Genomic DNA, 114846 nt, shown 5'->3' on the forward strand with positions numbered 1-114846 from the left:
GCCCGCTACGCGGCCCGGCTGACCGTGTCACCGAGATGATCTCCGCCTACGAAAATCTTGCCAGAGCCACGTTCACTTGTACGCCGACATTGGCTGCGAGTGTGGGCCAGCTCGCGTTGCTGTCGTGGGTGGTCAGCCGGTGATGTCGACGGCTGCCGCTGAATCGCGCTGGTCGGCGATGCCGGCGAGGCGTGCGGTGAGGGCTTGGTAGGTGTACTGGTAGGCGTCGCTGCCGAGCACGACACGGAGCGGAGCCGGTTCGGTCTCGGCGGCGGCGATGATGGCAGCTGCGACCTTGACGGGGTCGCCGGGTGAGGGGCGGGTGCCGGCGGACAGTCCGCGCACCATGGCGGCGGGGGTGTCGTCGTAGGCGGTCATTGGGGTGGCGAGGACGGCGTTGCGGCGGAAGCCGGTGGCGGTGCCGCCCGGCTCGATGATGGTGACGCCGATGCCAAACGGGGCGACTTCAGCGGCGAGGGCTTCCATGAATCCTTCGATGCCGAACTTGCCGGCGCTGTAGAGAGAGCCGCCGGGGCCGGCGGCTTGGCCGCCATAGGTGGAGATCTGCACGATGCGTCCGCCTCGGTCGGCCCGCAGGTGGGGCAGCGCGGCCCTGGCCACGGTGATGGAGCCGGTGAGGTTGGTCGCCAGGTGGTGGGCGATCTGGGCGTCGGTGAATTCCTCTGCCGCGCCGAACATGCCGTAGCCGGCGTTGTTGACCACGACGTCGAGGTGGCCCAGCTTGGCTGCGGCGCGGTCGAAGGTCGTGCGGACCGCGTCGGTGTCGGTCACGTCGAGCTCCGCCGGCCAGAAGGCGTCGCCGTAAGTGGCGGCGATCTCGTGCAGGGCGCCGGTGTTGCGGCCGGTTCCTGCGACGCGGTCGCCCCGCTGGAGGAGCTGTGCTGTCATCTCGCGGCCGAGGCCGCTGGTGACGCCGGTGATGAACCAGGCGCGGGTGCTCACGAGGTCACCTTCTTCGAGGGGGCGGTGAGTGCGTCGGTCAGTGCGGTCACCGCGGTGACGACCGCGGTGCGGTGCGCGGCGGCGCGCTGGGCTTCGGGTTCACCGAGGGGGTTGCGGATGCGAGCGGCGGTGGTGTTCCAGGCCATCACCGCGCCGAGGGCGATCATCATCAGATCGGTGGCCAGGTTGAGGTGGACGCCGTAGCTGGCGGCGATCTCGGTGGCCTTGGCGATGTGGGACTCGATCTCGGCTTCCGAGGCTTCGGGAAACTCCAGCGAACGCCACTGGCTCAGGCGCTGCAGGCCGGGGTCGGCGACCAGCGCGTCGAACAGGGCGCCTGCGTAGCCGGGCAGGTCGTCGGCAGTGATCGGTGCGACGTCGGCGAGGACGCGCAGGCGGTCGGCCATGACCGCGTCGAACAGTGCTTCCTTGGACCCGAAGTAGGCATAGATCCCCTGTTTGTTCGCCGAGGCGGCCTTGGCGATGCGGTCGACTCGGGCACCGGCGAGGCCGACCCGGACGAACTCGTCGTAGGCCGCGTCCAGGAGCCGGGCCTTGGTTGCAGCGGAGTCGTAAGCCATGAACCCAGATTAAACCAACCGTTTGACTTGTGGGAAGGGTGGTCGTAGCGTGGGATCAAGCAAATAAACCAAATGGTTGGATGAGGGAGTGGTCATGGCTTCGAAGACCTGGTTCGTCACGGGTGCGTCGGCCGGAATCGGGCGTGTCGTCACCAAGCAGCTGCTGGAGCGGGGCGACCGTGTCGCGGCGACCGCCCGCCGCCCGGAGGTCCTGTCTGACCTCGCGGACCGCTTCGGTGACCGGCTGTGGACGGCCGCGCTGGACGTCACCGACACCAAGGCGCTCAACGACACCGTCGAGCGCGCCTTCGCCGACCTCGGCCGGATCGACGTCGTCTACTCCAACGCGGGTCGCGGCTCCGTCGGAGCCGCGGAGGAGATGACCGTCGCCTCGATCGACGAGCAGATCGCGCTGAACATGACGGCGCCCATCCACCTGCTGCGCGCCGTGCTCCCGCACTTCCGCGCGCAGGGTGGCGGGCGCTTCATCCAGATGTCGACCATGGGCGCGCACATCACCACCCCCGGCGCGAGCATGTACCACGCCTCGAAGTGGGGAGTGGAGGGCTTCTTCGAGTCCGTGATCCCCGAGGTGGAGCCCTTCGGTGTCGGAATCACGATGGTGGAACCCGGGATCATCCGCACCACCTTCGGCGCCAACCTCGACGTCGCACCGGGCATGCCCGAGTACGCCGACGGCCCGGCCGGGCAGATCCGCGCCTACCTCGCGAGCGTCGACAACGTCACCGCCGAGGCGCCCGGCGATCCGGCCAAGGTCGCCGCCGCGATCATCGCCTCGGCCGACGCCGCCCCCGCGCCCCGACGCCTGGCGCTGGGCAGCGACGCCTACAACGCCATGCGCGCCGCCCTCAGCGGCCGTATCGCCGAGCTGGACGCCGGCAAGCAGACCGCCGCCTCCATCGACTTCTGAGCCCACAACCAGTCCGGCACGAGCGCCGCCAGCACGGCGCCGCCGACACCATCACACCGCCTCCAGGCGATCACGCCTGTCCTCAACCGCTTGAGGAAGATCATCATGTCCAAGGTTCTCGCCATCTTCGGTGCCGGCTCCGGCCTGGGCACCGCCCTGGCCCGCCGCTTCGGCAAAGAAGGCTTCACCATCGCGCTGGTGGCCCGCAGCGCCGACCGGCTGCAGGCCATGGCGACCGAGCTGGCCGCCGACGGCATCGACGCCACCGCCTTCCCGGCCGACCTGTCCGACCCGGCAGGCGCCACCGAGGCCGTGCAGCAGATCAAGGACCGCTACGGCCGCATCGACGTCGTCTCCTACCAGCCGCTGCCCGGCGGGACCGCGTTCGTGCCCGCCGCCGAACTCGACGCCGAACGCCTCGCCCACTGGGTGAACCTGTTCCTGCTCAGCCCCGTCGCCATCGCGCACGCCGTGCTGCCGGAGATGACCGCGCGCGGCACCGGCGGGTTCATCGTGACCGGCGGCTTCACCGCCGCCGACCCGCAGCCCTTCATCAGCGGCATCGGCCCGGCCATGGCCGGCATCCGCAACTTCGTCTACTCCCTGCACGGCGAAGTCGCCGACAGGGGCGTCTACGCCGGGGTCGTGACCCTGTCCGCGCTCATCAAGGACAGCGAGTCCTACAACGCCATGTCCCCCGAGCAGCTCGCCGAGATCACCGGCGGCACCACCGGCATGCACGTCATCGACCCCGCCGACCTCGCCGAGACCTACTGGCGGCTGTTCACCGACCGCACCCAGACCGAGTACCGCTTCCCCGCTCCGCCGGCACAGTAATCAGCTCAGCTCCCACGCCTGGCGGCCGGCCGCGGAGCCAACCGGTCGGCCGCCCATCACTTTTCTTACCGCCGACCGCTACACAACGTGCCGATCACCTACTTCCGACAGGAGAAAGACCATGACTGACCTCACCGGCAAGACCGCCGTGATCACCGGTTCCGCCCGGGGCATCGGCAAGGCCATCGCGCTGCGCTACGCGCAGCTCGGCGCGAACATCGTGATCAACTACTCGTCCAACGCCGCCAACGGCGAGCAGGCGCTCAAGGAAGTCCGCGAGCACGGCGTCCAGGCCATCGCCGTCCAGGCCGACATCTCTAAAGCCGCAGACGTCGACCGTCTCTTCGCCCAGGCCACGCAGCGCTTCGGGTCGATCGACACCGTCGTGGCCAACGCCGGCCTGGAACTCCTCGGGACCCCGATCGCCGACCTCAGCGACGAGCAGATCGACAACATGGTCAACGTCAACGCGCGCGGCGCCCTGCTGACCCTGCAACGAGCCGCGAAGAACACCGCCGACAACGGACGGATCATCTATATCGCCTCCACGGCCATCGCCCACCCGGTCTCCGGCGCGGGCCTGTACACCGCGACCAAGGCCCCCGGCCGCTATTTCGCCGAAGTCCTGGCCCGCGAGGTGGCCGAACGCGGCATCACCGTCAACACCATCGAGCCGGGACCGATCGACGAGGCCGGAGTCTTCATCGACTCCATCCCCACCGACTCGCCGTTCCGCGGTCTCCAGGCCGCGGGCCGCATCGCCGACCGCATCGGCACCCCCAAGGATGTCGCCGACGCCGCCGAATACCTCGCAGGCGACCTCGCCGCCTGGGTCAGCGGCACCACCCTCCTCATCACCGGCGGGCTGCCCCAGTAACCCGGCGCTTCACCCGGCGCTCGCGCCCGCACCACCCGGCAGCCCCACCACCCGATCAGGCCGACGGCGGCGCAGCCGCACCCCGCAGCCGCGCCGCCGCCGACCGGCAAGGAGCATCCCGATGACCGCGACGGAAGAATTCCAGGAGACCACTGCCTACTTGGAGCACGTGGAGACCGCGATGATCGCCACAACGCTCCCGCGCGGAGGCGAGATCATCACTCCGATCTGGGCCGTGACCGTGGACGGCGTGCCGTACATCCGCAGCGGCCACGGCACGCAGGCCAAGTGGTACCGCCGAGCCCTCCAGGCCGGCCGTGCGGACTTCGTCGACGGCACCCGAAGATTCCCCGTTCGTCTCGCGGCGACCGCGGACGCGGCACGGGACACCGCGGTCGACCAGGCGTACATCGACAAGTACCAGACCCTGTGGCCCGGCCCCACCCGCTCCATGACCACCGAACCCGCCCGCACCACCACCCTGCGCCTGCTCTCACCCGACCCCGGCCCAGCCAGATAACCTGCATTGCCCGGGGCGCCGGCCGCGGTACTCGCCCCGCCTGAGCCCGGCCGTCCGTGGGAAGCTCGGCGCTTCACCGTCTCATGGGAATCAAGGAGCTTGATCACCTTTCAGCCCGTGCGGCCGAGTCGTCCCAGGAAGCCGCCTTGACGGCGCTCGGCTCGCTACTGAACTTGATCGGGTGGTGTCGGGCTGTTTGCCGGACAGTGTTCGGGGAGCTTCGGTAGTCCTGGTGGGGTGAGATATCCGCAGGGTGGTGGCTTGACCGAAGCCGAGAGGGCCGGGCGAGAGCAGGTCCGGCTCCAGGCCGTGACCGGCTTCGAGGCTGGCGAGAAGAACCGGGAGATCGCTGCCGCGTTGCGGGTCTCGGAGCGGTCGGTGGAGCGCTGGCGGCGCCAGTGGCGCGAGGAGGGCCTGGCCGGGGTGGCGTCGAAGGGATCGCCTGGCCGGCCCCGGCTGTCAGACATCCAGATAGCGCGGCTGGAGCGGGAGTTGGAGTGCGGTCCGCTGGCCCACGGGTGGGCCGATCAGCGGTGGACGCTGGCCCGGGTGAAGACGATGATCGGCCGCCTGTTCCACATCTCGTACACGGTGGAGGGCACGTGGCGGCTGCTTCGGCGGCACGGATGGTCGTGGCAGCAGCCCGCCCGGCGGGCGATCGAGCGCGACGACGACGCGGTGGAGCTGTGGAGGCGGGAGGTCTGGCCGCGGGTAAGAGCACCGCGGCGGTGAACAACGCCTGGGTGGTCTTCGAGGACGAGGCCGGCCAGTCGATGACGCCGCCGCGTGCCAGGACCTGGGGCCGCCTGGGCGTCACCCCGGTCGTCCGCGTGCGCGGACGCGGTTCGGGTCGGGTCTCGATGGCGGGAATGACCTGCTACAAGCCCGGTGAGCGGTCTCGTCTGATCTACGCGGTCCGCGAGTACCGGGGCCGTAAGGACGAACCGAAGGGTTTCGGCTGGAAGGACTACCGCGGCTTGATCGTCCGTGCCCACATCCAGCTCGGCGGCCCGATCGTCCTGGTGTGGGACAACCTGCGCATGCACCTGGTCGCGCCGCTACGGGAGTTCTTCGCGGCCAACACCGCCTGGCTCACCGTCTTCCAGCTACCGGCCTACGCCCCGGACCTGAACCCGCAGGAGTGCGTCTGGTCGCTGGTCAAACGCGACATCGGCAACCTCGCCGCCGTGGACCTCAGCCAGATCACCCGAGTCGTGAAGCGTCGCCTCAAAAGGATCCAGTGCCGACCGGAGCTGGTCGACGGCTGCCTGACGGCCACGGGTCTGATGCTGGAGGGCTGACGTGCTTCAGTCCTCCCAGTTCGCGTAGTTACCCATCGCGACGTCGTCACACAAGGTCTCCCATAGCCCGTTGTGTGCGAGCGCGGTGTCATCGAGGGTGGCCAGAAGCTCGCGGAGGTCGCCCGCCGCCTCGTCGAATCTGTCCTCCTCGGCTTCTTCGTAGAACGGGAAGCGGGCGATGGTGGCCGCGACGCACCGGTGGAAAGCTTCGAGGTCCCTGTTCACGTGATTGGTGGTCGAAGACTCGGCCATAGGGATGTGCACGATGCGGCGCGAAGCCACTTCGATGGCGATGTGTCCAAACAGGCCGCTGGTCCCGAAGACGACCAACCCGCTCTTGTCCATCCCGCCGAGGACTGCCGCCTCGGCCAACGGTTGGTACTCATAGCCGATCAGCCCCGCCGGTACACCGTTCTGTCGCAGATCGGCGGCGATCTCAGCGGGCACCATCGGTGAGCAGCCGATACGGAGCACAGAGTACTGGGGCAACGGCAACGGCGGCAGGTCTCGAATCACGCGGACATCATCCTCATACTTCCGCGTCATGGGGAAGCCGCGAGCCGGTCCCACCACCGCGCACCAGACCCCGACATCACGGATTCAAGTTCAGTAGCGGGCCCGAGGACGGCGTGCCGTTCCAGGATGAGAACGAGGCGAACAACTACGGCCTCGACCGCGAATCCGACGTCCGTAACAGGCGGAACCGGCGCCGGCCTGATGCCCCGCTCGGAATGATCGACTACATCGACAAGTGGTTCGGTGAGGGAAACCTACGGATCAACTCGAACCGCACGAACAAGTCCCGGCTCAAATCGGTAATCAAGCCCTAGTGGGCGCAATGGACCGTGGAAGACATCACGCCTGTCGACTACGACGCCTTCCGTGATTATGTGAAAGGAAAGTACTCGGAGAACTACTCCAAGAACATCCTCGGCCTGTTCAAGATGCTGATGGACGACGCCGTGGTGAAGTACAAGCTCCGCGACGAAAGCCCAATCGTCGAGCAGCGCCGACGCGGTCTCTACAAGAAGAGGCAGACCCGGCGGGTCAGGAAGCGGCTCCCTATCCAAGCCGTACATCAGATCGCCACGAACGCGCACACCGTATGGGGCTACACCGGCTGGACGTACATCTGGACGATCGCCTTCTCCGGCGCGCGCCCACCCGGGGAAATGTACGGCCTCCAGAGGGGCTACTGCTCCCCGTACTGGCCCGCTTCCGAGCCTGACTCCGTTGTCCGTGAAGAAGCGGAGAAGCGGTACGAGGCACTGCACGCGATGCGGATTCGGTACCAGACTTACGTGGCGGACAGGAAGCCAGTGCTCGCGGCACCCAAGTACGACTCATGGAGAACACTGGTGATCCCGCCCATCCTCCGTGAGACTGGGGCCGCAGCTGGCCTCTCACGCGAAGCCCCGGGCGTTCCTCTCGGTGATGCGCAGGCCCCTACTGGGAACCAATTTCGACCGCGACTACTGGAACCCCCTCCGGGACGGCGCGAAGGAGTGCAACTCCGGCCCGCGGTACGCCCGGTGGGCAAGGCCCGAGATGCCGGCGGTTCCCGAGATGGCAGGGGAGGACATCTACCGGCTGCGGCACTGGGCGAAGGCCAAGCTGGACGAGGCGGGAGACATCCCGCGAGTTGCCATAGAGGTGAGGATGGGGCATGAACTGCCCGGGGTGGAGGGAACATATAGCGAAGTGACGGTCGTAATGGAAGAGCGGATCGTGGAGTACCTCCTGTCTGGGAGAAGGAGGTAGTGGGTGCCGGTCTGTGGACGCCCTCGTCTCCCATGGCGCTTCCAGATGATCTTGTGAATGCCGCTGCGCCGCTGGTCAGCGGCCTTCCTGCGCTGGAGTATGAATGATCGTCTGGATCAACGGTGCGTTCGGAGCGGGCAAGACCAGTACGGCGCGCGAGCTGATCGACATGATCCCTAACAGCACCCTGTACGACCCCGGACTGATCGGTTCCGGGCTGCGGGAGCTGCTGCCGCAGAAGAGACTCGCCGAAGTGAGCGACTTTCAGGACCTGCCCATCTGGCGGCGCCTGGTCGTGGACACCGCCGCCGCGCTGCTCGCCGACGTCGGGGGAGTGCTCGTCGTCCCGATGACCCTGCTGCGGCAGGAGTACCGGGACGAGATATTCGGCGGGCTGGCGGCCCGCCGCATTCCCGTCCGGCATGTGCTCCTGACCTTGGACGAAACGATTTTGCGCGGTCGGATAGCGGACCGTACCCGGGAGGGGGCGGCCGAGAAGGACCCGGCCGGCACCGAGCGCGCCCGGCAGTGGGCGTACGAACACATCGAGCCCTACGACGCCGCGCTCGGCTGGCTCACGGCAGATGCCCTGGTCATCGACACCGGGGGGCTCACGCCGGCGCAGAGCGCGGCGATCGTCGCCGAGTCCGTGCACGCGGGCTCGGCGGGGCTCTGCGAGATCGTGCAGACACCCGAGCCGACGGCGGAGACCGTCGCGGCCGGGGTGCTCCTCTTCGACGAACGGGACCGGGTGCTGCTCGTCGACCCCACCTACAAGCCGGGCTGGGAGTTCCCCGGCGGTGTGGTCGAGCGCGGCGAGGCGCCCGCGCGTGCCGGGATGCGCGAGGTCACCGAGGAGATCGGGATAGAACTCGACCATGTGCCCAGACTGCTGGTGGTCGACTGGGAACCGCCCAGACCGCCCGGCTTCGGCGGTCTGCGGCTGATCTTCGACGGCGGCCGGCTGCCGGACCAGGACGCCGGGCGGCTGCTGCTGCCCGGCTCCGAGCTGCGAGGCTGGCGTTTCGTCACCGAGGACGAGGCGGCCTCGATGCTGCCGCCCGCCCGCTACGAACGGCTGCGGTGGGCCCTAAGGGCCCGGGAGCGGCGGACCGTGCTCAATCTGGAGGCCGGTGTCCCGGTCGGCTGACACGTGCAGCACGGCGGCGGCGTCCGTGGTGCCGTCCGTGACGAGCGGATCGCCATGGCCGAAACAGACCGTCGACGGCGCGAGCGCCGCGAGCCGGATCATGGACCGCTTGGCGCTCTCGCGGTTGACGTTGAACACGCCGAGCATCACCCGGCGTTCGGCGGCGGCCACGGCATCACCCGTGAACAGCACGCCGTGGTACGGCAGATGGACGGCGATGGACCCGTATGTGTGCCCCGGGACATGCACCACCTGGGCGCCGTCGCCGAAGGGCAGCTCGTCGCCGTCCTCCAGCTCACGGTCGACCCGGGTGGGCGGCGCGGGCGGCACCGTCAGCCCGTGCTCGTACAGCGGGATCTCCCAGTCGAGGAGCAGCGGGTCGGGCACCGGCCACTCGCCCCGGATGATCGGCGCGTCGAGCCGGTGCGCCATTATCTCGGCGCCGTACCGCCCGGCCAGCTCCTGCGCCGAGCCCACATGGTCGCGATGGCAGTGGGTGAGGACGATACGGCGCAGATTCGCGGGGGTGAGACCGAGCTCGCGAATGCCGTACTCGATCTCCGGTGCCGCGTAGGCATGACCGGAGTCGATGAGAGTCAGCTCGTTCTCGTCCTGCCACAAGTACGCCTGACCGATGGGGAAACGGAGCATATGCAGCCGTGGACTGATCGCAACGAGATCCATGTGTCGAATGTATGCAGTGCGGAACGGCCGCGCGCGCCACTTCGCAGACGGCGATTTCCGCTTTCCGCAGAATGCCCGGGTGAACCTTCTGCCGGACTCTCCCGTCGGGCCGGTTCGCCTCCGCGGCCCGACGGGTGACGGCTCGGTACGGGCTCAGCCCCGCTTGGAGCGCGCGTAGTTGACCAGGAAGTGCGCCTCGGCCACGGAGAGCCGCTCCAACTCCTGCGGGGACACACTCTCGTTGACCGCGTGGATCTGCGCCTCCGGCTCGCTCAGCCCGATCAACAGGATCTCCGCCGCCGGGTACAGCGAGGCCAGCGTGTTGCAGAGCGGAATGGAGCCGCCCATGCCCGCGGTCTGCATCTCCTCGCCCGGATAGGCGACGCGCATCGCCTCGGCCATCGAGGCGTACGCGGGGCTGGCGGTGTCCGCGCGGAACGGCTGGCCCTGCCCGACCTGCTCGACCGAGACCCGGGCACCCCACGGGGTGTGCGCGTGCAGATGCGCGGTGAGCAGCTTCGTCGCGTGGGCGGCGTCCTGGCCCGGCGGCACCCGCAGGCTGATCTGGGCGCGGGCGGTGGCCTGCAGCGACGGGGTCGCGCCGACCACCGGCGGGCAGTCGATGCCGATCACGGTGACGGCGGGCCGGGCCCAGACCCGGTCGGCGACGGTGCCCCGGCCGATCAGCCCGACACCTTCGAGCACCTTGGCGTCCTTGACGAAGTCGGCCTCGGGATAGTCCAGTCCGTCCCAGTCGGCGTCGGCGGACAGACCGTCCACGGTGGTCGAGCCGTCGTCCGCCCGCAGCGAGGCCAGCACATGGATGAGCGCGGCGAGCGCGTCCGGCGCCGCGCCGCCGAACTGGCCCGAGTGCAGGTTGCCTTCGAGGGTGTCGATCTGGACGCGCAGCATGGTCATCCCGCGCAGCGTCGCCGTGACCGTCGGCAGCCCGACCCGGAAGTTGCCGGTGTCACCGATGACGATCGTGTCCGCGGCCAACAGCTCCGGGTGCTCCTCGGCGTACCGCTCCAGACCTCCGGTGCCCTGCTCCTCCGAGCCCTCCACCACGACCTTGACGCTCACGGGCACGCCGCCGGCCGCCTTGAGCGCGCGCAGCGCGAGCAGATGCATCACGAAGCCGCCCTTGCAGTCGGCGGCCCCGCGTCCGTACCAGCGGCCGTCCCGGTCGGTCAGCTCGAACGGCGGAGTGGCCCAGGCGTTTTCGTCGAGCGGCGGCTGCACGTCGTAGTGGGCGTACAGCAGCACGGTCGGGGCCCCCTCGGGGCCGGGCAGCAAGCCGTAGACGGACTGGGAACCGTCCGGGGTGTCCAGCGCCGCGACGTCCTGGAAACCCTCGGCCCGCAGGGCGTCCGCGACCCACGCGGCGGCGGCCTCGCACTCGCTCCGTGGGAACTGCGCGGGATCCGCCACCGACCGGAAGGCCACCAGCTCCGCCAGTTCCGCCCGTGCGCGCGGCATCAGCGAGGCGACTGTTTCGGCGATCGGAGTGACGGACATGGGCACGCTCCCGGCGGGTACGACGTTGTGTGTTTGTGTGGGTGTCGAAGACAGGGCCGATCCTGCCACAACGGACCGGGCCCGCAGGCGCCGTAGGATGCCGTGCGACAGCAAGGGCCACCGGTCGGATCAGGAGCAGAAGCACATCGTGAGCAGCGAGAACGCAGACGCCGGAAGTGAATCTGGAAGCGCGCCCGGGACCGGTCCCGAGGCGGGTCCGGCGGGTGAGCACGACCGGACGGTGTGGGACGTCGTCGTGGTCGGCGCGGGCCCGGCGGGAGCGTCCGCGGCCTACGCGGCGGCTGTCGCGGGCCGTCAGGTGCTGCTCCTGGAGAAGGCGGAGTTGCCCCGCTACAAGACCTGCGGAGGCGGCATCATCGGCCCCTCGCGCGATTCGCTGCCACCCGGCTTCGAACTGCCGCTGCGCGACCGGGTGCACGCGGTCACGTTCTCGATGAACGGCAGGCTGGCCCGCACCCGGCGCTCCCGCCGCATGCTGTTCGGGCTGATCAACAGGCCCGAGTTCGACGCGAGTCTGGTCGAGCACGCGCAGAAGGCGGGCGCCGTGCTCCGTACCGGCGCCTCGGTCTCCCGCGTCCAGCAGCACGGCCCGGCCGTGCCCGACCGCCGTACGGTCGCCGTGGTCCTGTCCGACGGCGAGACGGTCCTGGCGCGGGCGGTGGTCGGCGCCGACGGCAGCGCGGGCCGGATAGGCGCTCATGTCGGGGTCAAGCTGGACCAGGTGGACCTCGGTCTGGAGCTGGAGATCCCGGTGCCGCCGACGGTCGCCGAGGACTGGGCGGGGCGGGTCCTCATCGACTGGGGCCCGCTGCCGGGAAGTTACGGCTGGGTCTTCCCCAAGGGCGACACGCTCACCGTGGGTGTCATCTCGGCGCGTGGCGACGGCGCGGCGACGAAGCGCTATCTGGAGGACTTCGTCGCCAAGCAGGGGCTCGCCGGCTTCGAGCCCGCGATCTCGTCGGGCCATCTGACGCGCTGCCGCAGCGACGACTCGCCGCTCTCCCGCGGCCGGGTGCTGGTCTGCGGTGACGCGGCGGGTCTGCTGGAGCCGTGGACCAGGGAAGGAATCTCCTTCGCGCTGCGCTCGGGGCGGCTCGCGGGGGAGTGGGCGGTACGGATCTCCGAGGCGCACGACGCGGTGGACGCCCGTCGTCAGGCGCTGAACTACGCCTTCGCGATCAAGGCGGGTCTCGGTGTCGAGATGAGCGTTGGCCGCCGGATGCTGTCCGTCTTCGAACGCAGGCCGGGGGTGCTGCACGCGGCGATCACGGGATTCCGGCCCGCGTGGAAGGCGTTCGCCGACATCACGCGCGGGGCGACCTCGCTGGGTGGTCTCGTACGGACCCATCCGCTGGCCCGGCGCGCGCTGGACCTGCTGGACCGGCCGAAGGCGGGTACGGCACAGGGCCCGGAGAAGAGCGGCGAGCAGGAGCGGACGCGGGAAGACGAGGACCGCGACAAGGACCCGAAGGACGACGCGGTCACGCCGTAGCCCTGGGGGCCCGGGCCCGGGCCCGGGCAGTTGCGGGTGGGCGCGGGGCCCCCGGCCGGGCGGCGGAGGCGGCCCACGTCGCCGCGCCGTACTCCACGGGGAGTACGCGAGATCGCCACGCCCGGCGGACGCCCCGGGCCCGGTGGCCTGTTTAGCGTGACGGGTATGGAAGAGCAGATCAGGCGCATCGGATTCGGTCCCCCCTGGGCCAGGGGCCGATACGTGCCGGGCGCCGACGGGGCGGGAGACGGCCCGGCCGGCGGGCGGAAGCTGGGGCGGCTGCCCTGGTTCAGCAGCGTCCTGATCGCCGTCTTCGTCTCGGTCGGCTCGGGTTTCGCTTCGCAGGTCCAGGCGGACCGGGAGCCCCTCGACGCGTTCGCCCGCGCCCTGCTGCTCGTCGGGCCCGCCCTGCTCCTGGTGCGCTACCGGTATCCGGTCCTCTGCGTCTTCGGCGTCGCCGTCTCGGCGATGCTCTATCTCGGCGCCGGCTACGCCTACGGCCCGATCTTCGTCACCGTCGCGGTCGCCTGCTTCGCGGCGATCGTCTCCGGGCACCGACGGGCGGCCTGGTGGGCGATCGGTCTCCTCTGGGCGAGCCATCTGCTCGCCGGCCACCTGCTCTATCCGTACCTGCCACCGAGCGGCGACGCCGGCGCGCCCTGGGGACCCGAAGTGGGTGTCGCCGCCTGGGTCACGGCCGTGCTCGTCGGCTCCGAACTCGTCAGGGTGCGCCGCGAGCAGTGGATCCACGACCGGCAGGAGCGCGCCGCCGCCGAGGCGCGCCGCGCCGACGAGGAGCGGCTGCGGATCGCGCGCGAACTCCACGACGTGCTCGCCCACTCCATCTCGGTCATCAACGTCCAGGCGGGCGTGGGACTCGCCCTCCTCGACTCCGACCCCGAGCAGGCCCGCACCGCCCTCACCACGATCAAGGCCGCGAGCAAGGAAGCGCTGGGCGAGGTACGGCAGGTCCTCGACACGCTCCGGACCTCCGGCGACGCCCCCCGTACGCCCGCGCCCGGACTCGACCGGCTCCCCGAACTGGTCGAGCAGGCGGCCGGCGCCGGGCTGAGTGTCGGACTCGAAACCGAGGGTGACCCTGTCGCGCTCTCGCCGGGCGCCGATCTGGCGGCCTTCCGCATCATCCAGGAAGCCCTCACCAACGTGGTGCGCCACTCGGGCTCCCGTACCGCGCATGTCCGGGTCGGCTACGGCGGCGGTCTGCTCACCCTCCGTATCGACGACACGGGCCCCGCCACCGGTGACGAGGCCGGCGGCAGCGGCAACGGGCTGGTCGGAATGCGGGAGCGTGCGACCGCCCTCGGTGGCACCATCGAGGCGGGCCCCCGCCCCGACGGCGGGTTCCGTGTGCGGGCCTCCCTTCCACTGAAGCCGAAGGAGACACCGTGATCCGTGTCCTGCTCGCCGACGACCAGTCACTGGTACGGGCAGGCTTCCGCGCGCTGCTCGACGCCCAGCCGGACATCGAGGTCGCGGGCGAGGCGGCCGACGGCGAGGAGGCGCTGCGCAAAGTACGCGAACTCGCCCCGGACGTCGTCCTGATGGACATCCGGATGCCGGTGATGGACGGGCTCGACGCCACTCGCCGGATCACCGGGGACGGCGGACTCGACGAGGTGAAGGTGGTCATGCTCACCACCTTCGAACTCGACGAGTACGTCTTCGAGGCGCTCCGCTCCGGCGCCTCGGGCTTTCTCGTCAAGGACACCGAACCGGAGGAACTGCTGCGCGCCGTAAGGGCGGTGGTGGACGGCGACGCGCTGCTGTCGCCCGGTGTGACCCGGCGCCTGATCGCGGAGTTCGCCTCACGCTCCAAGGTGCCGACGTCCATGGACGGTCTCGGTGAACTCACCGAGCGGGAGCGGGAGGTGATGGCTCTCGTCGGGATCGGGCTCTCGAACGAGGAGATCGCCCGCAGACTGGTCGTCAGCCCGCTCACCGCCAAGACGCATGTGAGCCGGACGATGGTGAAGCTCGGCGCCCGAGACCGGGCCCAACTGGTCGTCAGGGCCTACGAGTCGGGGCTGGTACGGCCCGGCTGGCTCGGCTGACGGCCGCTGGCGGCTGCCCCGTTCAGGCTTCGCGGGGAGTGCGCGCGTGGCCGGTCTTGTCGCTCAGCGCGCGGACGAACGCCCCGATGGCAGCCGCCTGGATGACTATGGAGGCGATGAGCGCCACGTAGCCGAAAGCGGACGACGAGGCGAACGAGTCGCCGATCAGCGATCCGCCGGCGAAGAAGAGGAAAACGGTCGGCGCGGCGAGGAAGAACAGCCACACCCCCGCGAACGACGCGTCGTCGTGGTGCACGAACAGCGTGTCGACGGCGACGAAGACCGCTGTCGCGGCGACCACGGCGAGATAGATCTGCGAGGCCCGGTTGCCGTAGATCAGCCGGGCGGGGCCCTGGGCGAGCCGGGCCAGTGCGTTCAGGCGTCCTGACTTCATGGTGCGTTCTCCTGTGTCGGTTGGATGCCTCCATCGTGGGACGGACCGAACCGATGTGCCTGAGTACGGCTACTCATCCCTCCTGGTGCGCCGAGCGGTCCGGTACGTCCGTGGAGACGCGTGCCCGGACCTGACCGGCGCAGACATCCGCGGGGACATCGTTGTGGACATCCGTGTGGACATCCGTCGGCTGGGCGGCTTCCTTCGGCTCGTGCGCCGAGACGTCGCGCGCCGAGTACGCGATGAGTGCCGCGGCGGCGGCCAGCAGGGCGACGGTGGTGAGGGCGACGGGCAGGGAGAACCAATCGGCGAGGAAGCCGATCGCGGGCGGTCCCAGCAGCATGCCGCCGTACCCCAGTGTGGACGCGGCGGCGACGCCGCTCGGGCCCGCGAGCGCACCGGCCCTGGCGACGGCCACCGGGAAGATGTTGGCGAGGCCGAGTCCGGTGACCGCGAAACCGAGCAGGGCGAGCCAGGTCGTCGGGGCGAGGGCGCCGAGGAGCATGCCGAGCGCGGCGAGCACACCGCCGGTGACCAGAGTGCGGGTCTGGCCGAGGCGTTCGAGCAGGGCCGTACCGGACAGCCGTCCCACCGTCATGGCGAGGGCGAAGAGCGAGTACCCGGCGGCCGCGAGCCCGGCGCCGGCGCCCAGGTCCTGGGCGAGGTGCAGGGCACCCCAGTCGGCGAGAGCGCCTTCTCCGTACGCGGTGCACAGCGCGATCACCCCGAAGAGGACGACCAGTCCGCGCGTGCGCCGGTCGAGCTGCCGGGGGGCCGCCTTTTCCTTCGGCCGGTCCTTCGGGTCGGCGGCCGCGGCGGCACCTGGTGCCGTGGGCGCCGCGTGGCGCAGCAGCGAGGGACCGGCGAGCACGGTGACGAGCAGGCCGACGCCCGTGAGGGCGAGGAGGTGCGCCGACGCCGAGAGACCGCCGGCCACCAGACCCCCGAGCCCCGCGCCCGCCATACCGCCCAGACTGAACGCCGCGTGGAAGCTGGACATCACTGGACGGCGCATCGCGGCCACGAGATCGACCGCCGCGCTGTTCATCGAGACGTTGAGCGAGCCGTACGCGGCACCGAAAACGAGCAGGACCAGGCCCAGCGTCAGCGCCGAGTGCGTCCGCGCGGGCAGCGCGATGCTCATCGCCAGCAGCAGCGAGCTGACCACCGTCACCGGGTGGCTGCCGAACCGTCGGCACATCCGCCCCGTGAACATCATCGTGACCACGGCACCGGCGGAGACCCCGAGGAGGGCCAGACCGAGGTCGCTCGCCGACGCGCCGGTCTGCTCCTTGATGGCCGGGATACGGACGACCCAGCCGGCGAAGAGGAAACCGTCCAGGGCGAAGAACACGGTCAGAGTGGTACGCAGACGCGTGAGGCCGGCGAGCGGGGCGTCGGTGGCGGGGTCTCCGCCGCGACCACCCGCCAGGGCCGTCCGGAGTTTGTTTAGTATCGGCACAAAAGAAGGATAGGGGCCCGGGGCCGATCCTTACAAGGCGGCGGTTCACGGACGGGATCATGGGAGACTCACCCATATGAACGGCAAGGCAACGACGACCAGAACACGACTGGAGAGAGGCCGCAGCGCCCTGGGCCCCGCACTGGAACTGGTCCACACAGGCCGCGCGCCCACCCGGGCCGTGCTCACATCGGAGCTGGGTGTCACCCGCGCGACGGCCGGCGCCGTCGCCGCCGAACTCGAAGCGCTCGGTCTGATCCGGGTCGACTCCCGCCCCGGCGCCGCCGCCGGCTCGCAGGGCCGCCCCTCGCACCGTCTCGCCGTGGACGACACGGGCCCCGTGGTCCTCGCCGCCCAGGTCCACGCCGACGGCTTCCGCGCCGCCCTCGTCGCCCTCGGGGGCCGTACGGTCGCCACCGCGCCCGGCTGCGTCACCGTCTCCTCCGACCCCGCCCAGGTGCTCGGCGAGGTCGTCGCCGAGGGCGCCGCCCTGCTGCGCGAGAGCGGCCGGCGCTGTGTGGGAGCCGGTCTCGCCGTCCCCTCGGCGGTCGCCGAACCGGAAGGCACCGCGCTCAATCCGCTGCACCTCGCCTGGCCGGCGGGCGCCCCCGTACGCGACCTCTTCGTCGAGCAGGTACGCGCCGCCGGTATCGAGGGTCCCGCCTTCACCGGCAACGACGTCAACCTGGCCGCCCTCGCCGAACACCGGCACGGCGCGGGCCGGGGCTCCACCCAACTCCTCTGCGTCGCGACGGGGCATCGAGGCGTCGGCGGCGCGCTCGTCGTGGACGGCCGGCTGCACACGGGAAGTTCGGGACTGGCGCTGGAAGTCGGCCATCTGACCGTCAACCCCGAGGGCAGGCCCTGCCATTGCGGCAGCCGGGGCTGTCTGGACGTCGAGACCGACCCGCTGGCGTTCCTCGACGCGGCCGGCCGGGACCCCGGGCCCGAGGGGTCGCTGCTCGAACAGTCGCGGGACCTGCTCCGTACGGAGTACGCCGACCGGTCCGTACGTGCGGCGGCCGAGGAACTGATCGACCGGCTGGGCCTGGGGCTCGCCGGACTGGTGAACATCCTCAACCCGGACCGCGTCATCCTCGGCGGTCTGCACCGCGAACTGCTCGACGCCGACCCGGCCAGGCTGCGCGCCGTCGTCGCCGACCGCAGCCTGTGGGGCCGCAGCGGAAGCGTGCCGATCCTCGCCTGCACGCTCGACCACAACAGCCTGGTCGGCGCGGCCGAACTGGCCTGGCAGCCGGTCCTGGACGACCCTCTGGCCGCACTGACCTGACCGGGCCCCGCCGGTTCGGACGGGTTCGGACCTGGTTCCGACCGGAGCCGGGCGGTGCCCGACCGGTCCCGCCCTCGCGCGGGTCCGGGCCCCCGTGCCGCCCACCACCCGTCCGGCCGCACCCCGGACGGTTCACCACCCCATCGCGGGTAGGTCACCACCCATGACCGAGAAGCCGTCCGGTGCGGAACCCCCTCCGCCACCCCCGCCGCGCTGGTTCCAGCGCCTCGACCGGTGGCTGCGCGCCTCACCGCTCGGGCTCGGCTGGACCCGCGGGCGCGATATGGAGCTGATGCACCGGTCCATGGGTTTCGCGGCGCTCGGATTCCTCACCCTCGTCCCGGTGCTGGTCCTCGTCGCGGCGGCCGAACCCGACAGCGGCCAGGGCTTCGCGCGCTGGCTCGGTCAGGCCATCGGCGTCACCCGCGAGTCCCAGACGCAGGTGGAGAAACTGTTCGGGGTACCCGACACCGCGCTCCAGCGCACCACCGCCTTCGGTCTCGCCGCGCTCGCCGTCTTCGGACTGACCTTCGGCTCCGCCCTCCAGACCGGCTACGAGAAGGTCTGGGACCTGCCCACCGCGCGCTGGCACACCATGTGGCGCCATGTCGTCTTCCTCGCCCTGCTGGTCCTCGCGGTGCTCGGCTTCACCAACACCCCCAGTCCCGACGGCCCCGTCGTCGGACCCCTGGTGGTCGTCGTGCTGGACGTCATCGGCACGTTCCTCTTCTTCTGGATCGCCCAGCGCCTGCTGCTCGGCGGGCGCGTCCGCTGGAGCGCCCTGTTGCCCGGCGCCGCGGCCACCACCATCGGCCTGCTCGGCCTGCGCGGTTTCTCGCAGCTCGTCTTCTCGCCGCTGATCGCCTCCAGCGCCGTCACCTACGGCCCGTTCGGGACCGTCCTGGTCGTCCAGTCCTGGCTCGTCGGCGTCGGAGTCGTCGTCTACGGAGGTGCGCTGGTCGGCCGCCTCGCCCACGACGGCCGGGTGTTCCGCCGTCTGAAGGACTCCGACGAGAGCTGAACCCGCCCCGGGGAGCAGCCCTGCCGGGCCCGCGTACTCCCCGGGGGGTACCCGTACTGCCGCTGGCCGTACGACGACTCGGACCCCCTCCCGGCGCGAACCTCGGAAGCGACAGAGAAAGTCGCGAGTCGCGAACCGAGGAGATGGTCAGGATGAACACCCTTGCGCACAGTGGCGGACCCGGCCCCTGGATCCTGTTGTTCCCGCTCGTCTGGGCAGCCGTGATCGCCGGTGGCATCACCCTCCTGCGCCGCACCGTCTGGCGCGGACGCCGGGGCGGACCCCCGTGGCGGTCCGGCAGTTTCGGCCGTGACGTACGGGACGCCCGGGACCTGCGGGACACGACCGACGCGCAGTCGCCGATCGCGATGCTGGGGCGGCGGTTCGCCTCCGGTGAGATCGACGAGGACGAGTACTGGCGCCGGCTCTCCGTCCTGGACGAGCAGTTCGGCCGTACGGGCAAGGGCGGTGCGGCGTGAGCGCAACCACCGCGGCCACCGCCACCGGCGTACGCCGCCCGGGTCGTGGACGCGGTGAAGGTCTACGGCAGGGGCGATACGGAGGTGCGGGCCCTGGACGGGGTGAGCGTCGGCTTCCCGGCCGGCCGCTTCACCGCGATCATGGGGCCCTCGGGCTCCGGCAAGTCCACGCTCATGCACTGCGCGGCCGGACTCGACACCCTCACCTCCGGCTCCGCGCTCATCGGCGACACCGAACTGAGCACGCTGGACGACCGCCGACTGACGCTGCTGCGGCGCGAGCGCGTCGGCTTCGTCTTCCAGGCCTTCAATCTCATTCCGACCCTGACCGTCGCCGAGAACATCACCCTCCCGACGGACCTGGCCGGAGGCGCGCGGGACGACGAGTGGTACGACGCCCTCATCGACGTCGTCGGTCTCCGCGACCGTCTGCACCACCGTCCGAGCGAACTCTCCGGCGGCCAGCAGCAGCGCGTCGCGGTGGCCCGCGCCTTCGCGGGCAGCCCCGACGTCGTCTTCGCGGACGAGCCCACCGGCAATCTCGACTCGCGCTCCGGCGAGGAGGTCCTGCGGCTGCTGGGCAGCACCGTGCGCCGTACGAACCGCACGGTCGTCATGGTCACGCACGATCCGGTCGCCGCGGCCCACGCGGACGAGGTCGTCTTCCTCGCCGACGGACGCCTCGTGGACCGGATGCCGGACCCGACGGCCGAGCGGGTGCTCGACCGGCTGAAGGACTTCGACCCCCGGACGCTCGGCGCGTCCGCCGGCGGTACGTCCGCGAGCGGCGGCCAGGCAGGCGCGGGGGTGCGGTCATGAGCGGGACGCGCGCCTCGTTGCGTATCAGCGTCTCCTCGCTCCGCGCGCACAAGCGGCGCTTCGCCGGAACCTTCACCGCCGTCCTGCTGGGCGTGGCCTTCCTGACGGGCACCCTCGTCATGGGCGACACCCTGCGCGGCAGCTTCGACACCATGTTCGGCGACGCGGCGGGCGGCACCGACGCCGTCGTCCGCAGTGCCGACGTGGTGACGGTGCCGGGCGACTCGCTCGGCACCCGCGAGCCGGTCGACACCGGACTGATCGAGAAGATCGAACGGGTCCCGGGCGTCGCGGCCGTCGCACCCAGGATCGAAGGCGCCGGACAACTCGTCGGCTCCGACGGCGAGCCCGTCGGCGGCCAGGGCCCGCCCACCGTCGTCGGCAACTGGATCGACGACGCCCGGCTCAACCCGTACCGACTCGCCGACGGCCGGCTGCCGGAGAGGAGCGGCGAGGTCGTCCTCAACCGAGGCGCCGCCGAGGCCGGCAAACTGAACATCGGCGACACCACCGTGCTCCGCACGCCCGATCCCGTGCGGGTGACGGTCGTCGGCCTGACGACGTTCGGCGGCGAGGACGGCATGGCCCAGGTCACCTACACGGGCATGACCAGGGCCGACGCGGAGAAGTACCTCATGCCGAAGCCGGGCGGGGCGGCGAGCATCCAGGTGCGTGCCGGTCCCGGCACCGGCCAGGAGGAACTCGCCGACGCCCTGCGGGCGGTCCTGCCGTCAGGCGTGGAGGCGATCACCGGACAGGAGTCCGCCGAGGAGAACCAGGAAATGATCTCCGGTCAGTTCCTGAGCCTGTTCACCACGCTGCTCCTCGTCTTCTCCGGCATCGTGCTGCTCGTCGCGACCTTCTCCATCCACAACACCTTCGCCATCGTGGTGGCTCAGCGCACCCGCGAGAACGCGCTGCTGCGCGCCCTCGGCGCCTCCCGGCGCCAGGTCGTGGGCGCCACGCTCGCGGAGGCGAGCGTCGTCGCACTGGTCGCCTCGGCCGCCGGTCTGCTCGGCGGCATCGGCATCGCCGCAGGGATGCGGGCCCTGTTCCCGGTCATCGGATTCCCCTTCCCCGAGGGGCCGTTGGTGATCGGCGCGCTCTCGATGCTGCTCCCGCTCGCCGTCGGTGTGGCCGTCTGTCTCGGCTCCGCGCTTCTGCCGGCCGTACGGGCGGGGCGCACCGCACCGCTGGCCGCGCTGCGCGAGACGGCCGTGGACGACTCGGGCGCCTCCAGGACCAGGTCGGTCGTCGGTACGGTGGTGGGCCTGGCCGGGATCGGCACGATCCTGGCCGGCGTCTTCGCCACGCCGTCCCTCGTGCTCGCCGGGACGGGAGCCGTCCTCGCCCTCGCCGCCTTCGTGGTGCTCGGCCCGGTGGCCTCCTCGTACGCCGTGCGGCTCCTGGGGGCGCCGCTGGACCGGCTGCGCGGCGTCTCCGGTGCCCTGGCCAGGCGCAACGCGCTGCGCAGCCCCAAGCGCACGGCGGCGACCGCCACCGCGCTGATGATCGGGGTCGCCGTGGTGTCCCTGTTCACGGTCTTCGGCGCCTCGCTGAAGGCGACGATGGACCGGACGGTGTCCCGTTCCTTCGCGGGAGACCTCGCGGTCAGCGTGCCGGCGTTCGGCGGCGGGGGCAGCGGGCTCAGCCCCCGGCTCACGCCCGCCCTGGCCGAACTCCCCGAGGTGGGCTCGGCCGTGGGGCTCGGCAGGGGAGTGGCCGAGGTCGGCGGGGACGGCCGTCAGTTGACCGTCACCGACCCGGCCGCGCTCGCCGAGGGCTTCGATCTCGGCTCCGTGGACGGCTCGTTCGACGGATTCGGCACCAACGACATCGCGGTGTCGCGCCCGGGGGCCGACGACCGGAATCTGCGGAGGGGCAGCACGGTCCAACTCACCTTCGCCGACGGCCGGAAGGAGACCTTCACGGTCAAGGCGGTCTACGAGCGGTCGGAACTCGCGGGCGACTACGTCATCACCCGCGCCGCCTGGGCCCCGCACCGGACGCAGGACGCCGACACCCTCGTCTCCGTCACCTTCAGGGACGGCGTGCCCGCCGCCGAGGCGAGGGCTGCCGTGGAGAAGGCGGCGGCGCCGTTCGGCAACCCGGACGTCCAGACACGTGACGAGTACGCGGAGACCTCCGCGGGAGCCATCGACATGATGCTCACGCTGATCTACGCGCTGCTCGCCCTCGCCGTCGTCATCGCGCTCCTCGGCATCGCCAACACCCTCACGCTAGCCGTCCACGAACGCACCAGGGAACTGGGCCTGTTGCGCGCGGTCGGCCAGACCAGGGCCCAACTGCGGGCGATGGTCCGCTGGGAGTCCGTGCTGGTGGCAGCCTTCGGTACGGCGGGCGGACTGGCACTCGGCGGGCTGCTCGGCTGGGTCATCGTGAAGGCGGCCGAGGGCGCGGGAGACACGCCCTTCGCCTTCGCCGTGCCGCCGGCCCAGCTGATGGTCGTCGGAGTGGTCGGCCTGACGGCCGGAGCGATCGCCGGCCGGCGGCCCGCGCGCAGGGCGGCACGGCTCGACGTACTGCGCGCCGTCGCCACCGAGTGACCGGTGGCGCGGTGCCGTCCAGACGCGGTGCCGTCCTGGCGCGGTGAACGTCCAGACCCGGTCACGCCTCGCTCTGCCGAGGCGTGGCGCGCCCCCGCCCGGTCAGCCGACGACGGCTGACCGGGCGGCGGTATGTTCGCGTCTCCCGGCGACGGTCCGGAAGCCGGCGAAGGGACTGCCCGCCATGATTCCGCCCGCCGAGGAGCCGCCCGAGAAGGGTCCGTCGGTCGTGGCGCCGTACAGCCGGTGCCGGGGCGGAGCGGCGCCCGACGGGGCGGGGAGCGTGAACCAGATGACCTTTCCCGCGTCACCCTCCGCGCGCACCCCCCAGCTCTCGCTGACCGCCTCGATGAGTGCGAGCCCGCGCCCGCACACATCGAGCGGATCGGCTTCCCTGATGGTCGGCAGGCGCGGGTCGTGGTCGTGGACCGCGACCGTGAGCCGGTCGAGCAGCAGTCGGATGTCGACGGTGCACATCTTGTCCGGCTGTGCGTGCCGGTGGACGTTGGTCAGCAGCTCGGTCACACCGAGCGCGGCTTGGTCGATGAGTGGGTCGAGCTGCCAGTAGCGCAATTGCGCAGAAACGATTCTGCGGACCTGGCGGATCCGCGACGGCAGGGCCTGGAGCTCCACCGTGCACTGCCTGCTCGGCTGGCTGATCACGGCTGCGACTCCCCGATTGAGGTCCGGAAGAAGGCATGAGATCAAATCCAGCAGCTCACTCGCGAGGCTCGCTGCTGTCTTGCCCGGCGGGGCTGGATCGCAGCGTCACCACCGGTTCACCCTGAGTGATGTACACCAGAGTGAACCATGTGATACGGGACCGCAACTCGCGGCGCCCGGCGTCAGGTCTTCGCCGTACCCGCGCTGCGTACCGCCTCCAGGAAGCGCCCGGCCAGCAGCCGGCCCTCCGGCCGTCGGCCGTCCCGGCCCATGGTGAGCCGGTAGCGGGTGCCGTTCACGGTCGCCACCGTGCTGTCGTCACCCCGGAACCACGGCTTCTCCGCCCGTACCGCCCGCAGGGGCGCGCTGTCGATGACCCGCCCGTAGCTGGTCAGAAGCGCCAGTCTGCCGTCCTGTATGAGCACCCGGCCCGCTTTGGTGAGCGAGCGGGGCCAGCGCTCGATCTCGACGCCGCTGGCACTGAACTCCGGCTCCGCCATGGCTGATCCGCCCCCTTCGTACTGCTCCCTGTAGGGAAGTCTGCACAACTCGACGCGTGGACGCCAGAGCCACTTCCCCGGACTTCCCCGACAACGCATCGACAACGCGTCGACAGTGCCTCGACCACGCGTCGACCACGCGTCGAGCACTCGTTTCAACGCGTCGAGCACACGTCGACAGCATGCCCCAACCGGCGCGCGCCGCCCCGCGGACCCCGTGCCCAAGGCGCGGCTATGGATACCCAAAGGCGCGGTTTGCGCAGGTCGAGGGCTTACTGTTGCGCCGGGACCGGAGCGGGTGCACGCGCGGGACACGGGCACAGGCGGGACGAAGGACGGCGCGCATGACGGAGCGGCAGCAGACCATCGACGTGAATCGCGCCGATCCCGAGTACCGGGCCTGGCTCAAAGAGGCCGTACGCAAGGTCCAGGCAGACGCCAACCGCTCCGCCGACACCCACCTCCTGCTCTTCCCGCTGCCCGAGCGCTGGGGCATCGACCTGTATCTGAAGGACGAGTCCACCCACCCGACCGGGAGCCTCAAGCACCGCCTCGCCCGCTCGCTGTTCCTGTACGGGCTCTGCAACGGCTGGATCCGCCCCGGGAAGCCCGTCATCGAGGCCTCCAGCGGTTCGACCGCGGTCTCGGAGGCGTACTTCGCGAAGCTGATCGGCGTCCCGTTCATCGCGGTCATGCCGCGCACCACCAGCCCCGAGAAGTGCCGGCTCATCGAATTCCACGGCGGGCGCTGCCACTTCGTGGACGACTCGCGCAGGATGTACGAGGAGTCGGCGAACCTCGCCGCCGAGACCGGCGGACATTACATGGACCAGTTCACGTACGCGGAACGCGCCACCGACTGGCGGGGCAACAACAACATCGCCGAATCGATCTACCAGCAGCTGCGGTTGGAGCGCTATCCCGAGCCCGCGTGGATCGTGGCGACGGCCGGCACCGGCGGCACCTCGGCGACCATCGCCCGCTACGTGCGCTACACGCAGTACGACACCATGATCTGCGTCCCGGACCCGGAGAACTCCTGCTTCTTCGACGGCTGGACCCGCCGCGACCCCCAGGCCTGCGGCGAACGCGGCTCACGCATCGAGGGCATCGGCAGACCGCGTATGGAACCGAGCTTCGTGACCGGGGCCATCGACCGGATGATGAAGGTGCCGGACGCGGCGAGCATCGCCGCCGTACGCCTGCTGGAGCGCAACATCGGCCGCAAGGCGGGCGGTTCGACGGGCACCGGGCTGTGGAGCGCGCTGAAGATCGTCTCCGAGATGGTGGCCGAGGGGCACAAGGGCAGTGTGGTGACGCTGATCTGCGACCCGGGCGAGCGCTATCTCGACAAGTACTACTCCGACGACTGGCTGGCCGCGCAGGGCATCGACATCGCGCCGTACACCGCCACGATCGAGCACTTCCTTCGGACGGGCACCTGGCCGGCCTGAACGGCGGTTCCAGGCCCCGCGCTCAGGTCAGCGGGACGGTGACGCGGCCAGCCGGCGGTCCAGCCGGCGCATGGACACGGTGAACGTACGCCCCAGTCCCGGGCGGAACGTCCGCAGGAAGAAGAGGAAGGGCCTGCTGCCGTCGGCCGCGAACGTCCAGCTCACCCGTGTGCCGGTACCGGCGGGTGTCAGCCGCCAGTCCTCCACCCCCGCCAGCGCCCCGGGGGTGCTCGACGTGTCGACGCGGTAGGCGTAGCGGACGTCGGGCTCGGCGACGAGGACGGTCTCGGTGAACGTCCCGCCCATCCGCAGCCGGACCTCACGTCCGCCGGGCGTCGACCGCGCCGCGGTCACGGCCGTGAACCACTGGGGCCACGCCTCGGTCTCCTCGGCCAGCGCCCGGTACACCGCGCCGGGCGGCGCGCTCACCTCACCGCTGAAGACCAGCCGCACGGGGGCGGACTCGGCGAACCCGACGTCGACGGGGCGCAGTTGACGGACTGCCATGAACATCACGTCCCAGGGAGATAGACGCACGGTCGTGTCGCCGGAGCCTACTCTCCGTCAGTGCCCGACGTCCGGGGACCCCGCGCATCAGCCGGCCGCCGCCTCCTCGGCTCGTACGACCGGTCAGGACTCGCGCAGCAGCCCGTCGACCACGCGGCCGAAGACGGCGCTTCCGGCGCGCGCGGTCAGGCGGTCCAGGAAGCGGGGGAGGAAGCTGACGCGCAGCTCCTCCGACCAGCGCACCAGCGTGCGACCACCGCTCTCCGGCACGGTCTCCGCCGCCGCCGTCTCCGTCACCTCGATCTCGGCCCAGCCCGTGATCACCCGGCCGCGCTTCTCCAGCCGGCAGTGGCCGGGGCTCCCCGCCGTCGGCGGCTCCCAGCGCACGACCTCCATCGGGTCGTCGAACCGCACGCGCCCGAGTCCCGTACGCGCCACGAACACCGTTCCCGTCCCGGTCGGGCCCGGCGTCTCCACGAGCGTCCGCGTCAACGGCACTCGCCGACCGTGCGCCGGCCAGTCGGTGATCCGCCGCCAGGCCTCGTCGGCGGGCAGCGACGTACGGCGGGAGACACGGAAGACGCTCACCGGTCCGCCGACTCACCGGCGACCACCAGGCCGGGGAGATGCTCGGTGATCTCCTCGCGCACCTCGGGCGACAGCCCGGCGTCCGTGACCAGTGTGTCGACCTGATCGAGCGTCGCGAACGAACTCAGGCCCACCGTGCCCCACTTGGTGTGGTCGGCCACGACCACCACCCGGCGGGCCGACCGCACGAAACGGCGGTTCGTCTCCGCCTCGGCCAGATTCGGCGTGGAGAGACCGGCCTCGGCGGAGATCCCGTGCACGCCCAGGAAGAGCACGTCGAAATGCAGCGAGCGGATCGCCTGGTCGGCTACCGGGCCGACCAGCGAGTCCGACGGTGTACGGACACCACCTGTGAGTACGACGGTGGCCGCGCCCGCGCGCTGACCGCCCGACGTACCGGCGGGCTGCGCGGCGTGGAACACGTCGGCGACCCGCACCGAATTCGTCACGACCGTCAGATCGGGCACGTCCAGCAGATGGTGCGCCAGGGCGTACGTGGTCGTCCCGCCCGACAGGGCGATGGCCCGGCCCGGCACGGCCATGGCGGCGGCGGCCCGCGCGATGTCCTCCTTGGCGCTCAGCTCCAGCTCCGACTTGGCCTCGAAGCCCGGCTCGTGGGTGCTCGCCTCGACCACGGGGACGGCGCCGCCGTGCACCTTCTCGATGACGCCGAGCCGGGCGAGTGCGTCGAGGTCCCTGCGGACCGTCATGTCGGAGACGTTGAGCTTGCGCGTCAGCTCGTTGACACGGATACCGCCTCGGCGGCGCACCTCGTCGAGGATCAGGGCCCGTCGCTGTTCCGCGAGGAGGTTCTGGTTGTCGCTCACCACCGGGGCCTGTCCTTCCACGTCGGCGTCGTGCGCGGCCGCCGTACACAGCTGATCATCAGGGTTCCTCATCCTCCCACGCTGTTGGGCCCCGTACGCAGGTGTCGGCCCGGCCGGCCCCGGGGACACCCCCCTAGGGGCGGACGCCGCCCGCGAAACGCCACCTGAGAGCGAGTCATCGACGTGTCCTCTGAGCAGACCGCCGACCGGAGCGGCGGGGCCGCGCTCGAACTGCTGGTCCACGGCGTCGGCGGCGCCACCCCGCAGGAGATGCTGGCCGATCCGTACACGGTCCGGATCACCGGCGACGAGACGGCGGCCATCTACCGGCGTCCCGACGACGAGGACGCCGAGTCCCACCCCGAGCGGTACGAGGACGGGCCGGTGCCCGAGGCGTACTGCTGGTCCAACCTCACCTCGGGCAACGCCAGTCGAGCCCTGTGGCTGCTGCTGCTCCCCTTCATGGTCGTCAATCTGGCGCACTGGATGCGCCCGGCGACCAACGGACTGGCCAGGACCCAGCGGCTGTACGGGGTGCTGGTACGGCTGCTCGCCCTCACCCTCACCGTGCTGCTGACCGCCGCCGCCTGTGAGGTCGCCCTCGACCTGGTGGCCTGGCAGTGCGCGGGCTCCGCCGGCTGCGCGGACGACCGGTCCTGGCTGGGCTTCCTGTCGGCGACGGGGGACGGCTGGTGGGCGCAGCCCGGCCGCCGGCTCGCGCTGGCCGCGCTGATACCGGCCGCCCTGGTGGGCCTGCTCTGGTATCTCTCCAACCGCACCTGGAGCGCCTACGAGGCGCAGCGCCCGCCGACCGACGCCGGTCCGGGCGGAAGCCCGCGGGATCCGGACACGGAGGTCGTCAACACCCCCGGCGTCCCCGACTCCCGCGACGCCGCGGACGCCTACCGCCCCGCGCTCGCCAGGCCCGGCTTCTGGTACGGCCGCCGGCTCGTCGCCCGCCTGCGCGCGGCGCACACCGCCGCCGGATTCCTCACCGTCGCGGGCGCGGTCACCGGCGCCGCGGCCCGCTACGACCGCGGCGCCTCCAGCGCCGCCAGGGAGACCGTCGGCTGGCTGCTCCAGGCAACTCTCGTCGCCGGTGCGCTCGTTGTGCTCTGGGTGGTGTGCAGCAGGGGCCGCAGCGAGCGCAAGCGCGACGGCTCGCTCGACAAGGCCCTCGTCAGCCGGCTGCCCGCCGTCTCCCTCGCCCTGGTCGGCGTCGCGGTGGTGTACGCCGCCTGGTCCCGCCCCGACTGGGTCTCCTCCGGCACACTGCCCGGCGCCGTCACGTTCTCGGTGCTGACAATCGCCCAAGGCGTTCTCGTCGTCGGCCTCGCGACGGCGGCCCTCGCCCTGCACCGACGCGCCCCGCACGCCAGGATCGCGCTGTACGGACTCGGCGGCCCGGCCGTCGCCATGCTGGCCTGCGCCCTGGCCGGGGTGATGACCGGCGGTGTGGCCCAGCGTGTCGGCGACTGGCTCGACGGGTCCGGCACGCCGGGCATGGGGGAGGGGACGATCGCCGGACCGCCGGTGCTGCTGAGCTGGCAGGCCGCCGTCATCCCCGTCCTGCTGGTGCTCCTGGTGATCCCGGTCGTCGTCCTCGCCGTACGCACCGTGCGTACCGGCCGGCGCCTCGCGCCGGTCGTCGAGGCCGAGTACGGGTCCCGGGAGGCGAAGGTCACCCCGGACTCCGTCCGTACCCGCAGGATCGCCGGCGCCCGCGCCCGCGCCCAACTCACCGACGCGGCGCCCTGGTTGGTCGGACTGGTCTCCGGCGCCGCGCTCCTGCTCGGCACCGGCGCCGTCGTCGGCGCGTGGCTGAGCGGGGACGTGCCGGGCCGGGCCGCCGAGGGCGGACCCGCGCTGATCCAGTCGATCGCGGACACCGCGCAGGCGCTCGGCTCCTGGCTGATCGGCTTCGGGTTCATCCTTTTCGTGACCTGGGGCCGCCGCGCCTACCGCGACGCCTCCGCCCGGCGCACCATCGGCATCCTCTGGGACGTCGGCACCTTCTGGCCGCGCGCCTCGCACCCCTTCGCGCCGCCGTGCTACGCGGAGCGCGCCGTACCGGACCTCACCTGGCGGATGGCCTCCTGGACCGCCCGCACCGGCGGACGCCTCGTCATCTCCGGGCATTCGCAGGGCAGTGTGCTGGCCGCCGCCGCCGTCTGGCAGTTGCGCGAGGGCACCCGCCACCAGGTGGGACTGCTCACGTACGGCTCACCGCTGGAGCGGCTGTACGGCCGCTGGTTCCCCGCCTACTTCGGTGCCGCGCCCCTCAGCGACCTGGGCAGGGAGGTGCACTGCTGGCGCAACCTGTGGCGCGCCACCGACCCGATCGGGGGCCCGGTCCGGCTGGACGCCGACGGACCGGCCGTGGACCGGGGACCGCTGAAGGATCCGCTCGCCTACGGCCGTACGGAGCGCCACCCGCTGCCCGAACCGATCCTCGGCCACTCCGAGTACCAGGCCGACCCCGTCTTCGCCGAGGAGCGCGCCGCGCTGCTCGACCGGCTGCCGCCCGCACTGCCGGAACAGCGCGACGGCACCGCGACGGCGGAGCGACGGACCGGCTGAGCGGGAAGGTCACGGTGCCGATCCGGCCCGGAGTCAGGGGAGTTCGGGCAGATCGTCCGCGTAGAGCAGTGTCAGGTCGTCCGTGCTGGTCTCCGGCAGCTGGGCGACCCTGCTCGCGTGCTGCTCCACCATCGACTCGAACGTCTGACGCGCGGTACGGCCGTTGCCGAAGGCCGGGCCCTTGGGCAGGACGGCGAAGTACTTGAGCAGCGCCTCGGCGGTGCCCGCACCCAGCCGGTACTCGTGCTCCTCGGCCTGCTGCTCCACGATCCGCAGCAGCTCGTCCGCGTCGTAGTCGCTGAAGGTGATGGTGCGTGAGAAGCGTGACGCCACACCGGGGTTGACCGCGAGGAAGCGTTCCATCTCGACCGTGTACCCGGCAACGATCACCACCACCGCCTCCCGGTGATCCTCCATCAACTTGACCAGGGTGTCGATCGCCTCACGCCCGAAGTCGCGGCCCGAGTCCTCGGGCGACAGCGCGTACGCCTCGTCGATGAAGAGCACACCGCCACGCGCCCGGTCGAAGGCCTCCTGCGTACGGATCGCCGTGGAGCCGATGTGCTCACCCACCAGGTCCACCCGGGAGACCTCCACGAGATGCCCGCGCTCCAGCACCCCGAGGGAGGCGAGGATCTCGCCGTACAGCCGGGCCACCGTCGTCTTGCCGGTGCCGGGGGAGCCGGTGAAGACCAGATGGCGGCGGGCGGACGCGGCCTTGAGTCCGGCCTGCTGCCTGCGCCTGCCGACCTCGATCATGTTGGTCAGGGCGCGGACCTCACGTTTGACGCTCTCCAGGCCCACGAGCGCGTCGAGTTCACCGAGGACCTTGCCCGGATCCCGTACCGGCTCGGCCGGGGGTGCGTCCGCCACCGGTGTGGCGCTCTGCGCCGGGACCGCGCCCAGCAGCCCGGTCGTCTGGGTGGCCGTCAGCACGGCCGTCGGCTGCGGCGCCGCGACCAGCACACCGCTCTCGTCGCTGGTGCAGTCCTCCACGGTCGGACCGGGGCCGTCGGCACCCGGCGTACCGCCGTCCGGGAACTCGTAACCCCCGCGCGCGCAGCGCTCGGTGCGGCAGCGCGTCAGCGTCGTACGGCAGCCGTCCATCACATGGAAGCCGTAACCGCCGCTGCCCGTCACCCGGCAGTCGTGGAACGTGCCGCGCCCCTCGGCGGAGACGTAGAAACCGGCCTCGGCGGGCGAGGTGATCGTGCAGCGTTCGATGGTGGGGTCGGCGCCCTTGGTGACGATGACACCGGTCTGCACACCGTCGATGGTGCAGGAGTTGAGCGTGCCGCCGCTGCCGTGGTCGCGGAACCAGGCACCCGTGGCGGCCTCCCTGATCCGGCAGTCGTCGAGCTGCGCCGTCGCGCCGTCGCTCACCGACACCGCCGTGTTGCGCACCTGGGAGAGGTCGCTGTCCACGACGTCCGCGCGCGATCCGCGGTCGAGGACGAACAGCGCGTCCGGCACGTCGTGCACACGGCACGAGTCGAGGACCACCGTCGCCCCGTCGCTCACCCAGACCGCCGGGTAGTCGCCCGTACTGTCGTGTATCTCGCACTGGTTGGCGTCCACGCGAGTGCCCGGGTCCCAGACCGACAGACCGTTGCGGCCGAAGCGCCGCACCGTGGAGCGGGTCAGCGTCAGGACGGAGCGGGAGCGCAGATCGACCGCGTTCTCCGGGATGTCGTGGATGTCGCAGTCGGAGAGCGTCAGCACCGCGTCCGTGTCGAGGGTGATGCCGTCCGCCGACGTGCGGTGGACGCTGGAGTCGGTGAGATGGGCGGCGGCGCGCGAGGCGATCTGCACACCGGTGCCCTTGATCTCGTACACCTCGCAGCCGACGGCCTCCAGCCCGCTGCCCTCGCCGGTGACGGTCAGGCCGCCGCCCGACGCGTGGTGGATCCGGCACCGTTCGAGCCGGGGGTGCGCCCCGCCACGTACGGAGACGCCCGACTGCCCGGCCGCGACCACCTCGCAGTCCTCGAAGACCCCGCCGGCGCCGTCGAGTACGGCGACACCGACCCCGGCCGGATTGTCGACCGTGCAGCGGCGGACGGTGGGACGCGCGGCCCCCCGTACCTCTATCCCGGCGGCCGAGCGTGTGACGATCCGCAGATCCGTCAGCTCCGGGGTGCCGTCCTCCACGAGCAGCGCGGGCGCGGTCGTGTCCTGGCCCTCCACATGCAGGTCGTGGACGGTCGCGGAGGCGCGCACCGTCAGCGGCACGCCGTCCGGCGGCGCGATTCGCACCGAGCCCGCCGAGCCCTCGGGCCCGCGCAGCGTGACGGCGCGCGTGACGACGAGATTCTCCCGGTAGGTGCCCGGCGCGACGGTGAGTATGTCGCCGTCGCTCGCGGCCTCCAGGGCCGCGGCGAGAGAGGCGTACTCGCCGGTACGGCGGCGCCAACGCGAGGTGCCGGTGTGCGTCACCTGGACGGTGCCCTGTGCCATGGTGTTGTTCTGTCCCCACCTCGTGCGCCTGCGCGTCTGTGCCGACCGGACCCGCTCCGGGGTCAACTCAAGGAAGTCCCGGCCGCCACAGAGGACCGGGTCGCACCACCGTAGCGCGCGCGGCACCGGTGAGTTGACCCAAGAGCGGTTCCCGCCGTCGTTCCGGCCGCCGGGAGAAGGGCCGCCCGGCCCCCGAGCTCAGCTGCCCGCGCCCGTACGGCCCCAGTCGGGACCGGCCTTGGCCCAGGCCACGTCGAGGCGCGCGTACCGGCGCCGATTGAGTTTCCACACGATCAGCCGCCGGCCGGCCTCGACCAGACCGGCGGCGAGCGAGGCCACCCCGAGGCCCGCCAGCACGGCGTGCGTACGGGCGGTGGTGAGGTCGACCGGACGCTTGGAGAGCCGCCCCTCACCGTCGGTCCAGACCGGGAAGGTCTCGCCCGCCCGGATGCGCGCAGGCGCCGAGCGGACGACTCCGGTCTGCCGACTGCCGTCCGGGGCCGTCCACTTGGCGATCACGGGCCGTCCCGTGTCGCGCGCGGCCGAGGTCTCGGGGTCGAGCGTCACACGGGCGGGCGCGTGGGCGTGGCGGACCACCAGAGCCCGCGTGTGGTGCCGTTCCTCGTGCTGCGCCTGGATCGTCCGGCGGAACGCGCCGTCGGTCAGGGAGCCCGAGATCCAGCCAATCACGGGCACGGCGAGGATCAGCAGGAGCAGGGCGCCCAGCGCGACCCATGCCTCGACAAGATCGGTCTTTCTGCGCAGCGGGTTGTGCCGCCAGCGCCGCAGCCCCACGACCGCTCGCATCGCGCCGCCCCTTCCGGATTCCGTACGTTCCCCAGTCCGTGATAGCCCCGCGAGAGGCGCCGCACGCACAAAAGGGCCGAAGGGAGAGCGAAATCACCCTTCGGTTCGACGGGCCGGATCCGGCTCCGTGCCGGTCGGTCGTGGTGTTCACACGGTGGCCGTGGAGCCGTCGCCGCGACGACGAGATCCGGCCGGAAGCGGTTCGACGGCGAGTGCTCTCGTCGGCCGGGCGCGGGCGCGCCCGCTCGGAAGTGCCAGCCGGACCTCCACCCCGAGGTGGCGGCTGCACCGGTCGTGCGCGCGCGTCGAGATGAGCGCCGCGTCAACCCGGATACCGAACATGCCCATCACAAAGTCGTTCGTATGAACATAAGTGCGGGTGGTGCCGACGTCCTTCCCCGGCCCGCCTCCGTCCGTCCCGGTGTGTTCCCCGCGTCTACGGCCTCCAGGACCCCCGGTGTCAGTAACCCCGGCTCTGGTAGGGCCGGTTGTAGGGGTCGTCGTACTGCACCGGCGCGGGCGCCGGACGCGGTGAGGCGGGTCGCATGGCCTCGTACCCCGTCGGTGAGCCCGGCCGCTGTTGCTGTTGCTGCTGCTGCGGACGGGGCTGCTGAGGACGCGGCTGCTGCGGCTGCTGCTGGGCCGGATAGGGCTGGGCGCCCTGATAGCCGCCGCGGGGCTGCTGCGGGGCCTGCTGCGGAATGTAGGGCGCCGGGGCGTGCTGGAGCGGCACGGGGTGCTGCGCCGGCTGCGGCTGGTACCCGCCGTACGACGGCGTGGGCTGCGAAGGAGCTGCCGGAAGGGCGGGGAGCGCCGAAGGCAGCGCCGGCAGATAGCTGTTGCTCTGGTAGCTGCTGCCGGTGTCGTAGGCGGAAGGCACTCGGATCGGGGCGATCTGAGGCGTGCCCCGCTCCGCGACCAGTGAGTCGTAGATCGGGGTGTCCGGGAACGACGGCGCGGTGTAGTAACCGCCGCCGTAGGTGGCGCGGGGGGAGGTCATGGAACATAAGTTAAGCCCACGATGTGCCGGTTGGGGAGTCCGATTAGTGGGTTCTTTCGGGAGCTCTGGGCCACTTCGGATCCCCAATGCGAGCGAACTTGGGAAAATCGGTCGTCCGGCGGCGTTGTGATCGTGTAAAGGGCAAGCTCCAGAGGGGTTACTCGTCGGTCCGCCCGGGCGCGACGGCCGCTTCAGCGATTAGGTTTGGCGCAACGGAAAACTTTGGGTCATCCGACTCTCGATGGGGGCGAGCATGTCCATGCTTAAAGGAGCCAATGTTCCGGTCTCGGCAGCGAGTGTGCGTGTCGAATTGGGATGGCGTTCAGCGCCCGGGACGCCGGACGTCGACGCCTCGGCGCTCCTGCTGAAGGCGGGAAAGGTCCGCTCGGACGCGGACTTCGTTTTCTACAACCAGCCGTCGCACGCGTCCGGCGCGGTCCGGTACGACGGAAAAGGCACTGGTCCCGGCACCGTGACGGACAGCCTGTCCGTCGATCTGGCGCGCGTGGAGGCCGACATCGAGCGGATCGTCGTCGCCGCGTCGGCGGACGGCGGCAACTTCGGCCGGGTGCCCGGTCTGTACGTACGAGTCCTCGACGCGGCGTCCGGTGCCGAGATCGCGCGGTACGACAGCCAGGACGCGACCGTCGAGACGGCGTTCGTCCTCGGTGAGCTCTACCGCCGCCAGGGCGCCTGGAAGTTCCGCTCGGTCGGCCAGGGCTACAGCAGCGGACTCGAAGGCCTGGCAACGGACTTCGGCATCAGCGTCGACGAGCCGCAGCGGGCGGCCGCCGCGCCGCCCGTGGCCCCCGCGCCGCCGGCCCCGGTCGCGGCACCCGCCCCGCCCAGGTACACACCCCCCGCGCCGCCCGCGCCCCCCGCGGCCGCCCCCACTCCCGTGCGGCTCAGCAAGGTCACGCTGACCAAGGACGCGCCGTCCGTCTCCCTGTCCAAGCAGGGCGGCAACTCCGGTGAGATGCGCGTCAATCTCAGCTGGCAGGTGCGCAAGCAGTTCAAGGGCTGGGGCGCCAAGCTGGGCCGCGCCGTCGCCATGCACGGCGATCTCGACCTCGACCTGTGCGCACTCTATGAACTGACCGACGGCCGCAAAGGCGTCGTCCAGGCACTCGGCAATGCCTTCGGAGCGCTGCACCAGCCGCCGTTCATCCATCTCGACGGCGACGACCGCACGGGAGGTTCGGCGAACGGCGAGAATCTCAGCATCAACCTCGACCACAAGCACCAACTGCGCCGCGTGGTCATCTTCGTGACGATCTACGAAGGGGCTCGCAGCTTCGCCGATCTCGACGCGACGGTCACCCTCCAGCCGCAGAACGGCGCCGCGATCGACTTCTCGCTCGGCGAGTGCACAGTTCCCTCCACCGTCTGCTCGCTGGCATTGATCACCAATACCGGTTCCGATCTCCTCGTCCAGCGCGAAGCGCGATTCCTCGTGCCGGAACGCGGTGTCAGCCCGCAGCGCACCATCGACTACGCGTACGGCTGGGGCATGAACTGGACGCCCGGCCGTAAGTGACCCGCGTCCCGGCGGCGATCTGGGTCAACGCTCCGGTGCGGCCTCCGGACGGGCGTACGTACGCCCCTTCCAGGCCGCACCGCGGCCCCGGTAGTGCCGCACGGCCGAATCGACCGTCATCAGGAGGTAGAGCAGGGCGGTGAAGGGCAGCAGGGGAGCCAGCCAGAGCGACTGCCGGTAGTAACGCAGCACCGGCAGGTAGGTGCCGGCCATCACCGCCCACGCCCCGCCGCCCAGCAGCCCGGCCGGTGTGTCACCGCCCGACAGGCCCGCGTACACCCCCACGGGCGGCGCGAGATAGACGACCGCGAGCCCGGCCACCGTGCCGACCAGCAGGACAGGGCTGTGCAGGAGTTGGGCGTACGCGCTGCGCGCCACCATCCGCCACAGGTCGGTCAGCCGCGGATACGGGCGCACGCTGTCCACCCGCTCCGCGAGACCGAGCCAGATCCGGCCCCCGGCCTTCCGCACCGTGCGGGCCAGCGACACGTCGTCGATCACGGCCTGCCGGATGGAGTCGGGGATCCGCGCCCGTACGGCCATCTCCGTGCGCAGCAGTACACAGCCGCCGGCCGCCGCCGAGGTCCGGGCGCCCGGCTTGTTGACCCGGCGGAACGGATAGAGCTGGGCGAAGAAGTAGACGAAGGCGGGCACGATCAGCCGCTCCCACGCGCTCGCCACCCGGAGCCGGGCCATCTGGGAGACCAGGTCGAGACCGTTCGTCCGCGCGGCGGCCACCAGTTCACGCAGACTGTCCGGCTCATGCGCGATGTCGGCATCCGTAAGAAGGAGGAAGTCGGGTTCACCCGCCCGAGCCTGTTCGATGCCGTGACGCAGCGCCCACAGCTTGCCCGTCCAGCCGGGCGCCGGCTCGGGCGGGGAGATCACCGTCAGCGGCAGCCCGCCGAGTCGGCCGGCCAACTCCCGGGCCAGGGCGCCCGTACCGTCGGTGCTGGAATCGTCGACGAGGAAGATCTCCGCCCGCCCCGGATAGTCCTGGGCCAACAGCGACGGCAGGCTCACCGGCAGCATCTCCGCCTCGTCACGCGCGGGCACGACCACGGCGACGGAGGGCCACGCGGGAGGGGCCTCACGCGGCGGCAGCCGCTGATCCGTGCGCCAGAAGAATCCCTGACCCAGCAGCAGAAAGCCCCACGCGGCGAGAGAGGCCGCGGCGATCCAGGCGATGGCACTCATTCGCCGCAGTCTGCCCCACATCGGCGGGACCGCAAGGGCGGTCGTCTATGGTGACCGGGTGAAGATCGCGCTGATGGACTCCGGTCTCGGGCTGCTCGCCGCGGCCGCCGCACTGCGCCGGCTCCGGCCGGACGCCGGTCTCGTGCTCTCCTCGGACCCCGCCGGCATGCCGTGGGGACCGCGTACACCGGAGGACGTCGTCGGGCGCGCGCTCGCCGTCGCCCGCGCCGCCGCCGCGCACCGCCCCGACGCGCTGATCGTCGCCTGCAACACCGCGTCGGTGCACGCCCTGCCCGCGCTGCGCGCCGCCCTGGAGCCCGGACTTCCCGTCATCGGCACCGTCCCCGCGATCAAGCCGGCGGCGGCCGGTGGCGGGCCCGTCGCGATCTGGGCCACCCCCGCCACCACGGGCAGCCCCTACCAGCGTGACCTCATCCGTACCTTCGCCGCCTCGGTCGACGTCACCGAGGTGCCGTGCCCGGGGCTCGCGGACGCGGTGGAGCACGCGGACGAGGCGGGCATCGAGCGCGCCGTCGGGGCCGCGTCCGACCGCACACCTCGTGAGGTGAGGACCGTCGTCCTGGGCTGCACCCATTACGAACTCGTCGGTGAGCGCATCCGCGCGGCGCTGCTGCGGCGCGGCCTGCCGGAGGTGAGGCTGTACGGCTCGGCCGACGCGGTCGCCGCGCAGGCGCTGCGCCGCCTCGGAGAGACCGCGGCGTCGTCGGCCACGGCCGCCGCCGAGCCCGGCGAGCTGACCGTCCTGCTGAGCGGGCGGCGCGCCTCGCTGCCGGACCCGGCCCTGACCTACGCGGAGGGCCGACTGCTCGCCGCTGTCACGCGCGTGCACTAATACCGGGGCGGCGTCCGGATCCCGGGACGGACCGTCCTCGGGGCCACTGTGCGGATCGTCACAGCGGGACGGCGGCGCGGCTTCAGTGCCCGGTCGTGGCCCGGGCGACGGGCGCCTCCGACCCCGTCGGGGGCATCACTTCGGTGCCCGCCGCAGCGGTGCCCGTCCGGCGGATCGTGAGTACGCTGCAACCATGACGGAGCACCCCCGGCGAGGGGGGCCTGGCTCAGTGCCCCTCCCCGAAATCTGGACCGGCCGAGCGCGCAACCGCATTCAGTGGCTGTTCGCCGCGGTGGGCGTCGCCTGTCTTGTCCTCGGCATCGTGCTGGCGGTCCAGTCCTCCTGGGAGAACGGTGTCGTCGCCCTGGCCGCCTCGGTGGTCGGCTGTGTGGCCGCCGGTCTGCTGATCCTCTTCGGCACGCTCGCCTTCGTGCACGTGGCGGTCAAGGTCGATCACGAGCACCTTGAGGTGCGCTGCGGTCACGCCGGGCTGCCGCGCCGCCGTATCCCGCTCGCCCATGTCACCGGCGCCGACTTCGAACCCAGCGTCACCCCACGCCAGTGGGGCGGCTGGGGCTACCGCTGGCGACCGGAGCGGGGCACGGCCGTGGTCGTACGGCGCGGCGAAGGTCTCGTGCTGAGCCTGGGCGACGGCAGGACGTTCACGGTGACCGTCGACAACGCGGAGGCCGCCGTCCGCGTCATCCGCGACAGACTCCGCACCGCCGCCACAGGGAAGGTGACCCTTCGCAAGTCGCACCTCGGCCCCGGGAGGGGCGGCGGAGCGGCTGTCGGCGAGTCGGCGGAGTCCTGACCCGAGGGCACGGTTGCCGGTTCGCCGCAGGCGCCGGTCCGTTCCCGGGCGCCGGCCGGCGGGCATCAGACGACCGGTTCTCCTTCGGGTATCGCCCCGTCGGGAGACCGCGCCGTCGCCAGGCCCGCGAGGAGCCCCGCGCCCGCCGTCACCGGAGTGAAACTCAGCGCGTTGCCCACGGTCGCCACAGCGGCCAGCGCCGTCAGCGCGGCCCCGGCGGTCAGTACGACGGGAGTGGCGCGCGGCGAGCGCCACAGGGCGTACAGAAGCCATCCGAAGGCCGCCCCCAGCAGCAGAACTCCCGCGACACCCTGCTCCGCCGCCAGTTGGAACAGCGCGGAGTGCGGCTTGCCGTCCGAGTTCAACGACTCCAGCGCGGTCGGACTCAGCTCGCCGAACCGGTCGGGCCCCGCGCCCAGCAGCGGATTGGCCCGTACGAGATCCACCGCGTCCTCCCACAGAAGAACCCGGTGCGCCGTGAGCTGTCCCTCCAGCGACGCCGCCAGCCCTTCGGGCAGCGCCTGTACCGCCACCGCCCACGAGACGCCGACCATCAGACACGTCGCGCCCGCGAAACCCGCCAGCCCCAGCAAACGGTGGCGCATCCTCGCCGCGGCGAGTGAGCAGAGCAGCACCCCGACGGCCGCCGCCATCCCCGCCACGGAACCGAGCACGGGACCACTGAGGGCGGCCACCCCCGCCGAGACGAGCAGAGCGTTCCGCCGTCTCACCGTCCCCGCCGCGGCTGCCGCGCAGCAGGCGGCTCCCACGGCCAGGACCAGCAGCGCGGCGACGGCGCCCGTGTCACCGGGCGGCGCCGCGCTCTCCGCTGTCTCGCCCGGTACGTCGTGACGGGCGGCGACCGCCAGGACGTACGCCGCGACGGCGAGCGTGCCGGCCGTGGCGACCGGCGCCAGGGACCCCGAGATCCGCCCGCACGTATAACCGGCGGCGACCGCGAGCACGGCCAGCAGCACACCCTCGGGTCTGCCCTCCCGGCCGGCCGAGCTGACCAGGGCCCACACCGCACAGCCGACGAACACCACGGTGCCGACGATGTCGGAGGTGCCGCTGTGCTCGCGCGCGACGGACCGGCTTGCCGGTACAGCCATCCCGTGGACCCCCCGACCCGATCACGCCCTGGTGCCGGATCGGCCGGGGCACCGTACAGCCACCCCAGGGCTGCGCACACGGTAATCGCAAGGGAGGGGGCATGTGGAGATCTCGCACGGAAACATTGCGCTATGAAGTGAAGTGCCGTTCCCGGCGGAGCCCCTGCCCACAGGGCGGACTGCCGCCCTCCGGAGCCGCCACCGTAGACTCCGCCGGGTGAGCACCACCATCACCCCCGTCGAACCCGCCGAGCCCGTCCCCGCGCCCGGCGGCAGGCGGTGGCCGCGCCGGTTCGCACGGCCCGGCGCCGCGGTGCTGTCCGGGCTGCTGCTCTTCGCGAGCTTCCCGCCCCGGCCGCTGTGGTGGCTGGCGCTGCCAGGATTCGCCCTGCTCGGCTGGACGCTGCGGGACCGCCGTCCACGTGCCGGGTTCGGACTCGGCTTCCTCGCCGGTCTCGGATTCCTGCTGCCGCTCCTGAAGTGGACGGGCGAAGAGGTGGGCCCGCTGCCTTGGGTCGCGCTGGCCGCGGTGTCCGCGCTGTTCATCGGCGTCGTCGGTGTGGGGATCGCCGCCGTGTCGCGGCTGCCCGCGTGGCCGGTCCTGGCCGCCTCCGTATGGATCCTCGGGGAGGCCGCGCGCGCACGCGTGCCGTTCGGCGGCTTCCCCTGGGGCAAGATCGCCTTCGGTCAGGCGGACGGTGTGTTCCTGCCCCTCGCGGCGGTCGGCGGCACCCCGGTGCTGGGCTTCGCCGTGGTGCTGTGCGGCTTCGGTCTGTACGAGGTGGTGCGGCAGGTTCTGGCGCACCGCGCCGGTCGTGGTGACGACACCCATGACACCGAAGACACCGAAGACACGGAGCGCGACGGCGGCGGCGGTCGCACCGACGGCGCGGCGCGGCCGGTTCGGCGGACCGCCGTCGCTGTCGCCGTGCTGTCCGTACTGGTCCCCGTCGCCGGCGCCCTCGCCGCGCTGCCCCTCGTGGACGACTCGGCCGAGGACGGCACCGCGACCGTCGCCGCCATCCAGGGCAACGTGCCGCGGCTGGGCCTCGACTTCAACGCGCAGCGCAGGGCGGTGCTCGACAACCACGCCGAACGCACGGAGCAGTTGGCCGCCGACGTGAAGGCCGGCAAGGAGCCGCGGCCGGACTTCGTCCTGTGGCCCGAGAACTCCTCGGACCTCGACCCCTTCCGCAACGGCGACGCGCGCCTTGTCATCGACGACGCGGTCAAGGCGATCGGTGTGCCGACGGTCGTCGGCTCGGTGCTCTCGCCCGACACCGGCAAGCTGCGCAACTCCCTGATCGAGTGGGAGCCCGGGAAGGGGCCCGTCGCGACGTACGACAAGCGTCATGTCCAGCCGTTCGGCGAGTACATCCCGATGCGTTCCTTCGTACGGATCTTCAGCTCCGACGCCGACCGGGTGCGACGCGACTTCGGACCCGGGGACAAGGTGGGTGTGTTCGACCTGGCCGGGACGAAGGTCGGTCTGGCCACCTGCTACGAGGCGGCCTTCGACTGGGCGGTCCGCGACACCGTCACCCACGGGGCGCAGATGATCACCGTGCCGAGCAACAACGCCACCTTCGGGCGCAGCGAGATGACCTACCAGCAGCTGGCCATGTCCCGTGTGCGGGCCGTCGAGCACAGCCGGGCCGTCGTCGTTCCCGTCACCAGCGGCGTCAGCGCGATGATCATGCCGGACGGCGAAGTCGTCGACGAGACGAAGATGTTCACCCCGGACGCGCTCGTACGTGAGATGCCGCTGCGCTCCTCGCGGACGCCCGCCACCCGGATGGGCACCCTGCCCGAGGCGCTGCTGGCCGCGATCGCCGTCGGCGGTCTCGGCTGGGCGGGCACTCGGGCCGTACGCGCCCGCCGGCGCCCGGCCGCCGACGACGCCGGCTGAGGCGGGACGGGGGCACGCGGACCCGGGGACCGCCACCGGGGGTTCCTTGGCGTCCGCATAGGGTCGCGGCATGGGAACGCCAGACTTCATCCGAGAGATCCGCGCCACCGCCGGGCACCAGCTGCTGCTCCTGCCGGGAGTGAGCGCGATCGTCTTCGACGACGACGGGCGGGTGCTGCTGGGCAGGCGCGCCGACACGGGCAACTGGTCGATCATCGGCGGGATCCCGGAGCCGGGGGAGCAGCCCGCGGTGACGGCGGAGCGCGAGGTGTACGAGGAGACCGCCGTGCGCTGCACGGCCGAGCGCGTCGTCCTCGTCCAGGCACTGCCGGAGCCCATCACGTACCCCAACGGGGATCAGTGCCAGTACATGGACATCACGATGCGCTGCCGCGCGACGGGCGGGGAGGCCAGGGTCAACGACGACGAGTCGGTGGAGGTGGCGTAGTTCCCCGTGGACGCGCTGCCGGAACTGCGGGAGTTCGCCAAGTTCCGCATCAAGCAAGCACTCGCCGACGAGCCGACCTGGTTCGAGCCGGGCACGGGAGCCTGACGAGAGCCGGCGCCGGGCGGCCGCCGGGACTACTGCAGGGCGTGGACCGCCGCCGCGAAGACCGAGGGGAGGCGGGCCGCCGTGGGCACGATCAGGCGGGCCGCGCCCGGTCTGCGGGTGGCGCACAACAGACCCTCCGTAAGGAGGCGGTGCCGTCTCGTCAGCTTCGACCAGGCCGCGGGGTACGTCCCCGGCCGGTCCTCCGCCAGCGCGCGCACCGCCGCCCCCGCCGTGGAGAGGGCCAGGGCGACTCCCTCCCCGGTCAGCGCGTCCACGTAGCCGGCGGCATCGCCCACCAGCAGCACCCGGCCGGCCAGCGGACTGCTCACCCGCTGCCGCAGCGGACCCGCGCCGCGCACACCGCTCGCCGGCCGCTCCCCCAGCAGCGGCGCCAAGTCCGGGAAGCGGGCGAGGTGTTCGCCGTAACCCCGCCGTTCGCGGCTCAGCACCGCCACGCCGACGAGATCGTCCCCGACCGGTGTCACATACGCCTCGCCGTGCGGCGACCAGTGGACCTCGACGAACTCGGACCACGGCGCCACCTGGAAGTGCCGCCGGAGCCCGTAGCGGGACGGGGCCCGGTCCGGCAGCTCCAGACCGAGGCCGCGGCGGATCGGCGAGTGCAGCCCGTCGGCGGCGATCAGCCACCGCGCGGTCCGGCCCCCCGCGTACACCCGGTCGGCGCTCTGCCGTACCTCCCCGACCTTGCCCCGGACCGTCTCCACCCCCAGGGCGTCCGCCCGGCGCCGTAGCGCGGCGTGGAGTTCGGTACGGCGTACACCCCGGCCCGTACCGTCCCGGAAGCGTGCCTCGGCGCCCCGTACACCGTCCCGGTAGCGGATACCGCGCAGTTCGCGCCCCGACACCTCGACGCCCATCGCGCGCAGCGCCGCCACGCCGCCGGGCATGATGCCCTCGCCGCATGCCTTGTCCACCGGGGTGGTGCGCGGCTCCACCACCACCGCCCGCAGTCCCGCCCGTGCGGCGTGGATCCCGGCGGCGAGACCGGCGGGGCCACCGCCGGCGATCAGGACGTCGATCACGCGGGCGCACCGGCCGGTGCGGTCCCGAGCGCCGTGTTCTCGCACCGGATACGGACCGCCATCAAGACCGCGTTGAGTCCGGTGAAGACGGCGGCCGTCACCCACGCCCCGTGCACCAGCGGCAGAGCCAGCCCTTCCGCGACGACGGCGACGTAGTTCGGATGACGCAGCAGCCGGTACGGGCCGCCGGACACCAGCGGCAGGCCGGGCACGACGATCACCCGCGTGTTCCAGCGAGGCCCCAGTGTCCGGATGCACCACCAGCGCAGCGCCTGGGCCGCGACGACGACCCCCACCATCGTCCAGCCGAACGCGGGTACGAACGCCCGCCCGGCCACGGCCGTCTCGGCGAGCGCGCCCGCCAGCAGAGCCGTGTGCAGGGCGACCATCGCCGGGTAGTGCCCGCGTCCGGTCTCCGTGCCCCCGCGCTCCAGGCTCCAGCGGGCGTTGCGCCGGGCGACGACGAGTTCGGCGACGCGCTCGCACGCGACAGCGAGAACGAGGGCCGTGTACCACCACATGTGTTCTCCAACTCACCAGCGAAGCAGGACGAGTTCACAGCAGAAACCGGGACCCATCGCCATCATCAGGCCGGGGCTGCCCGGTTCCGGGGGACCCTCGGCGAGGGTGTCTCGCAGGATGTGCAGGACGGACGAGGATGAGAGGTTCCCCACCTCGGCCAGGGAGCGCCAGGTGACGTCGAGCGCGCCTTCGCGCAGCTCAAGCGCCTCGGCCACGGCCTCCAGGACCTTGGGGCCGCCGGGGTGGCAGACCCACCCGGTGATGTCGGCGGGCGTCAGACCGTGCTCCGCGAGGAACGCGCGTACGTCGTCGGGGAGAAAACGGCGGACGACCTCGGGCACCGACGAATCGAGGACGACCCGGAACCCGGACCCCGTGACCGACCAGCCCATCACATGCCCGGTGTCGGGGTACATCCGGCTCCGCGTGGCGACCACCGACGGACCGGCCACCGTCGGGCCGACCAACGAAGGACCGGTGACCGACGGACCGGTGACCGCCGGGCCCGGCGGCCCCGGCGCGGGAAAGTCCTCACCCACCGCCACGAGCGCCCCCGCGCCGTCGCCGAACAGCCCGGTCGCCACCAGATTCGCCAACGAAGCGTCGTCGCGCTGGAAGGTGAGCGAGCACAGTTCGACCGAGAGCAGTACGGCCACCTGTTCGGGCCAGCCCCGCAGATAGTCGTGGAGCCGCGCCACGCCCGCCGCTCCGGCGGCGCAGCCGAGTCCGAACATGGGCACGCGTTTCACATCGGGTCGCAGCCCGAGCCGCCCGACAAGGCGCGCGTCCACGGAGGGAGCGGCCACGCCCGTGACCGAGGTGAAGACCAGGAGGTCCACGTCCTCGGGCCGGAGCCCCGCCGAGCCGAGCGCCCCGCGCACGGCCTCGGCGCCCAGATCACTCGCGAGTTCGATGAACACGTCGTTGGCGGCACCGAAACCGTCGATCTTGACGTAGTCCTCCAGCGGCAGGGACATGTGGCGTGTGCGCACCCGCGCGCTCTCGTGCAGCCGGTCGAGCACGTGCCGGTCGGTACCGGCCGGCAGACACGTGCTCGCCACCATGTCGGTGATTTCGGACTGCGGATGGCGGTACGGAGCGAGGACGCCGTGCACGGCGGCGATTCGGGTCATCGATTCCAGCCTGGGGATGTCATAACCGTCCCAACAGCCGAAGGAAGGGATGAGACACCGTAAGTCGCCCGTCCGGCTGCCACGCCGATGTCTGCCGCGCGCCTACGATCGGCCCGTGGACGCCGATGTGGACCCGGGAAGCAGTACGCGCGAGGCCGGGACCGGCGACGCCCAACCCCCTTGGGGGGCACGGCCGCTGAGCGCCGGACGGGCCCTGGCGCTGTCCTGCCATCCGGGACCGGTGGTCGCCGTCACGACGCTCACCCTGGCGCTCGGGGCCACCGCGGGCCACTCCACGGGCCGTTGTCTGCTGCTCACCGTCGCGGTGCTGACCGGTCAGCTCTCCGTGGGCTGGTGCAACGACGCCTACGACGCCCTGCGCGACACCGTCAACGGCCGCCGGGACAAGCCCGTCGTCGCGGGGAAGGTCGGCCAAGGGACGGTGTGGGCGGCGGCGTTCGGCGCGCTCGCGCTCTGCGTGCCGCTCTCGCTGGCCTGCGGCGCTCTCGCGGGCACCGCGCATCTGGTCGCGGTGGGCGCAGCCTGGGCGTACAACCTGCGGCTGAAGGCCACGGCGCTCTCCTGGCTGCCGTACGCGATCGGGTTCGCGAGCCTGCCGACTCTCGTCTCACTGAGTCTGCCGGGCAGCCCCTGGCCCGCCTGGTGGGCCGTCACCGGCGGCGCGTCGCTCGGCGTCGGGGCGCATCTGGCGGATGTCCTGCCGGACATCCGCGGTGACCTGGCCACCGGCGTACGGGGGCTGCCGCACCGACTCGGCGCCACCGGTTCCCGGTTGCTGCTGCCCGTCCCGCTGGTCGCGGCGTCCGTGGCGCTGACGCTGGGTCCCCAGGGCCGTGCGGGCGTGGGCGCCGTGCTCGTCCCGCTCGCCGCCGCGGCGATCGCGGTGGCCGGGCTGCTGCTCGGCCGCCGCCGGGAGAAGGCGCCGTTCGTCGGCGCGGTGGCCGTGGCGGCGCTGGACGTGGGGCTGCTGATGGCGCACGGAACCGGCGTCACCTGAGCCCCACGGTCCGGAGGCGGACGGGAGTCCAGGTCCGTCAGCCGTCGTGCCGGACGTCGTCGCGCCGCTCCTGGCCCGGACGGGCGTTTCCGTTTCCGGTGCGGACATCGTTGTCTCCGCGCCCGCGCCGGTCGCCTTCCCTGTCCTGTCGCCCCTCGCCCCGTCCCGGCGTCTCGAAACCGGGGCCGCGGCCACCACCGCCGCCGTGAGCCCCGCCGCGTTCCGCGGACTGCTCCGGCTCCGCCGACCTGCCCGTGTTCCGGAGTGCCGACTTCGTGTCGGCCGGCGGCACCGCTCCCCGGCCGCTGCCGCCGACGATCGGCAGAGACCTGGGGCTGTTCGGCGCTGTGCTGGTCGACCAGTTCTGGAGCGTGGACTCGTCACGGGTCTTCGTGACGACGGACGTACCCGCCACGGGAGTTGTCGGGACCACGGCCAGCGAGTCGTCCCAGCGGGGGATCACATGCCCCTGCACCGTCAGGTCGTAGCGCACGTCGGTGGCGTTCTCGGCGGGCGGGTCGGTGCACGGTCCGAGGATCAGGGAGCCGTCCACCGTACGGGAGTTGAGGCACAGGTCCTGGTCCGCGCCGTTGCGCAGCAGCCCGTCCTCCTCGTACAGCCACAGCTGCGTCTGCGCGGACGTCGAGCAGATCGCCAGCGTCGCCTCGGAGCCCGCGGTGGGCCGGGTGTCCCGGAGGTCCAGGCAGAGGTCGGCGTCCGCGCTGCGCAGTGTCGTCCGCAGCGGGCCGGGCGGGACGCCGTCCGCGCCCGTCGGCGGCTTCGGGCCGGGACCGGAGACGCCCTGCGATCCCGGGTCGGGCGAGGTCGTCGCGGTGCCCGATCCGATGGGCGCGGACGGTCCCACCGCCTCGCCGCCGCTCTCACCGGCGGTGAGGCTGGAGACGGTCACGGCGAGCAGACCGACCGTCACCAGGCCGAGCCCGCTGAGGAGCACGGTCCTCGGTCTGCCCGGAGTGGCCAGCACCCGCTTGCCCAGCACCGTGACCCGGGGCAGCACCCGGGGCCGCCCGCCCAGGGAGTGCCGTGCGCGGCCGCGCACGCCCGCGGCCCGCGCGCCGCCGCGCCTGCCCGGCCGTGTGTCGAGGTAGCGCCTGCCGTGCGGGCCGAGGACCGCCTCGGCGAGCAGGACGCCGGGCCGCCCCTCGGCCTGGACGAACTGCTCGGCGGCGTACGCGCAGTACGAGCAGACCGCCAGATGCTGCTGGATGTCCGGGAGCAAAGCACCGCCGCGCCGCAGGGACACGTCCAGCAGACGGTTGTAGTGGCGGCATTCCTTGTCCGGCGCGAGTTGGATATGCGCGCGTACACAGCCGGACCGGAAGAGTTCACCCGAGTGTTCGAGTTCGGTGAGCGCGATTTCAGGATCAATGCCGAGCAGACCGGCCGGTACGGTTATGGGCTCCGCCTCGACGGCCGTATGCCAGAGCAGGTACCGCGAGGGTGTGGGCATTGCCTGGAATGCGTGGAAGGCGAGCCGCCGATTCTCCGGGGGCGCCGGCATGTCGGGGCTCCCCGGGCCGGCGCCGGCCGGGCGGCCGGGGTGCTCCCAGACCGTATCGGCCTGCTGGCCCTCAGCCGCCCAGACATTGGCCGTGTGCCGGGCCGCCGTGAGGAATTCGGGCCGCAGCGCCGGCACCGCGCCGGCGCCGCGGAGGGTGTCGAGGACCTTGCCGAAGGCCGCGGTGGCGAGCATCGAGGCGGCGTCCGGTGAGGGGGAGCGCATTTCGGCGTAGTCGAGCAGGGCCTGCCAGTGCCGGGCGAGCAACAGCGCGGTGGCGTGGTCCTCCTGGTCGCTCTCGCGGGTCCTCAGCGCGGCGACGAGATCCGCGTCCGAGCCTTCGGAGCGGGGCCCCGGCGGGTGGGCCGGAGGGGGCGGGGTGGTTCTGGACGTACGAGGATCCTGCACAGAGGTCCTGCCTTCCAGGGCACTGAGTGGGGGGTGTCCAGTCCCTTGACGCGAGGGTGGCGGCAGTGATTTCCGGCCGACTGAAAGGGGGGTGGTCCGATTGGTGCGTACCTATGGACGGTGGTGATGCCTCCGGGAAAATGACCTGTGGGTGTAAAGCGGCGGACGGTGACGGCCGGAGGAGCCTTTCCGGGCGGTCGACCGCCGCCGAATCGAACGGCTGAGCGCTCCCGGCATTGCTGCCGACTGAGCGCGTTCACCATTGCACAGCCCGTGTGTGTGAAACAAGAGATCTCCAACCGCCGCTATTCGATTGGCCGTTGAAGAACGAGTTGGGCAAGGATTTGTGCCGCCGCGGTCCAATTCCGGCCGCGCGAAATACCGTAGGTAACCGGTGAAAGGGGTCGCCGAAGAGGCCCCGAAGGGCCGCTCCGTACCAAGGTCTTCGCAGTTGCACCGCTTCGGCAACTCTACGGCCGACGGCGGGTCCCGGTCGACACGGGACCCCCTCGCCCGCCGGCCGGACCCCCGGACAGGGCCCGGGCCTGCGAGGATTCTCCGGCAGAGGTCTAGACGGGGGGCGGTGAGGCGAGCCAGGCGGCCACGGCCTCGGCGATCGGCTGGCTCGTCTCCAGCTCCACGAAGCCGAACTGGCCGCCCTGGTTGCATTCGAGAAACCACCACGTGCCGTCGGTGTCCTCGGCGAAGTCGAAGGCGCCGTAGGCGAGATGGGCCACGCGCATGTAGCCGTACACGGCTCGCGTGATGCGGTCGGGCACCTCGACGGGCTCCCAGTGGTGGCCGGTCGCGCCGTACCGGCCGTCGACCTGCCCGGGGTCGGCGACCTTCCGCGCGGCGAACAACTGGTGCCCGACGCAGGTGAGCCGGATGTCGGCCCGCTTCGATATGTAGCGCTGGAGCAGGGTGGGCCCGGCGGCGACCGACTCGAAGTCGGCGCCGGGCCCCACCCGGGTCGTCGGCAGCGAGACCGGCGGGTCGCCGGGCGGCGGGCCGGTGATCGACTTGACCACGATCTCCCGGTGCTCGGCGGCGAAGAGCCGGGCGATCCGGGGGAAGGTGGTGACGAGGGTCGGCGGTACGGCGAACCCGCTCTGGTGCGCGACCCGCAACTGCCAGGGCTTGAGGCGCGCCTGGGCCGCCGCCTGCGGATGGTTCATCCAGCGCGCCGACGTGGAGTACAGCATGCCGAAGAAGGCGTGCGCCGACTCCGCGGTGAGCCAGGGGGAGGGGGAGGGCGCGTGGGCCGCGCTCGCGCCCGGCCGCCGCACCCATATCGAGCGCACCCCGTCCATGCTCAACAGGCGCCCACCGGCCGACAGATGGCCGCGGAAGTCGCCGCTGACGTACTCGGCGGACATCGCCGCCTCGCCGGGCAGATCGGCGGGGTCGAAGCGCACCAGAGGTGTGCCGCGCCCGTGCAGCTCCGCCACGACCATGTCCGCGGTGACGTCCTGCTCGGCGGTGAGGATCAGCACAGTCATCGGGTAGCCAGGGCGGTCAGTCGTCGAAGTGCGTCTTGGAGCCGGCCGTCGAGGTCGTGGACCCGGCGGCCAGCAGCAGCGCACGGTCGGCTATCGCGGGACGTCCGTCCGGCAGGACGTTCAGCTGGAGCGTGGAGTCGTAGGTGAAAGGTCCGACGACCGGTGAGCTCTCCGCCGGGAAAGCGTAGTTCAGCGCGAACGGTCGCATGATTCTCCTCCACTGCCCCACGAGTGCGTTTCTGTCACGGAGGTAACAATACGTGGCGAAGATGTAATGGTCTCAGTACGGAAAGTCACATATGACGCACCGTCAGGCGGAGGACGCTCTACCGTCCTCCGGACCTGGGGGGACAGCGCTCGCCGCGCCGGAACGGCGTCGCGAGAACGTCTCAAGTCCGTTGCCGAAAAACTGAGTTCAGGGCTTCTTCGGGGCCGGTATTGGGACATCCTGTCGGGATCCAGCCAGTTGTCCCCACGTCCGGAGGCCGCGGATGCGAAGACCTGGGGGCGGTCGAGAGGGGCCCGGACGTCGAACGGCCGGGGCGGGAGAATTCCCTGCCCCGGCCGCCTGGGGCCACCGCTCACCGGTGGCCGCCCGCCCGTCTCAGAAGGTGAAGACGGCGCCTCTGCCCCCGTTCAGGGCGCACGAGTTCGAGAAGGTGTGGACGTAATCCACCCGCTGCCCCTCCCACACGCCGTCCGCCGTCACCGTGACCGGTTCCCACTCCTTCGTGCAGACGCGGTTCGTCCCGGAGGTGGTGATGGCGTCGAACTTGGCGCCGTTCCTCTTGAGTTCGGAGCAGGCGGCGGCCGCGTCCGGGTGGCTGCCCGACGGGGTGGGCCCGCAACTGAGCGTGACGGCGCGCCGTACCGTACCGGTCTTGTGGTCAGCACCGTCCGTGACCGTCAGCACCAGTGCCGACGGCGCGTACAGGCTCTCCCCTCCGGTCGGCGAGGTACCGACCTGAGCCGGCACGCCTCCGATGGATGCCGCTTCGGAGGGCGCCCCTCCGGTCGGCAGGGCGCCGGCCGTGCCGGTGAAGCACAGACTGCCGATCGCCAGTACGGCTCCACAGGCCGCAGCCCTTGCGATGCTCCGCATTTCGAACACTCCCTGGGGTCGATGTCTCGGACAACGGACGTGAGTCTTGCTCACGCCAGGGGTGTTCCGCCCGCTCTGTGACCGGTTTTGGTCGCTCCGCGTGTCGCTCTGATCGCGGTGTGTGTCCATGGCGGCCTGGTCCGGCCCCTTGTGGGACGCGGGGCGAGTTGGGCCGAAAGTCATTGATTCGGAGCCCGTGTCGATGGTTGACGGTTTGATTGTAAGGCGTGGAAACTCATGAACCTTGGATCATATGACTGTCAGCGACGCAGGAGAAGCTCGGTGTTGCGCGCGTCCGAGAGGCCCGCCAGGTCCTGACGGCTCCCCGGCGCGTTGAGCGCGAGCTCCCGGTAGAGCGACGCCAGACCTGACTGCGAGAGATCCGTGAAATCGGTCTCGCGCGGCGCCGCCGACTCGATCAGCGTGGTGAAGAGCGAGAGCGTGCCGTCCTTGTTGTCCGCGATCTCGATCACGCGCGCCTGCTGCGGGAAGTCGATGTGCGAGGCGGTGGAGATCTCCCAGAACGAACCGTGCGGCAGCACCACGTTGCGGTGGCTGTGCCCGTTGATCCAGGCCACCGCCGAACGGTGGCGCCGCAGCAGGGCGACGACCTCGTCGCCGTTGTGCCGCGCCTCGCCCGGCCGGGCGGGGTCGGGCCGCTTGTTCCCCATCGTCCAGCTGTTGTGGTGCGTGAACAGCACCACGTAACCGCCGCTGTGCTCCTTGAGGATCCGCTCCAGCCAGTCGAGCTGCCCCGTACCGACCGAGCCCGTGAAGTGCCCGCCGTGGTCCGTGGTGTCGAGGCTGACCCCGGTCACGTTCTCCCCCATGGAGAACGTGTAGTCGAGGCTGGCCGAGGCCAGGTTGGCCTTCGTGTAGCCGTGGCCGACCGGTCCCGCCCCGGTGTGGGCGGAGTCCAGATGCGCCGTCAGGTACTGGAGCGGGGTGAACGGCGCGCGGCGCGGGTCGGCGGTGATCGTCCGCATACGGCGCTTCTCCCGGCGCAGCAGCGAGATCAGGGGGCCGCCGTCGGCGGTGTCGCCCTGCGAGATCTGGGCGAGCAGGATCGCCGCGTCACGGTCCGGCAGGTCGTACAACTTACGGGTGCCGACGGCGAATTCGGCGAGGAAGCCGGTCCGGTCGGCGTAGGCGCCGCTGGCGAGGCTGTCGTGGTTGCCGACGGTCGAGTACCAGGGAAGGGCCAGGCCCGGACTGCGCACCGGGCGCAGGGCCGCTTCGAGGAGGCCGTCGATACGGGGGTAGCCCAGGCGCTTGTCGGAGTCGGGCGCACTGTCCTCGGGGTGCCAGTACATCCGCAGGCCCGAGTTCTGCACGCCCTCGTACGCCTGCGGGTCACCGCTGTTGGGGGTGACGAGCCCGCCGCTCATCAGGGTGAGGTACCAGTCGAGCTCGCACAGCGAGTTGTTGTCCGTGTTGTCGCCGGTCGTCATGGCGAAGGCCAGCGGAGCCCCGGTCGCGGGGCCGGTGCCCAGCGCGTTGACCTGCTCGATGAGCGAGACGGCTCCGGCCACCGACAGAGCCTCGTGGGGGCGCCAGGCGCCCGGCGACTCGCTGCGCACGTACTCGGTGCGCACCGGGTGCTGGACGTCCGTCACATGGAGATCGGTGAGCTGGACGAAGGAGCTGAGCACCGTACGACGGTCCTCGCGGCCGGACTTGGCGGAAGCGAACTGTTCGCGGACGACCCTGCGCCAGCCGGGCCCGTCCCCGATCCGCCGGAAGGCGGCGCTCCGGTCGCGCGGCGCGGCGAGCGAGTGGAGTGTGGTGCGGTCGGCCGACGGGCCGGTGGGCGTGGGGGTCGGGGTGGCTGCGGGGGTGGTGGGACCGGCGGTGCCCGGCGCGGTGTGCGCGGGGGCGGCGGAGGCGCTGCCCGAGCCGCCTGCGGTGCCGACCGCCGCGCCGATACCGGCAGACAGGCTCACGGCGCCGGCCACGGCGAGGAAGGAACGGCGGTCGACGGCGGTGACCGCGGAACGGATGCGTGACATGGTGCGCTCTCCCGGAGTGCGTACGTCGCGGCGGCGAGACGCCGAGGTGGGGTCCCGGTTCTCCTCTGATGCTGGGGACCCGGCGTGGCCCACGTGTGAACGACGCCGCAACGCCCGGCGCCGAACACCGCACAGGGATCACTCGCATCCGCAAACGTTCGCCGATCCCTCCCACGGCGTGCGGAATCCGCTCATCCACCGTTCACCGGAGGGGGAACGGGAGCGGCCGGGGCCCCTTGAGGACTCCGGGGGGACGCCGCGAAGACGCCGGGAGAGCGGATGCCGGGCACTTCGGGGCGGTCGCCCGGGAAGCGCTTTCCCATTTTGTAAGACGTGTTGACGAATTAATGAGCGTGCGTCAGCATCGCCTCCACATGTTCGAAGTGCCGAACGCACTTCTGCCGAGCCCTGCACCCGGGAGTAAGCGCCGCATGTCCACCCGAAACGCACCGCTGCCCGTACGAAATCCAGGAACCGGCCAACTGCTGGGCGAGATCGAGGACTTCGGCCCGGAGCGCGTCACCGCCGCCCTCGCCGCCGCGGCGGACGGACAACGGGCGATGGCCGCGCTGCCCGCCCACGCGCGCGCCCGCCTTCTGCGCGACATCGCCGATCTGATCGAGGCCGAGGCGGAGGACCTGGCACGGCTGCTGGCCGCCGAGAACGGCAAGCCTTTCTTCCAGACGGTGGAGGAAGTCCGCGCCGCCGTACGGATCTTCCGCGGCTTCGCCGGCGAGGCCACCCGCCTCTTCGGCCGCCAGATTCCGCTCGACGCCGTCCCCGGTCTGGAGAGGCATCTCGCCGTCACCGTCCGCGAGCCGCTGGGCCCGGTCGCCGCGCTGGTGCCGTTCAACTACCCGGTCGAGCTGTACGCCCACAAGGCGGCCGCCGCCCTCGCGGCCGGCAACGCCGTCCTGGTCCACCCACCCGTCCGCTGCCCGCTCGCCGTGGTGCGGATCGGTGAACTCGTCGAGCGGGCGGGGGCACCCGAGGGCGCCCACCAACTGCTCACCGGCGGCGTGCACATCTCCCAGGAACTCGCCTCACGCCCCGGCGTCGCCGCCGTCAGTCTCACCGGCAGCACCTCCGCGGGCCGGGAGATCGCCCGCCGCGCCGCCGACACCCTGAAGAAGGTCCACCTCGAACTCGGCGGCAACGACGCCCTGATCGTCTGCGACGACGCCGACGTCGAGGCGGCCGCCGAGGCTGTCGTCCTCGGCCGGCTCGCCCGCGGCAACGGTCAGATCTGCTGCGCCGTCAAGCGCGTCTATGTGCAGGACGGTGTGCACGACGACTTCGTCGAGGCACTCCTCGCGGGCGCCGCCAAGCTCAGCGTCGGGGACCAATTGGCGGATGGCAACGATGTCGGCCCGTTGATCAGTGAAGAGGCCGCCGAGCGCGTCGAGTCGGCGGTCGCCGCGCTCGTCGCCGACGGCGCGCTCAAGGCCACGGGCGGCGGACGCCGGGGCGCCTTCTACGACCCGGCCGTCCTCGTCGGAGTCCCCGAGGACAGTGCCGCGTTCGCCGACGAGATCTTCGGCCCCGTCGCACCCGTCGCCCGCTTCACCGACCCGCTCGACGCCGTACGGATGGCCAACTCCTCCCCGTACGGCCTCCAGGCCGCCGTCTTCACCCGCGACATCCAGCGCGCCTTCACCCTCGCCGGACGCCTTGAGGTCGGCGGCGTCGTCATCAACGGGTCGACCGCGCTGCGCGCCGAGAATCTGCCCTTCGGCGGCCCGAAGGACACCGGTGGCTCGGCCGAGGGCCTGCACGACACGGCCCTGGAGTTCACCCGGCAGAAGACGATCATCGTGATGGAGGCCTTCGGGTGAGTACGCCGACCCGGCCGGTCCTGCGGATACGCGGGGTGCGCAAATCGTACGGCCCCACGCAAGTGCTGCACGGGGTGGACCTCACCGGCCGGGCCGGCGAGGTGCTCGCCGTCGTCGGGGCCAACGGGGCGGGCAAGTCCACGCTCATCAAGATCCTCGCGGGCGCCGAGCGGATGAGCGCCGGGGAACTCCAACTCGACGGCGCGGACATCGAGTTGCGCTCACCGCACGACGCGCACACACACGGCATCCGCACCGTCCACCAGGAGCTGACCCTGGTGCCCGAGCTGTCCGTCACCGAGAACCTCCTCATGGGGCACTTCCCGCGGCGCCTGGGCGGTCTCATCGACTGGAAGGCCGCGCACCGGCGGGCCCGCACCCTGCTGGAGGGCATCGGCTACGGCGCCATCGACCCCCGGGTCAAGGCGGGCCGGCTCACCGTCGCCAGACAGCAGATGGTCGAGATAGCCAAGGCCCTCGTCAGCGAGGGAGGCGAGCCCAAGGTCCTCGTCCTCGACGAGCCGTCGGCCGTGCTCGCCGGGAGCGACCTCGAAGCGCTGTTCGCGCTGATACGCCGGCTCCAGGAACGCGGCGTCCTCATCGTGTACGTCTCCCACCGGCTCGCCGAGGTCACCGAACTGGCCACCTCCATCGTGGTCATCAAGGACGGCCGGGTGGTCGCCGAGACCACCCCCGACCGCACCGACGAGAACGAACTCATCCGGCTGATGGCGGGCAGGCCCGCCGGACAGCTCTACCCGGCACGCCGCCCCGCCGAGGGCGACACGCTGCTCGAGGTCTGGGGGCTCAGCCGCACCGGCGAGTTCAGCGACGTCTCCTTCGCCCTGCGCGCGGGCGAGATCACCGGCCTCTTCGGGCTCGTCGGCTCCGGCCGCAGCGAGCTCGCCCGGTGCGTCTTCGGCGCCGAGCCCGCCAAGACCGGCGCCGTCTGCGCGCCGGGCAGGGACACCGTACGGTTCCGCAGCCCGCGCGAGGCCATCGCCGCGGGCCTGGCGCTCGTCACCGAGGACCGCAAGCGCACCGGACTCGTACTCGGCCTCAGCACCGCCGAGAACATCGGCCTCACCACGCTGCGCACCACCACGCGCGGCCCGCTGCTCGACACCGCGCGACGCCGCCGAGACGTCCTCTCCATGGTCGACCGGCTGGACATCAGGCCCGCCCACTCGGCGAAGCTGCCCGCACGCACACTGAGCGGCGGCAACCAGCAGAAGGCCGTCCTCGCCAAGTGGCTCCTCACCGAGCCGCGTGTGCTGCTGCTCGACGAGCCCACCCGCGGCGTCGACATGGCCACCCGCGCCGAGATCTACCGCATGCTCGACGAACTCGCGCGCGACGGCATGGCCATCCTGCTCATCTCCTCCGATCTCACCGAGGTGCTCGGCGCCACCGACCGGGTGCTGGTGATGCACGAGGGGCGGATCGCCGCGGAACTCCCTTCGGAAGGTACGACCGAGGACACGGTCCTCGCCCACGCGATCGGACACGCAGCATGACCGAACAGCTCACCAAGACCACCGGGCCCGGCGACCCCGGACCGCCGCCGTCCCGAGGACTCCGGCTGCCGAGGCTCACCGTCGCCGGTCACGACATCACCGTCGAGACCGGACTCGCCGCGCTCCTCGTGATCTTCGTCGTGGTCGCCGGTTCCACCACCGAGGCCTTCCTGACCGAGGGCAACATCACCAATCTGCTCAAGCAGATGGTCACCACCGGTCTGCTCGCCTACGGGATGCTCGCCGTGATCCTCACCGGCGGCATCGACCTCTCCGTCGGCTCCGTCGTCGCCTTCTCCGGGATCGTCGCCGCCGGGCTCTCGTCCGGACTGCCGGTGCCGGTCGCCATGGCGGTCGGCGTCGCGTCCGGCATCGGCTTCGGACTCGTCAACGGAGCGCTGGTGGCGCGCTTCCAGCTGGCGCCGTTCGTGGTGACACTCGCCGCGCTCACCACCATCAGAGGACTCGCCTTCGTCTACTCGGAGACACCTGTCGCTCCCGAGAAGGCCGGCTTCTTCGAGCTCGGCTCGGCGGTGATCGGCCCGCTGCCCGTCTCCACCCTCATCATGCTGGGAGTCTTCCTGGTCGGCGGCGTCTTCCTCAGCCGCACCCCGGCCGGCCGCTCGCTGGTCGCGATCGGCGGCAGCGCGGAGACCGTACGGCTCGCGGGCATCGGCGTCCGGCGCCATATCGTCCTCGCCTACACGATCTCCGGCGCCTGCGCCGGACTCGCGGGCGTCATCCTCGCCAGCCGGGTCGGCATCGCCCAGCCCAGCGTCGGCACCGCCTTCGAACTCGACGCGATCGCCGCCTGCGTCATCGGCGGAGCGAGCCTGGCCGGCGGCAAGGGGTCCGTACGCGCCACCTTCGCCGGCGTCCTCGTACTCGCGCTGATCAACAACCTGCTCAACCTCTACGACGTGCAGAGCTTCTGGCAGCAGGTACTCAAGGGCCTGATCATCATCGCCGTCATTCTCATCCAGCGCACCGGCCGCTTCCGCAACGTGGCCGTGAACGATCCGAATCCCGGAAAGGCAAGTACATCATGATCACGAAACGAGCAACCGGTGTGCTGGTGGCCGGAGTTCTGACCGCGGCTCTCGCCGGCTGTTCCTCGGACTCCGGGTCCGGCGGTGAGAAGGGCGACGGTTCGTACACCGTCGGTGTCGCCAACTTCACCCTCGGCGGCCCCTACTTCAACGGCATGGACAAGGCCATCAAGGCCCAGGCGAAGAAGAAGGACGTCGAGATCCTCAGCACGGACGCGGGCGGTGACGCCGCCAAACTCGCCTCCAACGTGGAGGACCTGCTGAGCAAGGACGTCGACGCCGTCATCATCTCCGGCGGACCGCTGGAGTCGGCGCCCGCCGTCCTCAACTCCCTGAAGGCGGCGGGCAAGCCCGCCGTCCTCGTCGACCGGAAGTTCCGGACCGGCGAGTACGCCAGCTGGGTCGGCCCCGACAACGAGGCGATCGGCAAGCAGAACGGCGAATTCCTCGTCGAGCAGCTGCCCGACGGCGGAAAGGTTGCCCTGATCAAGGGCGGACCCGCCGACAACAGCATCGGCAAGGCGCGTACGGACGGGGTGAAGGGCGCTCTGGAAGGCGCGTCGGGGATCGAACTGGTCGAGGCACCCGACTACGGCAACTGGAGCTCCGACGGCGGACTGACCGTCATGGAGAGCCTGCTCGCCGCCCACGACGACATCGACGCCGTCTTCTGCGAGAACGACGCCATGTGCCTGGGCGCGCAGCGCGCCGTCAAGGACGCCGACCGCGCGGACAAGATCGTGCTGGCCGGTGTCGACGGCCAGGCCGAGGCGCTGAAGGCCATCCTCGACGGGACCAACTACCTGGTCACCGGCCTCAACGACGCCGATGTGATCGGCAGTCTCGGCCTGGACAGGACCGTGGAGATCCTCGACGGCGAGAAGCCCGAGAAGGACACGGTCGTGCCCTCGCCGCGCGTCACCAAGGAGAACGCGGAGAAGTACTACGACCCGGAGGGCAACTTCTGATGAGCCGCACCCGCACGAATCCACCGGCGAGAGGGACCGGCCGCACCCGGTCTCTGCCCCGGAGCAAGCGCGCGTACGCCATGACGGCGCTGCTCTGCGGCGCCCTCGTCGTCCCGCTCTCGCTCGGGTCCGCGAACGCGGCCCCGGACGACGGGACGGGCGCGGCGACGGCCGCGGACCGGCCCGGCAAGCCGGGCAAGCCCCCGAAGCCGCCCAAGGCACCGGCGTGGAAGCTGCTCCACCAGGAGAACTTCTCGAAGAAGCTCGACCCGGCCGGCGCGCCCTGGACCCGTGAGACGTACAGCGAGCCGTTCGACACCATCATGGAAGACAACGGCAAGTGGTACGCCAACGACTACGGGCCCGCCTGGAACACCGCGTTCAACTCCTTCGACACCTACCGCAAGGAGTTCAAGGTCGGTGACGGCGGCTGGCTCACCGCCTCGCTCTCCGCGCGCGACTGGAACAAGGACGGCCAGATCGAGAAGGCTCCGTCGATCACCAACGGCAAGGCGGCCGGCAAGACCGTCGCCGAGCTCAAGGTGCCCGACCACACCGGCGGTGCCATCTTCCGTCCCACGAAGGCCCTGCCGGATCAGTACCGCATCGAGTACAAGCTCAAGACGCTCGACTTCGGCGGGAAGCGCAACGGCACCATCGACTACGACAACCGCACCAACGGCTACAGCAAGGACGGCTGCAAGACGCAGCACCCGTGGGGCGAGGGCTCGAACAGCCCTGGCTGGGAGGGTGACGCGTCGGCGCCGTACTGCGAGTGGCAGGACGTCCGGGCCGGCAAGTACGGCTACAACGGCTTCCACTATCTGTCGATCGTGGACTTCGCGAACCCGGCGCCCCGGAACAACCACTTCTGGCACTACCGCCGCAAGGTCCTGATGGACTCCTTCGCCCAGCACCCCGACCGGGTCGGCACGGGCACCGGTGGCCGGGTCTGCAACTCCGCGAACGACACGTACTACGACTACAAGGACAGCAGCTTCAACACGGTCAACATGTGGATCAGCGGACTGCCCAACTGGACCCCCGGCAAGGGTGGTCTCGCGGGCAACTCGCAGTGGTTCATGACCAGTTGCTCGGACGGGGTCGCCGAGGAGCAGCTCTCGTCGGCGGCCGAGCTCCAGCCGGAGCTGATGCCCAACCAGGACTACACCTTCGCGATCGAGCGCGACGCCACCGGCTACACGCTGGAGGCCAGCGGCAACTTCGCGCGCGCCGGGCAGCAGACGCTGCGCTTCCACCGGCCGTTCATCGTCGACGACGACCCGATCTGGCACTACAACGTCAAGCCGGGCGAGTACGACGGGCGTTTCAACAACACCCTCGTGCAGAACGACAACAACGGCAGCGCGACCTGGCCCGAGCAGTGGCCGGCGGGCTCCGCCTACCCGGACTCCTTCGTCATCGGAGACCTCTACACCAACGTGTACGAGGGCAGCGCGAGCCTGACCGACATCAAGATGTTCGTGCCCAAGAAGAAGTGATGTCGCGGGGAGAGTAATTCCCGGGCCAAGGGGCACATGCCTCTCGACCCGAGCCTGCGGCTTCCCCGGCCGCAGCGTTCCAACGGCCCCACCGGTCCACCCCCTGCCGGTGGGGCCGCCCCTTTTCCGGTGTCCGGTCCTTCCCGCCGGGCGGCCTGCCCGGCGGTCTCTTCACCGGGGGAGGGTTCAGCGCTCCACGGAGATCCTCACGGGCCCGCCGTCCGGGTCCCTCACCGCCGCCGTCATCCCGGCCCGCACCTTCGCCGTCCAGGCGGCGGACAGGCGCACGGTCCTGCCCGGCACCGCGCCCCGTACGAGCCGCTGCCGGTGCAGCACCCGCCCGTCGCGCCGGACGACCAGCGACGACCAGGGGCCGAGCCTGCCCTCCGTACGGAGGACGAAGCCGCCCGTCGCGACGCGCGGGTCCGCCGGATCGAGCCGGCTGGGCGCGACCCACAGCAGCGGCTCCTCCACCTGGACCGGGATCCACGCGGACGGGCACGGGCCGCCCGCCAGCCGGCGCAGTACGGGCTCGGCGGCCAGCAGGCCCTCGCGTGCGGCCGTGCTCGCGGGCTCGACCGCGTGCAGCAGATTGCCGACGGCGAAGACCCCGGCCCGGTCCGTACGGAACGAACCGTCGACGGACGGGCCCCGGCTCGCACGGTCGAGCGTGATGCCGCCCCGGCGCGCGAGTTCGTGGTCGGGGATCCAGTCGCCGGTGAACACCACCGTGTCGCAGGCGACGGTCGTGGCCCGGCCGTCCAGCTGCCGCAGCGCCACCCCCGACACGCGCCCCCGGCCGACCAGTTCGCTCACCCGCGCCCCGACGAGCAGCGGGACGCCGTGCCGGAGGCGGGCGTCGAGCGCGGTGGCGGGGGAGGCCTGGTGGTACGGCAGCTCCGTGACCATGGCCACCACCTCGACACCGGCGTCCCGCAGCGTCCGCACGGCGGAGTAGCTGACGGACTCCGCGCCCACCACCACCGCGCGGCGCCCGACAGGGCGGTGGTGGAGATGGACCGTCCGCTGGAGCTCGCCGGTCGTGAACACCCCGGCCGGCCGGGTGCCCGGCACCAGCCGCGCGCCGCGGGGGCGTTCCCGCGCGCCGGTGGCCAGGACGACGGACCGGGCGGTGATCCGCTCCAGCCCGGCCGGGCTCGTGACGTCGACGGCGGGCGGGTCGGCCGGCGGGCCGTCGCCCCAACCGGTGACCGTGACGCCCGTACGCAGGACCGCCCCGGCCCGCACGGCGGTGTCCGCCCAGTGCCGCGCGTAGGCGGGGCCCGTCAGCGGCCGGCGCAGATCCCGCAGCCCGAATCCGGAGTGGAGGCAGTGCCGGGGCACACCGCCGGGCTCGTCCTCGCGGTCGACGACCTCGACGCTGATGCCACTGGCTGCCAGCCGCGACGACAGAGCCAGACCGGCGGGGCCCGCTCCGACCACCAGGACGTCGACGGCGCGCTCCCGCCTGCCGGGCACCGGCGGCGGCACGGGTCCCGACGCGGCTCCCGCCGAGGGCGGAGATCCAGGCGTGGAATCCGGTGTGGAGGAGGACAGTTCGCCGCTCACCGTGCGGCCTCCGTACGGGACGACGACCACGCGTCGGCGCCCGACGCGTCCAGCAGGGCGCGCACCGCGGCCCCGCAGTAGAACCCCTGGCACCGGCCGCCCAGCGCCCGGGTGCGCCGCCGCAGACCCTCGGGCGAGGACGGTGGGATGTCGGCGGCGAGCGCGTCACGGATCTCGCCCCGCGAGACCCGCTCGCAGTGGCACACGATGGCCCCGTACTCGGGATCCGCCCCGATCAGATCGGCGCGCTGGTACGGACGGGGATACGCCTCACCGAGATTCGGCATCGTGACCGGCAGGAGGTCCCTCGCCGTCCCCACCTTGGCCCCCGCCTCCGTCAGCAGCTCCACCACATGGGCGGCGATCGCCATCGACGCGGTGAGCCCCGTCGACCGGATCCCGCCCACCGTGACGTACCGCTGCTCCGGGTGTGAACGGATCGCGTAGTCGTCGTGCTCGGTGGCCGCGCGCAGCCCCGCGTACACGGCGGTGACCTCCTCGTCGAGGAGTTCCGGCACGATCCGCCGGCCCTTCTCCCGCAGGAACGCCAGTCCCTCGGCGGTCGAACCGGTCGCGCGTTTGTCGTCCAGGTCCTCCGCGGTCGGACCGAGCATCACATTGCCGTACACGGTCGGCGACACCAGGACTCCCTTGCCGAGCGCCGTCGGCACCGGCAGCAGGATATGACTCACCAACGCGCGGGCGAGCTTGTCGAAGACGATGAGCTGACCGCGCCGGGGTGTCACCGAGAAGTCGGTGTGGCCGAGCAGCCGGTCGAACTCGTCGGCGTACAGCCCCGCCGCGTTGACCAGCCACCGGGCGCGCAGCGTCCCGCGTCCGGTGGTGAGCAGACGCGGTGAGCGGGCGGAGGACTCACTCACGCCGGTCACAGGGCAGTTGAGATGCAGGTCGACCCCGCTCCGTACCGCCTGGGTCGCGTACGCGAGCGTCGTCGTCCACGGGCAGATGATGCTCTCGCCGGGGACTTCGAGCGCGCCCGACGCGCCGCTGCCCAGATGCGGTTCGCGGCCGCGGAGTTCGTCGGCGGCGACCGTACGGGTACGCCGGTACCCGTTGCGCGCGGCCTTGCGGGCGAGCGCGGGCAGAGCGGCGAGCTGTTCCTCGTCCCAGGCCACGAGCAGGGCGCCGATCGGCTCGACGGGGATGCCGCACTCCTCGGCGTACGCGGCGAGCCGGTCCCTGCCCTCGCGGACGAGCCGGGCTTCGAGCGATCCCGGCACCGCGTCGAAACCGGTGTGCAGGATGGCCGTGTTGGCCTTCGACGTACCGTCGCCGACATCCCCGGAGGCCTCGACCAGGGCGGTACGCAGCGGGTAGCGGGCCAGCTCGCGGGCGATCGCCGTGCCGACGACCCCGGCGCCCACGACCACCACGTCGTACACCTCGTCCGGCAGCGGCCCGGACATGGTGACGGTCATGGCGTGACCGTACCGGCGCCGGTGTTCGCGAGCGCGGCGGCCGGCTGTCCGGCGGATGGCGTGCGGGCGACGATCGCCGCCACCTCCGTACGGAAGACGCCCAGCCGCTCGGCCGCCTCGGCCGGCCCGATCCTCGGCTCGAAGACCTTCTCGGGCCGCCACCGGGGCGCGGCCCGCTCCACGCTCATGCCGGGGTCGAGCCCGATCCGGGCGACGGCACCGACCCCCAGCGCGGTGGCATCGGGCAACGGGGAGACCTCGACGGGCAGTTGCAGCAGATCCGCCTGTGTCTGCATCAGCAGCTCCGACCGGGTCAGCCCGCCGTCGACCCGCAGCGACTCCAGGGCGATGCCGGTGTCCTCGGCCACCGCGTCCGCCAGCCCCACGACCTGAGCCGCGATGCCCTCGCACAGCGCCCGCACCAGATGCCCGGGGCCGGTCTCCAGGCTGAGCCCGGTCATCGACCCCTTCACATCGCCGCGCCACCACGGCGCGGCGAGCCCGGCGAGCGACGGTACGAAGGTCACGCCCCCGCTGTCGGCGACGGACGAGCCCACCCGGTCGAGGTCCTCGGCGCCGGAGATCACGCCGAGATCGCTCAGCCACCGCACGGCCGACGCAGCCGTGTAGACCTGTCCGTCCAGGCAGTAGCTGCTCCGGCCGCCGAGCCGCCAGGCCACACAGCCGACCAGACCGGTGCGGCTGCGCAGCGGGCGCGCCCCGGTCCCCGCGAGGAGGAACGCCCCCGTGCCGTAGGTGCACTTGGCCGTGCCCGGCTCGGTCACCCGCTGGGCGAGCAGCGCGGCCTGCTGGTCGACCAGCAGGCCCGTCAGCGGGATCGGGTCCCCGAATGCGGTCGTGACGCCGAACTGTCCCGCCGAGTCGACGACGTGGGGCAGGCGCTCGTCGCTCATCCCGAAGACGCCCAGCGCGGCGGGGGACCACTCGGTGGTGTCGAGGTCGAGCAGCTGCGTGCGCCCCGCCGTCGCCGCGTCGGTGACGAACTCCCCGGTCAGCCGGTGGACGAGCCAGGAGTCGGAGGTGGTGACGACGCCCTCGCGGGTCAGGCTCCGCCGGATCCACGCCATCTTGGGCGCGGCGAAGTACGGCTCCAGCGGCAGCCCCGTCAGCTCTCTCAGCATGTCGGCGTGCGGGGCGAGTTCGGCACAGACCGAGGCGGCGCGCCGGTCCTGCCACACGATCGCGTCGGTGAGCGGCGCGCCGGTGTCCGGATCCCAGGCGAGCACGGTCTCGCCCTGGTTGGCCAGCCCGACCGCCGCGACGGGTTCGCCGGCGTCGGCGAGCGCCCGGCGTCCCGCGTCGACGACCGAGGAGAGCAGCAGGGCGGGATCGGCCTCGACCACTCCGCCGGACGCGTAGCGGGGAGGCGCAGGCGCCGTACCGCTGCCGATCACCCCGCGCTCCGGGCAGATCACCAGGGCTTTGGTGGACGAGGTGCCCTGGTCGACGGCGAGAACCGGTCGCGAGGCCGGGTCCACGGCGATGCTGCCGGGGGAGTGCTGAGCAGGCGGCATGTCACGCTCTTCGGTCGGAGTGCGGTGATCGTCCGATCACTGAGCGAAAGGGTGATGCAGCCCGCCCGACACGTCAAGGTCACGACATGCACTCAGGGTTGCCTAAGATCAGCAAAGTGTTCCTGGGGCCCTTGCGTTGGCACCTACACTGATCGCCGAATAACAGCGGAGTAAGTATCACTGAGTAGGGAGATTCTCAAGTGCCCTGATGGCACAGGGGATTCGAACTGCACCGGAAAGAGGCGGAGTTGCGGGAGAACCGGGCGGAGGGTACGTGAGCGATCGCTTTCGTCCGCTCTATCACCCAGCGGGCCACGACAGCGAACTCCGGGCGGCCGTACAGGAATTGAGAACCGGCCGCTGGCTGTCGATGCGTGAGCTGCTCGCCGGGACGCGTGGCTGGGCCCTGTGGACCCAGCGTACGCAGGTGCTCGCCACCGTCGCCGCGGGCTCGGACACCGTCCACACCTGGCTGGCCGAGGAGCCGGACAACACGGCCGCCGTCGTCATGCGGACGCGGGTGACCGTGGAGCGCGCCCTGCGCGCGCACCGCGAGGGACACGCGCGGACCACCGATCTGTGGCGGCAGGCGTGGGAGGCGTGCGACAGCACCGCGCGGCTCGTGCCGGCCGACCCCGTCCCATGGGTCTGTCTGCTCGCCCTGGCCCAACTCGACAGCAGACAGCGGATGGAGGAGAACCGGCTGGCACCCCCGGGGCCGATGCTCTTCCCCGGCCCCTGGGCGCTGCTCGCCGAGGCGGACAAGCGTGACCCGGGCAACCGCGAGGCGTACCACCGGATGCTTCAGTTCGTGTACGCGCGCCGGGCCGACGGCTCGCTGTCCGAGGCCGTCAACTTCGTCCAGTGGGCGGCCTCGTCCGCGCCCGAGGGGTCGGCGCTCCAGGCCCTCCCGCTCTTCGTACGGGTGGAGCGGTACCGCCGGGAGGGCGGCAACGAGAAGGCGCTGGACCTGCACTGGGTCACCGAGGACGCCACCCGGGACGCGCTGCGGGCCCTGCACATCTGGTTCGACCGATCGGTGCCCACCGAGAACTCGCTGCTGGACCTGAACTATCTGGCGCACGCCCTCTGGGGTTCGCTCCAACTGTCCGAGGCCGCGAGGGTTTTCGAGGCACTGGGGCCGTACTACACGCCCGTGCCCTGGGCCTACCGGGCCCGCGGCCCGGACGACTCCGCACAGGCCGAGGAGGTGTTCGCCCGCGCCCGCGCCCGATGCTTCGCCGCCGACCGTGAACGGAAAACGGATTCCTAGACCCACCACTCCTCACACCGGTTCCGGCCCCGGCCCCGCGAGGTCCCCACCGCACATCCCCCACTCTCCTTGATTTCTCCGTACCCGGAGGTACTGCCATGTCCGTCTCTCCACCGGCCTGGTCGAAGTCGGAACCCGTTCCGCAGCGGGACGAGGAAGAACGGCTGAGGGAACTCGGTTATCAGCCCGTCCTCGCCCGCAGGATGGGCGGTTTCGGGAATTTCGCCATCAGCTTCTCGGTGATCTCGATCCTGTCGGGATGCATGACCCTGTACGGCTTCGGCCTCATCACCGGCGGGCCGGCCGTGATGCTGTGGGGCTGGGTGGGTGTCGGTCTCTTCGTCCTCTGCATAGGCATGGCGCTGGCGGAGGTGACCAGCGCCTATCCCACGTCGGGTGCGCTCTACTACATGGCCGACCGGCTCGGCGGACGCAAGTGGGGCTGGTACACCGGCTGGCTGAACCTGCTCGGGCTGCTGGGCGCGATCGCCGGAATCGACTACGGCGCCGCCCTGTTCACCGGCGCGTTTCTCAACCTCCAGTTCGGCTTCGAGGCCACGCCCGGCTGGACCATGATCATATTCATCTGCATCCTGCTGCTGCACGCGACGCTGAATCTCTTCGGCGTCCGGCTGGTCAGCGTGCTCAACTCGATCAGCGTCTGGTGGCACCTCGGCGGTGTGGCGCTGATCGTCGGTATTCTCGCCGTCGTCCCCAAGAATCACCAGTCGCCCGAATTCGTCTTCACGCAATTCGTCAACGAGACCGGCTGGCAGAACCCGATCTATGTCGCCGCCATCGGTCTGCTGCTCGCCCAGTACACCTTCTGCGGCTACGACGCGTCGGCCCATCTCTCCGAGGAGACGTCCAACGCCTCCGTCTCCGCCGCGCGCGGCATCGTGCGCGCCATCTGGGTCTCCTGGATCGCCGGCTTCGCGCTCCTCGCCGGTCTGACCTTCGCCATCCAGAACTACGCGGACACGAGCGGCGCCGCCGTGCCCCCCGCGCAGATCTTCATCGACGTCCTCGGCACCAACGGCGCCAGCGCTCTCCTGCTTGTCGTGATCATGGCGCAGCTCTTCTGCGGCAACGCGGAAGTGGCCGCGGCCAGCCGCATGGTGTTCGCCTTCAGCCGTGACAACGCCCTCCCCGGATCCGCCCTGTGGCGCCGCGTCAGCAGCCGTACACAGACCCCGGTGCCCGCGGTGTGGCTGTCGGTCGGCTTCGCGTGCGTGCTCGCCCTGCCCTCGCTGTACTCACCGACCGCGTACGGCGCCGTGACGGCGATCAACGTCATCGGCATCACGCCCGCCTACGCGATCCCGATCTACCTGAAGCTGCGCGCCGGCGACCGCTTCCAGCCCGGCCCCTGGACGCTCGGCCGGTGGAGCAAGCCCATCGGCTGGACAGCCGTCACCTGGGTCGTGATCGTCACGGTGATCTTCTGCCTGCCCCAGAAGAACCCGGTCACCACGGACACCATGAACTACGCGGTGGTCGCGCTGGCCGTCGTGCTGGCGCTGGCCACGGCCTGGTGGTACGCGGCGCGGGGCTCGTACAGCACCCCGCAGTCGTACGGCAGCGCGCGCGAGGAGTCGGAGATCTCCGAGGGAATCGTGTAGACCGGCGGGACGTGAAGGATCACGTCCTCGGTACGGAGACGGCGCCGGCCTCCCCTCCGTACCGAGGACGTCTTTCTCAGTTCTCCAGAAGGAACTTCCTGGCCAGCCGGCCGCCCAGCTCCACCGCCGCCGACCGGCTCTCGATCGGTGTGACCCGGGAGTCCTTGAACAGGATGTACGTCACTCCCGAGGGGGCACCGCCGCGCGAGGGGTCGGGGTCGATCCCGAGCGAGTGCGCCGCCGCGTACGACGCCTCCCCGACGATCCCCGCCGGTCCGGTGTCGCCCACCACCGCGTACTCCACCCGGTCCCTGTGGACGAGCGCCGCGACAGCGCCGCCCCGGATGCCGGACGAGGCGTGGTCCCAGATGGCGCTGGGCGCGGGCACCACGACGTACGGCAGCGTCTCGGCGTTGAGCGGTCTGCCGTCGGACCGGTGGAAGGCGGTCTCTCCGTGGAACCAGGGGTCGGTCCCCCTGTTGCAGCGCGCGGTGACCTGGCCGTCGCAGTCGATGTCCAGGTCGGCCTTCCAGAAGACGGCGCCCTTCTTGCCGCACACAGGGATGTCGGCTGGCTTGTCCAGGTCCGTGCGGTAGCGGCCCTCGGAGACGGGCGCGCAGCCCTGGACCTTCGCCAGCAGGGCGCCGGCCGTGACCGAAACCTCCGGGCGGAGGGAGCTCCGGGCCGGCGGCGGGCCGGGGGCCCCGCTCCGCGGCGCGGGATGCGGCGGATGCGGGGTGTCGAGCGCCGCGGCGGGTCGCGCGCCGGGGGGCAGGGCCGAAGCGGCGAGCAGTACCGCGCCGGCGGCGGCGTACACGTGAGATCTGTGGAGCACGGGGACGTATCCCTTTCCGGACGCTTCTCTCGGCTGCGGGGCGTCCGGGCGTCCCGTCGTGGGGACGCCCGGTTTCCCGGACCGCTGGATCCTCGCGCGGGCGGGCCGCTTCTCCAAGGCACCGGGCCGTGTCCCGCGGATCAGGCCCCGTCGTCCACGCGGTCCGTCATGTGCACGGCCAGTCGGCCGAGGAAGATCCGCTGCCCCGACACCAGCAGCTCCACGGCCTCGTCCAGCGGGAACCAGTCCAGCCGGTCCAGCTCCGGGAACTCACGCTCCACGCCGGAGCCCCGCGGCCACTCCATGGTGAACGTGCCGGGTACGGCGAGGGAGGGATCGAAGTCCGCCTCGATCGCCCATACGGTGACCGTCTTGCCGCCCGACTGACGGATCTCGCCCAGTGGTACCCGGTGCCCGTCGGGCGCGGGGTACCCGACTTCCTCCTCGAACTCCCGGGCCGCCGCGTCCTCCGGCGTCTCGTCGGGACCGTACTCGCCCTTGGGGATCGACCACGCGGCCCGCGTGCGACCCGCCCAGAACGGGCCGCCCATGTGCCCGATGAGCACTTCGGTGCCGCCGGACTCCGTGATCCGGTAGAGCAGGAGTCCGGCGCTTCGCTTCCCTGACATCACGTCAGTCTGGGCGGGGTCGGACCGGGGCGCCATCGGGGGACGGCATATCGGGGGACGGGAGGTGGACCGGCGGAGTCGTATCGAAGGCAAAGGGGAGGTAATGGGAACGCAATGCGAGTCTCCACGCGTTACAGGGGGTAGACGTAGTCCGAGGCCCTGCAACGGGGCCGTCGGTGTCATCGAAAGCGCAGGAGACGGCATGCCCGGAATCATCGATCGCATCAAGGCCTTCACCCGCAGCCCGCAGGGGCGGCGCGTGATCGGTCAGGCGCGCGCGGCCTCGTCGGACCCGAGGAAGCGCGCGCAGGCCCGCCGCCTTCTCGGCAAGCTCCGTGGCGGCAGGCACTGACCCGGCACAGACCGCTGTGGGACCCGCGCACGGCAGTGCCCGGCCTCTGGGGAGGCCGGGCACTGCCCGGGGACGCGGCCGGTCCGGCGCGTCAGGTCGGTTGTCGGGTCAGGGGAACTGGACCACGACCGAGGGGATGGTCGACGTCCCTGACGTGGGTTCGCCGATGTCGTTGATCACCCGCTCGTACTGGCCCTGCCCGCCGAGCGAGACCACCAGGAGATGGTGGAACTTCACGCCCGGTTTCACCGGCGCCTCGAAACCGTTGTGCTGCTGGATCGTCGGATCGACGTTGTAGTAGCAGTAACTGCCCATACCCCAGCCCTCGTGCTGTTCGACCGAGTCGTCGACCCTGTAGGCGGCATACCCCTTGGTGTCGCCGTTCTGGATTGCCGCCTGGTTGGGCGCGTCGTACGCCTTCTCGTTCTGGAAGAAGATCGTCCGGCCGCGTTCGCCGTACCACTCGACGTCGTATTTGTTGAAGTGTTCGACGAACAGCCCGGTGGCCAGGACGTCGTCGCCGTTCACCCGTACACCGAAGTCGGCCCTGTTGGTCTCCCAGCCGACCCCGTCACCGTGGTCCGCCCGCCACACCCAGGTGTGATCGATGATCGTGTCGTCGCTGTTGACCACCATGCTGGTGGTGGCCTTGCCGGGACCGGCTCCGCCGATGCGGATGAAGACGTCCTGCACGGTCGTCGGGTTGGCGGCGTGGTCGGCCGACGATCCCTCGGGCCCGACCTCCAGCAGCGTCTCGGAGTTGACCGGACCGGCGTCGATCAGGAAGCCGGCCAGCTTCACCCCGTCCACATCGGCGACCCTCATCGCCGTCACCCCGTTGACGGGGATGATCGTGGCGAGTCCGAGACCGAGGACGACCGTGTTCGCGCGGTCGACGTCGATCGTCTCGTCCACGTGGTAGACGCCGGGCGTGAACAGCAGGTTGAGGCCCTGGTCGAGCGCCGCGTTGATGGTCGCCGCCGTCGCACCGGGCTTGACCACGTAGAACTGGTCCAGATCGATCGACGAGCCCGCGGGCGCGCCGCTGTCCCACGTCACCCCGCGCGCGTTCGTGCGCTTCTCGGGCACGAACACCTTGTAGTCGGCGCCGTCCAGATAGAGGAACGGCTTCTCGCGGGAGGTGGGGGTGGTCTCCAGCGTCGTGTACGGCGGGTCGGGGAAGCTCTGCGCGGGCGCGCCCTCGACACCGGAGAACGTCATGTTCCACACGGCGTTCTGCCAGCCGCCGACCGAGCTGTCGCGGGTGTACCACTGCTGCTGGGAGTACGGGCCGACGCTGCCGTCGATCTTGCTGTCGGCGATGTAGCCGCCACTGGCCCAGCCGTAACCGTCGGGAGCCAGGTTGAGCCCGCCCTTGACGTGCATACGGCGGAACGGCGCGGCCTGCGAGACGGCCCAGCGGTTGGTCCCGTTGACCGGGTTGAGCGACAGGTTCTCGGCCGAACGCCAGAAGTTCTGGGTGGCGTTGCCGTTGAACCAGCCGGCGTCCACGGTCACGTCGCCGTTGATGTTCACATCGTCGGGCGAGAGCCCGAGACCCGACACCGAGGTGTAGAAGCCGAGTTGGGCGTTGAGACCGTTGTACGTCCCCGGCTTGAAGAGGAACTGGTAGCGGCCGGAGCCGAACTGGGCCGACTCCTGCTGTTCGAAGACCTGGTCGAGCTTGCCCTGGATGTCGGGCGTCGAAGGGTCGAAGACGATCACATTGGGGCCGAGATCGCCGCCGCCCTCGATCGGGTCGGCATGCGCGGGGCTGCTCGGGACGAAGGCCAGCAGGGTCGCGGCCAGGGTGGCGGCGAGCGTCGCCGCGAGTCCTCGACGGGACGGCGGTGAGGCGCCGTGGAACGCCGGAGAACCGATGGGGGGAGCGTGCACGGGCATCTCTCCTGAGTCGTGAACGGTGGGGGGAACACCCGGGGAGCACTCCACGAATCACGAGAGAGCGCTCTCTGGATGCACGGCTGATGCTGCTCCGCTGTTTCGTACACGTCAAGAGTTGTGAACAGATGGGCCGTCACGGGTTGCGTTGCGGACAACTAGTGACCGCCGGCGCCGAGTTGCGGCGCCGGCGGTCAGGGGCCCCGGTCACCCGGCCGGAGGGGCCCCGGCTCGGATCAGCTGCCACTCGGCTCAGATCAGTTGCCAGAGGTGGTCGTCCGTGCCGTTGTCCTCGAACTGGACCACCTGCGCGCTGTTGGCCGTCGACATCCCGTCGACACCAAGAACCTTCCCGCTGTGCCGGTTGAGGATCAGGGACCAGCCCTCGCCCCGGTCGACCAGTTGCCAGAGATGCTCGCCGCTCCCGTCGTCGTCGAACTGGACGACGCGCGCGCTGTTCGCCGTCGACCTGCCCTCGGCCCCGATGATCTTCCCGCTGTTGCCGTTGCGGATCAGGAACCAGCCGCCGCCCGCCGGTGCCAACTGCCAGGCGTGGTCCGCCGTCCCCGAGTTGTCGTACTGCACGACACGCCCGCCCGCCTGGAGGGACATCCCGTCCACCGCGAGCACCTTTCCGCTGTGCTTGTTCCGCACCCGGCGGAACGGCGGCTCCGGAATCCAGGCCCGTCCGGCGGGCGACGCGGTCGGGAAGGCGGTGATCCGCAGCCGCGCCGCGCCCATCGGGACGAGCGTCACCTGCTCTGGCGGCGCGGTGCTGCGGGCCGGGCTGTCCTGGAGCGGAGCGACGACACGCTGGTCGTCGGCCACCCACTCCTCGATGCGGCGCGCCGACGTGGTGATCCGTACCGGTGTGCCCTCATGGGTGAAGGGATTCGCGGCGAGCGGACCGCTGTCGGCGGTGAACCGCAGCCCGCGGAGCGGGTCGGGCGCGAGGCCGACGTTCCACGGGGTGGTGGGGTGCACCGAGAGTTCGGGGAAGTCCTCGGTGCCGGCGAACCGTTCGTACCGCTCGCCGATCCTGAGCGAGTATGTGAGCGGTCCGTGGTCCACGCTGACGGATCCGTGGTTGTCGTCCCAGGTCCGTACGGTCGTGCGCTGCGGCAGCCGCAGGGTCACCCGCTCGCCGTCGCGCCACTCGCGTTCGACCTTGAAGAACCGCGGCCCGTCGCCCGGCACGGCCACGCGCCGTCCGGCGACGCTGAGTTGAGGATCATCGCACCAGCCGGGAATCCGCAGATAGAGCGGGAAGGCGAGGCGCCGGGGCGTGCCGACGGTGAGGGTGACGGTCTCCTTGAAGGGGTAGTCGGTGGACTCGGTGACGGTGATCTCCGTACCGTCGGCGACCTTCGCGCGCACCTGGCTCGGCGCGTACATCGCCGCCGCGAGCCCCCGGTCGGGGGTGGCCAGCCACAGCTCCTCGGTGAAGTAGGGCCAGCCCATGCCGTAGTTGTGCGGACAGCAGCGGTAGGTGTCGATCCCCGGCTTGTACGCCTGCATGGCGAAGCCGTTCTGGTACTGGCCCTGGTTCTTGGCGGTGTTGTCGAGTTCGATGCTGTTGGCGCTGGTGACGTAGTGGATGCCCCGGCCCCGCGGATCGGTGGCCGCGGGCAGCAGGTTGAAGGCGAGCTCCTCGCACCGGTCGGCCCATACGGGGTCGCCGGTGATCCGGGTGAGCAGTTCGTGGCTGGCCATGAACTCGACCGTGCCGCAGGTCTCGAAGCCCTGCCGGGGATCGTCGAAGCCGGGGCGGGAGTTCTCGTCGCCGGCGAAACCGCCGCCGGGGAACTGGCCGTAGGTGCCCATCACGGCGGCGTAACTCCGGTACGTGGCACGGGTCAGCTCCGCCGAGCCGGACCGCAGCGCGTACTGGGCCGGCTCGCGGAAGCCCTGCGCGATGTTGACGTTGTGCAGGTCCGGGAAGTTGTCGACCCAGTTGGCGCCGTGGGTGTGCATCTTGTCGGCGAGTTCGAGCAGGAAGGACTCGCCGGTGCGGTTGTAGAGCCAGAAGACGATGTCGAGACCGTCGCCCCACCGCTTCGACACCCAGCTGGAGTTGAAGGCACCGGGCCCCTGCGCGTTCATGTAGCGCAGGAAGGGGACGGCGAAGGGCACGACGCGCTCGTCGCCCGTGAACTCCTCGTGCGAGCGCAGCGCCTGGAGGAGCGGCAGATAGGGCCAGAAGTCCGGTCCGCCGTTCAGCGCCGTACGCAGGCGGGTCGGCCCGAAGAAACCGTCGGGCTGCCGGGTGGCGATGATCGCGTCGATCCAGCGGCGGGCGGTGGCGAGGGCGGCCTCGTCGCCGGTGAGGGCGGCCAGGTCCACGTAACCGCGCAGCCAGTAGGTGACCTCCTCCCAGCCGTTCTTCTCGGGGTGCACCCAGCCGGAGTCGTCGAAGCGCAGGAAGTGCGAGACCTCGGCGTACCGGCCGAACAGTCCGTCGAGCAGCAGCCGCAGCTGGCCGGTGAGCCAGCCGCGCGGGGTGACGCTGCCCAGCGGCAGCTTCTGGAAGGCGGTGGGGGCGAGCGGCGCGACGTTCGGTGTGTACCAGCCGCCGCGCGCCGGCGGTACGGCCGCGGCGGTCGGCGCCAGCGGCCCCAGCAGGCCCGCACCACCGATCGCGAGGGCGCCGGTGCCGAGGAAGTGTCGTCGGTCGAGCGTCATCGGGTCTCCCGTCCACGAGCATCGAACGAAGTCTGTACAACGTTGGAAAGAGCGGCAGTTGGCATCACAGCACGACGCCCTCGTCGTGTCCAGGTACATGACACGACGAGGGCGAAGCCGCGGTCCGGCGCTGTCCCCCGGCCGCCCCTGGCGGAGCCGCCATGGCCCGTGCGGCGAAGCCTGCCGAGGAGCCGACCAGGGACATTATGCGATGAGATGTAAGTAAAGTTACGCTTTCTTATAGAATCCCTATTTCCGGAGCGGGCACATGGCAGGACGGAACCGCCCGGCCATCGGTGCGGACGAGCGCCTCGCCCTGAACCGCATGGGCAGCTTCGACTGGGACCTGAGACACAGGACCCTCGAACTCGATGCGGCGGGGCTGGCGGTGTTCGACCTGCGCGCGGGGGAGTACGACGGGGACCCCGAGACCCTGCGCCCCCGTCTCCCACCCGAGGAGGGCATGCGCCTCGACTCCACGGTGGACCGGGCGATCCGCGGCGGCCGTTCCTCCTACGGCGCGTACTTCCAGGTCAAGCGCCGTAACGGACTCCGCCAGTGGACCCACGTCAGAGCCCGTATCCTGCGCGACGACCGGGGAGTCCCGCACCGCGTCATCGGAATCGTCCGCAACGCGAGCACCGAGCTGACCGAATTCCCCGAGATCAGCCCCGACGAGGCTGGCCGACGACGGCTGACCACGATCCTCCAGGGCATCACCGAGGCCCTTTCCCGCGCGGTCACCGTCGATGACGTCACCGACGTCCTGAGCGACAGCGGCGGCCTGGAGCGCTTCGGCGCCGACGGGCTGGCGCTCGGCATCGTCGACGGCGGCTCGGTGAAACTCGTCGCCCTGTCCGGGGTCTCCCTGGGCAGGGCGGGCGACCCGCCGGGCGCCGCGCTGGAAGAATCGATGCCGCTCGCCGAGGCGGCCCTCACCCGGCGCGCACGATTCTCCACCTCGCTCCCGGGACTCGGCGAAGCCCCTGACCTCCCCGAACTCACCGAAGCCGCCGACGACCCGGCGGTGCTCGGCCCGTACGCCTGCGGTCAGGGCTTCGACGCGGCGGCCTTCCTCCCGCTCGTCGCCGAGGCACGCGCCATCGGCGGCCTCGCGCTCTTCTACCGGGGCCGCACCCACTTCACGGCCGAGGACCGCGAGATCTGTCTCGGCCTGGCCGGCATCGTCGCCCAGTCGCTCCGGCGCGCGATCCTCTTCGACGAGGAGCGGGAGTTCGCCACCGGACTCCAGGCATCCATGCTCCCGCGCGACATCCCGTCCTTCTCGGGCGCCGAGATCGCGGTGCGCTACCACGCCGCCTGGAGCGGCCGGGAGGTCGGCGGCGACTGGTACGACGTCATCGCCCTGCCGGGCGGACGGGTCGGCGTCGTCGTGGGCGACGTCCAGGGACACGACACACACGCCGCCGCGATCATGGGCCAGCTCCGGATCGCCCTGCGCGCCTTCGCCGGCGAGGGACATCCACCGGCGACCGTCCTCGCGCGGGCCTCCCGGTTCCTGGTGGAGCTGGACACCGAGCGCTTCGCGACCTGTACGTACGCCCAGCTCGACCTCTCCTCCGGAGTCGTACGCGCCGTACGCGCCGGGCATCTCGGCCCGATCGTCCGGCACACCGACGGCAGGACCGGCTGGCCCCATCTGCGCGGCGGGCTGCCCCTCGGCCTGGCCACCGAGTTCGGCCAGGAGGACTTCCCCGAGACCAGGCTCGATCTGGTGCCCGGCGAGACGTTCGTCCTGTGCACCGACGGCCTCGTGGAGGAACCGGGACTCGACATCACGGAGGGCATGGGGGAACTCGCCCACGCCGTGCGCACCGGGCCCGGTGGCGCGGACCCGCTCGCCGACCATCTCGCCGACGGCCTGTGGCAGCGCTGGGCGACGGGCGACGACGTCGCGCTCCTCGTCCTGCACCGGGCGCCCGACCCCGGCACTCGTCAGGCGCCCCGTATCCACCAGTACATCCACCAGGCCGACCCGGAGGGCCTGGTGGAGACCCGCTCCGTGCTGCGCCAGGCGCTCGTGGACTGGAACATGCCCGCCCTGGTCGACGACGTGCAGCTGGCCGCCGGAGAGATGCTGGTGAACGTGCTGCTGCACACCGAGGGAAGCGCCGTCCTCACCCTGGAGGTCGTGCCCGGACCCGTCCGTCGGGTACGGCTCTGGGTGAAGGACCGCTCCAGCGCCTGGCCACGGCGGCGGTGGCCCGGCGAGGCGGCGACATCCGGGCGCGGGCTGCTGATGATCGACGCCGTGGCGGCACGCTGGGGGGTGGAGCCACGCGGGGACGGCAAGGCCGTGTGGTGCGAGTTCACCCCGACGGGCCGCGCCGCGTGACCGGGTGCGGGACGCCCGCGACGCGCACCGGGGGCGGCGGGCCTCCGACGCCGGGGAGAATGGGCCGGTGACCTACCGCTACGACGTACTCGGCGCGACCCGGGCTTTCGGCCCGGACGGCGCCGAGGTGCCGGTCAGCGGCGCGAGGATGCGCGCACTGCTCACCGCGCTCGCCGCCGCAGGCGGCGGCACGGTACCCGCCGGCCGGCTGGCCGCCCAGGTCTGGGACGACGCGCACGAGCCGCCCGCCGACGAGCCCGCCGCGCTCCAGGCCCTGATCGGGCGGTTGCGGAAGGCGCTGGGGGGCGACGCGATCGCCTCGGTGCCCGGCGGTTACCGGCTGGCGGTGGAGCGCGACGACATCGACGTGTTCCGCTTCGAACGGCTCGCCGCGGACGGCGCGTCGGCGCTCGACGGCGGCGACGTCACTCGCGCCGCCTCCGTGCTGGACGAGGCGCTGGCGCTGTGGCGCGGGCCGGCACTCGCGGATCTTCCGGCCGGTGACATCGACCCGCTCGCCGTACGCGCGGCAACGGCACACCGAGGCGCGCCGCGACCGCCTGACGGCCGATGTCAGGCTCGGCCGCGCCGAGCGCGCGCTGCCGGGACTCGCCGCGCTGGCCGCCGAGGCGCCGCTGGACGAGCCCTTGCAGGCGGCCAGGATCACGGCGCTGCGCTCGGCGGGACGGCGGGCCGAAGCGCTCCAGGCGTACGAGGAGGTACGCGCCCTGCTGGCCGACCGGCTCGGCACGGGGCCGGGCAGGGAACTGCGCGACCTGCACGCCCGGTTGCTTCTCGACGACGAGACCGACGCACGGAACGCGGCGGCCCCTGTCCCGGGCGGCGCCGCCCCGATCGGCGTTCCCGGCAACCTGCCCGCCCGGCTCACCTCCTTCGTCGGGCGCGAGCCCGAACTGGAGGCGCTCCGCGTCGAGTTGCGCGCACACCGCCTCACGACACTCACCGGACCCGGTGGCGCGGGCAAGACCCGGCTGGCCTTCGAAGCCGCCGAGGACGTGGCGCGCACGGACGGGGACCGGGGCGACGAGGACGGGGGCGGGGACCGGGGTGACGGGGCCCGGGCGGACGGTCGCTGGCCGGACGGTGTCTGGGTCGCGGAACTCGCCTCCGTACGAGAGCCCGGCGACGTGGCGGAGGCCGTACTGACCGCGCTCGGCGCCCGCGAGACCGCGGTCCTCGGCCCCGGCGGCGCGGAGGGCGCCGCGCCGCGCCCGCTCGACAGACTCGTCGAACACTGCGGATCCCGCCGCCTGTTGCTCGTGCTGGACAACTGCGAGCACGTGATCGGCGCGGCGGCCGAACTCGCCGAGACCATCCTCACCCGCTGCCTCCATGTGACCGTCCTCGCCACCAGCCGCGAACCGCTCGGGGTACGCGGCGAGTTCCTGTACGGGGTCGGCCCGCTCGCGCGGTCCGCCGCGCTGCGGCTGCTCGGCGAACGCGGCGCCGCGGCCCGGCCCGGCTTCCGGGCGGACGAGGACGAGCTCGCCTGCGAGGAGATCTGCCGCAGGCTCGACGGTCTGCCGCTCGCCCTCGAACTGGCCGCCGCCAGACTGCGGTTGCTCACCCCGCGCCAGCTCGCCGACCGGCTGGACGACCGCTTCCGGCTGCTGGGCGCCGGCAGCGGCAGCCGGACCGTGCTGCCGAGGCAGCAGACCCTGCGCGCCGTCGTGGACTGGTCGTGGGAGCTGCTGAGCGAGACCGAACGGGCCGTGCTGCGCAGGCTCTCCGTCTTCGTCGGCGGCTGCGCGCCGGGGGAGGCGGAGGAGGTCTGCGCCGGTGGTGACGTGCCGGTCTTCGACGCACTCGCCTCACTTGTCGACAAGTCGCTTCTCGTGGCTGTGCCCGGCGGTCCGGACGGGATGCGCTACCGGCTGCTGGAGACCGTCGCCGAGTACGCGGCCGGGCGGCTGTCCGAGTCGGGAGAAGTCAAGGCCGTCGAGCTGCGGCATCTGCGCGCCTACCGCGAGCTGGTCCGCCTCGGCGAACCCGAGCTTCGCGGCCCCCAACAGGCCTACCGGCTCGCGCAGTTCGAGCGGGAGCACGACAACGTACGGGCCGCGCTGCGCACCGCGCTCCGTCACAAGGACCGAGGGGAACAGGAAGACGTACGGGAGCGTGAACAGGACGCGCTGTGTCTCGTGCTCTCCATGAGCTGGTTCTGGCAGCTGCGCGGCCATCAGCGTGACGCCCGCGACTGGTCCAGGGCCGTCGCGGAGCTCGGGCCCGACCCCTTCGAGGCGCCCGTACGTCGTGCCGTACCCCTCGCCGATCCGTGCACCGACCTCCCGCCGCCCTGGTCCGACGAGCAGGTGTGGGAGGCCAGACGCGGTGTGCGGCTGCTGCGGTTCGCGAGCGGCACCGGAACGGACGGGGAAGGGGACGGGGACGAGGGCGGCGGAGGTGGGGAGTTCTGGGGGAGCGCCGGCACCCGCGCACACCTGTCCCGGATCGTCGCCGCCTACCGGGCCGATCTGCCCCAGGTCTGCCGCCAGCCCGGCGTCATGTGGTTCTTCGCCGGGCTGATCGTCGGCGAGTGGCGGAGCATGGGCGAGGCGCTCGACGCCATGGTGGCCGCCTGCCGTGCCCGCCCCGGCCGGGGCTGGGACCTCGGCCTCGCCCTGACGCTGCGCGGAAGGATGCTCGACACGGGCCCCGACAACGAGGACCGGGCGGCGCGGGACGCCGACGAGGCGGTGTCGCTGCTCGAAGGGACCGGTGACCTGGTGATCCTCGCCGAGTCCCTGTCCGCCCGGGGCGAGTCGTACGAGCGGCGAGGTCGCTACGAGGAGGCGGCGGCGGACTTCGAACGGGCCATGGAGAGCTGCGCGCGCAGTGCGATGCCCACCCAGGTGTCCCTGTTCAAGGCGCGGTTGGCCTCGGTACGGCTGGAGGCCGCCACCGGATCGAAGGAAGAGGAGGAGGCCGAAATGCTGCTGCGGGAGGCGGTCGAGGAATCCCGTGGCCACGCCGGACGAACCGGCGGGACGGCCCGGCTGCTGCTCGCCGGCCGCTACGGCCGTACCGGACGCACCGCCCTCGCCCGCAAGGAGCTGACCACGCTGGAAGAGGAACCCGGATTCCGTGAGCACGCCCTTCAGATCGGTCTGACCGCGGGCCTTCACGGCTGGCTCGACTGCCTCGACACCGAGTACGAACGGGCTCTGGGCCATCTGCGGGAGTCGGTGGGCCTGTTGGACAGCCTGGCCCGTCTCGTCGCACCGCAGCTGATCGTCAGTCAGTTCCTCTGCGCCGCCTGGGCCAAGACGGGGACCGGCGAAACGGCCGACGGCGCACGGCTGTTGGGTGCGTACGGACGGCACACCGGCCGGGCCGAGAGGTTCCTCTTCCACCCCTACCCGGCCGGCTATGAGAGGGAGATCCGCCGGCGGGCGGAGGCGCAGGTGCGGGCCGGGCTCGACGAGGAGACCTGGGCCCGCGCGTACGCCGAGGGCGGCGGCCTCTCCGTGAGAGAGGCCGCCGCCCTCATCTGACCGGACTCCGAGAGGCGTTCGGGCCCGCACTCAAGACCCGTCGGCGGGTCCCTCCCGATCGGCCAACCGCTCCCGCGCCTCCGCGAGATCCGCCTCCGTCGGCGCGTCGTCCTGGGCCAGACTGCGGCGCCAGTAGCCGGTGAAGTGGACCGAACGCCTGTCGAGCCCGCGCTCGCCGACCAGATGCCGGCGCAGTGCCCGTACCGCGCCCGCCTCGCCCCCGAGCCAGGCGAACGCCGAGCCCGCCGGGAACTCCGCCGCGCGTACGGCCTCCATCAGCGGTGAGCCGTCACCCGTCGAAGCAGCACGGTGCAGCCAGTGCACGGTCACCTCACCCGCCGACTCGAACCGCTGCTCCTCCGCCCCGTCCCACACCTCCACAAACGCCACCGCGCGCGCCCCCTCGGGCAGCGCCTCGACGATCGTGCCGATCGCCGGCAGCGCCGACTCGTCGCCGGCCAGCAGCATCCAGTCGGTGGTTCCGAGCGGCACGGGCTCCGCGAAGTACGCGGACGGGCCGAACATGGCGAGCACGTCTCCGGCCTCCGCCGACCGCGCCCACCGCGTCGCCGGCCCCTCGCCCTCGCCGGCACCGGCATCGGCACCCTCGCCATGCAGGACGAAGTCGATGTCGACCGTGCCCCGCGACGGGTCGTGCGCGCGGATCGTGTAGCCGCGCGTCCAGGGCCGTTCGTCCTCCGGGATCGCCTGGAACGCCCCGTACCAGCGCATCACATCCCCGTCGGCGCCCGGCTCCGGCAGCACCGGAGCGGCCTGTCCCGGCTTGGGGAAGTAGAGCTTCACCTGCTGGTCGGGACCGTCGCAGCCGAAATCGGCCAGGGCCGGACCGCCGAAGGTGACGCGGACCATGTGCGGCGAGAGCCGCCGTACCGCAGCGACCTCGACGGTCCGCACCGGCAGGGACGGGGCGGTGGGGCGCCCGGCGGGCATGTCAGAGATACGTGTCATGCCGGAACGGTCGCAGCCGCCACCGATACGCGACCGACACGCCGCCTACACGGCCGCGAGGCCCCGCCCGCGCGGAAGCGCCCGGTCCGCCCGGTCCCCTACAGCGCCGCCGCGACGGCGTCCACGAAGCGCGCGTGTCCCCGGTGGCTGCACGGCGCCTCCGGATTCCACGCCACGGTGCGCGTCCGCTCCTGGAGCGCGCGCCAGTGCCTGTCGCCCCTGAGCGATTCGGGTGTGGCCGCGTTCGCCCGGACATCGCCGAGCACGACGTCCGGATCGAGCGCCAGCGCCTGCTCCCAGTCGGTCGTACGCCAGTTGGCGCCCGCGCCCTCCCCGGGGTCGAGCAGATCGACGCCGAGCGCCGTCAGCGCCCTCAGGTCCGGCCATGTGCCCGGCCGCGCGAGATGCACGGAGCCGGGCCCGGCGGCCGACAGGGCGAGCACCCGGGCGGCGGCGGGGCGTGCGGTGAGCGTACGGAGCCGGGCCTCCGCCCACTCCAGATCCTGGGTGTCGGGCCCCCGCGGCGCGCCGAGCGAGTGGGCGAGCGCCGTGAACCGGTCCCTGATCCCGTCCAGCGGCCGGTCCTTGCCGACGTCGATGACTATCACGCCGACCTGCTCCTCCAGATGCTTGGCCGCCTCGGGATCGATGCCGTAGATCTGGCCGCCGCCGTAGGTGACGGCCACCAGCAGGTCCGGTTCGGCGGCGAGGACGGTGTCCGGATCGACCGAGGAGCCACCGCCGAAGTCCAGTGTGCGGTCGAGCGGCAGTCCGCCCGCCTTCGCGGGGTCGGGGGAGTCACCGTCGTGGTGGGATCCGAAGATCCCCACGGGGTGCAGGCCGTGGTCCCACAGGGTCGCGCCCGCCTGGACATAGGCGACCACCCGTTCCGGGCGGTGGGGTGCGACGGTGAGATGGCCGCGATCGTCCGTGAACTCCCAGCTGCTGATCCGGGACATGGCTCGCCTCATTCCGCTCTCGGGGTGCGGTGTTTGAGTGTGACCCTGCCCGGCGGACGGCGCCGGGACTCCAACCGTACGCTGATCAGGCCACGTTGAGTCCGGCCCGGCCCGCTTCCGCGTCAGTGCCGGGACCGCCGAGCGCCGGCGCCCCCCCGCGGCGGTCGTATACGCTCCACGGCCGCAATAAAACGGCTAATATCCCCATGAATAAATACAATTCGCCCATTTTATTTTACGTTAAAATGGCTGATGAGTTGCCACCGCACTGTTGAGTGCTGGGTGACTCGTTGCGGACCGGGGCCGAGGCGGAGGGGCAGCTCATGGGCGAGCGCACCCGTACCCCCTTAATGACCCGGCCGGCCGCCCGGGACTGAACGGGCCACCGCCGCGCCGAATGGCGGAGAATTCCCCCACCAGGGGCCCCGCGCCCGCACACCTCCGACGCATGCCCGCATGGAGCGCCTTCCTATGGAGCACACCGCTCACGTCAGCAAGACCGCCCTGCCCGGGGTCGGTACCCGCTACGACCTCAACACCGACTCGGGCCGCCATATCTCTGTCGTCGTGCACCAGGACGGGCGCCGCATCGTCGGCTTCCACGACCCCGACGACGACGACAACTGCAAGGACTCCACCCCGCTCGCCCCGTACGAGGCGACGGCGCTGTCCAAACTCCTGATGCCCGACCCGGTCGGCCATCTCCACCAGCACCTGGAGATCGACCTCGTCACCGAACACATCCCGGTCACCAAACGCTCCCCCTTCGCGGGGCGCACGCTCGGCTCCACCCAGGCCCGCAGCCGCACCGGCGCGTCCATCGTCGCCGTGCTGCGCCGGACCGACGCCGTCCCCTCGCCCACCCCGGACTTCCGCTTCGCACTGGGGGACACCCTCGTCGTCGTCGGCACCAGGGAAGGCGTGGACGCCGTCGCCGAACTGATCACCGGAGGATAATCGCCCGTGCACGACACGACCGCGCTGCTCATCGAACTCGGGGCCGTCATCCTCGGCCTGGGCCTGCTCGGCCGGCTCGCCGGGCGGGTGGGCTTCTCGCCCATTCCGCTCTATCTCCTGGCGGGACTCGCCTTCGGCCACGGCGGCCTCATCCCCATGGCGGCCAGCGAGGAGTTCTTCGCCACGGGCGCCGAGATCGGGGTCATCCTGCTGCTGCTCCTGCTCGGGCTGGAGTACAGCGCCTCCGAACTCGTCACCAACCTCAAGACCCAATACCCCTCCGGCATCGTCGACTTCGTCCTGAACGCGCTGCCCGGCGCGATCGCCGCGCTCCTGCTCGGCTGGGGCGCGGTCGCAGCCGTCGCGCTCGCCGGCGTCACCTGGATCTCGTCCTCCGGCGTCATCGCCAAGGTGCTCGGCGACCTCGGCAGGCTCGGCAACCGCGAAACCCCCGTCATCCTCGGCGTCCTGGTCATCGAAGATCTCGCCATGGCCGTCTATCTGCCGCTGCTCACCGCGCTGTTGGCCGGACTGAGCCTCGCGGGCGGCAGCCTCACGCTGCTCATCTCGCTCGGCAGTGTGGGTGTCGTGCTGTACGTCGCGCTGCGCCACGGCCGGCTCATCAGCCGCGCGGTCTCCTCCGACAACCCCGAGATGCTGCTGCTGGTCGTCCTCGGACTGACCGTGCTGGTCGCGGGCGTCGCCCAGGAGCTTCAAGTCTCCGCCGCCGTCGGCGCGTTCCTCGTCGGCATCGCACTCTCGGGGGAGGTGGCCGAGGGTGCCCACAACCTGCTCGCGCCCCTGCGCGACCTCTTCGCCGCGGTCTTCTTCGTGTTCTTCGGTCTGAACACCGATCCGGCCGACATCCCGCCCGTGCTCGTGCCCGCCCTGATCCTGGCCGTCGTCAGCGCGCTGACGAAGATCGCCACGGGCTGGTACGCGGCGCGCAGAGCGGGCGTCAAGACGGCCGGCCGCTGGCGGACGGGCGGCACGCTCGTGGCGCGCGGGGAGTTCTCCATCGTCATCGCCGGACTGGCCGTCGGTGTGGAGCCCCGCATCGGGCCGCTCGCCACCGCGTATGTACTGATCCTGGTCATCCTCGGGCCGCTGGCCGCCCGTTGGACCGAACCGCTCGCCCGGCGCCTCACCCGGAAACCCCCGCCCCCGGCGCCGCCGGTCGCCGATGAGACCGTCACACGGGAGGTTCCGACCGCTCCCGGACCGGCCGACACGGCTCATTCGCACGGTTGAGACACGCCTTGGGCCCCGACACGCCGAAGGGGCGCGGAATGCGCGTCACGCGCCCACGCCCCTTCGTGCGTGCCGCCGGGAGTGCGGGCACGAGCCCGGGCCGTCAGGCTCAGACGCCGACACCGAAGTCGGCGGCGATGCCGGACAGGCCACTCGCGTAACCCTGCCCGACGGCACGGAACTTCCACTCGGCGCCGCTGCGGTACAGCTCGCCGAAGACCATCGCGGTCTCGGTCGCCGCGTCCTCGCTGAGGTCGTAGCGGGCGAGCTCGGCGCCGCCGGCCTGGTTCACCACGCGGATGAAGGCGTTGCGGACCTGGCCGAAGCTGTGGCCACGGGCCTGCGCGTCGTGGATCGAGACGGGGAAGACGATCCTGGACACCTCGGCCGGCACGGCGGCCAGATTCACCTTGACGACCTCGTCGTCTCCCTCGCCCTCACCGGTCAGGTTGTCACCGGTGTGCTCGACCGAACCGTCAGGGCTTTTGAGGTTGTTGTAGAACACGAAGTTCTGGTCCGTGCCGACCTTCCCTGCCTCGTTGACCAGCAGGGCGCTGGCGTCGAGGTCGTAGTCGGTGCCGGTCGTGGTGCGCACGTCCCACCCGAGACCGACCAGGACGGCTGTCAGCCCCGGCGCCTCCTTGGTGAGCGAGACATTGCCGCCTTTGGACAGGGAAACTCCCACGCTGCTCCTCCTGAGTCGAGCTGGTGACCGCGTTGAAAATCCACAACACTGTAGAAGTGTGTACGGGGCGGCAAAGCCGCCACGCCGGGGCCACGCCGGAGCTGCGCCGGATGGCCCCAGGCCGCACGTCGGCAGTGGAGGGAGACGCTGTGAGGGCACAGGTCGGTGGGGACGGCGACCGGGACCGTGACCGGCGGGTCGGGGACGGGTCCGGCCGCGCCTACGCGGACCCACGGCCGCGTCGGCGCGGCCAGGGAGAGCTGGAGGCCCAGGTGCTCGCCGTGCTGCGGCAGGCGCCGGGACCGGTCAACGCGGGCTGGGTGCAGGACCAGCTCGGCGGGGACCTGGCGTACACGACGGTCATGACGATCCTGACGAGGCTCCAGGCCAAACGGGCCGTCACCCGCGAGCGCGTGGGCCGGTTCTTCGAATGGTGCGCGACCTCCGACGAGGCGGGGCTGGCCGCCCTGCGGATGCGCCGCGTACTTGACGCCGAGTCGGACCGCGAGGCCGTCCTGGCCCGCTTCGTCACCACGCTCTCGCCGGACGACGAGCGGCTGCTGCGCGACCTCCTCAATCTTCCCGAGGAAGGGACGGAGGGCTGACGGGATGGGAGTGTTCGTCCTGCTGCCGCTGTTGCTGCCCCTGAGCGCGCTGCCGATCGCGCGTCTGGCCGAGCGGCATCTCCATCCCCGGGTCGCCACCCGGCTGTTGTCGGCGCTGGCCGCCGTGCTCGCGCTGTGCAGCACAGTGTGCCTGGGGCTGCTGGTGGTCGTCGGTACGGTGCAGCTGCCCGGCCATCCGCTGCCCGACGCGTGGGCCGACGCCTGGGCCGAGGAGGAGGGCCCTCCGACCGCGCCGTACGAGGAAGCCGCGGGCAAGGGGGCGGTTGTCGCCCTGCTCGCCGTTGCCGTGTCGTGGTCGACCGCCGCCCGCAGGCACCGGCGTGTCCGCCGCCGGGCGGAGCGCGCGCTGGCCGGGGTGCCGGACGGCGAACTCGCCGTACTGACGGACGAGGCCGCCTACGCGTACGCGCTTCCGGGCGCGCGGAACCGGCCGGCCCACGGGGTCTCCGGGGGCCGGATCGTCGTCTCCACGGCCATGCTCGCGTGTCTGGACGCCGGCGAGCGCGCGGCGCTCGTCGCCCATGAACGCGCCCATCTCGCCGGCCACCACCACCGCTATCTGCTCGCCGTCCGCTTCGCCGCGCGGGCCAACCCGCTGCTGATGCCGCTGCGGTCGGCCGTGGCCTACACGACGGAGCGCTGGGCGGACGAGGAGGCGGCCCGGGTGACGGGCGAGCGGCGGGTCGTGGCGCGGGCCATCGGCAAGGCCGCCCTCGTCTCGCGCGGCACGCCCACCCCGACGCTGGCGGGCTTCGCCGCGCCGGGACCGGTGCCGCGCCGGGTGGCGGCGCTGCTGGGACCGGAGCCGTCGGCCGTCAGCTGGCCGCCGGTCTTCACCGCCGTGGGTCTGGCGGCCTGGGCGGCGGCGGCCGGCACGCTCGGATCGGCGCTCTCGTCCGCGAACGCGACGGTCACGCTCTTCCTCGTACTGAAGGCGGCCGGCCCGCTCTGAGAGACGGGTGTCACGGTCGTACGGGTGGCGCGACCCGCGACGAAATCGCCGGACGGTCCGCACACGCGGCCCGTCCGGCGATCGAGGACGGAGAAGGTGGCCCGTCCTGGCGTACTGGATCCAAACGACCGACCCTAGACGTCGAACTCCTGCGGCTGGAGGTCGAGCGCCAGACACGCCTCGCGTACGACACTCCGCTCCTGCGCGTCGAAGTTGCCGTCGGCGCCGCCGATGATGATGCCGATCTGGACGACGGCACGCGCCTCGGCGGGCTTCTTCTTCGCCTTGGCGACTTCCTGGAGCACATCGACCTTGCCGAGCGACGGGTCGGCGATGAGCTTGTTCAGGTACTCGTCGAAGCGCCTCTGCAGATCGGCCGGCGGGAAGTTCCGCAGCACGTCGTTGCTCGTGATCAGCTGTGTGACGCGCTGACGCTCGGCCGGGTCGATGGAACCGTCGGCCGCCGCGACCAGGGCGCACATCGCCATGCTGGCGTCGCGGAACGAGCCGCTCTTGAGGTCGTTCTTCTTCGCCTCCAGCTGGGTCTGCATCGTCTGGGCGGATTCCTTGATGCGATCCCACAGGGCCATGAGTGCTCCGTATGTCTCGGGCCGCCCGTGCCGGGGGGAAGGCCGGCGTGGACGGTAGCTGTTTCTACAGTGATGTAGAAGTTATCAGGTGCCCCAGGACTGAGAGATCCCCGTGGTGCCGGCCTCGGGCTCCCGCCACATCGGCGGCTCGGCGGGCGTGCGCGGCACCGGATCGAACAGCACCGCGCGGGCGACGCGCGGCGCGAACAGCGCACGCGACGGAGCCGCGAGATGCAGCACGGCACGGAACGCCGTACCGACGACCGGATTTCCGCCCGCCCGCCGCTGCACACGCGCCAAGTACCAGTTCGACGGCCCGTCGGCCGCGCTCGCGCGGGCCGCGTTGCCGACGACCCCCGGCATCTTCTTGTCCGCCCCGGCCGAGATGTCCCACGCCTGCCGCGAGGAGCCGAGGATCGCCCGCTGCACGCGCCGGGTCGTGGGCGTGCGGCTCCGGTCCGTCAGCGCCTCTCGCAACGCCACGGCGTTGAGCGCTGCGACGGTCATACCCTGCCCGTAGACGGGGTTGAAGGCGCACAGCGCGTCACCCGTCGAGAGGAAACCCGCCGGGCGGCGGCCCGGACGGTCGTACCGGCGGCGGACGTTGGCCATGTTGCGGAACGAGCGCACGGGCGAGTCCGGCTCGGCCCGCATCAGCCAGTCGTGCAGGAACGGGTGCGGGAGCGACGCGGCGAAGCCGGCGAACTCCTCCTCGTTCGAGGGGGGTTCGCTTCCGCGCAGCCCGGAGAACGTGACGAGATAGCGGCCGTCCTCGATCGGCAGCGCGACGCCGCCGGACAGCTGGGCGGGGTTGGGGACGACGTAGTAGCCGATGGTGTCGGTGGTGCCGTCGTCCATGCCGGGACGGTAGGCGCGGGTGGCGTAGACGAGTCCGCTGTCGAGCGTCTCCTCCGGCGCGGGCTCGGCGCCGACGGCCGAGAGCCAGGCCGGCGCCCGCGACCCGCGGCCGGAGGCGTCAACGACCAGATCGGCGGCCAGTGCGCGGGTGACGACGCCGCCGCGGGCCGCGGCTCCGTTCTTCGCCGCGTTCTCGGTTCTCTCCCTCGTTCCCGCTCCACGCTCCCGGAGCAGTACGCCGGTCGTCCGGACCGCGTCACCGAGCAGGCCCACGACCTCCGTACCCTCCACCGTCCTGATCCGCGGATCCGCCAGGACCCTGCGGCGTACGACCCATTCGAGCAACGGGCGGGAGGGGGTGAGGAGATGGGCGGTGGCGGGCGTACGGCGGTACCACGTGCCCGCCTGCCACTGGACCATGTCGCTCGGCATCCCCACCCGGGGGGCGGCGTGTTCCCGTAACTCGGCGACGACGCCCGGCAGGAGCGTGTCCAGTGCCAACTGACCGCCGTCGAGCAGTACATGGATATGGCTGCCCTGGGGGACACCGGAGCGTGGCCGCGCCCCGTCGGGGAAGCGGTCGCGCTCCACGATCGTCACGCGGTCGGCGTGCGCGGCGAGTACGTGCGCGGCGAGCAGGCCGGCGATGCTGCCGCCGATCACCACCGCGTGGCGCGCCGGCCGGCCGGTGTGCCGGTAGGGAGGTGTCCGGTCCTGCGGGCCGGATTCCCGGCCGTCCGGGTCGTCGTCCATGGCCATGTCTCCGGTTCCGTACGGCGGTTGATCGCGGAGGTCCCAGTATGTCGGAGCGTGTGCGCGGTGCCGGACGCTCGCGGTGCACGGTGGCGCTCGGGCCATGGGGGCCGGCTCCGGGCGCGCCGTACGCCTGTCACACGCCGTCGGGTCCGGCGGGCGCCGCCGGAGCGGCCGTTGCGGTGCCCGTCTCGCGGAGCGCCTCGCTCAGCCATTCGACCCACATACGCTCCAGGTCGATTCCGGCGCGCAGGACCAGATGCCGCAGCCGGTCCGCCTCCGTCGGCCCGTCCGGTCCCGACACCTCCGCCCCGCGCGTGAAGTCCCGCGCCTCGATGTCCGTGTACTCGGCCAACTGCCGCTCATGCAGGGCGAGATGGCGGCGCAGCTCGTCCGGGAGCCCGTCGGCGCCGACCACCGCCGCCGCCCGCATTCTGAGCAGCAACGGGTCGCGCACAGGCTTCGGGTCCTCCCGGCCCGACACCCACCCGGTCAGCTCGGCGCGGCCGGCCGGCAGCACCTCGTACTCCTTCTTCCGTCCCCGCGCCGGCCGCGCGGACTCCAGGGCGCGGATGCGGCCCGACCGTTCCAGTCTCCCCAGCTCCCGGTAGATCTGCTGGTGCGTCGCCGACCAGAAGTAACCGATCGAGCGATCGAAACGCCGGGTGAGCTCCAGGCCCGAGGAGGGTCTTTCGAGGAGGGCGGTGAGGATGGCGTGGGGGAGGGACATGATCGCATCCTAGAAGTTCCGGCCGTGGGTTCAGATCGTGGCGGCCAGCCGCGTTCCCTGGTCGATGGCACGCTTGGCGTCGAGTTCGGCGGCGACGTCCGCCCCGCCGATGAGATGCGCGGAGGCACCGGCCGCGCGGAGCGCGTCGTACAGCTCACGCCGTGGCTCCTGCCCGGCGCACAGGACGACCGTGTCGACCGGCAGGAGGGTGGGCGTGCCGTCGACGGTCAGATGCAGCCCCTCGTCGTCGATCCGGTCGTAGACGGCGCCCGCGATCATGGTGACCCCCCGTTGCCGCAGTTCCGTGCGGTGGATCCACCCGGTGGTCCTGCCGAGCCCGGCGCCGACCTTCCCGGTTTTTCGCTGGATCAGGTGGACCGTCCTCGGCGGCTTCGTCCTTACGGGTACCCCGAGTCCGCCGGGGTGGCGGTAGCCGGTGTCGACTCCCCACCGCCGGAAGTAGGCTGCCGCGTCCAGGCCGGCCCGCTCGCCGCTGTCCGTGAGGTACTCGGCCACGTCGAAGCCGATGCCGCCCGCGCCGATGATCGCGACGCGCTCGCCGACCGCGGCCCCGCCGCGCAGTACGTCGAGGTAGCTGACCACGCGGGGGTGGTCGATGCCGGGGATCGGCGGCGTACGGGGCGTGACACCGGTCGCCACGACGATCTCGTCATACTTGGCCGCGCCGTTCACCAACTCTCCCACCTCGGCCGGGGTGTTGAGCCGTACGTCGACCGCGAGCCGTTCGAGCCGGCCGCGGAAGTAGCGCAGCGTCTCGTTGAACTCCTCCTTGCCGGGGACGAGTCTGGCGACATTGAGCTGCCCGCCTGTCTCGGCCGCCGCGTCGAACAGCGTGACCGAGTGCCCGCGCTCGGCGGCGGACACGGCGCAGGCGAGTCCGGCGGGACCGGCCCCGACGACCGCGACCCGCTTGGCCCGCCGGGTGGGGGAGAGGACCAGCTCGGTCTCGTGACAGGCCATCGGGTTGACCAGACAGGAAGTGATCTTCCCGCTGAACGTGTGGTCCAGGCATGCCTGGTTGCAGCCGACGCAGGTGTTGATCGTGTCGGCGTGCCCGTCGCGGGCCTTGGCGACGAAGTCGGGGTCGGCGAGGAAGGGGCGTGCCATCGAGACCATGTCGGCGCGTCCGTCGGCGAGCAACTGCTCGGCCACCTCGGGGGTGTTGACGCGGTTGCTGGTGATCAGCGGTACGGAGACCGACCCCATCAGCGCCTTGGTCACCCAGGAGAACGCGCCGCGTGGCACGGACGCGGCGATCGTCGGGATGCGGGCCTCGTGCCAGCCGATCCCGGTGTTGATGAGCGTGGCACCCGCCCTCTCGATCTCCTTGGCCAGCGTGACGACCTCGGCGAGCGAGGAGCCGCCCGGCACCAGGTCGAGCATCGACAGACGGTAGACGAGGATGAAGTCGGCTCCGACGCGTTCCCGGATACGGCGGACGATCTCCAGCGGGAAACGGATGCGGTTCTCGTAGGCGCCGCCCCACCGGTCCTCCCGCAGATTCGTCCGCGAGGCGATGAACTCGTTGATGAGATAACCCTCGGAGCCCATGACCTCGACGCCGTCGTACCCGGCAAGCCGCGCCAGTTCCGCCGCGCGTACGAAGTCCTCGACCGTCTCCTCCACCTCGTCGTCGGTGAGGGCGTGCGGCACGTGGGGGCTGATGGGTGCCTGGAGGGCGCTCGGCGCCACCAGGTCCGGGTGGTAGGCGTACCGCCCGAAGTGCAGGATCTGCATCGCGATCCGGCCGCCCGCCGCGTGCACCGCCGAGGTCACCTGCCGGTGCCGCTCGGCCTCCGCCTCGGTCGTGAGCCGGGCGCCGCCCGGGTACGGCCGCCCCCGGTCGTTGGGCGCGATGCCGCCGGTCACCATCAGGCCGACGCCGCCGCGCGCTCGGGCGGCGTAGAAGGCGGCCATACGGGCGAAGCCGTTCTCGGCCTCTTCCAGGCCGACGTGCATCGAACCCATCAGCACCCGGTTGGGCAGGGTGACGAACCCCAGGTCGAGAGGGCTGAGCAGGTGGGGGTACGGGGCGGGGCGCGGGTTCATGTGGGGGCTCCTCGGGCGACGGCTGCGCTCCAGTAGTAGCCCGGCGGGGACACTTTATGCAATCAGTTGCACAAAGTGTGGCCCGTCTCTCCCCACGTACGGTGCCGGAGGCCCGCGTCCGAAGCCCGACGGAGCGTCAGACCTTGCGGTAGTTGTACGCCTCCACGGCCGCCGCCTCCACCGCGTTCAGGTCCGCGCCCGCCGACGCCGTCACCACCGCGGCGACCGCGCCTTCCAGGAAGGGGGCGTCCAGCAGCCGTGCGCCCTCCGGCAGTTCGTCGCCCTCGGCCAGCAGCGACTTCACGGTCAGCACGGCACTGCCGAGATCGACGAGAAGAGCGACGCCCGCACCCCGGTCCACCTGTGCGGCGGCCCCCGCGATCAGCTCGGAACTCGTCCCGAGCCCGCCGTCCGGCGTGCCGCCGGCGGCGGCAACCGGAGCGGTCGTGCCACCGCCCGCGAGCCCGACGGCCAGCTCGGCGACGGCCTCCGCGACCGCCCGGCTGTGCGACACGAGCACGATGCCGACCGGCTTCTCGGCACTCATTCGCCCGCCGTCGCCGCGAGCGCCGCGATCAGCAGCGCGGAGGACGTGGCGCCCGGGTCCTGGTGCCCGATGCTGCGTTCACCGAGATAGCTGGCCCGGCCCTTGCGGGCCTGCAGCGGCACCGTCGCCACCGCGCCCTCCTCGGCCGCGGCCGAGGCAGCCGCGAACGAGGTGGCGAGCGCCGCCACCGCCGGTTCCAGGGCGTCGATCATCGTCTTGTCCCCGGCCTTCGCGCCGCCCAGCTGCGCCACGGCGGCGACCCCGGCGCCCAGGGCCTCGGCCAGCTGCGCGGGCGTGACCTCGGCGGAATCCCCGAGCGCCTTGCCCGTACGCCGCAGCAGCGTCCCGTACAGCGGCCCCGAGGCGCCGCCCACGGTGGAGATCAGCTGCCGCCCCGCGAGGACCAGCGTCGCGCCGGGTGTGGCCGGCGGCTCCTTCTCCAGCGCCCCGGTCACGGCCCGGAAGCCGCGCTGGAGATTGCTGCCGTGGTCGGCGTCGCCGATCGCCGAGTCGAGCTGCGTGAGATGGTCCGCCTCCCTTTCCATGGAGGCGGCCGCAGTGGTGAGCCAGCGGCGGAAGAAGTCGACGTCGAGCACCGGCTCGGAATCCTGCTCGGACACAAGGTCTCCTCGAAGAGCGTCGGGCGTACGTGTCGGATGTACCCGCCCGGAGGTCAGCGGCCCCAGCGCAGTGCGGGCGTCTGCACCGGCGCGTCCCAGAGCCGCAGCAGATCCTCGTCGACCTGACAGAGCGTCACCGAGCACCCGGCCATGTCGAGCGAGGTCACGTAGTTGCCGACGAGCGTACGGGCCACCGCGACACCGCGCTCGGCAAGCACCCGCTGCACCTCGGCGTTGAAGCCGTACAGCTCCAGCAGCGGTGTCGCACCCATGCCGTTGACTAGCGCGAGCACCGGACCGGACGGACGCAGATCCTCGAGCACCGCGTCGACGGAGAAGTCCGCGATCTCACGCGACGTCATCATGGCGCGCCGCTCACGGCCCGGCTCGCCGTGGATACCGATGCCCAGCTCCAGTTCGCCGTCCGGCAGGTCGAACGTCGGGCTGCCCTTGGACGGCGTGGTCACGGCGCTGAGTGCGACACCGAAACTGCGCGCGCTCTCGTTCACCTGCCGGCCGATGGCCTCGACCCGCTCCAGCGTCGCGCCCTCCTCGGCGGCGGCGCCGGCGATCTTCTCGACGAAGAGGGTGGCACCCGTACCGCGCCGGCCCGCCGTGAACAGACTGTCCGTCACGGCGACGTCGTCGTTGACCAGCACCTTGCCGATACGGACGCCCTCGTCCTCGGCCAGCTCGGCGGCCATGTCGAAGTTGAGGACGTCACCGGTGTAGTTCTTGACGATGAACAGCACCCCCGCCCCGCTGTCGACAGCGGCGGCGGCCCGCACCATCTGGTCGGGCACGGGGCTGGTGAAGATCTCCCCAGGACAGGCCGCGGAGAGCATCCCGGGCCCCACGAACCCGCCATGCAGCGGCTCGTGCCCGGAACCACCGCCCGAGACGATCCCCACCTTTCCCTCGACGGGCGCGTCACGGCGTACGATCACACGGTTGTCCACATCGACGGACAGCTCGGGATGCGCGGCGGCCATCCCCCGCAGACCATCGGCGACCACGGTCTCCGGGACATTGATGAGCATTCTCAACGGGTCCTCCTAGGACAAGTGCCGACTGCGCTTCCGAGCCGGGTTCCACCTGGTCGTCCGGGCCTGATCGTTGCCCGTCCCCGGCGAAATCAGTATCGAAGAGCTGAGCCTGATCGTGAAGCCCGGCGCGCGGGCTTCGAGCGGTCTGTGGGCGGTGGTCCCGGCCGGTGCACGTCGATGCCGGTCGGTCGGCGGAGCAGCGTACGACGGCCGCTGTGCCGCACCACGTGGAGAACCAGGTCGTGTCGGACTGCTACGGGTTGGGGACAGGCTTGCGGATCGCGTTCGCGAGCCGGGGCGAGTGATATCCGGTCGAGGAGCCGGACATCCAGCCTTCCAGGTCCGGGGCCTCCGGCCGGGCGCCTCCGAGCATGAACAGTCCCGGCAGGGCGAGCGCGCTCGCTCCGATGAGGGCCAGCGTGATCGAGACCGCGAGGCGGAACCCGTCCGTGAAACTGCCCTGGATCGTGGCGAGGTGTACGAGGGCGGGCCCGATCAGGAAGGCCGCTTCGGAACGGAGGAGTTCCACCAGCGCGAACGTCGCACCGATCTGCATCGCGGAGATCGAGAAGCCCGCGAGGAACAGGCCGGGGACCACACCGGCGCCGGCGCCGTATCCGAGGAGGGCGGCGGTGATGGGGACGATGACGGACGCGTTCGACGGGGTGAGGGCCAGCAGAACCCCGGCCGCGCAGACGATGCTGAGGATGCCCGAGAGTGCCATGTAGGGCGTCCAGCGGGTGGCCATCACCTTGTGGAAGATGATTGCGGAGACGATGACACCGGCGATCTGAGGGATGAGGAGGACCCCCACGTGGACAGGGGTGTAGCCGGCCTGCTGGAGCAGATAGATCTGCGTGAGCTCCAGAAGGGTGACGAAGGAGGCCCCGACAACCATCGCGGTGAGCGTTCCCGTGACAGGCAGAGTGTTGGTGATCGGCCGCACGGGCATCAGCGGTCTGGCCTGGGCGTACTGGGTCGCCAGGAGCAACGCGCCGGCCGCGACGCCGACAGCCACGGGGGCGATGAACTCCCAGTCGTCGAATTCGCCCCGCGACAGCCATGAGACGCCGAAGAACGGGAGCGCGGTGGCGGCCAGGGCGAGTGGGGTGGCCGACAGACTGAGACGAGAGCCCTTCGCCGGCGGATCGTTGGGCTCGAAGGTCATGGCGCCGATGGTCAGGCCGATCGCGGCCAGCACGGCGACCGACGTGTACAGCAGCCGCCAGCCGCCGTAGCTGCCGACCAGTCCTCCGATCAGGGGGCCCGCGGTCACCATGCCGAAGAGTCCGATGCTGATGACCGGGGCAGTGGTGGCGAGCTTCTCGACTCCGTGACCGAGGACCAGCGGCGGCAGTGAGAGGACGAGCAGCATCCCCGTGAACAGGCCCTGGAGGATCACTCCGGCCATGAACAGGCCGATCTCCTGCGCGCTCAGAGCCAGAATCGATCCGATCACGAATCCGGCTTCACAGAAGATGTACAGCCTGCGGGCCTGCAGCCGTTTGAAGAGTTCCGCGGCAAGCACGGCACCGAACGCGTAGCCGGCGTTCGAGAGTCCGCTGGTGAGCTGCAGCTGGAAAGCGCTGGCGCCCAGTCTCTCCATCAGGATCGGCTCGAAGAGCGAGAGCGCGGTTGTAAGGACAAGGAAGGGGCTCAGCGCGAGAAGGGCCAGCGCGACGGCCGCGGGGTAACTGCCGGCCAGGGGGAGGCGGGGGGAGTTGCGCGGCACTCGGAAGAGGGAAGAGATGTTCGCCTCCAGGGCGGTCAGGAGCCGCGCATGCAGGTCACGCGCTGGGCACCGAGATCGGCGACGTCCTCGTACGCGACGTCCGAACGCTCGGGCCGTCGCCTCAGCGTACGAGCCGTTTTGGTGGGAAATGAGGTGACACGCCACCAGATCCTCAGAGGGTGCTCGCCGTACAGGTCATGCCGGTCCCCGTACGGGTCGGAGGATTCGCGGCGCGTTGGTGGTCGAACGACGACCGGCGGTACGTGAACATGACCCGGGCAGCGCCGCCCCGGCGGCTCCCCGTGGGCGCGGGTCTCCGGCGCGCCGGGCCGGCACAGCCCGCGCAGATGCACCGGTGTCCCCGGGGATACGGATGATCCAACGCGTGAAGGAGAACGCCCATGGGAGCGGTCGAAACCCTGGTGAGCCGGAATGAGGAATTCGCGCGGTCCACGTTCGACGGAAACCTGCGCATGAAGCCGAAACTCGCCACCATCGTCATCGGCTGCGTCGACGCGCGCGTTGATCCCGCCCTGGTACTCGGGGCGGCTCAGGGAGAGATCATGGCGATCCGCAACGTCGGCGGGCGGGTCACTCCCCGGACCCTGGAGGAGTTGATCATGCTCCGCGCCGTCGCGGGGACCGTCAACGACGACTTCGACTCGGAGTGGGAACTGGTCGTCATGCAGCACACCCAGTGCGGTCTCACCAGAATCCACGACCGTACGGAACTGCTTGCCACGTACTTCGACGTCTCCGAGAACGAACTCGGGGCGGTGCCGGTCACCGACCCGTACGCGGCAGTCGCACGGGACGTCTCCCTGCTCCGCGCCGACGGGCGCCTGGGAAGCGCACGTGTCTCGGGGCTCGTCTACGACGTGGCGACGGGAAAAGTGGCGACGGTCGCCTCCGGCTGACTCGGCGGCCGGGTGCGTCACGGGTCGGGGACCGGGGCCGGACCCGGGCCGTCACCCGACTGGGCATCAGAACTCCGCCACACACCCGCCACGCGGGAGTACGAACACCGGCGTCCTGGCCTCCTCTGCGCGTGGCGTCGTGTTCTCTGATGTCACGCGGGTGAGTATGTGCGGACCCAGCCCTCTTCCCGCACCGAGGCCATGCCATGCCCGAGCGCGCCGACCATGTCCGCCGAAAGGGCGCCGGGCCAAGGGTGATTCTGCGCCACCGGCCGTCGGAGGGGTCGCTGTTCAGCGTCATCTACGGCCTGGTGCTGGCCAGCGCCCTGGTGGCCGCGCTGGACTCGACGGGCGAGAAGGCCGATCCCGGTCCGGACGCGCTGTGGGTACTGCTCACGGCGCTGGCGTCGGGCGCCGCCCATGGGTACGCGCACGTCATCGCCCAGCGTGCGTCCGTCGACGGGGCGGCCACCAGGAGCAGACTTCGGTTGGTGCTCGCCGAGTGGCCACTGGTCGCCGCCGTGCTGCCCGCGGTGGCGCTACTGCTTACCGCGGTCGCCGGGTGGTGGGCGGAAGCCACGGCTGTGGACGCGGCCCTGCTCTTCAACACCCTCGCCCTGTTCGGCTGGGGCGCCTGGGCCGCCCGCACCGCTGGGCACGGATGGCCGTCCTCGTGCCGTGCGGGGGCCCTGGACATGCTGATCGGTCTGGTGATCATCATCGCGAATTCCCTGATCAAGTAGCCCGACCGTCGGGGGCGGTCCGCAAAGGCCTGGCCGAGTCCGACCGGGCCTCCGGTACGGCGGTGCGGATCCGCCCGGTCTCCTCTCCAGGCCCTCGTCGAGCAGCTTGTCGGCGCGGGCGGCCCCCTCGCGGTGACCCATTCGAGGGCCTTTCCGCGGCGGCGCTTTCGCTCTCGGCGGTCGGGCCGTCGCAGCGGGCTAGCGTGGCTGCTCCGCCCGGGGGCGCGCACACCTTACGAGCGGCAGAACGGCCGTTCACGCGCGCTGGTGGTCTCCCGGCGAGCGAGCAGAGGAAACCCTGACATGTCGAATCACTTCACCGGTCTCAGTCTTGGTGCGCCGCTCGGCGACCAGCGCCTCGATCTGTGCGACCTGTACGCCTTCGGGGCACCCGGCGATCCGGGCAGGACCGTTCTCATCCTCAACGCCAACCCCGAGGCGAACGCCCTGCACCCCGACGCCGTGTACCGCATGAACATCGACAACGACGGCGACTACCTCACCGACATCGCCTTCAGCTGGGTCTTCAACCGCCCCGCGGCCGACGGCTCGCAGACCTACAGCGTCTTCATGGCCACCGGCCCGGAGTCCCGCAAGCCCGAAGCCGTCGGCACCAAGATCGTGTCGGACGCCGCCGTCTCCTTCGACACCGAGGCCAACGTGGTCGCCGCCGGCGACTACAAGGTGGCCGCCGGCAGCCGCAGTGACGCCTTCTTCTTCGACTTCGACGGCGTCCAGAACCTGTTCGACACCAGCGGCAAGCGGAACTTCACCGAACCGCACCTGAGCGGGGAGTCCCCCTGGACCGGCGTCGACTCCAACAGCACGGCCAACGTCTTCTCGATGGCCATCGAACTGCCGACCACGGCGCTCGCCCCCCAGCCGGAGCTGCACATCTGGGGCCGGTGCAGCGTCCTGCGCGACGGTGAACTCGTCCACGTCGACCGGGCCGGGCACCCGTCGATGAGCAGCTTCTTCAACACCGACGACACCAAGGAGGAGTACAACGCGAGCGAGCCCGTCAACGACCGTGCGCGATGGACGGACCAGTTCGTCCACCTGCTCGGCCACACCGGCGACTACACGCGGGAGCAGGCGATCGTCGCGCTCGACGAGCACGGCATCCTGCCGGACGTGCTGCACTTCGACCCGTCCAAGCCCGCCGCGTACCCCAACGGCCGCACCTTCACCGAGGACGTCATCGACATCCGGGTCGCGTTCCTCACCAAGAACGAGGCACCGCCCACCGGCCTGACCCCGCACACAGACACCCTGGACCGCTTCCCGTACCTCGGCAACCCGCACCCCACCACGTCCTGAACACCCCCGGTCAGGGGCCGCCCGGCCCGGTCGGCAGGTTTCCGATTCAGCCGTCCGATCCCGACAGCCCCGCGACCAGCGGCGCCGGTGGCGCGGACAGGTCCCGGTGGATGGGCTCCGCCCCGCCCGTCAGCGGCAGTCCCGTGCCCCCTCGCCGGGCGGCGATCACCTCCGCCGCGATCGACAGGGCGGTCTCCTCCGGGGTACGGGCGCCGAGGTCAAGGCCGATGGGCGAACGCAGTCGGTCCAGCTCGTGTTCGCTCAAGCCGGCCTCGCGCAGGCGCCGGAGCCTGTCCTCGTGGGTACGGCGTGAGCCCATCGCACCGACGAACGCGAAGGGCATCCGCAGCGCTTCCGTGAGCAGGGGAATGTCGAATCTCGCCTCGTGCGTGAGGACGCACACCACCGTGCGCCCGTCGGTCGCGGTACGCCGCAGATAGCGGTGCGGCCAGTCGACGACGACTTCGTCGGCCTCGGGAAAACGGGCCTCGGTGGCGAAGACGGGCCGGGCGTCGCACACGGTCACGTGATGGCCGAGGAACTTCCCCGCCCGCACCAGCGCCGCGGCGAAGTCGACCGCCCCGAAGACGATCATGCGGGGCGGCGGGACGCTGGTCTCGACCAGCAGGGTGAGCCCGCCCGGACAGTGCGACCCGTCCTCGGAGAGCCCGACGGTGCCGGTGCGGCCCGCGTCCAGCAGGGCGCGGGCCTCGGCCGCGGCGATGCGATCCAGCTCGGGGTGGCCTCCGAGTCCGCCTTCGTGGGTGCCGTCGGCGCGGACGAGCAGAGCCCGCCCGAGCAACTCCTCCGGGCCATGGACGACCCGGGCGAGGGCGGATGCCTCGCCACCGGCCGCCGCGGACAGCGCTGCCTGGAGCACCGCCCGCTGCGGCGAGTCGGCGGGAACCGGCGTGATCATCATGTCGATGACCCCGCCGCAGGTCAGCCCGACCGCGAAGGCGTCCTCGTCGCTGTAGCCGAACTGTTCGCGCACGGCCCGGCCGTCCTGGAGGGCCCGCTCGCACAGTTCGTAGACCGCGCCCTCCACACAGCCGCCGGAGACCGAGCCGATCGCCGTTCCCTCGCTGTCGACGGCGAGGGCGGCGCCGGGCCCGCGCGGCGCGCTGCCCCCGACGGAGACGACGGTGCCGACGGCGAACGCCCGGCCCTCCTCCATCCAGCGGTGCAACTGGCCGGCGATGTCAAGCATCCGCCGCTCCTCCGTCGGACGGGGCGGCTTCGGCCGGGTCCGGCGTCGACGCCGCCGTCAGTACGCGGTCGGGCCGGATCGGCAGGTTCCGGTGGCGCACGCCGGTGGCGTGCCAGACCGCGTTGGCGACGGCCGCCGCGGCGCCCACGATGCCTATCTCACCGACGCCCTTGATGCCGACCGGGTCGTCCGGGTCGTGGTCGTCCACCCAGTCCGCCTCGATGTCCGGGACGTCCGCGTTTGTGGCCACGTGGTAGCCGGCGAGGTCGGGGGAGTAGTGGCGTCCGGTCTCGCGGTCGCGGACCGCCTCTTCGTGCAGGGCCATGGAGATGCCCCAGGTCATGCCGCCGACCAGCTGGTTGCGGGCGGTGAGCGGATTGACGATCCGGCCGGCGGCGAAGATGCCCAGCATGCGGCGCACCCGGATCTCTCCGGTGGCGGTGTCCACGGCGACCTCCGCGAACTGGGCCCCGAAGGAGTGCCGTTCCTTCCGTGCGAGGGCGCGGATGGCTTCGGTGGTGTCGGACCGAACGGTGATTCCTTCCGGAGGGATGTCCGGGGTCAGCGCGAGCCGCTCCCGCAGCTCACCGGCGGCGGCGGTGATCGCCCAGGCCCAGGAGCGGGTGCCCATCGATCCGCCGGCGATCATCGCGGGGCCGAAGTCGCTGTCCCCGATCCGGACCCTGACCCGGTCGGGCGTGGTCTCCAGGGCGTCGGCGGCGATCAGGGTGAGTGCGGTACGGGCTCCGGTGCCGATGTCGGCGGCGGCGATCCGTACGCTGAAGGAACCGTCAGCCTCGGCCGTCACCTTGGCCGTCGAGGGCCCGGCGCCCGCGCCGAAGGACGCCGCCGCCGTTCCGGTGCCGAGCAGCCAGCGTCCGTCGCGGCGCACGCCGGGCCGCGGATCGCGGTCCGCCCAGCCGAACCTGCGGGCGCCCTCACGGAAGCAGGCCGGCAGATTCCGGCTGCTGAACGGGAGCCCGGAGACGGGGCCGGTCTCCGGCTCGTTGCGCAGACGCAGCTCGATCGGGTCGACACCGCACCGCTCGGCGAGTTCATCGAGCGCCGACTCGATCGCGAACGATCCCGGGGCCTCTCCCGGTGCGCGCATCCAGGTCGGGGACGGCACGTCGAGCCGTACGACATGGTTGGCCGTGCGGTGGGCGTCCGCGTCGTACATCACCCGGGCGACGCCGGCTCCGGGCTCGATGAACTCGTACACGGTCGATGTCTGGTTCAGCGAGTGGTGCTCCAGGGCGCGCAGCCGGCCGTCAAGGTCGGCGCCGAGCCTGACGCGCTGCGTGGTGGGGCTGCGGTAGCCGGCCAGCGAGAACATCTGACGCCGTGTCATCACCACGCGTACGGGGCGTTGCAGGGCGGTGGCGGCCATCACGGCTGACACCTGGTGGGCCCGCAGGCCCTTGCTGCCGAAGCCTCCGCCGATGTGCTCGGAGCGCACCCGCACCGAGGACTCGTCGAGCGAGAACATCTTGGCCAGCTCGCCCTGGATCCAGGTGGTGCCCTGGTTGGAGTCGACGACTTCCAGCCGGCCACCGTCCCACAGGGCGGTCGCCGCGTGCGGCTCGATCATGCTGTGCTGCTGTTCGGGGGTGGTGTACCGCGCGTCCACGACAACGGCGGACGCGGCGAGTTGACCTTCCAGATCCCCCTTCTCCGTCTCCGCCGGCATGTGTCCCTCGGCCGGGTAGGCGCCGGGATGGTCGGCGACGAGCGCGGTGTCGTGCGGTTCCTCGTCGTACGTGACGACCAGCGCTTCGGCGGCCTCCCTGGCCTGCTCGGGCGTCTCGGCGACGACCAGAGCGACCGGCCAGCCGGCGTACGGCACCCTGTCGTTCTGGAAGACGGCGGCCGTCGGGTCCGGCGGAACGCCGAGCATGCCGATGTAGTCGGTGTTCAGGCGCGGCGCGTTGCCGTGGTGCAGCACGGTGAGCACGCCCGGCATGTCGAGGACCGCGGCGGTCTCGACGGAACGGATCCGGCCGCGTGTGACGGTGGACAGCGCCAGCCAGCCGTGGGCCAGTTCGGCGAAGGGGATCTCGCCCGCGTAGCGGGCCGCGCCGGTGACCTTGTCGCGGCCCTCCACTCGCGTGTGCGCGACACCGACAGCGCCTCGCAGCGCCGCGGCTCCCGGTGAGGTGATCGTCATCGGGCCTCCCCTTCGGCGAGTTCGGTCAGGACGGAGACCACGAGGTCTCGCATGAGGGGCACCTTGTATCCGTTGTCGGGCAGCGGTGTGGCGGCCGCGAGTTCGGCGTCCGCGGCGGCGGCGAAGGTCTCGCCGCCGGCCCGTGCGCCGGTCAGGACGGCTTCGGCCGCGTGGGCACGCCAGGGCCGGGAGGCGACGCCCCCGAAGGCCAGACGCGCTTCGCGTACGAGGCCGTCCTCGATCCGGAGCGCGGCGGCGACGGAGCCGATGGCGAAGGCGTACGAGGCGCGTTCGCGCACCTTGCGGTAGCGGGAGCGCGCGGCGACCCCGGCCGGTGGCAGGCTGACGTGGGTGATCAGCGCACCGGGCGGCAGGGCGGTCTCCCGGTGCGGGGTGTCGCCGACGGGGAGGTAGAAGTCGGTGAGCGGCACCTCGCCCGGCCCGTCGGGTGTCTCGTAGGAGACCACGGCGTCGAACGCGGTGAGGGCGACGCCCATGTCGGAGGGATGGACCGCCACGCAGTGGCCGGAGGCGCCGAGGACGGCGTGGTTGTGGTGCTCGCCGCCGACGGCGGGGCAACCGCTGCCCGGGGAGCGCTTGTTGCACGGTTTGGTCACGTCGGCGAAGTATCCGCAGCGTGTGCGCTGGAGCAGGTTGCCGCCGACGGTGGCCATGTTGCGCAGCTGCCCGGAGGCGCCGGCGAGTACGGCCTGGGTCAACGCCGGATAACCGCTGCGGACTTCGGGATCGGCGGCGAGGTCGCTGTTGGTGACGGTCGCTCCGATGCGCAGGCCGCCGTCCGCGGTGCGCTCGACGCGGTCCAGGGGGAGTTCACGGACGTCGACGAGCCGGGCGGGTCGTTCGACGCCGGTCTTCATCAGGTCGACGAGGTTGGTGCCGCCGCCGAGGAACCGCGCGTCGGGGTCGGCCGCGAGAAGGGCGACCGCACCGGCGACGTCATGGGCGCGCTGATAGCCGAACTCCCTCATGCGGCCGCCTCCTTCGCGGCTGCCGTCCGCCGCTCGTCGCGTGTGGCTTCGTACGCCCCGGCGGCACGGGAGACGGCCTGGACGATCGAGACGTAGGCGCCGCAGCGACAGAGATTTCCGCTCATCCGCTCGCGTATCTCGTCGGGGGTCAGCGGTGGCGGCCCCGCCTCGGGGCCCACGTCGTCGGTGACGGCGCTCGGCCAGCCGGCGGCGTGTTCCTCGATGACGGCGACGGCCGAGCAGATCTGGCCGGGTGTGCAGTAGCCGCACTGGTAACCGTCGAGGTCGAGGAACGCCTGCTGGACGGGGTGCAGTTCGTCACCCTCGGCCATGCCCTCGATGGTGGTGATCTCCCGTCCCTCGGCCGCGACCGCGAGGTTCAGGCAGGAGACGACGCGACGGCTGTCGACCAGGACGGTGCAGGCACCGCACTGTCCTTGGTCGCAGCCCTTCTTGGTGCCGGTGAGATCGAGGCGCTCGCGCAGGGCGTCGAGCAGGGTGGTGCGGTGGTCGATGGTGAGTTGATGCTTTTCGCCGTTGATGTTCAGGGTGATCGCACTGGACGTCGACGAGGTCGCTGGGGCCATGATCAGCCTTCTTTTGCGTCTGTTGACAGGGAATCGGGCCGTGGGCGGCGGACCGCTCGACGGCGGCCGACGCTAAGGTGGTGGCAAACCGGACTGCTGTCCACTCACGCCAACGTAACGGACAGTTGTCCGGTTAACAAGAACGGGATTCGGCCACGAACCCGGGAGGAGGACGTGTGCCCCAGCCGAAGAAGGACACACCTCTGCGGTCGGACGCGCAGCGCAACCGCGAACGCATCCTTCAGGTCGCCATGGTCGAACTGACACGGCGCGCGGACGTCCCGCTCAGCACGATCGCCAAGAAGGCGGGCGTCGGACAGGGCACGTTCTACCGCAACTTTCCCCACCGCGAGGCCCTGGTCCTGGAGCTCTACCGCCACGAGATGCGGCAGGTCGCCGAAGCGGCGGGCGAGTTGCTGGACACGCGCGAACCCGAACAGGCCCTGCGTGAGTGGATGGACCACCTCGCTCGGTTCGCCATGACCAAGGCCGGACTGGCCGACGCGATCCGGCTGGTCACCAGCGCACCGGGCGGCCCCGAAAGACCGGGCCCCACCCCGGTGGTGGACGCCGCCGGAACGCTGCTCCGCGCCAACGAGGAGGCCGGCACCATTCGCCCCGGAGTGACCGCGGACGACTTCTTCCTGACCATCGCGGGCCTCTGGCAGATCGACCCGCACGAGGACTGGCAGCCGAGGGCCACCCGGCTCCTGGACATCGTCATGGACGGCCTGCGCGCGGGGGCGCCTCGCCGCTGACCGGACATGGGCGCCGACACGGACACGGTCCGGCCGGGCCGTGCGAGCGGGTGGCGCGCGCGTGCCTCAGTCGGTCACATACGCGTTGAGCGGTGACAGCCCGTCCAGATCCACCTGGAGGCCCTTCAGCCTGGAGGTGTGGAGGAAGGTACGGACCGGCACGTACACGGGAATCGCCACCGCCTGCTCCATCACCCGGCGGTCGACGGTGGACCACTTCTCGCCCGCCGCCGCCAGGTCGGCCGTGGCGTTGGCCTCGTCTATGGCGGCGTTGACCGCCGGGCTGTTCAGCCGGGAGAAGTTGGAGGTGGTGGGGTAGGTGTAGCGGCCGTCGAAGGAGTCCGGCAGATACGCCGACGCCAAAGGCAGGCCGGGGGCGTTCATGGGCACGCGGACCAGGTCGTACTCGCCTTCGCCCACGTTCTCGTAGATGTCGGAGACGTCGACGTTCTTCAGTGTCACCTTGAAACCGGCCTTGTCCAGTGCGCGCCGAACCACCTCCCCCCGCGCTTCGTCGGCCGTCGTCGCGTAGGCGAGGATGAGCGGATAGCCCGTCTCGCCGGCCTCCGCGAGGAGCGCGCGGGCGCGGGCGGGGTCACCGTGCTCCCCGGCCCCGTGCACGTCGAAGTCACGTGAACCACGGATGCCCGGCGGCATGAGGTGGTGCGTGGTGACACCGTCCTCCCCGCTCGCCGCCAGGACGTCCGCCGCCGGGTACGCGGTGGCGATGGCCTGGCGGACCTTCAGCTCGGGTACGCGTTCGCTGTCGATCGAGTACGCGTGGACGAACGGGGCCGGTGAGGTCACCCGGTGCGTGCCGCTGCCGGCGGCGCCGTCCGTCGTGCCCAGGCCGTCCTTGTCCTGCGAGCCGGAGAACGTCATCACGGCCGACTTCGAACCGGCCGCGCGGATCCGGGACTTGATCTCGTCGAGGGGCACCGCGCCGGTGATCTCGTAACGGTCGGGGTACGCGGTGCGGACGGGGTCCGTGTCCGCGCGCCACTTCGGGTTACGGGTGAGCGTGAGGTTCTTGGCGTCGGTGAAGGAGTCGATCTGGTACGGGCCCGTCGACGGCAGAAGTGTGGAGGTGGCGGAGATTTTGGAGACCCGCTCCGGCACGGGCGCGCTGTTGGGGCCGGCCAGGACGACGTTGAAGTCGGGGTGGGCGCCGTCGAGATGGAAGACGATGGTGCGGTCGTCCGGGGTCTCGATGGTGCCCGGCGGCATCGCGTGATCGGCGCCGATACCCTCCGCGTCCTCGGGACCGAACAGGAAGCTCCGCAGGGTGCGGTCGCCCAACGGGAAGGCGTCGGGGTCGAGTGCGCGCCGGATCGCGTACACGAAGTCCTGGGCGCGGACGGGTGATCCGTCGTTGTAGGTGAGGCCCGGCTTGAGGGTGAAGGTCCAGTCGCGGCCCTCCAGCGACGGCCGGCCGGTGTCCTGGGCGAGATCCCCGACGAGGCGGACGGTGCCGTCGGGCTGGGTTTTGAAGGCGGTCAGGCTGCGGTGGACGAGGCGGGAGATCAGCCTCTCGGATCCCGACCACATGTTGCCCGGGTCCAGGGTGGTGATGGTGTTGGGTTCGAGGACGGTGACCGTGCCGCCCTTTCGGGCGTCCCGCACCGCCGGTGCGGGGCCCTCGGAGTCGGCGTCGGAGCCGAGCGTCAGTGTCTGGGTCTTCGCCACAGGGGCCACCGTGCCGGCCTTGGGCCCGCCCGCGCCGCTCTTTCCACCGTTCGCGTCGCCGTCGCCGTCACCGCCGAAGGCCTGGAAGGTCAGCAGCGCGACCGCGAGCACGGCGGCGGTCGCGGAGGCCCCGATCCAGGTGCCGCGCCGGCGCCGCAACGCCCAAGGAGCCGCCGTGGTCGGCTGCTTCGTGCGAGTCGGAGGAGGCAGGTAGGAGATCATGCCCGGATCGGGGCGTACGGCGCCGATCGCGAGTCGCCGCAGAGGTGAGACGGCGGGTCGCGGGGGACCGCCGGTGTGCTCCGGCGGTTCGACAGGAAGGGTGTCGGCGGTGAGCCGCGGGGCGGGCAGGGCCAGTTCCTCGAATACCGCTCGCGCCTCCTCCGCCGTGGGTCTCCGGTCGACGGCCTTCTCCAGCATCCGCCCCACCAGTTCGTCCCACTCGCGGGCCAGCCCCCCACGCCGTGCCGACGGCTTCCGGGGTGTCTCGTAGACATGGCTGTGCATCAGCGCGGGCGCCGATACGGCGTCGAAGGGCGGCGCGCCGGTGAGCATCTCGTACACCATGCAGCCCAGTGCGTACACGTCCGTCCGGCCGTCGTCCGCACCTCGTGTGAAGCGCTCCGGTGCCATGTAGGGCAGCGTGCCGATGGGCGAGTCGGCGGTGGTGGTGAGCCGGCCGCCGATCGTCGCGTCGAGGAACTTGGCGATGCCGAAGTCGAGCACCTTCGCGGTGCCCTCGTCCGTGAGCATCACGTTCGCCGGTTTGATGTCGCGGTGGACGATGCCGGCCCGGTGGGCCGTCGCCAGCGCCCGGCAGACCTGCGCGGCGATCATCGCGACCCGCTCCGGTGCCAGCGGCCCCTCGGCCAGCAGCTCGCGTACGGTCCGGCCGGAGAGCAACGCCATGACGAGGTAGGGGGCTTCGCCGTCCGCCCCGTGGTCGAAGACCGGCACGATGTACGAGCTGTCCAGGGCGGCGGCGGCCCGCGCCTCCCGGCCGAACATGGCGAGCAGCCGGTCCCGCTCGGCACCGGCCGTGCCCGGTGGCAGGCTCAGCAGCTTGACGGCCACCTGGCGGTCGAGCCGCGCGTCCGTGGCCCGCCACACCTCACCCATGCCACCTGCACCGATCCGCTCGGTGAGCGTGTACCGACCGTCAAGGGTCGCGCCGCGCATCCCAGCCCCCTCGCTCAAGGAATCGGCGATCTCAATGTACCCGCGCGGCAGGGGTGTTGAGGGTTCGGGAGTGAGATGCGGGGGCGCTGAGGGCTAAGCGTCCCTGCGCCGCAGGGACCACCAGCCCGCCAGTGTCGCCGCGCCCGCCCACAGCGCCGTCACCGCCAGGCCCGCCGGCGGGGACAGGTCGCCCGGCGGGTCCGCGTACAGGACCTGCTGGCCGGCCCGGTCGGGGAGGTAGTCGGCGAGGGAGCCCGACGCCTCGCCGAGGACCATGGAGACGACCAGGATGAACGGGATCAGGATGCTCAGGACGGCGACGCCGCTGCGCAGCAGCGCTGTCAGGCCGGCCGCGAAGAGGGCCATCAGCGCGAGGTACACGGCTCCGCCCACGACCGCGCGCAGCGCGTTCCCGTCGCCCAGGTTCGGCGCCGCGTCGCCCATGAAGGCGCTTCCCCCCAGGAACGAGACGAGCGTGGTCACCAGGCCCAGCGCCAGTGCCGGACCCGCCACGTTCGTGAGTTTCGCCGCGTAGAACAGGCTCCGGTTCGGCACCGCCGTGAGCGAGGCGCGGATGGCTCCGCCCTGGTACTCCGACGACATGGCCGTCGTGCCGAAGGCGATCGCCGCGATCTGGCCCAGGTTCAGGCCGATGAAGACGGAGTGGAGCGCGTCGAAGTCGGCGTTGTCGGCCTCGGAGTCGCCGATCGCCGCGTTGGTCGCGACGGCGAAGCCGACCGTCAGTACGAAGCCGGCCAGCAGTGACCACACGGCGCCGCGCAGAGTCCTGATCTTGATCCACTCGGAGCGGAGTACGGCTGCGGTGGACACGGTCACGCCTCCTGCGGGGTCGGTGCGGAGAACTCCGTGGCGCCCGAGGTGAGATCGAGATACGCCTGCTCCAACGTGGCTTCCTCGGCGGCGAGTTCGAGAAGGACGATGCCTTCCCCGGCGGCCAGGGGGCCGATGGTGTCGATCGCGACACCGTCGATCAGCATGCGGCCCTCGTCCGACTCGACGGGGGAGTGGCCGTGCCGCAGCAGCACCTCGCGCAGCCGTGCGGGCTCCGTCGTACGGACGCGGACACGCGGCTTCACGCGGGACGCGATGAAGTCCTTCGTCGGTGTGTCCGCCAGCAGCCTGCCCTTGCCCAGGACGATCAGATGGTCCGCGAAGGAGGCTGTCTCGCCCATCAGATGGCTGGAGACCAGCACGGTGCGGTTCTCGGCCGCGAGGCCGCGCATCAGCTCGCGGATCCAGATGATGCCCTCGGGGTCGAGGCCGTTCGACGGCTCGTCGAGGAGCAGCACCTGAGGGTCGCCGAGCAGGGCCGCCGCGATGCCCAGGCGCTGGCGCATGCCGAGCGAGAACGTCTTCACCCGGCGGGACGCCACGCTCGCGATGCCCGTCTGTTCGAGGACCTCGTCCACCCGGCGGTCGGGGACGCGGTTGCTCGCGGCGAGCGCGAGGAGGTGGGCGCGGGCGGTGCGTGAACCGTGCGGCGCCTCGGCGTCCAGGAGGGCCCCCACCTGCCGCAGCGGCTCATCGAGCCGGGTGAACGGGCGGCCACCGATCGTCGCCGTGCCGGAGGTGGGGCGGTCCAGGCCGAGCACGAGCCGCATGGTGGTCGACTTCCCCGCACCGTTGGGTCCCAGGAACCCGGTGACCCGGCCGGGCCGGACGGAGAAGGTGAGCCGGTCCACCGCACGTACCTGTGCGTAGACCTTGGTCAGGTCCTTCACATCGATGGCTGTCATGCCGTCCACGGTGCGGTCCGGGGAGGGGTGGGCGCTTCCCCCGGCGGCGGGAGCGAGTTCCCCCACGTGGGGGAGTCGGCCGCTCCGCGCCGCTGCGACGATGGACCCCATGAGGCGTCTTCCCCGGTTGGTGCGGCCAGCGGTGCGTACGGTCACGTACACCCGGTGGCTGCACCTGTTCATCGGCGCTGTGGCCGCGCCGGTCGTCGGCCTGATCTACCCGGGGCTGGACGGCTCCGGGGGCGGCAACTGGCTGCTGCCGCTCGTTCCTCTGCCGCTGGTCGCCGTCGCCGCGTGCGTCCCCGGTATGCGGGTCGCCGAGACGATGCAGGCGCAACTGCTGCTCTTTCCCCGGCCACGGACGCCGCACCGGCGACCGGACCTCGGGATCGCCGGTTCGCCCTCGGCCTCGTGGGGCGACAGGTGGCGGGTCTTCATATGGCTGACCGTGCGGCTGTGGCTCGGCTTCGGGGTCACCGTGGTCACCATCAACGGCGTCGTGCTGATGCTGGGTCTGCTGACGCCGTCGCTGTGGCCGCCGTTCGGGTCCCCGCTGCCGCTGCTCGGGCCCTGGAGCTGGTGGTACCCGCTGCTCGCCCCGGTGACCGGCGTCACGCTGATCGCGCTCACCTGGGGGGCGGGTGCGCTGATGGCCGGACTCGCGCCCCGGCTGCTCGGCCCGTCCCCCGCGGAGCGGTTCGCGGAACTGGAGGAGCGTACGGAGCGGCTGCAGGAACGCACCCGGCTCGCCCGCGAGTTGCACGACACCATCGGGCACGCGCTCACCATCGCGGTGGTGCAGGCGGGCGCGGCGCGCGCGGCCGGGACACCGGAGTTCACCGACCGGGCACTGGCCGCCATCGAGGACACCGGGCGCGAGGCCCTGTCCGAACTGGACCGGGTGCTGCGGCTGTTGCGCGAGGACGCCAACCCGACCGAGCAGCGGCTCACGCTCGCCCACGCCGGACGGCTGGTGGAGTCGGCGCGCGGGGCCGGGGCCGATGTGACCGCGGAGACGGACGGGGACGTCGACGCCCTGCCCGGGCCGGTCTCGCACGAGGGCTACCGGATGCTGCAGGAGTCCCTCACCAATGCGCTGCGGCACGCGGGTCCGGTGCCGGTGACCGTACGGATCGAGGTCCGCGACGGCCGGCTGGAGCTGGAGGTGCGGAACAAGCTGCCCGCCGAGTCGCGCGACTTCCGCGACGGAGGCTCCGGGCTGCGCGGGCTCCGCGAACGGGCCGTACTGCTCGGCGGTGTGGCCGAGTACGGGCCGCACGAGGGAGAGTGGCGGGTGCGCGTCACCCTGCCGCTACGGTGACCGGCATGCCGATCACCGTTCTGCTCGTCGACGACGACGCCCTCGTCCGCGCCGGGCTGCGCGCCATCCTGGAGGCGCAGCCCGACATCGAGGTCGTCGGCGAGGCGGCGGACGGTGCGGCCGTCATCCCCCTGCTGCGCAAGCTGCGGCCGGACGTCGTCGCCATGGACGTACGCATGCCGCTGATGGACGGCATCGAGGCGACCCGGGCGGTGCTGCGGACGGTCGCCGACCCTCCGAGGATCCTCGTCATCACCACGTTCGAGGAGGACGAGTACGTCTACGAGGCGCTGCGCGCCGGAGCCGACGGATTCCTGCTCAAGCGCGCCCGGCCCACCGAGATCGTGCACGCGGTACGGATCGTCGCGGAGGGCGAGTCGCTGCTCTTTCCCCCCGCGCTGCGCTCCCTCGCCGCCGCGCACGGCGACGAATCCTCACGACGCGCGCTGGAGAAGGCCGCGCTCACCGGACGGGAGGGCCAGGTCCTGCGGCTCGTGGCCCGCGGCCTGACGAACGCGGAGATCGCCGCGCGACTGCATCTGGGCACCGAGACGGTCAAGACGCATGTGAGCGGCGTGCTCGCGAAGCTCGGCGCGCGGGACCGCGTCCAGGCCGTGATCACGGCGTACGAGTCGGGCTTCATCTCTCCCGGGGCCGACGAGTAGCGGGCGTGCCCGCGATCCGGTCCTCCCGGCGGCTCACGGCTTACGGGCGATGCCCGCGTAGCAGGCGGCTTCCGCGTCCGTGACGTTCTCGGCCTGGTCTTCGAGGGTCGGTCGCCAGCGCTGCGTGGGGACGACGCCCGGGTCGAGAAGGTCCCACCCGTCGAAGAGGCGGGTGATGTCGGCGAGGGCGCGTGCCTGTCCGGGGGTGCCCGCCGCGCGGTACGCGCCCGTGAGGCGGGCGATGCCTTCCGGGTCGAAGTCGGGGGTGACATGGGTGATGGTGAGGGTGCTGCCCTTGGGCAGTGCCGCTTTGAGGTGTTCGACGACGCCCAGGGCGCCGCCCTCGACACCGTCGTCGGTGATGAAGTGGAGCAGGGCGTTGAGGCTCAGGGCAATGGGCCGGGTGAAGTCGAGGGTCCCCGATATCTCCGGTGTCGCGAGGAGTTCGGCGGGGTTGGTGGCGTCGGCGTGGGCGTAGGCGGTGTGGCCGTCGGCATGGCTGTGGAGCAGGGCACGGGCGTGGGCGAGAACGATCGGATCGTTGTCCGTGTAGACGACACGGGCCGAGGGGGTGACCTCCTGCGCGACCTCGTGGAGGTTGGGCGAGGTGGGGATGCCGGTGCCGATGTCGAAGAACTGGGTCATGCCCTGCTGAGCGAGGAACCGCGTGGCGCGGCGCATGAAGCGCCGGTTGATACGGGCGGTGGCCAGGAGGGAGGGAAAGGCGGCCAGCGCTTTCCCGGCGGCTTCCCGGTCGGCGGGGAAGTTGGTGGTGCCGCCGAGGTAGTAGTCGTACATACGGGCTGAATGCGCCTGATCCAGCTTCAGGTCCACCGTGCTGTCGTCCGCCATGCCACGCCCCCAGGGATTCCTCGTCGTCAGATCGGGCCGTGCGCGCCACGCGCACGCCCCCCTTCGCCAGCGCAGTCGACTCCCCACCGCCCCCACGGGACGACGTGCGAACCGGAGCCGTTCCACCACGTGGTCGCCTGAGTAGTCATACTATTGCTGTCGGTGAAAAAAGTTGAAGCAAGGGCTGCACATACGGCCCTTTCTCCGGTTGGCTGACTCATGAGACACCACGTCTTCTCCGACGCCCTCCACCCTGGAGCGGCGCGGTGCCTATCGACCCGAGGACACGTGTGGAACTCGATCTGGAAGCTCCGGTGGTCCGCGCAACCGCCGACCAGATCTTCCCTGCCGTTGTGCCGCACGCTGGCGTGCGCCCCCTTCACCGGCGGTCGTACGTTCCCGCCGCACCACTGGAAGCTCACCTGAGACGGGCCGAGCCGGATCCGGCGCCCGGGAGCGGGACGTGATGGCCTTTCCTTCGCCCAGAACGCGCGGCAAGGGCGTGCGCGCCCGCCGCGGCGCCCGGCGGAAGTTGCTGGGCCTGACCTTCGACGCCTTCCACGACTACCACCGCAGACTGTGGATGCGTTACGCCCACACCCAGGTCGGCAGCCGGCCCGCGGCCGAGACCGTCGTGGACGCCGCGTGCGCGCGTCTGAAGAGCGACTGGAAGTACGTCCTGGCCCAGGAGTCGGTGCCCCGTTACGCGTGGTCGCTGCTGAAGGAAGAGATCCACCGCTGGCTGGACGAACGCGGCCTCGAACCCCTCCTGGTGGGCACGGCGGCCTTCCACGCGGCCATCGGGAAACTCCTCCCGCACGAGCCGCGCGACGAGTTCGCCGTCCTGGAGGGCGAACTCGGCCTGTACGGGGCCATCGCCTGCTTACCCGAGCGTCAGTACGACGTCATCGTCCTGCGCTTCGTCCTCGGCATGGACGAGGAGCACGTCGCGGAGTACCTGGGCATCGAACTCGCCACCGTGCGCTCCCACGTACGGCACGCCCGGCGACGCCTGGCACGCGAGCTCAACATCAACACCGGCCCGACCGAGACGGAAGACTAGACGTGCGCACCAACGACCACGCTTCCATCAGCGACCTGCTGAACCAGGCGGAAGTCCTCGCCGACACCTACTCCGACTACGACACCGAAGCGGCCAGGCAGCGCGTCGACAGCAAGGCCGAGTCTTGGGATCCAGGCGCCGGCCCCGACGCCCGGCGCCCTGTCGCCGCGCACGAGCAGGCCGCCCGGGATCTCGACCTCGCGGTCGCCCTCATCGTCGACAGCCCGCAGGCGGCAACGGCTCTGGAGCGCCTGGCGGACGACGACCGGCCGGACCCCGAGGGCGCGGTCGTCTTCGCCGCGCTGCTTCATCTGGCCCGGGACCACGACGCGGCCCAGTTCTGGTGGCAGTTCGCCGCCGGCGGAGGCAACAGGACCGCCGCCTTCTGTCTCTCCCTCGCGCACGGGCGGCGTGCTGAATTCAGTGACGCCAGGCACTGGCGCGCGGAGGCCCGGAGACTGGAAGCCGCCCCGGACGGCGCCACCCGCGCACCGGCCGCCCGTCCGCTGCTGCCGGAGAGCATCCGCCACCAACTGCTCACCCAGTGCCGCTCCGGCAGTCGCCCGACCCTCCCGGCCCGGCTGGAAGCGGTCATCAACCGGCTCCCCGTGGACCCGGACCTCGACTACGGCACGATCCCCCGCCCCGTCCCGACCCTGACCCACGACCTCCCTCAGGGCCGGCAAGTCCCGCCGGGCCCGGTCGGAGGCACGTCACCCGCCGCCCGCCGAACGACGGGTGACGGGTGACGGGTGACGAGCCTGCCGGCAACCGGTCCCCGTTACGCGCGCACCACCGTCTCCGCGCTGTTGTACCCCTCGATCCGCAGCGCCGGACGCCCCGACCGCAGTGCCTTCGCGGGCCAGCTCAGCGTCACCGTCCGCGACTCACCGGGCAGCAGCCACAGGTAGTTGTCCCCGTACAGCGTCGGCAGCACCCGTCGGCCGTCCTTGGCGTCGAGCAGCGACAGCCGCAGCATCGAGGCCACCGCCGCACCCCGGTTGCGCACCGTCACGGTCATCGTGCGGTGCTCGCCCGACCGGGAGACATGGCCGAGGTCGGCGGTCACCTTGACGGGCCGGGCCTTGTTCAGCGCCAGCATGTCGGCCGGTTCGCGGTAGCGCCAGTACGTGTTCTCCGACAGTGACCTGCCCCTGCTGTCCTCCAGGACGAGCCGCAGCAGATGCAGGTCCGGCAGGTCCGCACCGAAGGCGGCCGTGAAGGCGGGAGCGGTGCTCGACGAGGCGATGTCCACCTTCGCGACTCGACTCGAACCGAGCTGCCGGCCCGACAGGTCGTACAGCCGGGCCGTCACGCTGACTCCCTTGAGCGCGCGCCCGGTGTGGTTGACCGCGACCACGTCCCACTTCTGCGGGTCCGCCTGCACATGAACCGCTTCGCACGCCTTACGGGCGCCGTAGTAGGTGCCGTTGACGTCGAAGTCGTAGTCGTACGTCTGCCACACCGTGCTGTGCCAGGCCGGGTGGGACATCCACAGCATCAGGCCGCTGGCGTCCTTCCAGAGATTGGCGTTCCACGCCTCGAACATGGCCCGGGTGTTCTCGTAGTTGACGAACTGCGCCTTGCGCGTGAAGTCGTCCAGATCCCCGGCCGTGCCCAGCCGCGCCTCGATCGCGGCGCGGTAGTTCTGCGGCGCCTGATTCCCCCGGGTGCTCCAGTCGTGGTAGTACCACGCCTCGCCGATCGGCCACTCGGGCTCGTCGCCGACCAGGTTGCGGACGCTCTCCGCAGTGGAGACCACGGGCATGCCGATCTCCGTGTGGAAGCCGAAGTGGCCCCCGCCGTAGGTCGACTTGGAGAAGTAGCGCTCCGGCTCCACCCAGCCGTACGGACCGCCGCCGGAGATGATGCCGCCGGCCGAGTTGTTCTGGTAGAAGATGCCCGGCGCCTCCGAAAGGACCGCCTCCCGCATGCCGTTGTCGATGGCGGCGGGCGGGTTGCCCTCGTTGGCCCCGCACCACAGGACGACGCTGGGGTGCGTGCGGTAGCGGCGTACGGTGTCGCGCGCCAGCGAGTTGAACGCGTCGTGGTCCGGCGGGTCCATGGCCCACGCGTTCGGGAAGTCGTTCCACACGAGGAGCCCGTACTCGTCACAACTGGCGAAGAACTCCTCGCGGTTGCTGCTGCCGAGCCAGTTGCGGATCATGGTGAAGTTCATGTTGCGGTGCATCCGGACCGCCGTGTCCATCCGCTCGGCGGGCATCCGGCGCAGGAGTTCGTCCCAGCCCCAGTTGCCGCCCCGGCAGAAGACACGTACCCCGTTCACGCTGATCTTCAGCGGCTCCGGGGTGTTGTCGACGGACTTCACGTCCGTCCACTTCTCGCCGTCGTCGGAGATCTGGATGACGTACGTCTTGGGGTACGCGGGTTCCCAGACGATGACCACCCGGTCGAAGGAGACGGACTCGCCGAGGTCCACCTGGATCCACTGGTTGTCCTCGTAGGCGGAGGACCAGCGGGTGTCGGCCTTGCCGTCGGTGGCGTTGGCCGCCTTGCTGTCGCCGTCCTCCGTGGAGGCGGTGGCCGTCTTGTGGAGGGCCAGGTCGGTGCCCGGCTCGGCACTGTCGATCACCGACAGGGTCCACAGCGAGTTGCCCCAACTCGTCGCCCGCTCGCCGCCGTTGATCCGCACGTAGCGCGCCTCACGGGCCCCAGTGTCGACGCTCTGCAGACTGGCGTTGGCGTTCTTGAACGGCAGCGGAACCGCCGAGTTGTCGACCGACTCCGCGTCCGTCCAGCTCTCGCCGTCGTCGGAGACCTGGACGACGTACGTCTTCGCGTACGCCTGCTCCCACGTCAGGTCCACGCGGTCGAAGGAGACCGGCGCGCCGAGGTCCACCTGGATCCAGTGGTCGTCCTCGAACTTCGAGGCCCAGCGGGTCTTCGCGTCTCCGTCGGTGACGTTGCCGGCCTCATGGCCCGGCTCGTCCACGGACGAGGCCGTGGCCGTCTTGCGCAGCGCCAGGTCCGTCCCCGGCGCGGCGCTGTCGATCACCGACAGACCCCACAGCGAGGAGCCCCAGTCGGTGGCGCGGGTCAGACAGCGGACACGGACGTACCGCGCCGTCCTGGCACCCAGGGCCACCGACTGCGTGTACGCGTCGGTCCCGCCGCCGAACGGCAGCGGTATCGCGTACTCGTAGCCGAACTGACGGATGCCGAAGCGGGTGGTGCGCCGGTCGCTCTCCTTCCCGCCGACGGCGGCGACGAGCGTGAGGTCGTGCAGGGCGGGCTCGCCGTAACCGTTGGGCCACCACAGCCGCGGATCGCGCAACCGCAGCCGCTCGTGGTCGGCCGGTGCGAAGACGACGTCGGTGCTGCCGCCGCCCGGCAC

97 protein-coding genes and 2 pseudogenes (1 of these 99 only partly in view) are annotated in these 114846 nt (G+C 71.5%); 47 read left to right on the plus strand and 52 right to left on the minus strand.

The window, feature by feature from the left end; all coding sequences use genetic code 11:
• Positions 1-132 precede the first annotated feature (132 nt).
• Together IEY79_RS02700 and IEY79_RS02705 are read right to left on the minus strand one after the other, a co-directional pair.
• Positions 133-963 carry an SDR family oxidoreductase gene (locus IEY79_RS02700; RefSeq protein WP_189105639.1) on the minus strand — a complete coding sequence of 277 codons (831 nt, stop codon included), beginning with the start codon at positions 961-963 and terminating at the stop codon, positions 133-135.
• The gene (locus IEY79_RS02705) at positions 960-1544 is read right to left on the minus strand and encodes a TetR/AcrR family transcriptional regulator (RefSeq protein ID WP_189105640.1); all 585 of its coding nucleotides are present in this window, start codon (positions 1542-1544) and stop codon (positions 960-962) included. The genes IEY79_RS02700 and IEY79_RS02705 overlap by 4 nt, the downstream gene beginning before the upstream one ends.
• A gap of 94 nt (positions 1545-1638) precedes the next feature.
• On the opposite strand from IEY79_RS02705, the gene IEY79_RS02710 reads away from it, so the two are divergent.
• From IEY79_RS02710 to IEY79_RS38595, 5 genes are all read left to right on the plus strand, one after another.
• Positions 1639-2475 carry an SDR family oxidoreductase gene (locus tag IEY79_RS02710; protein ID WP_189105641.1) on the plus strand — a complete coding sequence of 279 codons (837 nt, stop codon included), beginning with the start codon at positions 1639-1641 and terminating at the stop codon, positions 2473-2475.
• Positions 2476-2580: 105 nt separating this feature from the next.
• A complete protein-coding gene (locus IEY79_RS02715; protein ID WP_189105642.1) occupies positions 2581-3312 on the plus strand; it encodes an SDR family NAD(P)-dependent oxidoreductase in 732 nt (243 codons plus the stop codon).
• Positions 3313-3433: 121 nt separating this feature from the next.
• Positions 3434-4189 (plus strand): SDR family NAD(P)-dependent oxidoreductase, encoded by a 756-nt coding sequence (locus tag IEY79_RS02720; RefSeq protein WP_189105643.1) that lies wholly within the window; start codon positions 3434-3436, stop codon positions 4187-4189.
• A 121-nt stretch (positions 4190-4310) separates the two neighbouring features.
• The gene (locus IEY79_RS02725; RefSeq protein ID WP_189105644.1) at positions 4311-4709 is read left to right on the plus strand and encodes a DUF2255 family protein; all 399 of its coding nucleotides are present in this window, start codon (positions 4311-4313) and stop codon (positions 4707-4709) included.
• A gap of 237 nt (positions 4710-4946) precedes the next feature.
• Positions 4947-6010, plus strand: a protein-coding gene (locus IEY79_RS38595) for an IS630 family transposase (protein ID WP_444544898.1) whose coding sequence is annotated in 2 segments (ribosomal slippage) — positions 4947-5394 and positions 5394-6010 — 1065 coding nt in all. Because the reading frame shifts where the segments join, the coding sequence is not laid out codon by codon here.
• A 6-nt stretch (positions 6011-6016) separates the two neighbouring features.
• Here IEY79_RS38595 and IEY79_RS02740 read toward each other — a convergent pair.
• On the minus strand, positions 6017-6526 hold the full coding sequence (locus tag IEY79_RS02740) for an SUKH-4 family immunity protein (RefSeq protein WP_189105647.1): 510 nt from the start codon (positions 6524-6526) through the stop codon (positions 6017-6019).
• Between the two features lie 113 nt (positions 6527-6639).
• On the opposite strand from IEY79_RS02740, the gene IEY79_RS02745 reads away from it, so the two are divergent.
• The 3 genes from IEY79_RS02745 to IEY79_RS02755 all read left to right on the plus strand — a co-directional run bounded on the left by IEY79_RS02745 (position 6640) and on the right by IEY79_RS02755 (position 8921).
• Positions 6640-6840 (plus strand): hypothetical protein, encoded by a 201-nt coding sequence (locus IEY79_RS02745; protein ID WP_189105648.1) that lies wholly within the window; start codon positions 6640-6642, stop codon positions 6838-6840.
• Positions 6841-7387: 547 nt separating this feature from the next.
• Positions 7388-7771: a hypothetical protein gene (locus IEY79_RS02750; RefSeq protein ID WP_189105649.1), complete on the plus strand. Its 384-nt coding sequence runs from the start codon at positions 7388-7390 to the stop codon at positions 7769-7771.
• A 103-nt stretch (positions 7772-7874) separates the two neighbouring features.
• Positions 7875-8921 (plus strand): NUDIX hydrolase, encoded by a 1047-nt coding sequence (locus tag IEY79_RS02755; protein WP_189105650.1) that lies wholly within the window; start codon positions 7875-7877, stop codon positions 8919-8921.
• Here IEY79_RS02755 and IEY79_RS02760 read toward each other — a convergent pair.
• Positions 8862-9605: an MBL fold metallo-hydrolase gene (locus tag IEY79_RS02760; RefSeq protein WP_189105651.1), complete on the minus strand. Its 744-nt coding sequence runs from the start codon at positions 9603-9605 to the stop codon at positions 8862-8864. The two genes, IEY79_RS02755 and IEY79_RS02760, sit on opposite strands and share 60 nt — an antisense overlap.
• A gap of 153 nt (positions 9606-9758) precedes the next feature.
• Positions 9759-11123, minus strand: coding sequence for a dipeptidase (locus IEY79_RS02765; protein ID WP_189105652.1), 1365 nt, complete (start codon positions 11121-11123; stop codon positions 9759-9761).
• Positions 11124-11271: 148 nt separating this feature from the next.
• Between IEY79_RS02765 and IEY79_RS02770 the strand changes: the two genes are divergently transcribed.
• From IEY79_RS02770 to IEY79_RS02780, 3 genes are all read left to right on the plus strand, one after another.
• Entirely contained in the window at positions 11272-12636 is a 1365-nt protein-coding gene (locus tag IEY79_RS02770) for a geranylgeranyl reductase family protein (protein WP_373292451.1), read from the plus strand.
• A gap of 165 nt (positions 12637-12801) precedes the next feature.
• Complete coding sequence (locus IEY79_RS02775; RefSeq protein ID WP_189105653.1) at positions 12802-14046, plus strand: sensor histidine kinase; 1245 nt, start codon at positions 12802-12804, stop codon at positions 14044-14046.
• Positions 14043-14708 carry a response regulator transcription factor gene (locus IEY79_RS02780; RefSeq protein WP_189105654.1) on the plus strand — a complete coding sequence of 222 codons (666 nt, stop codon included), beginning with the start codon at positions 14043-14045 and terminating at the stop codon, positions 14706-14708. The genes IEY79_RS02775 and IEY79_RS02780 overlap by 4 nt, the downstream gene beginning before the upstream one ends.
• Positions 14709-14730: 22 nt before the next feature.
• Here the strand turns inward: IEY79_RS02780 and IEY79_RS02785 are convergent, their stop codons facing one another.
• Positions 14731-15102 (minus strand): SCO4225 family membrane protein, encoded by a 372-nt coding sequence (locus IEY79_RS02785; RefSeq protein ID WP_189105655.1) that lies wholly within the window; start codon positions 15100-15102, stop codon positions 14731-14733.
• 73 nt (positions 15103-15175) lie between these two features.
• The gene (locus IEY79_RS02790; protein WP_189105656.1) at positions 15176-16564 is read right to left on the minus strand and encodes an MFS transporter; all 1389 of its coding nucleotides are present in this window, start codon (positions 16562-16564) and stop codon (positions 15176-15178) included.
• Positions 16565-16640: 76 nt separating this feature from the next.
• Between IEY79_RS02790 and IEY79_RS02795 the strand changes: the two genes are divergently transcribed.
• The 5 genes from IEY79_RS02795 (at position 16641) to IEY79_RS02815 (ending at position 22741) form a co-directional block, all read left to right on the plus strand.
• A complete protein-coding gene (locus IEY79_RS02795) occupies positions 16641-17855 on the plus strand; it encodes an ROK family protein (protein WP_189105657.1) in 1215 nt (404 codons plus the stop codon).
• Positions 17856-18018: 163 nt separating this feature from the next.
• Entirely contained in the window at positions 18019-18876 is an 858-nt protein-coding gene (locus IEY79_RS02800; protein WP_189105658.1) for a YhjD/YihY/BrkB family envelope integrity protein, read from the plus strand.
• 152 nt (positions 18877-19028) lie between these two features.
• A complete protein-coding gene (locus tag IEY79_RS02805) occupies positions 19029-19355 on the plus strand; it encodes an SHOCT domain-containing protein (protein WP_189105659.1) in 327 nt (108 codons plus the stop codon).
• Positions 19356-19400: 45 nt separating this feature from the next.
• Positions 19401-20174 (plus strand): ABC transporter ATP-binding protein, encoded by a 774-nt coding sequence (locus IEY79_RS02810; protein WP_189105660.1) that lies wholly within the window; start codon positions 19401-19403, stop codon positions 20172-20174.
• On the plus strand, positions 20171-22741 hold the full coding sequence (locus IEY79_RS02815) for an ABC transporter permease (RefSeq protein WP_189105661.1): 2571 nt from the start codon (positions 20171-20173) through the stop codon (positions 22739-22741). The genes IEY79_RS02810 and IEY79_RS02815 overlap by 4 nt, the downstream gene beginning before the upstream one ends.
• A 102-nt stretch (positions 22742-22843) precedes the next feature.
• Here IEY79_RS02815 and IEY79_RS02820 read toward each other — a convergent pair whose 3' ends face one another.
• Complete coding sequence (locus IEY79_RS02820; protein ID WP_189105662.1) at positions 22844-23404, minus strand: ATP-binding protein; 561 nt, start codon at positions 23402-23404, stop codon at positions 22844-22846.
• 182 nt (positions 23405-23586) lie between these two features.
• The gene (locus tag IEY79_RS02825) at positions 23587-23904 is read right to left on the minus strand and encodes a hypothetical protein (protein ID WP_189105663.1); all 318 of its coding nucleotides are present in this window, start codon (positions 23902-23904) and stop codon (positions 23587-23589) included.
• A 344-nt stretch (positions 23905-24248) separates the two neighbouring features.
• On the opposite strand from IEY79_RS02825, the gene IEY79_RS02830 reads away from it, so the two are divergent.
• Positions 24249-25358, plus strand: coding sequence for a PLP-dependent cysteine synthase family protein (locus tag IEY79_RS02830; RefSeq protein WP_189105664.1), 1110 nt, complete (start codon positions 24249-24251; stop codon positions 25356-25358).
• Positions 25359-25385: 27 nt separating this feature from the next.
• Here the strand turns inward: IEY79_RS02830 and IEY79_RS02835 are convergent, their stop codons facing one another.
• The 3 genes from IEY79_RS02835 to IEY79_RS02845 all read right to left on the minus strand — a co-directional run bounded on the left by IEY79_RS02835 (position 25386) and on the right by IEY79_RS02845 (position 27280).
• The gene (locus IEY79_RS02835; RefSeq protein ID WP_189105665.1) at positions 25386-25865 is read right to left on the minus strand and encodes an SRPBCC family protein; all 480 of its coding nucleotides are present in this window, start codon (positions 25863-25865) and stop codon (positions 25386-25388) included.
• Positions 25866-25988: 123 nt separating this feature from the next.
• Positions 25989-26453 carry an SRPBCC family protein gene (locus IEY79_RS02840; protein ID WP_189105666.1) on the minus strand — a complete coding sequence of 155 codons (465 nt, stop codon included), beginning with the start codon at positions 26451-26453 and terminating at the stop codon, positions 25989-25991.
• On the minus strand, positions 26450-27280 hold the full coding sequence (locus IEY79_RS02845; RefSeq protein WP_189106009.1) for a DeoR/GlpR family DNA-binding transcription regulator: 831 nt from the start codon (positions 27278-27280) through the stop codon (positions 26450-26452). Before IEY79_RS02845 ends, IEY79_RS02840 begins: the two co-directional genes overlap by 4 nt.
• A gap of 177 nt (positions 27281-27457) precedes the next feature.
• Between IEY79_RS02845 and IEY79_RS02850 the strand changes: the two genes are divergently transcribed.
• Complete coding sequence (locus IEY79_RS02850; RefSeq protein ID WP_373292466.1) at positions 27458-29860, plus strand: hypothetical protein; 2403 nt, start codon at positions 27458-27460, stop codon at positions 29858-29860.
• 33 nt (positions 29861-29893) lie between these two features.
• Here IEY79_RS02850 and IEY79_RS02855 read toward each other — a convergent pair whose 3' ends face one another.
• The 3 genes from IEY79_RS02855 to IEY79_RS02865 all read right to left on the minus strand — a co-directional run bounded on the left by IEY79_RS02855 (position 29894) and on the right by IEY79_RS02865 (position 34124).
• The gene (locus IEY79_RS02855) at positions 29894-32317 is read right to left on the minus strand and encodes a right-handed parallel beta-helix repeat-containing protein (RefSeq protein WP_189105668.1); all 2424 of its coding nucleotides are present in this window, start codon (positions 32315-32317) and stop codon (positions 29894-29896) included.
• 198 nt (positions 32318-32515) lie between these two features.
• Positions 32516-33124, minus strand: a complete 609-nt coding sequence (locus tag IEY79_RS02860; protein WP_189105669.1) for an Rv1733c family protein — start codon at positions 33122-33124, stop codon at positions 32516-32518.
• Positions 33125-33584: 460 nt separating this feature from the next.
• Positions 33585-34124 carry a DUF6643 family protein gene (locus IEY79_RS02865; protein ID WP_189105670.1) on the minus strand — a complete coding sequence of 180 codons (540 nt, stop codon included), beginning with the start codon at positions 34122-34124 and terminating at the stop codon, positions 33585-33587.
• Between the two features lie 241 nt (positions 34125-34365).
• Between IEY79_RS02865 and IEY79_RS02870 the strand changes: the two genes are divergently transcribed.
• Positions 34366-35661 (plus strand): TerD family protein, encoded by a 1296-nt coding sequence (locus IEY79_RS02870; RefSeq protein WP_189105671.1) that lies wholly within the window; start codon positions 34366-34368, stop codon positions 35659-35661.
• A 24-nt stretch (positions 35662-35685) separates the two neighbouring features.
• Here IEY79_RS02870 and IEY79_RS02875 read toward each other — a convergent pair whose 3' ends face one another.
• Positions 35686-36858, minus strand: a complete 1173-nt coding sequence (locus IEY79_RS02875; protein WP_189105672.1) for a glycosyltransferase — start codon at positions 36856-36858, stop codon at positions 35686-35688.
• A 58-nt stretch (positions 36859-36916) separates the two neighbouring features.
• Here IEY79_RS02875 and IEY79_RS02880 point away from each other — a divergent pair, with 58 nt between their 5' ends.
• Together IEY79_RS02880 and IEY79_RS02885 are read left to right on the plus strand one after the other, a co-directional pair.
• A complete protein-coding gene (locus IEY79_RS02880) occupies positions 36917-37711 on the plus strand; it encodes a glutamate racemase (protein ID WP_229700635.1) in 795 nt (264 codons plus the stop codon).
• Positions 37712-37904: 193 nt separating this feature from the next.
• A complete protein-coding gene (locus IEY79_RS02885) occupies positions 37905-38525 on the plus strand; it encodes a hypothetical protein (RefSeq protein ID WP_189105674.1) in 621 nt (206 codons plus the stop codon).
• Between the two features lie 65 nt (positions 38526-38590).
• On the opposite strand, the gene IEY79_RS02890 is transcribed toward IEY79_RS02885, so the two are convergent.
• Positions 38591-39637, minus strand: a complete 1047-nt coding sequence (locus IEY79_RS02890; RefSeq protein WP_189105675.1) for an O-antigen ligase family protein — start codon at positions 39635-39637, stop codon at positions 38591-38593.
• Positions 39638-39854: 217 nt separating this feature from the next.
• On the opposite strand from IEY79_RS02890, the gene lnt reads away from it, so the two are divergent.
• Together lnt and IEY79_RS02900 are read left to right on the plus strand one after the other, a co-directional pair.
• A complete protein-coding gene (lnt, locus tag IEY79_RS02895) occupies positions 39855-41546 on the plus strand; it encodes an apolipoprotein N-acyltransferase (RefSeq protein ID WP_189105676.1) in 1692 nt (563 codons plus the stop codon).
• A gap of 70 nt (positions 41547-41616) precedes the next feature.
• Positions 41617-42099: pseudogene (locus tag IEY79_RS02900) on the plus strand (NUDIX hydrolase).
• Positions 42100-42128: 29 nt separating this feature from the next.
• On the opposite strand, the gene IEY79_RS02905 reads toward IEY79_RS02900, so the two are convergent.
• From IEY79_RS02905 to IEY79_RS02915, 3 genes are read right to left on the minus strand one after another with little or no spacing between them, the layout of a single operon-like run.
• Entirely contained in the window at positions 42129-43142 is a 1014-nt protein-coding gene (locus IEY79_RS02905) for an NAD(P)/FAD-dependent oxidoreductase (RefSeq protein WP_189105677.1), read from the minus strand.
• Positions 43139-43663, minus strand: a complete 525-nt coding sequence (locus IEY79_RS02910) for an isoprenylcysteine carboxyl methyltransferase family protein (protein ID WP_189105678.1) — start codon at positions 43661-43663, stop codon at positions 43139-43141. Before IEY79_RS02910 ends, IEY79_RS02905 begins: the two co-directional genes overlap by 4 nt.
• A gap of 12 nt (positions 43664-43675) precedes the next feature.
• On the minus strand, positions 43676-44797 hold the full coding sequence (locus IEY79_RS02915; protein ID WP_189105679.1) for a type III polyketide synthase: 1122 nt from the start codon (positions 44795-44797) through the stop codon (positions 43676-43678).
• Positions 44798-44912: 115 nt separating this feature from the next.
• Between IEY79_RS02915 and IEY79_RS02920 the strand changes: the two genes are divergently transcribed.
• Positions 44913-45815 (plus strand): UbiA family prenyltransferase, encoded by a 903-nt coding sequence (locus tag IEY79_RS02920; RefSeq protein WP_373292453.1) that lies wholly within the window; start codon positions 44913-44915, stop codon positions 45813-45815.
• A 37-nt stretch (positions 45816-45852) separates the two neighbouring features.
• Here IEY79_RS02920 and IEY79_RS02925 read toward each other — a convergent pair whose 3' ends face one another.
• The 5 genes from IEY79_RS02925 to IEY79_RS02945 all read right to left on the minus strand — a co-directional run bounded on the left by IEY79_RS02925 (position 45853) and on the right by IEY79_RS02945 (position 52355).
• Entirely contained in the window at positions 45853-47742 is a 1890-nt protein-coding gene (locus IEY79_RS02925) for an RICIN domain-containing protein (RefSeq protein WP_189105681.1), read from the minus strand.
• Positions 47743-48311: 569 nt separating this feature from the next.
• Positions 48312-49244, minus strand: a complete 933-nt coding sequence (gene tgmB / locus IEY79_RS02930; protein ID WP_189105682.1) for an ATP-grasp ribosomal peptide maturase — start codon at positions 49242-49244, stop codon at positions 48312-48314.
• 16 nt (positions 49245-49260) lie between these two features.
• Positions 49261-49452: a putative ATP-grasp-modified RiPP gene (gene tgmA / locus IEY79_RS02935; protein WP_078078718.1), complete on the minus strand. Its 192-nt coding sequence runs from the start codon at positions 49450-49452 to the stop codon at positions 49261-49263.
• A gap of 396 nt (positions 49453-49848) precedes the next feature.
• Positions 49849-50346: a subtilase-type protease inhibitor gene (locus IEY79_RS02940; protein ID WP_189105683.1), complete on the minus strand. Its 498-nt coding sequence runs from the start codon at positions 50344-50346 to the stop codon at positions 49849-49851.
• Between the two features lie 260 nt (positions 50347-50606).
• Entirely contained in the window at positions 50607-52355 is a 1749-nt protein-coding gene (locus tag IEY79_RS02945; protein WP_189105684.1) for a TIGR03767 family metallophosphoesterase, read from the minus strand.
• A 431-nt stretch (positions 52356-52786) separates the two neighbouring features.
• Between IEY79_RS02945 and IEY79_RS02950 the strand changes: the two genes are divergently transcribed.
• Genes IEY79_RS02950 through IEY79_RS02970 form a run of 5 tightly spaced genes read left to right on the plus strand, consistent with a single transcriptional unit; the run spans position 52787 to position 59226 of the window.
• The gene (locus tag IEY79_RS02950) at positions 52787-54190 is read left to right on the plus strand and encodes an aldehyde dehydrogenase family protein (protein WP_189105685.1); all 1404 of its coding nucleotides are present in this window, start codon (positions 52787-52789) and stop codon (positions 54188-54190) included.
• Entirely contained in the window at positions 54187-55707 is a 1521-nt protein-coding gene (locus IEY79_RS02955; protein WP_189105686.1) for a sugar ABC transporter ATP-binding protein, read from the plus strand. Before IEY79_RS02950 ends, IEY79_RS02955 begins: the two co-directional genes overlap by 4 nt.
• Complete coding sequence (locus tag IEY79_RS02960; RefSeq protein WP_189105687.1) at positions 55704-56756, plus strand: ABC transporter permease; 1053 nt, start codon at positions 55704-55706, stop codon at positions 56754-56756. The genes IEY79_RS02955 and IEY79_RS02960 overlap by 4 nt, the downstream gene beginning before the upstream one ends.
• Complete coding sequence (locus tag IEY79_RS02965) at positions 56753-57724, plus strand: sugar ABC transporter substrate-binding protein (RefSeq protein ID WP_189105688.1); 972 nt, start codon at positions 56753-56755, stop codon at positions 57722-57724. The genes IEY79_RS02960 and IEY79_RS02965 overlap by 4 nt, the downstream gene beginning before the upstream one ends.
• Complete coding sequence (locus IEY79_RS02970) at positions 57724-59226, plus strand: mucin-5B (RefSeq protein WP_189105689.1); 1503 nt, start codon at positions 57724-57726, stop codon at positions 59224-59226. Before IEY79_RS02965 ends, IEY79_RS02970 begins: the two co-directional genes overlap by 1 nt.
• Positions 59227-59412: 186 nt before the next feature.
• Here the strand turns inward: IEY79_RS02970 and IEY79_RS02975 are convergent, their stop codons facing one another.
• The 3 genes from IEY79_RS02975 to IEY79_RS02985 all read right to left on the minus strand — a co-directional run bounded on the left by IEY79_RS02975 (position 59413) and on the right by IEY79_RS02985 (position 63769).
• A complete protein-coding gene (locus IEY79_RS02975; protein WP_189106010.1) occupies positions 59413-60705 on the minus strand; it encodes an NAD(P)/FAD-dependent oxidoreductase in 1293 nt (430 codons plus the stop codon).
• An 86-nt stretch (positions 60706-60791) separates the two neighbouring features.
• Positions 60792-62234, minus strand: coding sequence for an NAD(P)/FAD-dependent oxidoreductase (locus IEY79_RS02980; RefSeq protein ID WP_189105690.1), 1443 nt, complete (start codon positions 62232-62234; stop codon positions 60792-60794).
• Positions 62231-63769, minus strand: a complete 1539-nt coding sequence (locus tag IEY79_RS02985) for an FGGY family carbohydrate kinase (RefSeq protein WP_189105691.1) — start codon at positions 63767-63769, stop codon at positions 62231-62233. Before IEY79_RS02985 ends, IEY79_RS02980 begins: the two co-directional genes overlap by 4 nt.
• A gap of 274 nt (positions 63770-64043) precedes the next feature.
• Here IEY79_RS02985 and IEY79_RS02990 point away from each other — a divergent pair, with 274 nt between their 5' ends.
• On the plus strand, positions 64044-65042 hold the full coding sequence (locus IEY79_RS02990; RefSeq protein ID WP_189105692.1) for a hypothetical protein: 999 nt from the start codon (positions 64044-64046) through the stop codon (positions 65040-65042).
• A gap of 98 nt (positions 65043-65140) precedes the next feature.
• Positions 65141-66664, plus strand: coding sequence for an amino acid permease (locus IEY79_RS02995; protein ID WP_189105693.1), 1524 nt, complete (start codon positions 65141-65143; stop codon positions 66662-66664).
• A gap of 76 nt (positions 66665-66740) precedes the next feature.
• Here the strand turns inward: IEY79_RS02995 and IEY79_RS03000 are convergent, their stop codons facing one another.
• Positions 66741-67499, minus strand: a complete 759-nt coding sequence (locus IEY79_RS03000) for a glycoside hydrolase family 75 protein (RefSeq protein ID WP_229700588.1) — start codon at positions 67497-67499, stop codon at positions 66741-66743.
• Between the two features lie 140 nt (positions 67500-67639).
• Positions 67640-68128, minus strand: a complete 489-nt coding sequence (locus tag IEY79_RS03005) for an NUDIX hydrolase (protein ID WP_189105694.1) — start codon at positions 68126-68128, stop codon at positions 67640-67642.
• A gap of 202 nt (positions 68129-68330) precedes the next feature.
• Here IEY79_RS03005 and IEY79_RS03010 point away from each other — a divergent pair, with 202 nt between their 5' ends.
• Positions 68331-68480: a hypothetical protein gene (locus IEY79_RS03010; protein ID WP_189105695.1), complete on the plus strand. Its 150-nt coding sequence runs from the start codon at positions 68331-68333 to the stop codon at positions 68478-68480.
• A 108-nt stretch (positions 68481-68588) separates the two neighbouring features.
• Here the strand turns inward: IEY79_RS03010 and IEY79_RS03015 are convergent, their stop codons facing one another.
• Both IEY79_RS03015 and IEY79_RS03020 read right to left on the minus strand, forming a co-directional pair.
• Positions 68589-70382, minus strand: a complete 1794-nt coding sequence (locus IEY79_RS03015; RefSeq protein ID WP_189105696.1) for a pectate lyase-like domain-containing protein — start codon at positions 70380-70382, stop codon at positions 68589-68591.
• 249 nt (positions 70383-70631) lie between these two features.
• Positions 70632-73061, minus strand: coding sequence for a beta-L-arabinofuranosidase domain-containing protein (locus IEY79_RS03020; protein ID WP_189105697.1), 2430 nt, complete (start codon positions 73059-73061; stop codon positions 70632-70634).
• Positions 73062-73329: 268 nt separating this feature from the next.
• On the opposite strand from IEY79_RS03020, the gene IEY79_RS03025 reads away from it, so the two are divergent.
• From IEY79_RS03025 to IEY79_RS38620, 3 genes and pseudogenes are all read left to right on the plus strand, one after another.
• Positions 73330-75417 carry a SpoIIE family protein phosphatase gene (locus IEY79_RS03025; protein ID WP_189105698.1) on the plus strand — a complete coding sequence of 696 codons (2088 nt, stop codon included), beginning with the start codon at positions 73330-73332 and terminating at the stop codon, positions 75415-75417.
• Between the two features lie 148 nt (positions 75418-75565).
• Positions 75566-76151 (plus strand): annotated as a pseudogene (locus IEY79_RS38615) (AfsR/SARP family transcriptional regulator); the annotation flags it as partial.
• A 999-nt stretch (positions 76152-77150) separates the two neighbouring features.
• The gene (locus IEY79_RS38620) at positions 77151-78932 is read left to right on the plus strand and encodes a winged helix-turn-helix domain-containing protein (RefSeq protein ID WP_506358870.1); all 1782 of its coding nucleotides are present in this window, start codon (positions 77151-77153) and stop codon (positions 78930-78932) included.
• Between the two features lie 30 nt (positions 78933-78962).
• Here the strand turns inward: IEY79_RS38620 and IEY79_RS03035 are convergent, their stop codons facing one another.
• Complete coding sequence (locus tag IEY79_RS03035) at positions 78963-79901, minus strand: siderophore-interacting protein (protein ID WP_229700589.1); 939 nt, start codon at positions 79899-79901, stop codon at positions 78963-78965.
• A 98-nt stretch (positions 79902-79999) separates the two neighbouring features.
• On the minus strand, positions 80000-80860 hold the full coding sequence (locus IEY79_RS03040) for an ABC transporter substrate-binding protein (protein ID WP_189105699.1): 861 nt from the start codon (positions 80858-80860) through the stop codon (positions 80000-80002).
• 471 nt (positions 80861-81331) lie between these two features.
• Between IEY79_RS03040 and IEY79_RS03045 the strand changes: the two genes are divergently transcribed.
• On the plus strand, positions 81332-81817 hold the full coding sequence (locus IEY79_RS03045) for a cation:proton antiporter regulatory subunit (RefSeq protein WP_189105700.1): 486 nt from the start codon (positions 81332-81334) through the stop codon (positions 81815-81817).
• Positions 81818-81823: 6 nt separating this feature from the next.
• A complete protein-coding gene (locus IEY79_RS03050; protein ID WP_189105701.1) occupies positions 81824-83068 on the plus strand; it encodes a cation:proton antiporter in 1245 nt (414 codons plus the stop codon).
• A gap of 109 nt (positions 83069-83177) precedes the next feature.
• Here the strand turns inward: IEY79_RS03050 and IEY79_RS03055 are convergent, their stop codons facing one another.
• On the minus strand, positions 83178-83753 hold the full coding sequence (locus IEY79_RS03055) for a TerD family protein (RefSeq protein ID WP_189105702.1): 576 nt from the start codon (positions 83751-83753) through the stop codon (positions 83178-83180).
• A gap of 260 nt (positions 83754-84013) precedes the next feature.
• Between IEY79_RS03055 and IEY79_RS03060 the strand changes: the two genes are divergently transcribed.
• A complete protein-coding gene (locus IEY79_RS03060; RefSeq protein WP_229700639.1) occupies positions 84014-84358 on the plus strand; it encodes a BlaI/MecI/CopY family transcriptional regulator in 345 nt (114 codons plus the stop codon).
• A gap of 4 nt (positions 84359-84362) precedes the next feature.
• Positions 84363-85331 (plus strand): M56 family metallopeptidase, encoded by a 969-nt coding sequence (locus IEY79_RS03065; protein ID WP_189105704.1) that lies wholly within the window; start codon positions 84363-84365, stop codon positions 85329-85331.
• 134 nt (positions 85332-85465) lie between these two features.
• Here the strand turns inward: IEY79_RS03065 and IEY79_RS03070 are convergent, their stop codons facing one another.
• From IEY79_RS03070 to IEY79_RS03105, 8 genes are all read right to left on the minus strand, one after another.
• Positions 85466-85921, minus strand: a complete 456-nt coding sequence (locus IEY79_RS03070) for a tellurite resistance TerB family protein (protein WP_189105705.1) — start codon at positions 85919-85921, stop codon at positions 85466-85468.
• An 84-nt stretch (positions 85922-86005) separates the two neighbouring features.
• On the minus strand, positions 86006-87538 hold the full coding sequence (locus IEY79_RS03075) for an NAD(P)/FAD-dependent oxidoreductase (RefSeq protein ID WP_229700590.1): 1533 nt from the start codon (positions 87536-87538) through the stop codon (positions 86006-86008).
• A gap of 130 nt (positions 87539-87668) precedes the next feature.
• Positions 87669-88262 carry a PadR family transcriptional regulator gene (locus tag IEY79_RS03080; protein ID WP_189105706.1) on the minus strand — a complete coding sequence of 198 codons (594 nt, stop codon included), beginning with the start codon at positions 88260-88262 and terminating at the stop codon, positions 87669-87671.
• A gap of 30 nt (positions 88263-88292) precedes the next feature.
• Positions 88293-90332: an NADPH-dependent 2,4-dienoyl-CoA reductase gene (locus IEY79_RS03085; RefSeq protein WP_189105707.1), complete on the minus strand. Its 2040-nt coding sequence runs from the start codon at positions 90330-90332 to the stop codon at positions 88293-88295.
• A gap of 136 nt (positions 90333-90468) precedes the next feature.
• Complete coding sequence (locus IEY79_RS03090) at positions 90469-90879, minus strand: PTS-dependent dihydroxyacetone kinase phosphotransferase subunit DhaM (protein ID WP_189105708.1); 411 nt, start codon at positions 90877-90879, stop codon at positions 90469-90471.
• Positions 90876-91475 carry a dihydroxyacetone kinase subunit DhaL gene (gene dhaL / locus IEY79_RS03095; protein ID WP_189106014.1) on the minus strand — a complete coding sequence of 200 codons (600 nt, stop codon included), beginning with the start codon at positions 91473-91475 and terminating at the stop codon, positions 90876-90878. Before dhaL ends, IEY79_RS03090 begins: the two co-directional genes overlap by 4 nt.
• Positions 91476-91552: 77 nt before the next feature.
• Positions 91553-92545 (minus strand): dihydroxyacetone kinase subunit DhaK, encoded by a 993-nt coding sequence (gene dhaK, locus IEY79_RS03100; protein WP_189105709.1) that lies wholly within the window; start codon positions 92543-92545, stop codon positions 91553-91555.
• A gap of 253 nt (positions 92546-92798) precedes the next feature.
• A complete protein-coding gene (locus IEY79_RS03105; protein WP_229700591.1) occupies positions 92799-94277 on the minus strand; it encodes an MFS transporter in 1479 nt (492 codons plus the stop codon).
• A gap of 401 nt (positions 94278-94678) precedes the next feature.
• On the opposite strand from IEY79_RS03105, the gene IEY79_RS03110 reads away from it, so the two are divergent.
• The 3 genes from IEY79_RS03110 to IEY79_RS03120 all read left to right on the plus strand — a co-directional run bounded on the left by IEY79_RS03110 (position 94679) and on the right by IEY79_RS03120 (position 97257).
• Complete coding sequence (locus IEY79_RS03110; protein ID WP_189105710.1) at positions 94679-95194, plus strand: carbonic anhydrase; 516 nt, start codon at positions 94679-94681, stop codon at positions 95192-95194.
• A gap of 206 nt (positions 95195-95400) precedes the next feature.
• The gene (locus IEY79_RS03115; protein WP_189105711.1) at positions 95401-95937 is read left to right on the plus strand and encodes a hypothetical protein; all 537 of its coding nucleotides are present in this window, start codon (positions 95401-95403) and stop codon (positions 95935-95937) included.
• A gap of 303 nt (positions 95938-96240) precedes the next feature.
• Positions 96241-97257, plus strand: coding sequence for a DUF4331 family protein (locus IEY79_RS03120; protein WP_189105712.1), 1017 nt, complete (start codon positions 96241-96243; stop codon positions 97255-97257).
• Between the two features lie 46 nt (positions 97258-97303).
• On the opposite strand, the gene IEY79_RS03125 is transcribed toward IEY79_RS03120, so the two are convergent.
• From IEY79_RS03125 to IEY79_RS03140, 4 genes are read right to left on the minus strand one after another with little or no spacing between them, the layout of a single operon-like run.
• Positions 97304-98467, minus strand: coding sequence for an XdhC family protein (locus IEY79_RS03125; RefSeq protein ID WP_189105713.1), 1164 nt, complete (start codon positions 98465-98467; stop codon positions 97304-97306).
• Entirely contained in the window at positions 98460-100634 is a 2175-nt protein-coding gene (locus IEY79_RS03130) for a xanthine dehydrogenase family protein molybdopterin-binding subunit (RefSeq protein ID WP_189105714.1), read from the minus strand. Before IEY79_RS03130 ends, IEY79_RS03125 begins: the two co-directional genes overlap by 8 nt.
• Complete coding sequence (locus tag IEY79_RS03135; RefSeq protein ID WP_189105715.1) at positions 100631-101623, minus strand: FAD binding domain-containing protein; 993 nt, start codon at positions 101621-101623, stop codon at positions 100631-100633. The genes IEY79_RS03130 and IEY79_RS03135 overlap by 4 nt, the downstream gene beginning before the upstream one ends.
• Positions 101620-102210, minus strand: coding sequence for a 2Fe-2S iron-sulfur cluster-binding protein (locus IEY79_RS03140; protein ID WP_189105716.1), 591 nt, complete (start codon positions 102208-102210; stop codon positions 101620-101622). Before IEY79_RS03140 ends, IEY79_RS03135 begins: the two co-directional genes overlap by 4 nt.
• Before the next feature lie 176 nt (positions 102211-102386).
• Here IEY79_RS03140 and IEY79_RS03145 point away from each other — a divergent pair, with 176 nt between their 5' ends.
• Positions 102387-102968: a TetR/AcrR family transcriptional regulator gene (locus IEY79_RS03145; protein ID WP_189105717.1), complete on the plus strand. Its 582-nt coding sequence runs from the start codon at positions 102387-102389 to the stop codon at positions 102966-102968.
• A 66-nt stretch (positions 102969-103034) separates the two neighbouring features.
• On the opposite strand, the gene IEY79_RS03150 is transcribed toward IEY79_RS03145, so the two are convergent.
• The 3 genes from IEY79_RS03150 to IEY79_RS03160 all read right to left on the minus strand — a co-directional run bounded on the left by IEY79_RS03150 (position 103035) and on the right by IEY79_RS03160 (position 107590).
• Complete coding sequence (locus tag IEY79_RS03150) at positions 103035-105833, minus strand: protein kinase domain-containing protein (RefSeq protein WP_189105718.1); 2799 nt, start codon at positions 105831-105833, stop codon at positions 103035-103037.
• 93 nt (positions 105834-105926) lie between these two features.
• Complete coding sequence (locus IEY79_RS03155; RefSeq protein ID WP_189105719.1) at positions 105927-106664, minus strand: ABC transporter permease; 738 nt, start codon at positions 106662-106664, stop codon at positions 105927-105929.
• Between the two features lie 2 nt (positions 106665-106666).
• Entirely contained in the window at positions 106667-107590 is a 924-nt protein-coding gene (locus IEY79_RS03160) for an ABC transporter ATP-binding protein (protein WP_189105720.1), read from the minus strand.
• Positions 107591-107699: 109 nt separating this feature from the next.
• Here IEY79_RS03160 and IEY79_RS03165 point away from each other — a divergent pair, with 109 nt between their 5' ends.
• Both IEY79_RS03165 and IEY79_RS03170 read left to right on the plus strand, forming a co-directional pair.
• Positions 107700-108911 (plus strand): sensor histidine kinase, encoded by a 1212-nt coding sequence (locus IEY79_RS03165; protein WP_189105721.1) that lies wholly within the window; start codon positions 107700-107702, stop codon positions 108909-108911.
• Positions 108912-108916: 5 nt separating this feature from the next.
• Positions 108917-109576 carry a response regulator transcription factor gene (locus IEY79_RS03170; RefSeq protein ID WP_189105722.1) on the plus strand — a complete coding sequence of 220 codons (660 nt, stop codon included), beginning with the start codon at positions 108917-108919 and terminating at the stop codon, positions 109574-109576.
• 33 nt (positions 109577-109609) lie between these two features.
• Here IEY79_RS03170 and IEY79_RS03175 read toward each other — a convergent pair whose 3' ends face one another.
• Complete coding sequence (locus tag IEY79_RS03175) at positions 109610-110428, minus strand: SAM-dependent methyltransferase (RefSeq protein ID WP_189105723.1); 819 nt, start codon at positions 110426-110428, stop codon at positions 109610-109612.
• Positions 110429-110894: 466 nt separating this feature from the next.
• On the opposite strand from IEY79_RS03175, the gene IEY79_RS03180 reads away from it, so the two are divergent.
• Together IEY79_RS03180 and IEY79_RS03185 are read left to right on the plus strand one after the other, a co-directional pair.
• Positions 110895-111491 carry an RNA polymerase sigma factor gene (locus IEY79_RS03180; RefSeq protein WP_189105724.1) on the plus strand — a complete coding sequence of 199 codons (597 nt, stop codon included), beginning with the start codon at positions 110895-110897 and terminating at the stop codon, positions 111489-111491.
• A gap of 2 nt (positions 111492-111493) precedes the next feature.
• On the plus strand, positions 111494-112240 hold the full coding sequence (locus IEY79_RS03185; protein ID WP_189105725.1) for a hypothetical protein: 747 nt from the start codon (positions 111494-111496) through the stop codon (positions 112238-112240).
• Positions 112241-112272: 32 nt separating this feature from the next.
• On the opposite strand, the gene IEY79_RS03190 is transcribed toward IEY79_RS03185, so the two are convergent.
• Positions 112273-114846, minus strand: the 3' portion of a protein-coding gene (locus IEY79_RS03190) for a discoidin domain-containing protein (RefSeq protein WP_189105726.1). It continues 1503 nt past the right edge of the window; the window shows 2574 of its 4077 coding nt (coding positions 1504-4077); its start codon lies beyond the right edge, outside the window — the gene reads right to left on this strand; it ends in the stop codon at positions 112273-112275.

It is taken from the genome of Streptomyces camponoticapitis (assembly GCF_014646115.1).
GTDB lineage: Bacteria > Actinomycetota > Actinomycetes > Streptomycetales > Streptomycetaceae > Streptomyces > Streptomyces camponoticapitis.

Bases quoted from the DNA above. Each gene is read 5' to 3' on its own strand.
- IEY79_RS02705 (WP_189105640.1), bottom strand. From the start codon at position 1,544: ATGGCTTACGACTCCGCTGCAACCAAGGCCCGGCTCCTGGACGCGGCC.
- IEY79_RS02710 (WP_189105641.1), top strand. From the start codon at position 1,639: ATGGCTTCGAAGACCTGGTTCGTCACGGGTGCGTCGGCCGGAATCGGG.
- IEY79_RS02715 (WP_189105642.1), top strand. From the start codon at position 2,581: ATGTCCAAGGTTCTCGCCATCTTCGGTGCCGGCTCCGGCCTGGGCACC.
- IEY79_RS02720 (WP_189105643.1), top strand. From the start codon at position 3,434: ATGACTGACCTCACCGGCAAGACCGCCGTGATCACCGGTTCCGCCCGG.
- IEY79_RS02725 (WP_189105644.1), top strand. From the start codon at position 4,311: ATGACCGCGACGGAAGAATTCCAGGAGACCACTGCCTACTTGGAGCAC.
- IEY79_RS02755 (WP_189105650.1), top strand. From the start codon at position 7,875: ATGATCGTCTGGATCAACGGTGCGTTCGGAGCGGGCAAGACCAGTACG.
- IEY79_RS02760 (WP_189105651.1), bottom strand. From the start codon at position 9,605: ATGGATCTCGTTGCGATCAGTCCACGGCTGCATATGCTCCGTTTCCCC.
- IEY79_RS02765 (WP_189105652.1), bottom strand. From the start codon at position 11,123: ATGTCCGTCACTCCGATCGCCGAAACAGTCGCCTCGCTGATGCCGCGC.
- IEY79_RS02775 (WP_189105653.1), top strand. From the start codon at position 12,802: ATGGAAGAGCAGATCAGGCGCATCGGATTCGGTCCCCCCTGGGCCAGG.
- IEY79_RS02785 (WP_189105655.1), bottom strand. From the start codon at position 15,102: ATGAAGTCAGGACGCCTGAACGCACTGGCCCGGCTCGCCCAGGGCCCC.
- IEY79_RS02795 (WP_189105657.1), top strand. From the start codon at position 16,641: ATGAACGGCAAGGCAACGACGACCAGAACACGACTGGAGAGAGGCCGC.
- IEY79_RS02800 (WP_189105658.1), top strand. From the start codon at position 18,019: ATGACCGAGAAGCCGTCCGGTGCGGAACCCCCTCCGCCACCCCCGCCG.
- IEY79_RS02805 (WP_189105659.1), top strand. From the start codon at position 19,029: ATGAACACCCTTGCGCACAGTGGCGGACCCGGCCCCTGGATCCTGTTG.
- IEY79_RS02815 (WP_189105661.1), top strand. From the start codon at position 20,171: ATGAGCGGGACGCGCGCCTCGTTGCGTATCAGCGTCTCCTCGCTCCGC.
- IEY79_RS02825 (WP_189105663.1), bottom strand. From the start codon at position 23,904: ATGGCGGAGCCGGAGTTCAGTGCCAGCGGCGTCGAGATCGAGCGCTGG.
- IEY79_RS02830 (WP_189105664.1), top strand. From the start codon at position 24,249: ATGACGGAGCGGCAGCAGACCATCGACGTGAATCGCGCCGATCCCGAG.
- IEY79_RS02835 (WP_189105665.1), bottom strand. From the start codon at position 25,865: ATGGCAGTCCGTCAACTGCGCCCCGTCGACGTCGGGTTCGCCGAGTCC.
- IEY79_RS02855 (WP_189105668.1), bottom strand. From the start codon at position 32,317: ATGGCACAGGGCACCGTCCAGGTGACGCACACCGGCACCTCGCGTTGG.
- IEY79_RS02860 (WP_189105669.1), bottom strand. From the start codon at position 33,124: ATGCGAGCGGTCGTGGGGCTGCGGCGCTGGCGGCACAACCCGCTGCGC.
- IEY79_RS02865 (WP_189105670.1), bottom strand. From the start codon at position 34,124: ATGACCTCCCCCCGCGCCACCTACGGCGGCGGTTACTACACCGCGCCG.
- IEY79_RS02870 (WP_189105671.1), top strand. From the start codon at position 34,366: ATGGGGGCGAGCATGTCCATGCTTAAAGGAGCCAATGTTCCGGTCTCG.
- IEY79_RS02875 (WP_189105672.1), bottom strand. From the start codon at position 36,858: ATGAGTGCCATCGCCTGGATCGCCGCGGCCTCTCTCGCCGCGTGGGGC.
- IEY79_RS02885 (WP_189105674.1), top strand. From the start codon at position 37,905: ATGACGGAGCACCCCCGGCGAGGGGGGCCTGGCTCAGTGCCCCTCCCC.
- IEY79_RS02890 (WP_189105675.1), bottom strand. From the start codon at position 39,637: ATGGCTGTACCGGCAAGCCGGTCCGTCGCGCGCGAGCACAGCGGCACC.
- IEY79_RS02910 (WP_189105678.1), bottom strand. From the start codon at position 43,663: ATGTGGTGGTACACGGCCCTCGTTCTCGCTGTCGCGTGCGAGCGCGTC.
- IEY79_RS02915 (WP_189105679.1), bottom strand. From the start codon at position 44,797: ATGACCCGAATCGCCGCCGTGCACGGCGTCCTCGCTCCGTACCGCCAT.
- tgmB (WP_189105682.1), bottom strand. From the start codon at position 49,244: ATGACTGTGCTGATCCTCACCGCCGAGCAGGACGTCACCGCGGACATG.
- tgmA (WP_078078718.1), bottom strand. From the start codon at position 49,452: ATGCGACCGTTCGCGCTGAACTACGCTTTCCCGGCGGAGAGCTCACCG.
- IEY79_RS02940 (WP_189105683.1), bottom strand. From the start codon at position 50,346: ATGCGGAGCATCGCAAGGGCTGCGGCCTGTGGAGCCGTACTGGCGATC.
- IEY79_RS02945 (WP_189105684.1), bottom strand. From the start codon at position 52,355: ATGTCACGCATCCGTTCCGCGGTCACCGCCGTCGACCGCCGTTCCTTC.
- IEY79_RS02950 (WP_189105685.1), top strand. From the start codon at position 52,787: ATGTCCACCCGAAACGCACCGCTGCCCGTACGAAATCCAGGAACCGGC.
- IEY79_RS02960 (WP_189105687.1), top strand. From the start codon at position 55,704: ATGACCGAACAGCTCACCAAGACCACCGGGCCCGGCGACCCCGGACCG.
- IEY79_RS02965 (WP_189105688.1), top strand. From the start codon at position 56,753: ATGATCACGAAACGAGCAACCGGTGTGCTGGTGGCCGGAGTTCTGACC.
- IEY79_RS02970 (WP_189105689.1), top strand. From the start codon at position 57,724: ATGAGCCGCACCCGCACGAATCCACCGGCGAGAGGGACCGGCCGCACC.
- IEY79_RS02980 (WP_189105690.1), bottom strand. From the start codon at position 62,234: ATGACCGTCACCATGTCCGGGCCGCTGCCGGACGAGGTGTACGACGTG.
- IEY79_RS02985 (WP_189105691.1), bottom strand. From the start codon at position 63,769: ATGCCGCCTGCTCAGCACTCCCCCGGCAGCATCGCCGTGGACCCGGCC.
- IEY79_RS02995 (WP_189105693.1), top strand. From the start codon at position 65,141: ATGTCCGTCTCTCCACCGGCCTGGTCGAAGTCGGAACCCGTTCCGCAG.
- IEY79_RS03005 (WP_189105694.1), bottom strand. From the start codon at position 68,128: ATGTCAGGGAAGCGAAGCGCCGGACTCCTGCTCTACCGGATCACGGAG.
- IEY79_RS03010 (WP_189105695.1), top strand. From the start codon at position 68,331: ATGCCCGGAATCATCGATCGCATCAAGGCCTTCACCCGCAGCCCGCAG.
- IEY79_RS03015 (WP_189105696.1), bottom strand. From the start codon at position 70,382: ATGCCCGTGCACGCTCCCCCCATCGGTTCTCCGGCGTTCCACGGCGCC.
- IEY79_RS03020 (WP_189105697.1), bottom strand. From the start codon at position 73,061: ATGACGCTCGACCGACGACACTTCCTCGGCACCGGCGCCCTCGCGATC.
- IEY79_RS03025 (WP_189105698.1), top strand. From the start codon at position 73,330: ATGGCAGGACGGAACCGCCCGGCCATCGGTGCGGACGAGCGCCTCGCC.
- IEY79_RS03035 (WP_229700589.1), bottom strand. From the start codon at position 79,901: ATGACACGTATCTCTGACATGCCCGCCGGGCGCCCCACCGCCCCGTCC.
- IEY79_RS03040 (WP_189105699.1), bottom strand. From the start codon at position 80,860: ATGTCCCGGATCAGCAGCTGGGAGTTCACGGACGATCGCGGCCATCTC.
- IEY79_RS03045 (WP_189105700.1), top strand. From the start codon at position 81,332: ATGGAGCACACCGCTCACGTCAGCAAGACCGCCCTGCCCGGGGTCGGT.
- IEY79_RS03065 (WP_189105704.1), top strand. From the start codon at position 84,363: ATGGGAGTGTTCGTCCTGCTGCCGCTGTTGCTGCCCCTGAGCGCGCTG.
- IEY79_RS03070 (WP_189105705.1), bottom strand. From the start codon at position 85,921: ATGGCCCTGTGGGATCGCATCAAGGAATCCGCCCAGACGATGCAGACC.
- IEY79_RS03075 (WP_229700590.1), bottom strand. From the start codon at position 87,538: ATGGCCATGGACGACGACCCGGACGGCCGGGAATCCGGCCCGCAGGAC.
- IEY79_RS03080 (WP_189105706.1), bottom strand. From the start codon at position 88,262: ATGTCCCTCCCCCACGCCATCCTCACCGCCCTCCTCGAAAGACCCTCC.
- IEY79_RS03085 (WP_189105707.1), bottom strand. From the start codon at position 90,332: ATGAACCCGCGCCCCGCCCCGTACCCCCACCTGCTCAGCCCTCTCGAC.
- IEY79_RS03090 (WP_189105708.1), bottom strand. From the start codon at position 90,879: ATGAGTGCCGAGAAGCCGGTCGGCATCGTGCTCGTGTCGCACAGCCGG.
- IEY79_RS03110 (WP_189105710.1), top strand. From the start codon at position 94,679: ATGGGAGCGGTCGAAACCCTGGTGAGCCGGAATGAGGAATTCGCGCGG.
- IEY79_RS03115 (WP_189105711.1), top strand. From the start codon at position 95,401: ATGCCCGAGCGCGCCGACCATGTCCGCCGAAAGGGCGCCGGGCCAAGG.
- IEY79_RS03120 (WP_189105712.1), top strand. From the start codon at position 96,241: ATGTCGAATCACTTCACCGGTCTCAGTCTTGGTGCGCCGCTCGGCGAC.
- IEY79_RS03125 (WP_189105713.1), bottom strand. From the start codon at position 98,467: ATGCTTGACATCGCCGGCCAGTTGCACCGCTGGATGGAGGAGGGCCGG.
- IEY79_RS03130 (WP_189105714.1), bottom strand. From the start codon at position 100,634: ATGACGATCACCTCACCGGGAGCCGCGGCGCTGCGAGGCGCTGTCGGT.
- IEY79_RS03135 (WP_189105715.1), bottom strand. From the start codon at position 101,623: ATGAGGGAGTTCGGCTATCAGCGCGCCCATGACGTCGCCGGTGCGGTC.
- IEY79_RS03140 (WP_189105716.1), bottom strand. From the start codon at position 102,210: ATGGCCCCAGCGACCTCGTCGACGTCCAGTGCGATCACCCTGAACATC.
- IEY79_RS03150 (WP_189105718.1), bottom strand. From the start codon at position 105,833: ATGCGCGGCGCGACCCTTGACGGTCGGTACACGCTCACCGAGCGGATC.
- IEY79_RS03160 (WP_189105720.1), bottom strand. From the start codon at position 107,590: ATGACAGCCATCGATGTGAAGGACCTGACCAAGGTCTACGCACAGGTA.
- IEY79_RS03165 (WP_189105721.1), top strand. From the start codon at position 107,700: ATGAGGCGTCTTCCCCGGTTGGTGCGGCCAGCGGTGCGTACGGTCACG.
- IEY79_RS03170 (WP_189105722.1), top strand. From the start codon at position 108,917: ATGCCGATCACCGTTCTGCTCGTCGACGACGACGCCCTCGTCCGCGCC.
- IEY79_RS03175 (WP_189105723.1), bottom strand. From the start codon at position 110,428: ATGGCGGACGACAGCACGGTGGACCTGAAGCTGGATCAGGCGCATTCA.
- IEY79_RS03180 (WP_189105724.1), top strand. From the start codon at position 110,895: ATGGCCTTTCCTTCGCCCAGAACGCGCGGCAAGGGCGTGCGCGCCCGC.